The organism is Shewanella sp. SR44-3 (genome assembly GCF_014163735.1).
GTDB lineage: Bacteria > Pseudomonadota > Gammaproteobacteria > Enterobacterales > Shewanellaceae > Shewanella.
The window spans coordinates 1-115,343 of record NZ_JACJDV010000003.1; the positions used below are offsets into that span (position 1 = coordinate 1).

The 115,343-nt window shown below is 44.7% G+C and carries 107 protein-coding genes, 1 tRNA gene and 1 pseudogene (1 of these 109 running past the window's edge); 46 read left to right on the top strand and 63 right to left on the bottom strand.

From position 1 onward, the window contains the following. Positions 1–59: 59 nt before the first annotated feature. The gene (locus H5073_RS02325) at positions 60–1,037 is read right to left on the bottom strand and encodes a transposase (protein WP_182676585.1); all 978 of its coding nucleotides are present in this window, start codon (positions 1,035–1,037) and stop codon (positions 60–62) included. A 526-nt stretch (positions 1,038–1,563) separates the two neighbouring features. On the opposite strand from H5073_RS02325, the gene H5073_RS02330 reads away from it, so the two are divergent. Beyond that, positions 1,564–2,595 (top strand): CNNM domain-containing protein, encoded by a 1,032-nt coding sequence (locus H5073_RS02330; protein ID WP_182676587.1) that lies wholly within the window; start codon positions 1,564–1,566, stop codon positions 2,593–2,595. A gap of 59 nt (positions 2,596–2,654) precedes the next feature. Here the strand turns inward: H5073_RS02330 and H5073_RS02335 are convergent, their stop codons facing one another. The 3 genes from H5073_RS02335 to H5073_RS02345 form a co-directional block, all read right to left on the bottom strand. Then, a complete protein-coding gene (locus H5073_RS02335) occupies positions 2,655–3,104 on the bottom strand; it encodes a hypothetical protein (RefSeq protein ID WP_182676589.1) in 450 nt (149 codons plus the stop codon). Between the two features lie 69 nt (positions 3,105–3,173). Then, on the bottom strand, positions 3,174–3,509 hold the full coding sequence (locus H5073_RS02340) for a hypothetical protein (RefSeq protein WP_182676590.1): 336 nt from the start codon (positions 3,507–3,509) through the stop codon (positions 3,174–3,176). Positions 3,510–3,758: 249 nt separating this feature from the next. Next, complete coding sequence (locus tag H5073_RS02345; RefSeq protein WP_182676592.1) at positions 3,759–4,718, bottom strand: TraB/GumN family protein; 960 nt, start codon at positions 4,716–4,718, stop codon at positions 3,759–3,761. A gap of 55 nt (positions 4,719–4,773) precedes the next feature. On the opposite strand from H5073_RS02345, the gene H5073_RS02350 reads away from it, so the two are divergent. The 6 genes from H5073_RS02350 (at position 4,774) to H5073_RS02375 (ending at position 10,680) form a co-directional block, all read left to right on the top strand. Then, the gene (locus H5073_RS02350; protein WP_182676594.1) at positions 4,774–5,085 is read left to right on the top strand and encodes a prephenate dehydrogenase; all 312 of its coding nucleotides are present in this window, start codon (positions 4,774–4,776) and stop codon (positions 5,083–5,085) included. A gap of 227 nt (positions 5,086–5,312) precedes the next feature. Further along, a complete protein-coding gene (locus tag H5073_RS02355; RefSeq protein ID WP_182676596.1) occupies positions 5,313–6,422 on the top strand; it encodes an ABC transporter permease in 1,110 nt (369 codons plus the stop codon). 2 nt (positions 6,423–6,424) lie between these two features. Continuing rightward, on the top strand, positions 6,425–7,189 hold the full coding sequence (locus tag H5073_RS02360) for an ABC transporter ATP-binding protein (protein ID WP_182676597.1): 765 nt from the start codon (positions 6,425–6,427) through the stop codon (positions 7,187–7,189). Next, a complete protein-coding gene (locus H5073_RS02365) occupies positions 7,186–8,178 on the top strand; it encodes an MlaD family protein (RefSeq protein WP_182676599.1) in 993 nt (330 codons plus the stop codon). The genes H5073_RS02360 and H5073_RS02365 overlap by 4 nt, the downstream gene beginning before the upstream one ends. A gap of 5 nt (positions 8,179–8,183) precedes the next feature. Continuing rightward, on the top strand, positions 8,184–8,795 hold the full coding sequence (locus H5073_RS02370) for a membrane integrity-associated transporter subunit PqiC (RefSeq protein ID WP_182676601.1): 612 nt from the start codon (positions 8,184–8,186) through the stop codon (positions 8,793–8,795). Positions 8,796–8,847: 52 nt separating this feature from the next. Beyond that, positions 8,848–10,680, top strand: coding sequence for a GGDEF domain-containing protein (locus H5073_RS02375; protein WP_182676603.1), 1,833 nt, complete (start codon positions 8,848–8,850; stop codon positions 10,678–10,680). Between the two features lie 118 nt (positions 10,681–10,798). On the opposite strand, the gene H5073_RS02380 is transcribed toward H5073_RS02375, so the two are convergent. After that, positions 10,799–11,350, bottom strand: a complete 552-nt coding sequence (locus H5073_RS02380; RefSeq protein ID WP_182676604.1) for a DUF3016 domain-containing protein — start codon at positions 11,348–11,350, stop codon at positions 10,799–10,801. A gap of 122 nt (positions 11,351–11,472) precedes the next feature. Then, positions 11,473–11,982 (bottom strand): DUF4240 domain-containing protein, encoded by a 510-nt coding sequence (locus H5073_RS02385; RefSeq protein ID WP_182676606.1) that lies wholly within the window; start codon positions 11,980–11,982, stop codon positions 11,473–11,475. 108 nt (positions 11,983–12,090) lie between these two features. Between H5073_RS02385 and H5073_RS02390 the strand changes: the two genes are divergently transcribed. The 11 genes from H5073_RS02390 to H5073_RS02440 all read left to right on the top strand — a co-directional run bounded on the left by H5073_RS02390 (position 12,091) and on the right by H5073_RS02440 (position 20,995). Beyond that, on the top strand, positions 12,091–12,504 hold the full coding sequence (locus H5073_RS02390) for a hypothetical protein (RefSeq protein ID WP_259394795.1): 414 nt from the start codon (positions 12,091–12,093) through the stop codon (positions 12,502–12,504). Positions 12,505–12,600: 96 nt separating this feature from the next. Then, positions 12,601–13,398 carry a response regulator gene (locus H5073_RS02395; protein WP_182676608.1) on the top strand — a complete coding sequence of 266 codons (798 nt, stop codon included), beginning with the start codon at positions 12,601–12,603 and terminating at the stop codon, positions 13,396–13,398. A gap of 135 nt (positions 13,399–13,533) precedes the next feature. Next, positions 13,534–13,806 carry an HU family DNA-binding protein gene (locus tag H5073_RS02400; protein WP_182676610.1) on the top strand — a complete coding sequence of 91 codons (273 nt, stop codon included), beginning with the start codon at positions 13,534–13,536 and terminating at the stop codon, positions 13,804–13,806. A 264-nt stretch (positions 13,807–14,070) separates the two neighbouring features. After that, complete coding sequence (locus tag H5073_RS02405) at positions 14,071–14,247, top strand: PA3496 family putative envelope integrity protein (protein WP_182676612.1); 177 nt, start codon at positions 14,071–14,073, stop codon at positions 14,245–14,247. 189 nt (positions 14,248–14,436) lie between these two features. Then, positions 14,437–15,831: a UDP-N-acetylmuramate:L-alanyl-gamma-D-glutamyl-meso-diaminopimelate ligase gene (gene mpl, locus H5073_RS02410; protein WP_182676613.1), complete on the top strand. Its 1,395-nt coding sequence runs from the start codon at positions 14,437–14,439 to the stop codon at positions 15,829–15,831. 27 nt (positions 15,832–15,858) lie between these two features. Then, positions 15,859–16,515, top strand: coding sequence for a flavin prenyltransferase UbiX (locus H5073_RS02415; protein WP_182676615.1), 657 nt, complete (start codon positions 15,859–15,861; stop codon positions 16,513–16,515). Positions 16,516–16,538: 23 nt separating this feature from the next. Continuing rightward, on the top strand, positions 16,539–17,069 hold the full coding sequence (gene hpt / locus H5073_RS02420) for a hypoxanthine phosphoribosyltransferase (protein WP_182676617.1): 531 nt from the start codon (positions 16,539–16,541) through the stop codon (positions 17,067–17,069). A gap of 95 nt (positions 17,070–17,164) precedes the next feature. Continuing rightward, on the top strand, positions 17,165–18,100 hold the full coding sequence (locus tag H5073_RS02425; RefSeq protein WP_182676619.1) for an ABC transporter ATP-binding protein: 936 nt from the start codon (positions 17,165–17,167) through the stop codon (positions 18,098–18,100). Next, complete coding sequence (locus tag H5073_RS02430) at positions 18,100–18,870, top strand: ABC transporter permease (protein ID WP_182676621.1); 771 nt, start codon at positions 18,100–18,102, stop codon at positions 18,868–18,870. Before H5073_RS02425 ends, H5073_RS02430 begins: the two co-directional genes overlap by 1 nt. 348 nt (positions 18,871–19,218) lie before the next feature. Beyond that, entirely contained in the window at positions 19,219–19,995 is a 777-nt protein-coding gene (locus H5073_RS02435; RefSeq protein WP_182676623.1) for a hypothetical protein, read from the top strand. Positions 19,996–20,014: 19 nt separating this feature from the next. Next, entirely contained in the window at positions 20,015–20,995 is a 981-nt protein-coding gene (locus H5073_RS02440) for a hypothetical protein (protein WP_182676625.1), read from the top strand. A 24-nt stretch (positions 20,996–21,019) separates the two neighbouring features. Here H5073_RS02440 and H5073_RS02445 read toward each other — a convergent pair whose 3' ends face one another. After that, positions 21,020–22,009 (bottom strand): general glycosylation pathway protein, encoded by a 990-nt coding sequence (locus H5073_RS02445; RefSeq protein WP_182676627.1) that lies wholly within the window; start codon positions 22,007–22,009, stop codon positions 21,020–21,022. 301 nt (positions 22,010–22,310) lie between these two features. Here H5073_RS02445 and H5073_RS02450 point away from each other — a divergent pair, with 301 nt between their 5' ends. Next, positions 22,311–23,666 (top strand): flavohemoglobin expression-modulating QEGLA motif protein, encoded by a 1,356-nt coding sequence (locus tag H5073_RS02450; protein ID WP_182676629.1) that lies wholly within the window; start codon positions 22,311–22,313, stop codon positions 23,664–23,666. 72 nt (positions 23,667–23,738) lie between these two features. On the opposite strand, the gene H5073_RS02455 is transcribed toward H5073_RS02450, so the two are convergent. Together H5073_RS02455 and H5073_RS02460 are read right to left on the bottom strand one after the other, a co-directional pair. Further along, complete coding sequence (locus H5073_RS02455; protein WP_182676631.1) at positions 23,739–23,990, bottom strand: hypothetical protein; 252 nt, start codon at positions 23,988–23,990, stop codon at positions 23,739–23,741. A gap of 367 nt (positions 23,991–24,357) precedes the next feature. Continuing rightward, on the bottom strand, positions 24,358–24,597 hold the full coding sequence (locus tag H5073_RS02460; protein WP_182676633.1) for a cysteine-rich CWC family protein: 240 nt from the start codon (positions 24,595–24,597) through the stop codon (positions 24,358–24,360). 246 nt (positions 24,598–24,843) lie between these two features. Here H5073_RS02460 and H5073_RS02465 point away from each other — a divergent pair. After that, positions 24,844–25,391 (top strand): annotated as a pseudogene (locus tag H5073_RS02465) (IS30 family transposase); the annotation flags it as partial. 163 nt (positions 25,392–25,554) lie between these two features. Here H5073_RS02465 and H5073_RS02470 read toward each other — a convergent pair. Next, positions 25,555–25,639 (bottom strand) — tRNA-Leu (locus H5073_RS02470). 316 nt (positions 25,640–25,955) lie between these two features. On the opposite strand from H5073_RS02470, the gene H5073_RS02475 reads away from it, so the two are divergent. Further along, a complete protein-coding gene (locus H5073_RS02475; RefSeq protein ID WP_182676634.1) occupies positions 25,956–26,093 on the top strand; it encodes a DUF3149 domain-containing protein in 138 nt (45 codons plus the stop codon). Positions 26,094–26,255: 162 nt separating this feature from the next. Here H5073_RS02475 and H5073_RS02480 read toward each other — a convergent pair whose 3' ends face one another. Continuing rightward, positions 26,256–26,867, bottom strand: coding sequence for a superinfection exclusion B family protein (locus H5073_RS02480; RefSeq protein WP_182676636.1), 612 nt, complete (start codon positions 26,865–26,867; stop codon positions 26,256–26,258). A gap of 198 nt (positions 26,868–27,065) precedes the next feature. Here H5073_RS02480 and H5073_RS02485 point away from each other — a divergent pair, with 198 nt between their 5' ends. Then, on the top strand, positions 27,066–28,670 hold the full coding sequence (locus H5073_RS02485; protein ID WP_182676638.1) for an ATP-binding protein: 1,605 nt from the start codon (positions 27,066–27,068) through the stop codon (positions 28,668–28,670). A 44-nt stretch (positions 28,671–28,714) separates the two neighbouring features. Here the strand turns inward: H5073_RS02485 and tcdA are convergent, their stop codons facing one another. Continuing rightward, positions 28,715–29,512: a tRNA cyclic N6-threonylcarbamoyladenosine(37) synthase TcdA gene (gene tcdA, locus H5073_RS02490; RefSeq protein WP_404948369.1), complete on the bottom strand. Its 798-nt coding sequence runs from the start codon at positions 29,510–29,512 to the stop codon at positions 28,715–28,717. Positions 29,513–29,937: 425 nt separating this feature from the next. Between tcdA and H5073_RS02495 the strand changes: the two genes are divergently transcribed. Then, positions 29,938–30,990 carry a porin gene (locus H5073_RS02495; RefSeq protein WP_182676640.1) on the top strand — a complete coding sequence of 351 codons (1,053 nt, stop codon included), beginning with the start codon at positions 29,938–29,940 and terminating at the stop codon, positions 30,988–30,990. A gap of 113 nt (positions 30,991–31,103) precedes the next feature. Here H5073_RS02495 and H5073_RS02500 read toward each other — a convergent pair whose 3' ends face one another. Both H5073_RS02500 and H5073_RS02505 read right to left on the bottom strand, forming a co-directional pair. Further along, positions 31,104–31,760 carry a thiopurine S-methyltransferase gene (locus H5073_RS02500; protein WP_182676642.1) on the bottom strand — a complete coding sequence of 219 codons (657 nt, stop codon included), beginning with the start codon at positions 31,758–31,760 and terminating at the stop codon, positions 31,104–31,106. Between the two features lie 152 nt (positions 31,761–31,912). After that, a complete protein-coding gene (locus H5073_RS02505) occupies positions 31,913–32,254 on the bottom strand; it encodes a hypothetical protein (RefSeq protein ID WP_182676644.1) in 342 nt (113 codons plus the stop codon). A gap of 155 nt (positions 32,255–32,409) precedes the next feature. Here H5073_RS02505 and H5073_RS02510 point away from each other — a divergent pair, with 155 nt between their 5' ends. Further along, positions 32,410–34,212, top strand: a complete 1,803-nt coding sequence (locus H5073_RS02510) for a protein kinase domain-containing protein (protein WP_182676646.1) — start codon at positions 32,410–32,412, stop codon at positions 34,210–34,212. Between the two features lie 13 nt (positions 34,213–34,225). On the opposite strand, the gene H5073_RS02515 is transcribed toward H5073_RS02510, so the two are convergent. After that, on the bottom strand, positions 34,226–37,924 hold the full coding sequence (locus tag H5073_RS02515) for a response regulator (protein WP_182676648.1): 3,699 nt from the start codon (positions 37,922–37,924) through the stop codon (positions 34,226–34,228). Positions 37,925–38,112: 188 nt separating this feature from the next. Further along, positions 38,113–39,507 (bottom strand): PhoH family protein, encoded by a 1,395-nt coding sequence (locus tag H5073_RS02520; RefSeq protein WP_182676650.1) that lies wholly within the window; start codon positions 39,505–39,507, stop codon positions 38,113–38,115. 413 nt (positions 39,508–39,920) lie between these two features. Between H5073_RS02520 and rapA the strand changes: the two genes are divergently transcribed. After that, complete coding sequence (rapA, locus tag H5073_RS02525) at positions 39,921–42,827, top strand: RNA polymerase-associated protein RapA (protein ID WP_182676652.1); 2,907 nt, start codon at positions 39,921–39,923, stop codon at positions 42,825–42,827. A 165-nt stretch (positions 42,828–42,992) separates the two neighbouring features. Then, positions 42,993–43,871, top strand: coding sequence for a DUF3530 family protein (locus H5073_RS02530; protein WP_182676655.1), 879 nt, complete (start codon positions 42,993–42,995; stop codon positions 43,869–43,871). Between the two features lie 99 nt (positions 43,872–43,970). On the opposite strand, the gene H5073_RS02535 is transcribed toward H5073_RS02530, so the two are convergent. After that, on the bottom strand, positions 43,971–44,777 hold the full coding sequence (locus H5073_RS02535; protein WP_182676657.1) for a crotonase/enoyl-CoA hydratase family protein: 807 nt from the start codon (positions 44,775–44,777) through the stop codon (positions 43,971–43,973). Positions 44,778–45,104: 327 nt separating this feature from the next. Between H5073_RS02535 and H5073_RS02540 the strand changes: the two genes are divergently transcribed. Together H5073_RS02540 and H5073_RS02545 are read left to right on the top strand one after the other, a co-directional pair. Continuing rightward, complete coding sequence (locus H5073_RS02540) at positions 45,105–46,100, top strand: response regulator (protein WP_182676659.1); 996 nt, start codon at positions 45,105–45,107, stop codon at positions 46,098–46,100. Positions 46,101–46,120: 20 nt separating this feature from the next. Continuing rightward, a complete protein-coding gene (locus tag H5073_RS02545) occupies positions 46,121–47,086 on the top strand; it encodes a sensor domain-containing diguanylate cyclase (RefSeq protein WP_182676661.1) in 966 nt (321 codons plus the stop codon). A gap of 82 nt (positions 47,087–47,168) precedes the next feature. On the opposite strand, the gene rraB is transcribed toward H5073_RS02545, so the two are convergent. From rraB to H5073_RS02585, 8 genes are all read right to left on the bottom strand, one after another. Continuing rightward, the gene (gene rraB, locus H5073_RS02550) at positions 47,169–47,558 is read right to left on the bottom strand and encodes a ribonuclease E inhibitor RraB (protein WP_182676663.1); all 390 of its coding nucleotides are present in this window, start codon (positions 47,556–47,558) and stop codon (positions 47,169–47,171) included. 41 nt (positions 47,559–47,599) lie between these two features. Next, complete coding sequence (locus H5073_RS02555) at positions 47,600–48,346, bottom strand: 1-acylglycerol-3-phosphate O-acyltransferase (protein ID WP_182676665.1); 747 nt, start codon at positions 48,344–48,346, stop codon at positions 47,600–47,602. Positions 48,347–48,443: 97 nt separating this feature from the next. Continuing rightward, positions 48,444–49,220, bottom strand: coding sequence for a metal ABC transporter permease (locus tag H5073_RS02560; protein WP_182676667.1), 777 nt, complete (start codon positions 49,218–49,220; stop codon positions 48,444–48,446). A 5-nt stretch (positions 49,221–49,225) separates the two neighbouring features. After that, complete coding sequence (locus H5073_RS02565) at positions 49,226–50,188, bottom strand: metal ABC transporter solute-binding protein, Zn/Mn family (RefSeq protein ID WP_182676669.1); 963 nt, start codon at positions 50,186–50,188, stop codon at positions 49,226–49,228. After that, the gene (locus H5073_RS02570) at positions 50,172–51,410 is read right to left on the bottom strand and encodes a hypothetical protein (protein WP_182676671.1); all 1,239 of its coding nucleotides are present in this window, start codon (positions 51,408–51,410) and stop codon (positions 50,172–50,174) included. Before H5073_RS02570 ends, H5073_RS02565 begins: the two co-directional genes overlap by 17 nt. Before the next feature lie 70 nt (positions 51,411–51,480). Next, positions 51,481–51,771 (bottom strand): ABC-type zinc uptake system zinc chaperone, encoded by a 291-nt coding sequence (locus tag H5073_RS02575; RefSeq protein WP_259394801.1) that lies wholly within the window; start codon positions 51,769–51,771, stop codon positions 51,481–51,483. Between the two features lie 150 nt (positions 51,772–51,921). After that, positions 51,922–52,287, bottom strand: coding sequence for a hypothetical protein (locus tag H5073_RS02580; RefSeq protein WP_182676675.1), 366 nt, complete (start codon positions 52,285–52,287; stop codon positions 51,922–51,924). A gap of 37 nt (positions 52,288–52,324) precedes the next feature. Beyond that, positions 52,325–53,161 carry a MaoC/PaaZ C-terminal domain-containing protein gene (locus tag H5073_RS02585; RefSeq protein WP_182676897.1) on the bottom strand — a complete coding sequence of 279 codons (837 nt, stop codon included), beginning with the start codon at positions 53,159–53,161 and terminating at the stop codon, positions 52,325–52,327. Between the two features lie 430 nt (positions 53,162–53,591). On the opposite strand from H5073_RS02585, the gene H5073_RS02590 reads away from it, so the two are divergent. Continuing rightward, on the top strand, positions 53,592–54,059 hold the full coding sequence (locus H5073_RS02590) for a chemotaxis protein CheX (protein WP_182676677.1): 468 nt from the start codon (positions 53,592–53,594) through the stop codon (positions 54,057–54,059). Positions 54,060–54,148: 89 nt separating this feature from the next. On the opposite strand, the gene alr is transcribed toward H5073_RS02590, so the two are convergent. Further along, the gene (gene alr, locus H5073_RS02595) at positions 54,149–55,240 is read right to left on the bottom strand and encodes an alanine racemase (RefSeq protein WP_182676678.1); all 1,092 of its coding nucleotides are present in this window, start codon (positions 55,238–55,240) and stop codon (positions 54,149–54,151) included. Positions 55,241–55,324: 84 nt separating this feature from the next. Beyond that, positions 55,325–56,731, bottom strand: coding sequence for a replicative DNA helicase (gene dnaB / locus H5073_RS02600; RefSeq protein ID WP_182676680.1), 1,407 nt, complete (start codon positions 56,729–56,731; stop codon positions 55,325–55,327). Positions 56,732–56,884: 153 nt separating this feature from the next. On the opposite strand from dnaB, the gene H5073_RS02605 reads away from it, so the two are divergent. Continuing rightward, positions 56,885–59,080 (top strand): S46 family peptidase, encoded by a 2,196-nt coding sequence (locus H5073_RS02605; RefSeq protein ID WP_182676682.1) that lies wholly within the window; start codon positions 56,885–56,887, stop codon positions 59,078–59,080. 339 nt (positions 59,081–59,419) lie between these two features. Here the strand turns inward: H5073_RS02605 and H5073_RS02610 are convergent, their stop codons facing one another. After that, the gene (locus tag H5073_RS02610) at positions 59,420–59,842 is read right to left on the bottom strand and encodes a MarR family winged helix-turn-helix transcriptional regulator (protein WP_259394802.1); all 423 of its coding nucleotides are present in this window, start codon (positions 59,840–59,842) and stop codon (positions 59,420–59,422) included. Between the two features lie 199 nt (positions 59,843–60,041). Between H5073_RS02610 and H5073_RS02615 the strand changes: the two genes are divergently transcribed. Continuing rightward, positions 60,042–60,227, top strand: a complete 186-nt coding sequence (locus H5073_RS02615; protein ID WP_182676686.1) for a cytoplasmic protein — start codon at positions 60,042–60,044, stop codon at positions 60,225–60,227. Positions 60,228–60,325: 98 nt separating this feature from the next. Here H5073_RS02615 and H5073_RS02620 read toward each other — a convergent pair whose 3' ends face one another. The 5 genes from H5073_RS02620 to pepB all read right to left on the bottom strand — a co-directional run bounded on the left by H5073_RS02620 (position 60,326) and on the right by pepB (position 70,474). Then, on the bottom strand, positions 60,326–61,030 hold the full coding sequence (locus H5073_RS02620; RefSeq protein ID WP_182676688.1) for a DUF3581 domain-containing protein: 705 nt from the start codon (positions 61,028–61,030) through the stop codon (positions 60,326–60,328). A 158-nt stretch (positions 61,031–61,188) separates the two neighbouring features. Next, positions 61,189–63,495: a penicillin-binding protein 1B gene (gene mrcB, locus H5073_RS02625; protein ID WP_182676690.1), complete on the bottom strand. Its 2,307-nt coding sequence runs from the start codon at positions 63,493–63,495 to the stop codon at positions 61,189–61,191. Between the two features lie 13 nt (positions 63,496–63,508). Continuing rightward, the gene (gene hrpB, locus H5073_RS02630) at positions 63,509–66,040 is read right to left on the bottom strand and encodes an ATP-dependent helicase HrpB (RefSeq protein WP_182676692.1); all 2,532 of its coding nucleotides are present in this window, start codon (positions 66,038–66,040) and stop codon (positions 63,509–63,511) included. 106 nt (positions 66,041–66,146) lie between these two features. Then, positions 66,147–68,393 carry a bifunctional diguanylate cyclase/phosphodiesterase gene (locus H5073_RS02635; RefSeq protein ID WP_182676694.1) on the bottom strand — a complete coding sequence of 749 codons (2,247 nt, stop codon included), beginning with the start codon at positions 68,391–68,393 and terminating at the stop codon, positions 66,147–66,149. 803 nt (positions 68,394–69,196) lie between these two features. Next, entirely contained in the window at positions 69,197–70,474 is a 1,278-nt protein-coding gene (gene pepB, locus H5073_RS02640; RefSeq protein ID WP_182676696.1) for an aminopeptidase PepB, read from the bottom strand. Between the two features lie 145 nt (positions 70,475–70,619). On the opposite strand from pepB, the gene sfsA reads away from it, so the two are divergent. The 8 genes from sfsA to H5073_RS02680 all read left to right on the top strand — a co-directional run bounded on the left by sfsA (position 70,620) and on the right by H5073_RS02680 (position 77,435). Continuing rightward, entirely contained in the window at positions 70,620–71,336 is a 717-nt protein-coding gene (gene sfsA, locus H5073_RS02645; RefSeq protein ID WP_182676697.1) for a DNA/RNA nuclease SfsA, read from the top strand. A gap of 117 nt (positions 71,337–71,453) precedes the next feature. Next, positions 71,454–71,897, top strand: a complete 444-nt coding sequence (dksA, locus tag H5073_RS02650; RefSeq protein WP_182676699.1) for an RNA polymerase-binding protein DksA — start codon at positions 71,454–71,456, stop codon at positions 71,895–71,897. A gap of 94 nt (positions 71,898–71,991) precedes the next feature. Beyond that, the gene (gene gluQRS / locus H5073_RS02655) at positions 71,992–72,855 is read left to right on the top strand and encodes a tRNA glutamyl-Q(34) synthetase GluQRS (RefSeq protein WP_182676701.1); all 864 of its coding nucleotides are present in this window, start codon (positions 71,992–71,994) and stop codon (positions 72,853–72,855) included. Between the two features lie 216 nt (positions 72,856–73,071). Next, entirely contained in the window at positions 73,072–74,409 is a 1,338-nt protein-coding gene (locus H5073_RS02660; protein ID WP_182676899.1) for a polynucleotide adenylyltransferase PcnB, read from the top strand. Between the two features lie 2 nt (positions 74,410–74,411). Next, a complete protein-coding gene (gene folK / locus H5073_RS02665; protein ID WP_182676703.1) occupies positions 74,412–74,894 on the top strand; it encodes a 2-amino-4-hydroxy-6-hydroxymethyldihydropteridine diphosphokinase in 483 nt (160 codons plus the stop codon). A gap of 71 nt (positions 74,895–74,965) precedes the next feature. Further along, positions 74,966–75,760, top strand: a complete 795-nt coding sequence (gene panB / locus H5073_RS02670) for a 3-methyl-2-oxobutanoate hydroxymethyltransferase (protein ID WP_182676712.1) — start codon at positions 74,966–74,968, stop codon at positions 75,758–75,760. An 83-nt stretch (positions 75,761–75,843) separates the two neighbouring features. Then, entirely contained in the window at positions 75,844–76,689 is an 846-nt protein-coding gene (gene panC / locus H5073_RS02675) for a pantoate--beta-alanine ligase (RefSeq protein ID WP_182676714.1), read from the top strand. 236 nt (positions 76,690–76,925) lie between these two features. Then, entirely contained in the window at positions 76,926–77,435 is a 510-nt protein-coding gene (locus H5073_RS02680; RefSeq protein WP_182676716.1) for a DUF4124 domain-containing protein, read from the top strand. 24 nt (positions 77,436–77,459) lie between these two features. Here H5073_RS02680 and H5073_RS02685 read toward each other — a convergent pair whose 3' ends face one another. Next, complete coding sequence (locus tag H5073_RS02685) at positions 77,460–77,657, bottom strand: YheV family putative zinc ribbon protein (protein ID WP_182676718.1); 198 nt, start codon at positions 77,655–77,657, stop codon at positions 77,460–77,462. 157 nt (positions 77,658–77,814) lie between these two features. Here H5073_RS02685 and H5073_RS02690 point away from each other — a divergent pair, with 157 nt between their 5' ends. Together H5073_RS02690 and H5073_RS02695 are read left to right on the top strand one after the other, a co-directional pair. Further along, positions 77,815–79,725 carry an ABC transporter ATP-binding protein gene (locus H5073_RS02690; protein ID WP_182676720.1) on the top strand — a complete coding sequence of 637 codons (1,911 nt, stop codon included), beginning with the start codon at positions 77,815–77,817 and terminating at the stop codon, positions 79,723–79,725. 255 nt (positions 79,726–79,980) lie between these two features. Beyond that, positions 79,981–80,412, top strand: a complete 432-nt coding sequence (locus tag H5073_RS02695) for a TIGR02444 family protein (RefSeq protein ID WP_259394796.1) — start codon at positions 79,981–79,983, stop codon at positions 80,410–80,412. On the opposite strand, the gene H5073_RS02700 is transcribed toward H5073_RS02695, so the two are convergent. Beyond that, positions 80,389–80,796 (bottom strand): HIT family protein, encoded by a 408-nt coding sequence (locus H5073_RS02700; RefSeq protein ID WP_182676724.1) that lies wholly within the window; start codon positions 80,794–80,796, stop codon positions 80,389–80,391. The genes H5073_RS02695 and H5073_RS02700 overlap by 24 nt on opposite strands. Positions 80,797–81,088: 292 nt before the next feature. Between H5073_RS02700 and H5073_RS02705 the strand changes: the two genes are divergently transcribed. Next, positions 81,089–81,568, top strand: a complete 480-nt coding sequence (locus H5073_RS02705) for a MarR family winged helix-turn-helix transcriptional regulator (RefSeq protein WP_182676726.1) — start codon at positions 81,089–81,091, stop codon at positions 81,566–81,568. 55 nt (positions 81,569–81,623) lie between these two features. On the opposite strand, the gene H5073_RS02710 is transcribed toward H5073_RS02705, so the two are convergent. From H5073_RS02710 to H5073_RS02740, 7 genes are all read right to left on the bottom strand, one after another. Continuing rightward, positions 81,624–81,842, bottom strand: a complete 219-nt coding sequence (locus H5073_RS02710; protein WP_182676728.1) for a tautomerase family protein — start codon at positions 81,840–81,842, stop codon at positions 81,624–81,626. Positions 81,843–81,854: 12 nt separating this feature from the next. Further along, complete coding sequence (locus H5073_RS02715; RefSeq protein ID WP_182676729.1) at positions 81,855–82,691, bottom strand: hypothetical protein; 837 nt, start codon at positions 82,689–82,691, stop codon at positions 81,855–81,857. A 173-nt stretch (positions 82,692–82,864) separates the two neighbouring features. Next, positions 82,865–83,254, bottom strand: coding sequence for a carboxymuconolactone decarboxylase family protein (locus H5073_RS02720; RefSeq protein ID WP_182676731.1), 390 nt, complete (start codon positions 83,252–83,254; stop codon positions 82,865–82,867). Further along, positions 83,251–84,465 carry an MFS transporter gene (locus H5073_RS02725; RefSeq protein WP_182676733.1) on the bottom strand — a complete coding sequence of 405 codons (1,215 nt, stop codon included), beginning with the start codon at positions 84,463–84,465 and terminating at the stop codon, positions 83,251–83,253. The genes H5073_RS02720 and H5073_RS02725 overlap by 4 nt, the downstream gene beginning before the upstream one ends. Positions 84,466–84,533: 68 nt before the next feature. After that, positions 84,534–85,526, bottom strand: a complete 993-nt coding sequence (locus H5073_RS02730) for an aldo/keto reductase (RefSeq protein ID WP_182676735.1) — start codon at positions 85,524–85,526, stop codon at positions 84,534–84,536. Between the two features lie 339 nt (positions 85,527–85,865). Beyond that, complete coding sequence (locus H5073_RS02735) at positions 85,866–87,458, bottom strand: GMC family oxidoreductase (protein WP_182676737.1); 1,593 nt, start codon at positions 87,456–87,458, stop codon at positions 85,866–85,868. Positions 87,459–87,565: 107 nt separating this feature from the next. Continuing rightward, a complete protein-coding gene (locus tag H5073_RS02740) occupies positions 87,566–88,075 on the bottom strand; it encodes a TAT leader-containing periplasmic protein (protein WP_182676739.1) in 510 nt (169 codons plus the stop codon). Positions 88,076–88,191: 116 nt separating this feature from the next. Between H5073_RS02740 and H5073_RS02745 the strand changes: the two genes are divergently transcribed. From H5073_RS02745 to H5073_RS02755, 3 genes are all read left to right on the top strand, one after another. Continuing rightward, on the top strand, positions 88,192–89,163 hold the full coding sequence (locus H5073_RS02745; protein WP_182676740.1) for a hydrolase: 972 nt from the start codon (positions 88,192–88,194) through the stop codon (positions 89,161–89,163). Next, positions 89,163–89,405, top strand: a complete 243-nt coding sequence (locus tag H5073_RS02750; protein WP_182676742.1) for a YheU family protein — start codon at positions 89,163–89,165, stop codon at positions 89,403–89,405. Before H5073_RS02745 ends, H5073_RS02750 begins: the two co-directional genes overlap by 1 nt. A 68-nt stretch (positions 89,406–89,473) precedes the next feature. Then, positions 89,474–90,346 carry a phosphoribulokinase gene (locus tag H5073_RS02755; protein WP_182676744.1) on the top strand — a complete coding sequence of 291 codons (873 nt, stop codon included), beginning with the start codon at positions 89,474–89,476 and terminating at the stop codon, positions 90,344–90,346. Between the two features lie 44 nt (positions 90,347–90,390). Here the strand turns inward: H5073_RS02755 and H5073_RS02760 are convergent, their stop codons facing one another. Continuing rightward, on the bottom strand, positions 90,391–91,182 hold the full coding sequence (locus H5073_RS02760; RefSeq protein WP_182676746.1) for a tetratricopeptide repeat protein: 792 nt from the start codon (positions 91,180–91,182) through the stop codon (positions 90,391–90,393). Positions 91,183–91,546: 364 nt separating this feature from the next. Between H5073_RS02760 and crp the strand changes: the two genes are divergently transcribed. After that, complete coding sequence (crp, locus tag H5073_RS02765; RefSeq protein ID WP_182676748.1) at positions 91,547–92,182, top strand: cAMP-activated global transcriptional regulator CRP; 636 nt, start codon at positions 91,547–91,549, stop codon at positions 92,180–92,182. Positions 92,183–92,341: 159 nt separating this feature from the next. On the opposite strand, the gene H5073_RS02770 is transcribed toward crp, so the two are convergent. The 20 genes from H5073_RS02770 to tsaE form a co-directional block, all read right to left on the bottom strand. After that, the gene (locus tag H5073_RS02770) at positions 92,342–93,943 is read right to left on the bottom strand and encodes a methyl-accepting chemotaxis protein (RefSeq protein ID WP_182676749.1); all 1,602 of its coding nucleotides are present in this window, start codon (positions 93,941–93,943) and stop codon (positions 92,342–92,344) included. A 246-nt stretch (positions 93,944–94,189) separates the two neighbouring features. Beyond that, positions 94,190–95,650: a succinylglutamate-semialdehyde dehydrogenase gene (astD, locus tag H5073_RS02775; RefSeq protein WP_182676751.1), complete on the bottom strand. Its 1,461-nt coding sequence runs from the start codon at positions 95,648–95,650 to the stop codon at positions 94,190–94,192. 9 nt (positions 95,651–95,659) lie between these two features. After that, on the bottom strand, positions 95,660–96,679 hold the full coding sequence (gene astA / locus H5073_RS02780) for an arginine N-succinyltransferase (protein WP_182676753.1): 1,020 nt from the start codon (positions 96,677–96,679) through the stop codon (positions 95,660–95,662). A gap of 103 nt (positions 96,680–96,782) precedes the next feature. Then, on the bottom strand, positions 96,783–98,000 hold the full coding sequence (locus H5073_RS02785; RefSeq protein ID WP_182676755.1) for an aspartate aminotransferase family protein: 1,218 nt from the start codon (positions 97,998–98,000) through the stop codon (positions 96,783–96,785). Between the two features lie 334 nt (positions 98,001–98,334). Continuing rightward, complete coding sequence (locus tag H5073_RS02790; protein ID WP_182676757.1) at positions 98,335–99,477, bottom strand: HDOD domain-containing protein; 1,143 nt, start codon at positions 99,475–99,477, stop codon at positions 98,335–98,337. A 139-nt stretch (positions 99,478–99,616) separates the two neighbouring features. Further along, positions 99,617–102,100, bottom strand: coding sequence for a S9 family peptidase (locus H5073_RS02795; RefSeq protein ID WP_182676758.1), 2,484 nt, complete (start codon positions 102,098–102,100; stop codon positions 99,617–99,619). Between the two features lie 17 nt (positions 102,101–102,117). Continuing rightward, positions 102,118–102,690 carry an aminodeoxychorismate/anthranilate synthase component II gene (locus H5073_RS02800; RefSeq protein WP_182676760.1) on the bottom strand — a complete coding sequence of 191 codons (573 nt, stop codon included), beginning with the start codon at positions 102,688–102,690 and terminating at the stop codon, positions 102,118–102,120. Between the two features lie 93 nt (positions 102,691–102,783). Then, the gene (locus H5073_RS02805) at positions 102,784–103,242 is read right to left on the bottom strand and encodes a ClpXP protease specificity-enhancing factor (RefSeq protein ID WP_182676762.1); all 459 of its coding nucleotides are present in this window, start codon (positions 103,240–103,242) and stop codon (positions 102,784–102,786) included. Further along, positions 103,242–103,871, bottom strand: coding sequence for a stringent starvation protein SspA (gene sspA / locus H5073_RS02810; RefSeq protein ID WP_182676764.1), 630 nt, complete (start codon positions 103,869–103,871; stop codon positions 103,242–103,244). The genes H5073_RS02805 and sspA overlap by 1 nt, the downstream gene beginning before the upstream one ends. Before the next feature lie 94 nt (positions 103,872–103,965). After that, positions 103,966–104,661: a cytochrome c1 gene (locus H5073_RS02815; protein WP_182676766.1), complete on the bottom strand. Its 696-nt coding sequence runs from the start codon at positions 104,659–104,661 to the stop codon at positions 103,966–103,968. Next, positions 104,661–105,875 (bottom strand): cytochrome bc complex cytochrome b subunit, encoded by a 1,215-nt coding sequence (locus H5073_RS02820; protein ID WP_182676768.1) that lies wholly within the window; start codon positions 105,873–105,875, stop codon positions 104,661–104,663. Before H5073_RS02820 ends, H5073_RS02815 begins: the two co-directional genes overlap by 1 nt. Further along, positions 105,875–106,465: a ubiquinol-cytochrome c reductase iron-sulfur subunit gene (petA, locus tag H5073_RS02825; protein WP_182676770.1), complete on the bottom strand. Its 591-nt coding sequence runs from the start codon at positions 106,463–106,465 to the stop codon at positions 105,875–105,877. The genes H5073_RS02820 and petA overlap by 1 nt, the downstream gene beginning before the upstream one ends. Before the next feature lie 453 nt (positions 106,466–106,918). Further along, the gene (gene hflC, locus H5073_RS02830; protein ID WP_182676772.1) at positions 106,919–107,815 is read right to left on the bottom strand and encodes a protease modulator HflC; all 897 of its coding nucleotides are present in this window, start codon (positions 107,813–107,815) and stop codon (positions 106,919–106,921) included. Between the two features lie 3 nt (positions 107,816–107,818). Further along, positions 107,819–108,979, bottom strand: coding sequence for an FtsH protease activity modulator HflK (gene hflK, locus H5073_RS02835; RefSeq protein ID WP_182676774.1), 1,161 nt, complete (start codon positions 108,977–108,979; stop codon positions 107,819–107,821). Positions 108,980–109,011: 32 nt separating this feature from the next. Further along, complete coding sequence (hflX, locus tag H5073_RS02840; RefSeq protein WP_182676775.1) at positions 109,012–110,319, bottom strand: ribosome rescue GTPase HflX; 1,308 nt, start codon at positions 110,317–110,319, stop codon at positions 109,012–109,014. Positions 110,320–110,342: 23 nt separating this feature from the next. Further along, positions 110,343–110,612: an RNA chaperone Hfq gene (gene hfq, locus H5073_RS02845; RefSeq protein ID WP_182676777.1), complete on the bottom strand. Its 270-nt coding sequence runs from the start codon at positions 110,610–110,612 to the stop codon at positions 110,343–110,345. Positions 110,613–110,695: 83 nt separating this feature from the next. Further along, the gene (miaA, locus tag H5073_RS02850; protein ID WP_182676779.1) at positions 110,696–111,622 is read right to left on the bottom strand and encodes a tRNA (adenosine(37)-N6)-dimethylallyltransferase MiaA; all 927 of its coding nucleotides are present in this window, start codon (positions 111,620–111,622) and stop codon (positions 110,696–110,698) included. Further along, entirely contained in the window at positions 111,615–113,573 is a 1,959-nt protein-coding gene (mutL, locus tag H5073_RS02855; RefSeq protein ID WP_182676781.1) for a DNA mismatch repair endonuclease MutL, read from the bottom strand. The genes miaA and mutL overlap by 8 nt, the downstream gene beginning before the upstream one ends. 6 nt (positions 113,574–113,579) lie before the next feature. Continuing rightward, positions 113,580–114,953, bottom strand: coding sequence for an N-acetylmuramoyl-L-alanine amidase (locus H5073_RS02860; RefSeq protein WP_182676783.1), 1,374 nt, complete (start codon positions 114,951–114,953; stop codon positions 113,580–113,582). Between the two features lie 2 nt (positions 114,954–114,955). Beyond that, positions 114,956–115,343: the 3' portion of a tRNA (adenosine(37)-N6)-threonylcarbamoyltransferase complex ATPase subunit type 1 TsaE gene (tsaE, locus tag H5073_RS02865; RefSeq protein ID WP_182676786.1), read on the bottom strand. 71 nt of this gene lie beyond the right edge of the window; only the last 388 of its 459 coding nucleotides appear in the window; the start codon falls outside the window, past its right edge; it ends in the stop codon at positions 114,956–114,958.

Consider the following 115,343-nt stretch of genomic DNA (forward strand, 5'->3'; position numbering starts at 1 on the left):
TCCATCGAAGGAGAATGAAGTATTTTGTGTGCAGTTAGTGACATAACAAAGCAAAGTGCTTAACTTGCTGCTATATATTGGCAAGCGTGGCAGTAATGTCGCCTTCGTTTTTCAAGGTGTTCACAGTACGCAGTTAATTCTTGCAATGTGCCTACAGGGCCTTTGAATAACTTGCCAAATTCATTGATGATTTTAAGCCAGTTATCGGCAGGGATATTGAGCCGAACTAAGATGCTGTGACTGCTCGGGCTGATACAGCCTCTTTTATCATTTCGGATTGCTTTACCTGTATCTTCAACCAGTTGCAGATAGTCGTTAAGATGAAACGTGAGCCCTTTTGGCATGTCTTTACGTTCATTGCCCACAAAAGGCAGCAAAGCTTTGGGTTGAATCCCATTTAGGGCTGCAGTTACTCTACGTTTAATGCTAGTAAAGTCTGAGGTTTCAGGGTTTTTGGCTATCTTTGAGCGGATTGGGTTGAGGTCAACATACACCATGCAGGCAAGGACTGCGGCTTCATCGAGTAGCGCTTGCGACTTAAATCGACCTTCCCAAAATCGCCCTGTGCATTCATCTTCTTCATTGGCTCTGCGGGCGATAGGCTCATTTAAGGCGCGCATAAACCAGGAAATATCGCTTAACCGGCTGCGATACAGGGCAATAGCGTGGCTAAGCTCTAGCATTTCATAGTCTTCAAGGGTTTCCCCCTTGGCAAATTTTTGAGTAATCTCAGTGCCTTTAAACAATTGATGCCACTGGCTTATTACTTCAATGTCCGTCCAGTGATTGGCTTGATAAATGTCGATTCTCAGCACCACGTGTAGGTGATTGCTCATCACGGCATAAGCTGCCACGTCGATGGCAAAAACTTCAGCTAATTTAAGCAATTGAGCCTCAACCCAACCCCGTCTGTGGTCATAGTTTTTACCAGAGAATTTATCATCGCCGCAGAGATAGGCCCTTCTGACAACGCGGCTGCAACAATGATACATGAGCGTATCTTCGACACTTACCTGACTTCTTCTAGGGCGCGGCATAAGCTCACCTTCGTTAATGTCTGTCCAGAATTTAAGCCTAGTTCAAAAGCGAATCAGCTTCCATGTTGGTGGATGGCACAGTTAATTCCGCTTCAATGAATATGGCTGGCACCTTCAATGTTATAACGTTTCCAGTCATTACCAAACAAGTTGAGCCGGCCATAGAAAAGCCTGAAAAACCTTATAAAACAATAATATAATTTAACACATCTATATTCTCAAGCAGAATTTAAACATTTCATCGCCAAAAGCCAATATGGAATGTTTGTGACCGCTAATTGGCTAGATGAGCTAATTTCATTAAAAATCATATTAAATCAATGGTGTAGCGCACAATTACAGCATGGTAGACGGCTTAAGTCTCAGTAAAAGATGAGCCGTTAAAAGAAGGTTTGAGGGTAGCCCACTAGGATCTAGCGCCCTAACATAAAATCCAGTTAATCTTCATCGATAGTGCTCGATCTTTAGCTGTAGCTATGATTAGATATCCGCTTCTAAATAATATGAGTGTTGTAATCAACCTACTATGAGTTTACTAATTGCATTTGTTATTTTATCAATTGCGGTGTCCTTTATTTGTTCCATCCTTGAAGCGGCGTTACTCTCTATCACCCCCAGTTATATTGCCCAGCAAAAACTGACTAAACCCAAACTCTATGAGAAACTAAAACTCCTTAAAGAGCGTATCGATCAGCCCTTAGCTGCGATTTTGACCTTAAATACTGTCGCCCACACAGTGGGCGCCACCGGCGTTGGCGCGCAAGTGACAGTGGTATTAGGCGATGGCTACTTAGGTATAGCCTCAGCCATTATGACCCTGCTTATCTTGGTATTTTCTGAGATTTTACCTAAAACCATAGGTGCACGTTACTGGCCAAGCTTAGCGCCAATACTGCCTTCTTTGCTCAATAGCATGATTTTTATGTTAAAGCCGTTTATTTGGCTGTCTGACCAAGTCATGAAACTCTTTGGCGGCGGGCATCATGACCACGATTTGCGTCAAGAAATCAAAGCGCTAACCATACTGGGCCGTGAATTAAATAAGCTAGATGAAGATGAGCAAAGAGTGATTGCCAACATCTTAGATTTGCACGAGGTCCAAGTACGGGAAATCATGACCCCAAGGACAGTGTGTGAGTCAGCCAAACCTGATGAAGCCCTATCTACCCTAGTGGAGCGAGTGAAGAAACATCAATTCTCCCGCTACCCAGTATTAGATGATGACGAAAACCCACTAGGCTTAGTGTTTCGCTATGACATGCTTGAATTTGATGATAATCATACCGCTGCAGATATTATGAAGCCTGTAAAAGTGGTGTCAGACAAAGTCAGCGTTGAGCAATTGATGTCGCAATTTATGCGGGAACGTCAGCACATGGCGCTGGTTTATGATGAATATGGCAGCTGGCTAGGCATAGTCACCATGGAAGATGTTATCGAGTCTATTTTAGGCCAATCCATCATGGATGAAACCGATGAAATTCCTAATATGCGCCGCTTAGCCAAGCGCAAATGGGAGCACAAGCAAAAACAATTGATAGACGACAAAGCAGAGTAAGCGCCGCGTTGACCAATAAGCCAGCAAATTCATGCTGGCTCATTTTTGGGGTTACACCCTCACCGCCCTGGAAATGCCATGTTTGAAAAAGGCCAGTCGCTCGATAGCCCGCTAAGGACTGTCTCATAAAGCACTGTATCTAAAGCCAAACTATCATCACGGACCCATAAATAAACGTCACAATCGTAATCAGGTGATTGACTCGGGTCGATATAAACGGAGCCAAGGCATTGGGTTTGGCTGTTATTGAAAACCGAATAGGCGAATGCCTTTCTAGACCTAAATTCTTGTTGGTGGATTTTTAGACTTTCGACATTTTCTGCTAATGTCATATCACCTTTAGGCCACGTTGAACCTAAACCAAAAATCCCTTGCAGTCTTTTTTGGCTAGACATCACAGCCTCAAAATCTAATGCTGCAATTGACTCTTCTAATATTCTAAAGTGGAAATGTTCAGTATCCAGTGACGTCGGGACAGTGAACGTCTCATCGATGAAATTAGAAGGCATATTTAGCGTTATCCATAGTGTTCCTGCGCCATAGTAATACGCTGTTATCCTAGGCTATACGAGGTGAAGTTATGCAAAGTCACTGATTATCCTTAATATAACAAACAGTATCATAGGCGATAAAATAAACCTCGTGTGATAACTTTTACCTGTTGCTAAGTAAGCCGTTATCTTTGCGTCATTCTTATTAAAGAGCTCGCCCTCTGTCATTGATGCAATAGCTAAATGCTTAGCCCATTTTTTCTCATCGCCCATTAAACGGCCACGCATTAAAAAATGCTGCCATAATTCAGGATATTGAGTCGCAACATACGTGCAAATACCAGTGGTTAAGCTGTTAATTTTCCGAAAGGCAACAATCAGTACAACAAAATTTAAAATACAAAAAATAAATAAGAACAACAAACACCTTCCTTGTGTGGTCTGTTAAAACGTAAAACTTAGATGATTGGCTAAAGCCTAGATCTCAGCAATAAGTGCCTTGTTTAATACCAATCGTATTAATCATCTCGTCATTCAGCGGGAGTTCAACGAGTATTAATCAAGGCGAAAGCTTGAAGGCATAGTGGTGCTATGCCAACAGTCTTCAACGCAGAGAAATCCTCATTAAAACCCGCCCTTGGGCGCATCTTAGAGCACTATAAGCAGCAAACATCAGTTACAGTCATTTTTCCAACACTCAGTGATCATTGCGCCTTTGGCTTTGAGTAAGTCTGGGATGGCTTGCTCGCCAACAAGATGCCCAGCACCTATGACAATAAACAGCTGATCTTTATTGGCATCGAACAACTCGATGATTTTAGCTGTCATGTTATGGTTGCGGCGCCACAATAACTCCGTCACTAGCTCTGGTGCAGCATCGGCTTGCTCCGACATAATATCAGCAAGCGCTTTACTGTCCCCTGCACGCCAAGCACTGATTAACGCTAGCATTTCAGCGTCATCGGCGGCTATTGCTTCCTCTAACATCAGCTGCTGGGTTTTAGGCTTAAATGAGGAGATAAGCTCAAATTGAAATGCCACACTCTCTAACTCCAGTAATGGCCGAGCGCCCTTCTTAGCCACCCAATAACTGTCGACGCCAAAGTCAGCTTGATAGCCTAAACTGCCAAAACGATATAGGCTGATTTGTGCCGCCTTAAGCCAAGGGGCATAGCCAGATAATGCCTGACACAATGCGGCGTTATTCACGCAATATTGGTGCAAGGCATTACTGCTTGAGGTGACGTCCCCAATTTGGCTTAAGCCATAGCGCTTAAGTAAGGCTGGTACATTGGCTTTGGCAATATCGGCCTCAACCACTAAGGCCTTAGCATCACCGAAGGCTTGCTCAATTTGCGTTGGCATAGGATAAAAATCGTCGCGGCCTATGTGGATAGAGCCTAATAAATAAGCCTGCTTGCCTTGGTATTGGATTTTAAAAAACGGCGGCCGGTCAGATCCGGCGCTTTGGGCGTTAAAACTTGCCAGCAGCACACTTAACACCAACAGGCTTAACAGCATTAGCGAATTAACATATCCTGCTCTCGCCTGAGCCTTGTTGAACTTATTGGCCTTATTGGCATGGATTAGTCCATCTATGGCGGTTTTCCTCACGCTTTGACTTGTTGTCACCTTGGCATCACCTTATAATTTCAGATTATCGAGCCTATTCAAGAATGAGACTATCATGCCGTACACTAAGGTCATCCAGCAACTAAAAGAAAATCTTCAAACCGCCTATCGCCAAGCCATAGACTCAGACGTGAAGTTGGATGAATTACAAAAGGCTGGCCACGGTAAGTTTTCTGCTATTTTCGCTCAAGATCAAGGTTTTGAAACCCAAAGCAATCGCTTCCTCCCCTACGTGCAAGAACTGGCTAACGAATTAGAGACTTTCCAAGGCAGCCCCCACATTTCCCCAGAGGCATTAGAAGCCCATGTCATCAAGCTAGGTGTGCTGTTGCAAACCCTGCAAACCTTCAAGCAAAACAGCAAGTAATATCAATCACTTTAATGCACAACGCCCCATGAATACTTAGCCGTATTCATGGGGCTTTTTTATCGCACACTACAACCGCTCAAATGGAGTTGAGGTTAGTGACTCTTTTCTAAACACTAATTTAATCTCGGTAGAGACTAAATTAGTGATCTCTGTGTGATAAATATACAGTTTTGTGTTGTATATTAACTATCTAGCCTTGTTGCTATAGGGAGATAGAAACGAGAATGACCCAAGCGAGTTTTGGCACCACAGTCCACGATACTGATTGTCATATTGTCCTTAGCGGTGACTGGCAACTTGGTCAGGCTCCCGATGGGGCGCAGATTTGTGCTGCCATTCCAGCTCAATGCCGCACCGTCACCCTTACAACCCATAGCCTAGCAAGGTGGGACTCGAGCTTAGCTATCGCCTTACTACAACTGATGCGCTGCTGTGATGAAGCCAAAATAACCTTAGATATCACAGCGACACCGCCAAGTTTGCAGCAGCTATTAAAGCTTGCGACCGAAGTCCCGCGCTTTCAAGCTGCAAATCAGCCTCCACTCGGCCTGAAACAGAAGCTGCGTTTACAACTCATTGCTCAAGGCCAAGGCGTCTACGACAGCCTGATATTTCTTGGTAATAGTGTGCTTGCCATTGGCCGCTGGTTAACAGGAAGAGCAAAAACCCGCGCCAGTGACATAGGTTTTTTCATCCAACAAGCAGGCCCAGAAGGGCTTGCTATCGTGACACTAATCAGCCTTTTGGTGGGGATGATCTTGGCCTATTTGGGCTCAGTGCAGCTTAGGCAACTTGGTGCCCAAGTGTATGTTGCCGACTTAGTTGCCATAGGTATGGTGCGTGAAATGGGGCCGTTAATGACAGCCGTCATTATGGCTGGACGCACCGGCGCTGCCTATGCTGCCCAATTAGGCACTATGCAAGCCAATGAGGAAGTGGATGCGCTGCGAGTCATGGGCATTTCGGCGATGGAATTTCTGGTGGTGCCAAGGTTAGTGGCACTGGTATTTATCATGCCGTTAATGTGCATTTATTCTGATGCAATCGGCATTATAGGCGGCGGTATTGTCGCCAATGGTATGGGAGTGAGTGCCACTCAGTATCTGCTGCAAACTCAAGTCGCTGTAGACTGGCTGGATATCACCACAGGGCTAATTAAGAGTTTGATTTTCGGCGTGTTAATTGCGATTGCAGGTTGTCAGGCAGGGCTTGCCTGTGGCCGCAACTCCAATGCTGTAGGGGTAGCGACGACTAAAGCTGTAGTCAAGGCCATTGTCTTCTTAGTGGTATCCGATGCGGCCTTAAATATCTTGTACGATAAGTTGGGAATTTAGCCATGAGTAACACGCCTTTTATTCGGATAAAAGACTTAGAGATTGGTTACGGCGACCATGCGGTTCAGCGCCAGCTTAACTTTGATATTCAAAAGAATGATATCTTTTTTGTGATTGGTGGCAGCGGTTGCGGCAAGACTACATTACTTAAATCTATGGTGGGTTTACTGCCTCCCACTCAGGGCGAAGTCTTGTATCAAGGACAGAATTTTTATGATTCCGATGAAACCACTCAAGCCGCTCTGCTAAACAGCTGGGGCATCACCTTTCAGACTGGCGCTTTGCTGTCGAGCATGACACTGGGTGAAAATGTCGCCCTGCCATTACAGATTTATACTCAGCTTTCTGGGCAGCAAATTGCCGAAGCCGTCGCCTACAAATTGGCCTTGGTGGGGCTGGCAGGATTTGAAGACTTTTATCCATCACAGCTCAGTGGCGGCATGCATAAACGTGCCGGCCTTGCTAGAGCCCTAGCCCTTGACCCTCAGCTATTATTTTTTGATGAGCCTTCTGCAGGGCTTGATCCTATCAGCTCTATGCGTCTAGATCAGCTCATTGTCCAGCTGTGCCAAGCCTTAGATTCAACCGTTATCATAGTGTCTCACGAGCTGCCGAGCATTATGTCTATCGGCACTCGCTGCGTATTTCTCGATAGCCAAACTAAGACAATGCTGGATTATGGCGATCCTAAAATTCTTAAAGGAAACAGCAGCCAAGCTAGGGTCAGGCAGTTTCTTAATCGCGATGATAACTCGGAGCCACAATGACCAAACCGCAAGCAAAAAATCAGCGCCTCCCCTTTGCCATAGGAGCCTTTATTCTTGGGGCTATCTTACTTATCTTTATGGCGTTATTGTTTTTTTCAGGAGGGCGACTCTTTGCAGAAAAAGAGCCTGTCATTATGTATTTCGATGGGTCAGTCCAAGGGCTACAAGTGGGCGCGGCCGTAAAACTCAAAGGGGTGATCATAGGTGAGATAAGCGATATTCGAATCGATTTCCCAAGTGATAGCAGCCAAAAAGTTACCGCAGCTGTGAGCGCAAATTTACTGCTTGAGCGAATAAAACTAAAGGGCATTCAAGTAGACGCTGATTTTTTCAGCCGCGCTATCCACAAAGGCTTGCGGGCACAGCTGAATTTTCAAAGCCTACTTACCGGACTTTTGTATGTAGAGCTAGATTTCTATCCCAATACCCCCATTCACCTCAGGGGCGAACAAGACAACTTACTTGAATTACCTACCATAGCTACAGGGTTTGAGTTATTTTCACAAGACCTTCAATCCATTGATTTTAAAGGATTAGTCAATAATCTAGATAAACTCACCCAACAATTGAGCCAAATTGCCACCAGTGGCCAAATTCAGCGCACCTTAACCAGCTTTGACACCGCCGCCAAGGCGGTTGAAACCACAGCCAGCGAATTTAATCACACCCAAGCAAGCCTTGAGAAAAATGCCCAAGTGGTGCTAGAGCGCCTTGATAAACTATTACTGCAAATCAGCCACGATGAACCTAAGTTAGTCCAGTCTGTGGATGCAAGCTTAAACGAACTGCGCGCCACCTTGAGTAGCCTTGATAAACTCGCCTTTGAAGCCAGCAGCACCTTAGGGCAAGACTCTGCGCTGGTTATCCAATTTCATCAAACACTTGAAGAGGTCAGCCGCTCGGCGCGCGCCTTAAGAAGTTTAAGCGAAACCTTAGATGAGCAGCCAGAATCCTTGCTGCGCGGCAAGCAAACCCAGGATGGAGAATAGCACTTATGCCTAATGCTCAATTACCCCGCTCATGTAGCCTCTGGCTCGTTATTGCCCTGCAAAGCCTGCTGTTGATGAGCTGCCAAAGTTCAGTGCCAAAAAACTATTATGTATTGACCAGTGAGCCTGTCACTATCCCCACTAGCAGCACGCCACTGGAAATAAAAGTCGGCATGGGTATTGTGGATATCCCTGAATATTTACACTTCACCCAGTTGGTTTATCAAACTCAAGATGGTCAGTTACAAAGGCTAGCCAATAGCTATTGGGCTGAGCCGTTAGATCAAGGCATAAGCCGAGTACTGAGGCTTAATTTAACTCAAGCGGCCCCAAATCGTCAGTTAATTCAATACCCTTGGCGAAGTGATAATAGGCCAAAGTACAGCATAAAAATCAATATATTAACTATGAACCTTGCTGATAATCAAGCCAGAATTGAAGCCCTTTGGACCCTGACGGATTTATCAGAAAAAGCAGGAACGACAGCAAATTCGGGGCAACGCTTCAGTGCCAGCCTAGCCGCAGAGCCAAGCGCTACAGGGTTAGTCAAAGCCTACAGCCAATTGCTGCAACGTCTTAGCATGGAAATAGATCAAGCACTTAAGACTCAAACATAAAACTGTCATTTATTTGCCATAGACTTAAGCGATATCCCTAGCGAGAAGCCCTATGAGCGCCATCGAACTGAGCCATGAGTTAAACAAGATCATTGCCACCGCGAATGTGCGGGCGGTATTTCAACCGATATTTAATATCATTACCAATCAAATACACGGTTTTGAAGCGCTCAGTCGGGGGCCAGAGCACAGCCCGCTGCATTCTCCTGTGCCGCTATTTCAAACCGCTGCCCATGAAGGTCGACTTAGTGATTTAGAAACCTTATGCCGTGAAATCGCGATAACAGGTTTTGAGCAGCGCAAGCTTGAAGGAAAATTGTTTATTAACATTTCCCCCAAGGCGCTGCTCGATCCTAATCACCCCAAAGGGCAAACTTTACAACTGCTGCAACGCCTAGGAATAAATCCCAGTGATGTGGTGATAGAGCTTTCTGAGCAGTACAAGGCCGATGACATAGATTTACTCAAGTCTTGTTTAAATCATTATCGCGACCAAGGGTTTTTAACCGCGATTGATGATTTAGGTGCTGGTTATTCTGGACTAAGGCTATGGTCAGAATTAGCGCCTGATTACGTTAAAATAGATCGCCATTTTATTCATCAAATAGACAGTAATGCTGTCAAACAAGAATTTGTGCGCTCGATTGTGGATCTCTGCCAAAGCCTCACCTGTAAAGTCATAGCCGAAGGTATAGAAAGAGCTGAAGAACTGACAGTGCTCAAGCAACTCGGAGTTACCTATTGTCAGGGTTATCTACTGGGCCGACCAAGCGATGCTCCTACCCAAATGATGCCAGCAAAATACACCTCACTCGTGGCGCAAGTGCACGCTAGATTTTGTGAAACTGCCGAAATATTGTGCCAAAACGCCACCACAGTTAGCGCTAAAACCAAGCTTAAGCAGCTCAGCCAAGCCTTTATCGATAAGCCTTCATTGCAAGCCATTGTTATTGCTGATAATGACTTAGTGCAAGGCATAGTCAGCAGGCACTATCTATTAGAAATATTTAGCACTCCCTATGGCAGAGCCCTGCATGAGAACTATCCAGCGGTGGCGATTATGGATAAGAATGTCTTGCAAATTGAAGCCAGCGCACCGCTTTCAAGTGTCAGTCAGCTGCTGACATCGGAGGCTGCCAACACTGTTGCGCAGCAATTTATTATCCTAAGGCAGGGGCAATTACTGGGTATCGGGCACACCAAAGATCTGCTGCAACGCATCACTGAGCACAGGGTGAAAACCGCCCGCCATGCTAATCCATTAACCAATCTTCCCGGCAATGTTCCCATTCAAGAAGAGCTTAAACGGCTCAAGTTACAAGATAAGTCTTTCTATCTCGCTTATTTCGATTTGAGCCATTTCAAACCCTACAATGATATCTATGGATTTTGCCGTGGTGATGAAGTATTGCGCGAGTTAGGACAGCTATTAAGTCAATATCAGGCAGAGGATGCTTTTATCGGCCATGTGGGCGGTGATGATTTTGTAATGATAAGTACCGATGAGCAAATTATCTGTCATTGCCAGCAGTTAATTTTGAAATTTGAGCAGGCTAAGCAGTCGTTTTATTCTGACGAGCATTGGCTGACACAATCCATGTTCGCCAACGACAGGCAAGGCCATGGCGTTGATCACCCGTTACTGTCACTATCCGTAGGTTTGCTATCACCTCAAGTGACTTATGCCATCACAGAGGACAAGTTATCGCGCTTAAGTGCTGAGGCTAAAAAGCAGGCCAAACTTGCCAAAAGTGGCTTCTACTTACTCAACAATGACGCGGTTGTAGCCGCGAATACCATTAAAGCGCAGTGGAGCCCTGCCAAATCCACTTCATTAAACACCACCAATACCAGCAAGCTGAAAGTGCTGCTAACTGAAACCTAGGACAAAAAAAAAGGTTTAACCTATGGCTAAACCTTTTAATAAGTTTGACCGTTAAGAGGGCTTCATTCCCCATCGTTTCGGGCTCAGGCACTTAAACCTTGTCTGTAAAAATGAACTCTTAGGCTTTGGGCGCTACGGTTTTTTTCAACCAATCCGCCAGCATTCTTGATTCATATTCGGCCATCCCATCTTTACGCACCCCTACATGGTGCATAAAATTCATATCAGTCAATTTTTCATCACCGACCATGATCACCTTGCCATCCTCTAGAACCCGATAGCTAAAGGTCATTCGTGGTGGGTACAAATCTTTAACTATCCGAAGTTCACTGACAGCTGCTGCGCCAAAGGTTGGCCGCATATCACCGGCTAAGTCAAGATTGGTGACCACTAACTCCAAGGTTTGATTCGCCTTAAGGGACTTTTTTGCGTCCTTATCTAATGCTTTAGTTAAAGTGTCAAATAAGCGTTGTTCAAATCTAGACTGCAGACCACTGGATGAGTCAATGTCACGAAAACTACTGGGCTCTAGCCATTCAATTTTGACTATACCACTTTGAGTCAGCACATTGTTAATGTCGGTGTCTGCTGCGTTATCATCGGCAAATGCGAATGAACTCACTAATCCTGCCGTCAATCCTGTGATTAATAGTGCGTAGTTAATCTTCATATAGCCTCCTAATACCAACATAGTAAAAGCCCATCTTCTCTCTCACTCAAGGCCTTTTGAACATCTGCATCTATGACCTAAATAAAATCGATTAAGTTCCGAACACATATTATGAACACATGTTAAAAAGGGAATCTTGCGCTCAATTTGGGGTAGGTTTTACGCAAATCTTTCGCTTTACTGCTGAACTTTTTTCCTGCCGGAGTGGCATTGCCCGATGGTATAAACGGCAATTCATCACCAGTTCTATCTTCATAGAGCTGCCCCGCGATCAAATCATAGTCTTCAATAAAGGGGTACGCGTAATTATCTTTTAATGGCCAAACCGTTAAATCACCTAAAGCATCAGGGTTTTCGATAATTTTATCGTACCAGTCTTTACCAAGGGAGATTAAGAAAGCCCTGAATTCAGCGAAAGCATACTCAGAATCACAACCAGTCACTATGTACGCCGCCCCCCACACAGCCCATGAATAGCTGCGCCGCATCTGTTGACCGAAAAACTTATCAAATGCCTTCAGTGACTCGTCATCGAGTTCAGTTAAGGCATTTTTTAATTCTTTTAGTGTCTCTTCTGCACTGGCATCACCTTGGCTCCGAGTCACCAGTGCCCAAAAATCTGTTTCTGTCATCTTTGTTCCATAATTTGAGGAATCACCTAGAAATTGTGATTGGGATTGGTATTCCTTATGAGTCACGGTATTCTACACCATATAGAATGACTTACTAATGGCAATCCGATGAAGCCTTTCACAACCCGCCCCCCTGCGCCACTCACCCTACTTATGGCTTTATATGCATTGCTGGGCATTGCCGCCATTGCCCGTGCTGTGACGACTCAAACGGTGGACATGTTCAGTCTAGGGGTTATTCCCGTATTAATTGGCCTTCTCTGGCGAGCATCATGGGCAAGCCTAGTATTAAAGATTTACATAGGTTTAGAAACCTTAGGCTTAAGTGCCCTCGGCATTGTGGCTATCGTCGCCCATTATGTCAGCCCCAAGACCATCGAAAATGTACGCTTTATGGATTTACCTATTTCAATCCCTTGGGTGGCGTTGTTGTGCGTAGGTTTAATTACAGCGCAAGTCTGGGTGGCTTTTCACTCTAGCACTAAGGCTTACCTCAGCCCAAGTGAGCCAAGCATAGATTAAGTTAACCTTCGTCTAAGACAGATTTACCAGACTTAGATATAATGACCTTATGGCTTAACACCCAAATTAACTCAATAGCTAATTTAAAGAGTGACTATGCATACTATCTCCCCCAATGATTTATCGATTTTATTACTTGAGCCTTCTGATACTCAAAGAAAAATAATTATGTCCCATCTTAGCCAAGAGGGAGTTGCAAGTATTCAAACCGCTGCCAGTATCGCAGAAGCCAAAGAAGTTATCCGTCGTCACAAGCCTGATTTAATTGTCAGCGCATTACACTTTGACGATGGCGAAGCGATAAATTTACTCAGTTACATTAAAGCGAACCGAGACTATCAAGACATCCAATTTATGCTAGTGTCTAGCGAGTGTCGCCGCGAGCAGTTAGAGATTTTCAGGCAATCTGGCGTGATTGCCATTTTGCCTAAGCCGTTTAACAGTGAGCATTTATCAACAGCATTAAACTCCACCATAGATATGATCAATCATGAAGAACTCGACCTGAGCCATTTTGATGTTCACAATTTACGTGTATTAGTGGTTGATGATAGCCGTATGGCGCGTAATGTTATTAAACGCACCATAGGAAATTTAGGCATTCAATTAATTACTGAAGCTGTCGACGGTGAAGAAGCCATCAGCTTAATGCAGCAGCACATGTTTGATTTGGTGATAACCGATTACAATATGCCCAGTGTCGATGGTCTAGCACTGACGCAATACATACGTAACGAAAGCACTCAGTCACATATTCCAATCTTAATGGTGTCTTCTGAAGCCAATGATGCCCACTTAAGCAACGTCTCGAGTGCCGGAGTTAACGCGTTATGCGACAAGCCTTTTGAGCCCAAATTGGTCAAGCAAATCCTCTACCAACTGTTGGAAGAGTAATTTTTTGTGCTTTTTTTAGCAAAATGCGCCCAAACCTGAGTGATTATTAGATTTAAAGCTTTAAAATCCCTATGGCTTATGGCATGTTAATCGGGATTACAACGAACCATTCTACGGAAAGCAGAGAATACCAATATGAACAAAAGTGAATTAATTGCAAAAATTGCAGAAAATGCTGATCTAACTAAAGCTGAAGCGGGCCGTGCACTGAAGTCTTTTGAAACTGCGGTGACTGAAGCGATGAAAAACGGTGATAAAATTTCAATCGTAGGTTTTGGCTCTTTCGAAACAACGACTCGCGCAGCACGTACTGGCCGCAACCCACAGACTGGCAAAGAAATTCAAATTGCCGCGGCAACTGTACCTAAATTCAAAGCTGGCAAAACATTGAAAGACAGCGTTAACTAATCATCATTTTTGATTAGCTGTTAACCTCGTGATTAAACCTCCTTCTGGAGGTTTTTTTATGGCTAATTTTCAGGATAAATTGCGTCTAAGCCTATGCCTGCTAAAGTCAAATAAGATGCAAATTCTATCGTTAAAATATTAAACCTTCATGGTCAAAATATTTTGCTTTTCAATTGGTATCTGATTGGTTAAAACATTCTCAAACCAGTAATAGTGCTCAAGCCAGTTAATAATGGTACTAAAGTCAAACATGAGGGTTCGGTTATGGCTAATCTTACTGAAAGAGTGCCCGATGATACTGAAATCGAGGCGATGACCACACCAAGAAACAGCAAGTCGGCTGAATCAATACAGCATAGACGAGAAGTTAAGCGTCGTTTGGAAGATTATTTAGAACGAATACAATTACGTAAAGCTATCGGAGATGACGACTTCTTTTAGTATTAGCAATAAGTTCAATCCACTTAAGGCGTTCACTTGTAGCGCCTTATTATCATTTTTAACAACTCAGACTCCTCCTTCTGATTTACATCTAGCTCTCCCCTTGAATGATTGACTTTGAAACACAAGAAATTTAATTCATTTGGTATTAGAATAGCCCCCAAGATAAATTCTCATCAGAGTCATTTCATGCACGTACATATATTAGGGATTTGTGGCACTTTCATGGGCGGTCTCGCCTTACTTGCCAGAGCTATGGGTCATAAAGTGACTGGCAGCGATGCCAATGTTTACCCACCAATGAGTACCCAACTTGAAGATCAAGGCATTGAACTCATTCAAGGTTTTGACCCATCACAATTGGGCACCAGTGATGAGAATGCCCCAGATTTAATCGTTATCGGCAACGCCATGAGCCGTGGCAATCCCTGCGTAGAAGCCGTGCTCAACCGCGGCCTCAAATACACCTCAGGGCCACAATTTTTAGCCGAGCACATACTCCCAGGTCGCTGGGTGCTGGCGGTATCAGGTACTCATGGTAAGACATCGACCTCGAGCATGCTGGCGTGGATTTTAGAATACTCAGGCTACGAGCCAGGTTTTTTGATTGGCGGTGTACCACAAAATTTCGGCGTATCAGCAAGACTTGGTCACTCAAACTTCTTTGTGGTTGAAGCCGATGAGTACGACAGCGCCTTTTTCGATAAGCGCTCTAAATTTGTCCATTATCAGCCTAGAACCTTAGTGATCAATAATCTCGAGTTTGATCATGCCGATATCTTTGCCGATCTCGCCGCCATTCAGCGACAATTTAACCATGTTATTCGCACCGTCCCTGGCCAAGGCAAGATAATTTGGCCAGCAAGCAGTGAAGCGGTTCAACAAGTGATTGATATGGGCTGCTGGAGCGAACAAGAAACCTACAGCGCTGGGGTTCATGATTTCAATACCGAAAAAACCTTAGGTTGGCATGCTAAAACCTTAGCCGCTGATGGCCATGAATTTGAAGTCTACTTCGATGGTCAGAGCCAAGGCACCATGAGCTGGGATTTAATTGGCCAGCATAATGTTGAAAACGCAGTAATGGCCATCGCAGCCGCCCGCCATGTCGGCGTCGTACCAGCTCAAGCTATGGCCGCTTTAGCTGAGTTTTCACCGCCTAAACGTCGCCTGGAACTATTGGGCACGGTCGCTGGGGTTGCGATATATGATGATTTCGCTCATCACCCAACCGCCATAGACTCCACCTTGCAAGGCCTTAGAGCCAAAGTGGGCAATGGTAAAATCACTGTGGTGCTGGAGCCTCGCTCAAACACCATGAAGCAAGGCGTTCATAAAGACACCTTAGCCCACTCATTGGTTCGCGCCGATCAAGCTTATTTGTATCAAGCAGACAGCATCAGTTGGGATTTAAAAACCAGCATGCAATCAGCCAGTATTCCTGTCAGCGTAAAAACCGATATTGAGCAGATAATCGAAGTCCTGTGTCTTGATGCCAAAGCTGGCGACACCATAGTTATCATGAGTAACGGCGGCTTTAATGGCATACACCAAAAGCTACTTAATGCCTTAGCAGACCGATAATACTGATGGTAAGCCTGAGGACCTCAAATGAAAATTAACAGAAACCCTAAAGCCATCAGCCTTGCATGGACTGGCGCCTCTGGGGCTCCCTACGGACTCAAGCTACTTGAGTGCTTGCTAGCAGCTGATTATCAAGTTTTTTTGATGATATCGGCAGCAGCTCGAGTCGTCTTAGCTACCGAGCACGGATTACAGCTCAGCGCTAATCCACAAAAAGCTCAGCAACAATTACTTGAAGAGTTATACCAAGGTGATAAATTAGCAACTGGTGAATTAGTGGTATTAGGTAAAGACGAGTGGTTTTCACCACCTGCCTCTGGTAGCGCTGCACCTAAAAAAATGGTGATTTGCCCATGCTCCACCGGCACCTTAGCCGCGGTAGCCACAGGGATGAGCAATAGCTTATTAGAACGCGCTGCCGATGTGGTGTTAAAAGAACGTGGTCAATTAATCTTAGTGCCAAGAGAAACGCCCTTTAATGCCATACATTTAGAACATATGCTGACCCTTTCACGTCTTGGGGTCACCATAATGCCGGCATCGCCTGGGTTTTATCACAATCCCCAATCGGTGCAAGATCTGGTAAACTTCATGGTCGCCCGCATCCTTGACCATTTGCAGATAGAACATAATCTGACCCAACGTTGGGGCTATGATGTCATAGCCGATAAAGACACTGACTAATAACACAAGCAACTGAGAATTTTATGAAGCACACAATCGAACAGATGATTTCAGCCGAAGAAATCGACACCATTTTAGATCAACTGGCTGAGCGCATTAATGCCCATTACGCCGATAGCGATCGCCTGTTAATGGTGGGCTTACTGAAAGGTTCTGTGGTGTTTATGGCAGATTTATGTCGCCGTATCAAAGGCCATGTTGAGATAGATTTTATGGCCGTGTCTAGCTATGGCAATGCCACCAGCAGCTCACGGGATGTTAAAATTCTTAAAGATGTACAGTCAGAAATTGCTGGACGCGATGTATTAATCGTTGAAGATTTAATTGATTCTGGCAACACATTGAATAAAGTACGCGAAATGCTGTTACTGCGCGACCCGAAATCCCTAGCCTTATGTACTCTGTTAGATAAGCCTGAGCGCCGTGAAATCGACGTGCCAGTGGACTTTATCGGCATGACAATACCGGACGAATTTATTGTCGGCTATGGTATAGATTACGCCGAGCAATACCGCAACCTGCCTTATATCGCCAAAGTCGTGCCGCTAGACTAATCATGACCTAACCTCAACTCCCGCCTAGGTGGGAGTTTTGCTTGATCGTGACATCCTCATTTTTCTCTGTGCAACACATAAGTAAGGAAAACATCATGCCGAGCACCCAAGATGCCTTGGTAATAAGCGACCTTAAAAAAACCTATAAGGGCGGCGTACAAGCAGTTAAAGACATCAGCTTAACCGTGAAGCAAGGTGACTTCTTCGCCCTTCTAGGCCCCAATGGTGCCGGTAAGTCGACCACCATAGGCATTATTAGCTCACTGGTGCAAAAGAGCTCTGGCTCAGTGTCAGTGTTTGGATTTGATTTAGACAAACAGCTAGAACACGCCAAATTGTGTATTGGCTTAGTGCCACAAGAATTTAATTTCAGCCAGTTTGAGACAGTACTGCAAATTGTGGTCAATCAAGCCGGATACTATGGTGTCACTAAGGCCATGGCTTTAGAGCGAGCCCAAAAGTACCTAACCCAATTAGATTTGTGGGAAAAGCGTGACAGTCAGGCCCGCACCTTGTCGGGGGGCATGAAGCGCCGCTTGATGATAGCGCGCGCCCTGATGCACGAGCCAAAACTACTGATCCTCGATGAACCGACCGCCGGCGTTGATATCGAGCTTAGGCGCTCGATGTGGGACTTCTTAAAGCAGATAAATCAGCAGGGCGTGACCATTATCCTCACCACCCATTATCTGGAAGAAGCTGAAATGCTGTGCCGCACTATAGGCATCATAGATCAAGGCTTATTGGTGGAATGCACCACAATGAAGGCGCTGCTGAGTAAACTCGATGTTGAAACCTTCGTGTTGGATTTACGCCAAGACATCAAAGCTGCCCCTGCACTTAATGGCATGCAGTGCCGCCTTATCGACTCGCACACCTTAGAAGTGGATGTGGCTAAGGCCCATAATTTGAACGATCTTTTCAATCAACTGACCTTGGCCGATATTGAGGTGTTATCTATGCGCAACAAGGCCAATCGTCTCGAAGAATTGTTTGTGTCACTGGTTGAAAAAGCCAAGGAGCCAAGTTAATGAACCAGCTATACCTAGTGGCGTTTAAAAGTATTCTTACTAAAGAAATTAACCGCTTTACCCGCATCTGGATCCAAACCTTAGTGCCGCCAGCCATCACTATGACCTTGTACTTTTTGATCTTTGGTAATCTGGTCGGCAGCAGAATTGGCGAGATGGGCGGCGTGTCTTACATGGAGTTTATCGCCCCTGGCCTAATCATGATGTCAGTTATCACTAACTCATACTCTAACGTCGCCTCATCCTTCTACAGCGCTAAATTTCAACGAAACTTGGAAGAAATCATGGTGGCACCTGTGCCTCATTACGTGATGATTGCAGGTTACGTTGGCGGCGGCGTTGCCCGTGGTTTATGCGTGGGTTTAATTGTGACCTTAGTGGCGATGTTTTTCGTCAACATCAGCTTGCATCACGTGGGGTTAGTGATTTTAACCGTGTTCTTAACCTCAGTGCTGTTCTCCTTAGGCGGCTTGATTAATGCCGTGTTTGCCAAAAGCTTTGATGATATCAGTATCATACCCACTTTTGTGTTAACGCCACTCACCTACCTTGGCGGGGTATTCTACTCACTGTCATTACTGCCTGATTTTTGGCAAGGCGTTTCAGGACTCAACCCTGTGGTGTATATGATCAACGTATTCCGCTATGGCTTTTTAGGGTTCGCTGACATTAGCGTACCGCTTTCAGTGGCGATTATGGTTGGCTTTTGCGTTACGTTGTGGACACTGGCTTATTATTTGATTTCCAGAGGGATAGGCCTGAGAAGCTAATGTGATTGGTATAAACAGTCAAAAAATTTAAGTTTTGTATTTTATGGCCGCCTTAATGTTAAGCGTGTTGTTTTTATTTGTTAAACAATGAGGCCGACCGTTCTCTTTATTGTAACGATAGCCCTATCGCACTTATGATACTTAGGCTCAAACAGTCATTCTATTGCAGGAAAAAAACAGCTCATAATCACGGATGACTAGCGATACAAACACTTAATATTAGAGACGTTTATGCTACTCCGTTTACTCATCCAAGGGTTTATATTCATACTAAGCCTTATCAGTGCTTGTTCTAGTGCATCTGAAGTGATCCCCGAGCTACCTATTAGGTTACTTGGGGATACTGAAATGTATTCAATCGTGAATAATCCCGAATATGTCGTCGATGAGGCTTCAATGATTAATATTTGGGACAGTATTTTAACCCATAGCCAACCTAGATTATCGCCAACTTACCAACACATGAGCCTCACTAGAGCTTGGGTCGAACTGACGAAGTACCCCAATGCTTGCATGGTAAATATAATAAAGAATACTAAACGCGAGGCCATTGCTGAGTTTGCTGATTATCCTTTTAGTATTTTTCCTCCTGTGCGTCTTATTGCCTTAGCAAAAAACCAACATAAATTTAGCCGCCCCTTTTCATTACAAAATTTAAAAAATAGTAACTTGAGAGTTGGCGTTGCAAAATCAAGAAGTTACGGCATTGAAGTAGATAAATTTATAGCAGAAAACCCAGAGTATTTTTTTGTCCGGGGCAGCGAAAGCTCCATGAGTAAAATTATTGATATGCTGCTAAAAGAACGTGTTGATGCCATCATAGATTTCAGCCAAATAGTTTTAGGCCACCAACAAGATACAGCTCAATTACAACCAATAGTGTCAATCCCATTACAAGAAGCTGCTGAACCGGTATTTTCTTATGCTGCTTGTGCTAACACCCCTACAGGAAAAGCCATCATAGCTGCCATAAATCAGAGTTATCAGCACCCAGAAGTACAGCAAACATTACAAACATTTCATCGCTATTACTTTGGTGAGCAGGAGTATCGTCTACTTGCACCATATTTAGATAAGTTATTTATAGACAATCATTCGTCGAACGCTCAAAAACTCAAACCTTAAACACAAGTAATCCATAGCCATGAATGCAGTTGCTTCCTTTTTATCATCACTAGCTTGGTTGATTTTTTTATTAAGCCAATTAACTTTCAATACCGCCCATGCAACTCAAATATTGGGCCATGACACCAATACAGATCCTCTCGCACTGATAGTGATCAGCGATATGTCTGTATTTCCTGAAATACATAAACAAGATACTGCAATTACACCTGACTCTATGGACAAAATTTGGCGTAGTTTAATCGCTCATAGCCAATCTAAATTGGTGCCCAAGTTTCAGAAAATGAGCCTGACTCGTGCCTGGGTTGAATTTCAAAAACTGCCAAATGCCTGCATGATAAATAAAGTAAAAAATCCTAAACGTGAGGCGATTGCAGAGTTTTCTCACTATCCTTTTAGTATTTTCCCACCAGTGAGACTTATTGCCTTAGCAAAAAATCAGCATAAATTTAGCCAGCCTTTTTCACTACAAGACTTAGAGTCCCAATCAGGTCGAAAACTCAGAATAGGCGTAGTAAAATCACGAAGCTACGGCGCTGAAATTGATAACTTTATTGCCACTCATCCAAAACATTTTTTTATTCGCGGCGCAGAAGACTCCATGAGCAAACTCATTGACATGCTGTTTATGGCGCGCATCGACGCCATCATAGACTTCAGTCAAGTAGTAACCAATCACAAGCAAGAAACTGAGCAACCTCAACAGATCATCGCAATACCTATACATGAGGCCGCTGGGCCTATGCACGCTTATGTTGTATGCTCCAAGACACCAAAGGGCAAAGCCATCATAGCCGCCATTAATCACAGTTTTCAGCATAACGAAGTTCAGGAAACATTTAGAACATTCCACCAGCTTTACTTTGGTCATCAAGAGTATCTTTTACTCGCGCCCTTGATTGATAACATCTTTAGCTCATCTCAAACCAACCGACAGCCTGATGAACCAGCCAAAATACAGGCCAAAGAGACTAGGCTAAATACCAGTAGTCAGACTTAGAGAACAACCAGATTCTCAATATCGCTAGGACTTATTACTCGTCCTACATGCCATTTTATCCGTCTGTAATTCAGTCAGTAGCTTTTCAGCTTTAGCCCCTAAATAGACATAGACTCCAAGCCCTATTAATAAACCGACGACCGTCACTAGCATCAAAATAGCAGGTTGCATGTATTGTTCCTGTCCTAGAGAGGCTTTAAACATAGTGAGCAAGGCTTCGATAGAGATGGCTATTAATATCGTCGAGATAAAGCGTGTGATGGTTCTGCGGGTTGAGCTGTGCCTAAAAATATCTTTGTGCATCAAAACCTCTTCTTCCAAGATGGTTTTGCCCAAATCAAAAATCGCTAAAGCTAAAGTGAGGTAAATGATGATACTGAAAGGCTTTAAGGGATCGCCCGCATAATCACTGCTAATTAATGCCAAGGTATCCAAAGCCACTGTGCGCATCAAAGCTAACACTAAGATAAATAACCCTATAACAATAAAACAGTAAACGGTTTTAAACAGTGGTGACATCTTGCGCCTCGCGCTATCCCCCATCATAAATTCAATCAATCGAGACAGATCCACATCTAACACCAAAATAGCTTCTTCACCGCAGGCACGTCGAATAATCAAGGAGGCTGACAAACACAAGCCCGTGGAATGTGACAAATAGGGCCGAGTCACATAGAGTCCCGTCTCAGAAGTTAAATGACGGAAATATGGCCGCTGACTGCGATCGCAATTTTGGCCTGTTCCTAAGGACCTTACCTGTTGGTTTTTAACCGAAATGTCTTCACTGAGTTGTGTCCCTTGTTTATCCAGTAGATAAAGCAAATCCACAAATGGGTAGTTCATCACCAAGGAGTCAAATCTTGGCACTTGCTGATTTTTTACCTGTACACTGGTATCCAATAGTCCAAAAGCATCATCGCCAATGCCAATCAAGATTGAGGCCAATAACTCATCAATCAGCGACTCACACTCGTTGTATCTCTCAATTACACTTAAATAACTCATTGCTGCCATGGATTTACCTCCTGATTTTACTGCACCTCCCTTAAGTAAGCAGCTTTAATGCCAGAGATACGGAATTAGAAATAACATTTAATATCAGTAGATTAGTAACGTCTCATTTAGGATGGTGCACAAAAACATTACATGACTTGCACCAATAACATACAAACACATGGCAAAGTTCATATAAAAGTTCTTATAATAGCTTGTTGATAAATATTAACTTTTTATCCTTCTTGTTTATGTTTGATGGCTTATAATTGCTTGAACATCACCAGAACTCGACTCAGAAGCCTTATCAAAGGAAAAGACAATGTCTGACAAAGCCACCCCTTACCAGCAGGATATCCGTCGTTTCTCCGATGAACTTATTCGCATCCAATCACCGATAAAAATTCTCGATGCCATTAAGTGGCCAAGTGAGCTACAAGAAGAGTTTTTATCGAATAAACCTAAGCAATTACCTAAGCTTGGCAAAGATTTTTATCAAAATATCCCTTTATCTTTTGATGCGCTAAAAACCCAAGATGAATTAGTTTCTCTCAAGGCTGATATCCAGCGAAAATTAGGCAAGCGCGACAAACTAGGCAAGATCCTAGTCTCCAACGTGGATCAATACCGTATTGTTATTGATATGCTCAATAATCGTGGCACACCAGAGTTTGGTCGCCTAAGCCAAACCCTCTATGGCAGCGCCAAAGACAAGCTCCACGGCGACAGGCACACGTTAAAGCAACTGGGCGACAGGCTGAGCCATATTTTTTCCTTACCGGCCGCCCGTCACATGAGCAAACATCACCCCAAGATAGTCACAGCGCCTGAAGCAGTAAAAGCCTTAAGCGATCGCTTAGTGGGCTATTTTCATGATGATAAAATTTACGTCAAACTTAGTGACGGTATAGTATCGGACGCAGCAGTGGGCGGCGATACGGTAAAAATCAACACCCGCGCTATGTTCAGTGAGTCTGATTTAAATGTTTATGAGGTCCATGAGGGCTGGGTACATGTGGGCACCACGCTCAATGGCCGCGACCAACCTCACGCCACTTGGCTTAGCGTCGGTTCACCGCGAGTCACCGCCAGTCAAGAAGGCTTAGCAGTACTACTAGAAATGCTAACCTTAAGTTCAAATCCAGGGCGTGCAAGGCGCATCAGCGATCGTGTTACCGCTGTAGATATGGCTGAAAATGGTGCCGATTTTATTGAGATTTACCGTTATTTTCGCGAGCATAATTTAGGCGCGAAAGACAGCTACAAGGTCACTCAGCGAGTATTTCGTGGCGGTATGGTCGAAGGTGGTAGCTTTTTCACTAAGGATATTTCATATGTGCGCGGCTACGTAGAAAACATCAACTTTATACGTAGTGCCATCATGTCTGGCTTGCCTGAGCTTATCCCCATGCTGTTTTTAGGCAAGCTCGCTATTGAAGACATTCCAGTGCTGTATGAAGCCCATTTAGAAGGCACTATTAGTGCACCTAAATACTTACCGCCTATGTTTAAAGACATCAGCGGCCTTTATGCCTGGTTTGGTTTCGCCTCAGGACTTGGCAACATAGACCTTAAAGGAGTACAGCGTCACTTCGCTCGTCAGTTTAAGTCTGTGCCCGTGCTTGAGCCAGATTCAGACTTATTCGAAGACGTAGAGTTCGATAGCCCTTCGGATTAACCAGTAGATAAATCCCTAGCCCTAGTTATAACAGCCTTGAACTTGGTAACAAAATCGCTACAGATATCAGATTCATCGGGTAATCCATGTGACCGCTAAAGCCCCACTCTGCTTGCGTACTAGTGTCGGACACAGGGGTTTAGTCGTCATATATGCAGGCTCAACAGCCTCAAATGGAGATAAAAAACGCAGTTCAAAATCCACTCTTTCGTTAGGGGTTATCTTGATAATTTCCTGCTCACCCACACCCACATCAGGGTTTTCGCTTGCCCAAGCTGACACAAAGCCCACTTCACCATCAACGCCGCGATAGGTCTTGTTCATGTCGGGATCCATCATCGCCCACTTGCTAAAGTTGTCTTGATTTTTTTAAGTGCTTAATGTAGTCAAAAACCTGTACATTCAAGCGCTCAATAGTAATAGTACGCACGGCTGAATAATGGGTTTTAAGGAATAGAGCAGCAATCAAAGGCAGAATGATAATCATGGCTAACGCCAAGATGATTTTTTTAACATTATGAATACCCTAATTAAATCGAGTCCAAGTCAGTATACCGAACAGCCCTAACACCACAAGAATTTTAACTTTTTGGGTTTATAATTGAATAATCAATGTTTTTCAGATGTTTGTGATTTAAAACAACCGTCATTTCACTCATCAATCGCTAAGGTTTATTAGCAAAAATACGCTTTATTGTGATGTAAATACATCAAGGCAAGACTGACAGATGCAAGTGTTTGCAATCAATTTGGCTTGCAGTGACACTGCAAGCTGAGTCTTAGGAGGGAATGATTGTGACTGACACCAACAGTCTTTTATTGGAGTATCTGTAGTCACTGCACACAAGTTAACTTGCTGACACAGAGGGCAAATATCAGCAACTTGAGTTGACGCACCACCGGGGGAAAATTTAGCGACATCAGCAGTCATATCAACACTCTAGTAAGTGAAATTGAGCAAGTAAACACCATATTAACAGCAAACTACAGCAATACGTGTGATCTTTTTAACAGAAAGATTCCTATAACTCTACCGACCCAGCCACCTCAAAAACATGTTAAAAAACAAGCCATACTCAAATGTCAGTAATGCTTAATCAGTACATTTTTCATTTTCACCTATATCTTTATACTCGCATTCAGATAATAACTGCGACACTCTTAATTGAGGCGTAGAAAGCGCTATCGCAGAGGTAAAAAAGAGAAAGCGCCAGCGATTAAAAATGGCACCTCTATCGACTCTAGACCTGCCATCGTTGATACCCGTGAGCGTTTCGGTGATTGGGAAATCGATACCGTATTAGGCAAGCATGGGACAGGTTCAATCGTGACAATTTTAGAGCGAAAGACCCGTTTTTATTTAATAAAGAAAGTGGCCTCAAAATCTGCTGAAGATGTGACTAAAGCGACTATCGAATTATTGATGCCCTATAAGCAATATGTGCACACTATAACTGCCGATAATGGTCATGAATTCGCTCATCATGAAGTCATAGCCAAGGCGCTAGATACCTCGTTTTACTTTGCTCATCCGTATAGTTCTTGGGAACGTAGCGCTAATGAAAATGCCAACGGTTTATTAAGGCAATATGTAAAAAAGGGACTGACTTAAGGACAGTAAGCGACGCCATCATCTTATTTGCCCAGAACAGGATTAATTACAGACCTAAGAAGTGTTTGATGTTTAAGCAGCCAGCTGTTGTGCTTAAACAATTAGCCGCTTAATTTGGTGAGTGTCGCACTTCGGAGTTAAGTGAATAGCGTCAAAAATACTAAGAGGGTGCAAACTTATTTGTTACCAAAAGCACTGACTGTATTCAAATTTTAGATACAAAAAAACCGACGCTAGGTCGGTTGCTTGTGTTATAGCCTTTAATTAAAGGAGAAATGGTACCAGCGGTCGGACTCGAACCGACACGTCTTGCGACAGGGGATTTTGAATCCCCCATGTATACCAATTTCATCACGCTGGCATTTCTGTTCTATAACATCAAATCACTTAATCTTCCCTTGGGCTGATTAAGTGTTGAGGATTATACCTTTGCCACCATCAATGGCAAGGGCTTTAAACCTTCTTTTATCAAATTAGCGTTTAACCGCTCAAAACTCATTCAGAGAAACTTATTCACTGAAATATTACAGCCAAAGCTGTAGAAGAGTTGTGTGATCGCTAGCCCATCTTGACTCTATGAAATAGCGCTTTCACAACAGAAATTGATCGAGATCAGCATTTGAGCCGCTAAGAGGCGTTAGGCTGATAACTCAATACACACTAAGAGGATGACAATCATGGCATTTTGGCTAGATTTAATGTTTGGTAACTTTATCGGTTTGCTCTCTATGATTGTGATTTTTTGCACCATTGGCATAGTTTCTTATATAGGCTGGCTGTTTGTGGTCAAATCTGCGCCCATTGAAAAGAAATAACAATCCGCAGCTCAGCTAGCAAAAATCACGCTTTGAGTGAGCCGTTAGTGAGTGCTTAAGCCACTCTTCAATTTGGCAAGTAATAACAAGTAAAAGGGGGGCATAAGCCCCCCCGAATTTATGCTTGTTGCGCACGCCACACTCTATACTGCAACAATCAAATTATGCTGCGTGTTTACGTTGCTGCACTAAGCCCGAAGCAAACTGAGGTCTGGCTTTAATTAAATTTGATAGTTCTTCTTTGCTCGGCTCACCAGCGGGTAATCTAAGCACATCGCGGTTGAGGTAAACCCGTGCTCGCATAGTGATTTTATAATCTGCCGTTGGGCCCTGTATCGCATAATGACGCACATTACCCACCACTTCTAAAATTTGGGTATCAACCAAACATTTCACTGCTAATTCATCTTGTGGCAAGGTCAATATCGTTGCCCCCTGTAAAAAGAACTCTCTTAATAAAGCCCGTTCGGCAGGATCAAGTAATTTCACTTTTGCTTCTATGATCTCGATAGAACGCTTGTTATTTAAATGCACTATTGACTCATCAACAAAAAAGCTTAGTAGCTGGCTTAAAAAGTATGCCACTCCGACGATTAAACCTAGACCAATAAAGTCAGCGTAAAGCGTAACAAAATCGGTCAACGATAAGGCGAGTAATATTTTTGCCGGCATAAAGAGTAAGCCACCACAGGCTAATACCCACCAAGACATAAAACTTATCAATATTTTTTTATTCGCCATTTGGGTTATGTTCGCTAATTTCATCTTCATCATGGTGTCACCTAGTCAGTGTCAGATTTTTGAACCCCTTTGAGTTCACCTAGGTACAAAGCAAGAATGATGCCAAAAAAATGCAGACGAAAATACGGATAAAGTGCCTAAAATTAAAGTAAAAAATTGCTCTCACTGAATGTTTGCGTCTATGCTTAATGCCATCAAATTAATAACCTAAATCTCTTCCCGACCCAGCCTATGAAGCTAAGCACCAGTCTGCTATTAAAGAGCCCTATCGGTCGGCGACTCATGTTGTCTATCGTGCTATTTAGCTCTTTTATTACCTTGATAACCACAGTTTATCAGTTGATTAATGACTATCGCACCGATGTTAATCGAATAGATCAAGCATTCTCCAGTATTGAAATGGCTAACCTTGATGTACTTGCCGCCAGTATTTGGGTTATCGATGAAAAGCTTATCAACACCCAGTTAAAGGGCTTGAGTCAATTACCTGACATTACCTATGTTTCTATTAAAGATGACAGTGAGCAAGAGTGGCGATTCGGCACTAAAAAAACCAAAGCGATTATCGAACAAAGCTACCAACTGCTCTACCGTCCCGCAGACAATGCTCAGGTAGGTACATTAGTGGTACAAGCCGACTTAAATTTAATTTACGAAAAACTCTATGACAAAGCGGTACTCATCTTGCTTTCAAACGCCATTAAGACGTTTCTTGTGGCGGGTTTCATCCTGTTTTTAGTCTGGCTACATGTGACTAAGCATCTGTTAAAGCTCAGCCAATATTGCGGCAATATCGATTTACAGCAGCCTTTCACTCCCCTTAAGTTTGAACGCAAACCATTCGATGATGAATTTCATTCTGTGGCTCAAGCGATTAATGCTATGCAAGAACAGGTGCGGGTGTCTTTTAAGGATCTGCAGCGTTCAAAATCTCAATTGCAGGATGCCTTAACTGACAGAGAACGGTTGCTAGAAATTGAATGCAGTTATAAAGAAGAATTAGCCAGCCAAGTAAAAGCCCAAACTGCCGAGCTTGAACTGTCACTTGCCAAGCTTAAAAAAGCTCAGTTAGTGTTAGTCGAGAAGGAAAAAATGGCGGCTCTGGGAGGCTTAGTTTCTGGTGTTGCCCACGAGATCAACACTCCTATTGGAATTTGCCTTACCGCAGCCAGCGCTCAGCTGTCACACGTTAATGAATTAATTAAAATCATCCACAGTGACGATGCAACCCTAGAGCAAATAGATAGCATACTAAAAGATTATCAACATGGCTGTGAGCTGATCATTAGCAATATCACCAAAGCCAGTAATTTGATTAAGAAGTTTAAAACCATAGCCGCTGAGCAGCAAAATGAGAAAAACACCCAATTCAATTTGTTACAGCAACTTATGGCCGTTGTTGATTCCAGTAAGCTAACTCACCCAGATCTAGATGTTGATATCAGCTTAGAAATTGATCCCGAGCTAACGATCACCACCAATTACAGTTTGATGAATCAGATTGTGAGTAACATCATCTCCAATGCCTACAGCCATGGCTTTGAGGATATTGAAAACCCTAAACTTATTATCAAAGTTGAACTAGAAGATAACAATGTTAGCATTGCTTTTCATAACAATGGGGTTGCCATACCTGAAGATATTGCTAACCACATGTTTGAGCCATTCTTCACCACTACTCGTCACAAAGGTGGCACAGGTCTTGGCCTATCGGCCGCATTTAATGCCGCAACCCAATTAAAAGGCACTATTAGCTATCAAGCACAGTCCCCCTTAGGCGGGCCCTTATTTACTGTGCATTTCCCGATAGAACATAATGCGCAACACCTTATCTGACACGGCTAAGCTTATAGACATTATTGGTCACGACTTAGCCACAATCACGACTGCGCCAATTTAGCCAATACTCGGCTTGCCGCAACAAAGCCAAAAGTGCCAGTCACCATAGTCACAGCGCCAAACCCTGAAGCACAATCCATACGCATACTGCCATCTGCAGTCGCCTTAGTATTACATACGCTGCCATCCGCTTGGGGATAGACCAAATGCTGACTTGAAAACACCGCATCAATGGCAAAGCGGCGTTGGGGATTTTTAGAAAAGTTATAGTCTTTACGCAACAAATTGCGCACTTTTGCCAATAAAGGATCTTGATAGGTTTTAGAGAGATCCAGTAACTGAATTTGGGTTGGATCGGTTTGCCCGCCAGCCCCGCCAACAGTGACTAAAGGCAGCTTATTGCGCTTACACCAAGCAATTAACGCGGTTTTTTGTTTCACCGCATCAATACAATCAACCACAAAATCAACACTCCCCCCTTGGGCCTTCGCAACTAGATGCTCGCCAAGATTATCCAGTGTCAGAAAATCTTCAATTTCATTCACCTTACACTCAGGATTAATATCCCTAAGGCGGGCCGCCATAACTGCCACCTTAGATTGACCAATGGTGGATGCCAATGCATGGGACTGACGGTTACTGTTGGTGACACAAATATCATCTAAATCCATCAGGCTTATCTGACCAATGCCACTTCTCGCTAAGGCTTCTGCAACCCAAGTTCCGACTCCGCCTATGCCAATAACCATGACATGAGCTTGAGAAAATTTAACCAAGGCATCTTGACCATACAGGCGGCCAATTCCAGCAAAACGAGAAAGATAAGATTCCGACAACATAATTACACCAAGATAGACTAATTTTTTCAGCTGCGAGTGTATATGAAAATAGCCCCAACATCACCCATCCACTAAGCCGCTAGGTTATTCGACTTTGGTCAAATATGACTGTTACAAGATATATCGTAAGCTAATCAAAATGGTAACCACTCAAGTGGTGCACACTGTGATGCTAACAGCTGATGCCGATTTTTATTTTATCTATAAATAACAGAATCTTGTAATGGATATCAAAATATCGAAGCTGTCACATTATCACCATTTCATCGTCACACTAGAACAGCTTTACCCAAAACTGGCGGTTATTTTGAACTAATCAGCATAACTGTCGCTTTTGAGCCGCATTTAATCGTTATGTTTGCACACTTACACCAAGGTTAATAATTAAAATCAGCGGGCCAGGTTTGGCTCTTGGGAGAAATAAGATGAACAACACACTCGTATCTGTGGCTATTGCCTCGGCCTTGTCTTTGAGCTCGTTTGCAGCATTTGCACAAGGTCCTGATTTTTACGGCCGCTTAGATATCTCCTTAACCCACACGGATATGGGCTCGACCATTCAAAGTGGCACCAACAACCTTAAAAAAGATGAAAGCGGTACCTATTTTGAAAACAACTTTTCATTAGTCGGTGTAAAAGGCGCTGAGAAAATCTCAGATAATTTAGAAATCCTCTACCAGATGGAGTTTCAAGTAGAAAACACCTCTGGCAGCGGTGATACCTTCAAAGCACGTAATACTTATTTAGGCCTTAAGAATCAGGCTGGCACCTTGCTTTTTGGTCGTAATGATACAGTATTCAAACAATCAGAAGGTGGCATAGATTTATTTGGTAACACCAACGCCGATATCGACCGTGTCACTGGCGGACAAATACGTGAAGCCGATGGCATTTGGTATTACTCACCATTGTTAGCGGATATGGTGGGCTTTAACGCCACTTATTTAATGGAAGACAACCAAGATACTGACGACAGTCAATACGCACTCAGTGTAACCCTTGGTGATAAGAGCCTTAAATCACACAATTTCTATGTTGCTGGCGCCTACAACAAAGCCATAGGTAATATTGATGCATACCGCGCCGTGGCTCAGGTTAAGTTAGCCAAATTTAAGCTTGGGGGGTTGTTTCAAAACTCCGAAAGTAATTTAGACAGTGCTTTTGATGGTAACAGTTACTTTGTTAACCTTTCCTATGACTTGAACGGCGTTAATTTAAAAGCAGAATACGGTATGGATGAATCTGGTTTGGGTAAATACTTCCAGAATATTTCAAGCATTAAACCTAAGGCTGGCACAGCGACCAACTTAAGTGACATTAATGTTCAGAGCATTACTGTGGGCGCCGACTATCGCTTGGCTAAATCAACCTTAGTGTTCGCGCATTACGCCATGTATCAAGGTGATTACACTGTAACAAACAAGGTAGATCTAGAAGATGATAACGTACTCTCTGTTGGTATACGCTACGATTTCTAAGCTGTAGTCACCTAAAGCAGAATACAGATAAAAACAGGCGACCTTAAGTTGCCTGTTTTTATTGGTTTTATATCGTTTAAAATCATCACTGTGAGTGATACCAACCGGATTAATTATTTTCGCTTAAGTTGATATGCAGCTTCATTAAGCCAAGGCACTGCTTTTTTCACAAACCTTGGGTTATCTTCCAGTACATCATGGCAAGCCAATAGCCTTATCTCAAAATATTCACTCATGTGCACTTCTATCCAAGTTGGACTCACAGCAAACGGCGGGCCTTGTAATGTTTCTTGGGGATAATCTAAGGTCACCAATAAACCTGTGCAGCCTTTAGGTATAAGGGTGGCAAGCTGCTTAACGTAGCCAAGGCGCAAAGACTCGGGCCAGGCAATTAGTGCAGCCCTGTCATAAAAGCCACTGATATTTTGGGTGGTTTGTGCTGCTAGAGTAAAAATATCCCCTTGCCAGATCTGTATCTGCTCACAGTTAAATAATTTATGCTCAGCGAGAGTTTGACTGGTTACCGTTAATTGATTTTCTGCATAAAACTGCTCAACGGCACTTAAATTCAGCTCACAGCCAAGCACATTATGACCAAGCTCAGCCAAATAACACATGTCTAATGATTTACCGCATAAGGGCACAAATACTTGCCCTTGTGAAGGAATATCAAGCTGCTGCCAATGCGTCAATAGCAACTGATTAACTTGTGACTGATGAAAACCGATAAGCTGCTGATGCCATTTATCATGCCAAAAATTCGGCTCCATGGGTGGCTCCAATTTAGTTTAGGGGAAAGGTCGATGATGACTATATTGCTGCCAGCCAATTTACCCGCTAACTCTCCACCATGCAAACTCAGCAAATGGGTAGCATTTAAACACAACAAACAGGCTTGTTGTCTGCACGCTATCTGATGGTGCTACTTGCTTAATACCTGCTGCACTTGATTGCGCCAGTTACAATTGTCACAGTTGCAATCCCGGCGAGATAAATGATGGGGGGTGAGGTTTGCATCAATATAATCGACAGCGATCAACAACTGCTGCTTAAGCTCGTCGATGGGCTTTTCTTCCAGCGCAACCAAGGCGTCATTGCGGTTCATCCACAAACACTCTTCCCCTTGATGGCAAGTAATACATTGCTCGTCTCTTTGATTATAAAAAACCGCATGGGGGCAATGATAAACTTCCATGGATTGCAAAATGCGCCTGCGGGGAAAATCGAACAAAGGCACTAAATCTTTGTATTCCAAGCTAGACATAATGGGGTTACCTCAAATAAAGTGTCAAATGACTATTAATACTATCCTTTGCTCAATTAGGATAATTTGATACAGGTCAAGGTTCCGCGCTACCTAAGATAATAACAATAGAAAATCAAGCCTTAAGGGATCACAAAACCAACAAGGACACGCCCTTGCAAGCACCTCAATTACAGCATTTTTACATTAATGAAGAGCAATCCATTTATTTGCTTAAAGCCAATGATGCCCGCCAGCACAAGGCTTGGATCCGCCTGTGTAAGCAGCAACTGAGTAAACTGGGCTATGCGCAAATCGAATTTATTGGTAAAGGGGCTTATGGCTTTGTATTTTCCGGCATCAATCAAGCGATGCAGTCCCATGTGTTTAAATTCTCACGGATTAACTTACTGCAAAATATCCAAGACCGCCTCGAAGAAGAAGCGTATATGCTGTCGCAGGTCGTCCACCCTAACGTGCCAAGGGCAATAAAATTTCAGCGTGTCGGCAAGCAAGGAATTTTAGTGATGGAGCGCGGTAAAGGTGAGGATTTAGATAAAATTTGCTTGCGTTTAGGTGCTCTGCCAGCAGCAATGATTTTAAGTATTGCACGTCAATTAGCTGATATCCTGATTTATTTACGTCAAGGAAAGCCCCTAGTCCATGGCGATATCAAGCCTTCAAACTTGGTCTACGACATGGAAACCGAGCACCTGTCACTTATCGATTGGGGATCAGCCGTCTTTGCCCAGCAAGATGAGCATTATCATGGTGTGGCTGACAATGTGATGGCATTAATGTCTCATTCTCAACAAGACACCAATGCCCGCATGGGCGATGTGTACTTTATCGGTGAAGAGCAGCTTAACGGCGCTCAATCCAATCCCAGATTTGATGAGCAAGGGGTAGCAGCCACTTTATATGCTTTAGCTTCAGGACAGATAAGCCGTTTTGGCAGCCAAGTGATCCCCGCCACCAGCATTGGCCTGCCCATAGAGCTAGCAAAAACCTTAACCGCCATGTTAAGTGACGATCCGCACACCCGTCGACTCGGGGGCGATTATTTTATTAAAAGCATGCGTCATGGCCCTAAGTTATACCTGCCAGCACTCAATAGCCCGCCTGCTGCTGCGCAAATCCCGGTATGGGGCCAAGCTAAAAGTAAGCAAGTTGAAACCGTATGTTATAGCTCACGAAAATCATTTCTTAAAGAGCACAACACTCAAGATCCCATAGATAAAATGGATGATATTCAGCTAGAGAAGTATTACCGCAATTTTATGGCTGGCATGGGGGATACCGAGAAAGGTTTTATTGCCGCAGTGAGCCGTTTAGGACAATACCCCATTGTGGGTGGGCTGGCTGTTCATTGGCAAGAAACCGGTGTCTACATTGATTCGAATCTGGCGATTTACGATCCCAAAGCTAAGGCGGCACTTATTCAGGCAGTGAATAATATGGTGACTTTGGCCCGAGGTATTAGGCGTATAGGGGTATTTAAAGTCTGCTTCTTTAACGCTAAGGATACCTTGCATTTAGAGCGGGCAGACTCATCCTCACCCTTCATCTCTGCCAGTGATTTCCCACTGCCCTTTGAAGTCGGTGACGTGCCCACCCTTGAAGATAAATCCAGACTACATTCGTATTTTGAGGACGGTAAAGATCCAGATGAAAACTTGGAGCTACCTAATGAAATTATGACCGAATTGGGCTGGCTTAACCAAATCCACCATACCGGCTGCATTATTTTTGAAGCCTTGCCTAACCACCTTAAAATCCACAGTTATTTAAGGCTGCTCAATCCTAGAAAACAGGCCGCCTTTCGTGCCTGCCTTGACCGAATTTTATTCCACGCCAGCAAAATTCAAGGTCAAGGGGTATCGGGTTTTATGAAATTGCCCTATAAAAACACTCGGCACTTTGAGTTTATTGAACAAAAACCTGAGCTGTTTTATCCAAAAAACCCAAAGCAGCCATAGGGATATCACTATTTTAAGCTTGGTTTTTAAAGGCTATCCAATGGGCTAATGTCTCAAACAACTCAGTCAACACTATTGGCTTAGTAATATGGGCATTCATCCCCGCATTTAAGCTTTTCTCTTTATCTCCTGACATGGCATGGGCCGTCATTGCGATAATGGGCAGTTGCTTGGCACTATAGGTTTCTCTTAATATTTTAGTTGCGGTTAAGCCATCCATCACCGGCATTTGTATGTCCATAAGCACGGCATCAAACTCTTGAACGGCAACCAAATCTAAAGCAATTTTACCGTTATCGGCTATCACCACCTCATAACCTGCGCTCTTAAGTAGTTCGCTGGCCACTTGCTGGTTAATGAAGTTATCTTCAACCAGAAGAACTAAGCCAGATTGCTGTGGTTGCTGCTCTACAGCCTCGGTAACTTCTTGTTTTATCTTGGCGGGTGCGGCAAAAGCGCCAATAATTTCATCGAATAGAGATGAAGCCTTAAACGGCTTTTGCAGCACGGCATGATACTGATATTCATCTAATTCTAGATTCAATGGCTCAGTAGAATAAGCCGTCATTATGATAATCACCGGACGTTTTTTCAGGCGGCCATCAGCGACCATTTCATCCACGGCTTTAATCACCATACCCCCACTCACCACAGGCATCATCCAGTCCAACAACAGCAAATCTATGTCTTGTTGCAATAAGCGCGCTATGGCTTCTGCACCGCCAACGGCTGTATTTACCCCAAAACTAAAGTCACGCATTAAAGTGGAGTAAATCTGCAGTGCGCTAGGATTATCATCCACCACTAAACAGCTTAAATTATTCAACTGTTTAGGCACGATTAATGGCTCAGGTGCTAGCGCTTTCGCTATATCGAAACTAAGGGTGAAACTGAAGGTACTACCTTGATCTGGCTCAGACTCTACACTTAAATTACCGCCCATCATAGATACCAGATGCTTGCTGATAGACAAGCCTAAGCCTGTGCCGCCATATTGGCGCGTGGTGGAACCATCAGCTTGTGAAAATGCATCAAATAAGTGAGTTTGTTGCTCACGCTTGATACCTATACCTGTATCACGCACCCAAAATTTAAGGCTAATTTGGGTATCTCGTTCGCCGACATCTTCACAACCCAGCTCAATCTCACCTTCTTGGGTAAACTTCACCGCATTCGACAATAAATTCACCAGCACCTGACCTAGACGCAGCGGATCGCCATTTAAGGTAAGCCCAGTGGTAAGCGGTGAAAACAGCAATAACTCGACGCCTTTCTCTTGGGCGCTTAACGCGTTCATGTCTATTACATGGTCTAGCACTTTCTCTAGGGAGAAAGGTACATTTTCAAGCTCAAGCTTACCAGCTTCAATCTTAGAGAAGTCGAGAATGTCATTGATGATCCTCAATAATGATTCAGCAGAGAAGCCCGCTTTATTGAGGTAATCTTGCTGCTGCAAAGTCAGAGATGTTCGAGAAGCCAGCTGTAACATACCTATGATAGCGTTCATTGGCGTGCGAATTTCATGGCTCATGTTCGCCAGAAACTCACTCTTATACATGTTGGCTAATTCAGCCTCGTGCTTAGCTTCTAGCAGCGCGACTTCATTGCTTTTTTGACGAGTAATGTCTTTATGGGTACCAAGCATACGGCTCGGCATACCCTCAGCAGTAAACTCCACCACTCGGCCGCGAGATAGCACCCATAGATAACTGCCTATTTTAGTGCGCATTCTAAATTCAGTTTCATAAGCCCCGCTTGGCTCACTCAAATAATGATCGCGATACTCTTTCACCCTGCCCCTATCATCAGGATGGATAAGCTCTTCGATGGAAGAAATAAGCGCTGGAAACTCGTTAGTTTCATAGCCCAACATAGAGTAGTAAGACGGGTTACAAATAATTTGTTCCGAATCTAAATACCAATCCCACAGACCATCCTCCACTGCATCCATGGCTAAATGGTAACGCTCTTCAGACAAACGCAATTGCTCCGCCGATTGATATTCACGGGTAACATCACGCCATACCGAGATAAGCCCGAGTAAATCGCCACGACGGTTGTAGAAAGGCAGCTTTAAGATATCGAGCAGTACTGACTTACCTGAAATTTCTATTTTCTCTTGATAGCGTAATGCGGCCCTGTCTTTAAGCACTTGACTGTCTTCAAGGCGGATCCGCGCCCCTTGTTCAGGGCTGGTGAGCTCTACTGATGTCATGCCGATCATTTCGCTTTCGCTGTAGCCCAGCATGTGTTCGGCAGATTTATTACAACCTAAGTACTTACCTTCTTGATCTTTAAAAACTATAGCCTCAGGAATAGAGTCAATTAAGGAACGCAGCAAAGCGTATTCACGTTCTCGTCTTTCTGTGGTTTCTCTAAGCCTTTGGGTGCGTTTAGCCACCAAGTTATCCAAACGCTTATTTTGCTCGGCTAAATGCAGGGTATATTGTTTGTTTTCTTCAAAAATACGGCTCACAAGTTGGAACCAAGGCTCCCATCCTGAGGTAATTTTTCGTGGTGGCTTGATGGGCGATTGCGAGCACACTTCAAGGTGAGTCAACAAACGTGACGCTGGGCTAACGAAAGCACGACGGGTCTGCCAATGGACTATGGTCACGAGTAAAGAAAGCGCTAAGACTACGAGTAAGAAGGTGAGCTGTAGTTTGTCCCACGCATCTTGAAACAGCGCGGTTTCTTCTTGTAAATAAAGCAGGCGCCAAGGTGCATTATGCAGTGCCACTGAGTGAATATAGTAGCCATTACGTAACACCCCGTCATGGGCATCAAAAATTTCAGACTCGGCTAAGGCATGTAACTCAGAAGGAATACGCTGACTGATGTGGTAAACCCGGTTCATCTCTACGTTATCAAAATCACTATGAGACAAAATATTGTTTTGCTGGTCAAGCAAGATAACCGTGCCAGGCATCTTAAAATACATGCGAATTTGCTTGGCAAGTGATGACAAAGTCATATCTAAATTGATGGAGCCGATAAACTCATCTTCCAGGTACACAGGCAAACCCAAGGTGGTTAGCAAACCTTGCTCAGACACGTCCACATAAGCTTCGCTCCAGAACACACTTCGCTGAGGGTTCATCTCTGGGGTAGCCAACCTAAATTGATTTTTATTAAGTAATTCTTCCCGAAAGCCTTGCTCATTGGCAGACCAAGGGTAGGAGGACATTATTCTTTGGTTGGAAATGTAATAGATCGATGAGGCTTTGGGTGCGGCTTCTTTAGCGACAGGGAAAGACAAAGACAGCTCAAACAGCATTTCTAATTCTTGATAGAACTTATCGCTGCGATTTTGCAAAGAACCAGAGCCAGTAATACGGCCCATATTGGTAAAGGGCTCACCGTGAGCATAATTGGGCTCTAAGGTAAAAAACTGTCCATCTTGATTAAAATTTTCATACTTGGGCAACATGTCTTTACGGGCCAATTCACCCAATTTCAAATGATCGACCGCAACATTGCGCAAACTTTTCACCGCACGAATACTTGACTCCAACAGCAAGTCAATTTGTAAAACGTGGCGAGCTACTTGTTCTTCCCTTTGTTCGATAAGCTGCTCTTTTTGTTTATCAAATAGCACCCAAGCCGACAACAATGCCATCACAATCACACCGATGTAGGTATAAAAAACGGCGCGGTTATAATTACGCTGGATAGGGGATTTTAATTGTAAGTCTGGCTCAGTCGATTTCATTAATGACCCTTGGGCGGCTAAAGGCAAAGGCGCTAAATTAAGTGAATACAGCCGCGTTCAATGCATAGTATTTGCACATAATATCAGGAAGATATCAGCAAAGGCAGTTAAATTACGCCTCAATAACAATGAAAAGGCCGCCCGAGGCGACCTATTATACAAATACTGACGCGCCCCTTAGGCTCAGCTTACAAATGCTCTTCAGCATATTCCGCTAAGCGTGAGCGCACCACGCCATTTAAGTACACATTGGCGCTGCCCTCAAAGTCTTTAAAACGCTCGACTATGTAAGTTAACCCCGAGGTGACTGCGGTTAAATAGGTCGAGTCGATTTGGGCTAAGTTACCGCAACAGATCAATTTAGTACCCTCTCCCATGCGAGTGATCATGGTTTTGATTTGCGATGCGGTGAGATTTTGACATTCATCCAATAACACCACAGAGTTTTGGATAGAACGGCCGCGCATAAAGTTTATCGACTTGAACTGAATATTGGCTTTCTCCATGATGTAATTCATACTGCCGCTAGGATTAACATCATTTTTATGCAGCACTTCCAAGGTGTCCGTAATGGCCGCAAGCCAAGGGGCCATTTTCTCTTCCTCTGTGCCGGGTAAAAAACCGATAGACTCTGCGATTTCAGGGGTATTTCTGGTTACTATCACCTTGTCGTAACGCTTACGCTCGACCACCAACTCAAGGGCGGCTGCAATTGCCAATAAAGTTTTACCACAGCCTGCTGGGCCTGTGAGGATAACTAAATCAATATCAGGATCGAGTAAAGCATTAAGCGCCATGCCCTGATAGATATTCTTAGGCTTAACTCCCCAAGCTTCAATATGATTCAATCTGTCCCGCCCAAGGTCAATGATATCTAAGTGGGTATCGGTTTTACCGGTAATACGGCCACAAAATTGATCTTCTTCATCGAGCAAATATTCATTAAGGTAAAATGCTTCTTTGCCTAAGGCTGCTACCGGGACATGGTGAATGGTGTGCTTACCTTGGCGTTCCGTGGTGACCTTATCCAATTTGGACCAAAAATCTCCTTCAAATTGATAAAAACCTTTGGCTAAGAAGCGAATATCATCGATCAGCTGATCGCTGCGGTAATCTTCAACTTTTTCTATGCCTGCCCCCTTGGCTTTAAGGCGCATATTAATGTCTTTAGTCACTAATACCACAGTGCGCGGTTTGTGGATTTTTTGCAGGTGCAAAGCCACATTAATGATCAGGTTATCGTTATTGTCACCAGGTAAAGCACCGGCAATAAAATCCACTTGGTGATCAGGGAAAATAGATAAGCTGCCCGCAACATCTAGATGACTTTCTCGGCTAGGTAATGACACGCCTTTAAGAATTTGTTCTGGGGTAGTAGGGCCACCGAGAATATCTTCCAAAGCGCGGATCGCGACTCTGGCATCTCGACTGATATCGTGTTTTCTGTCTTTAATGTTATCGAGCTCTTCAAGCACTGTCATGGGGATCACCACATCGTGCTCCTTAAACGAGTAAATCGCTAACGGCTCATGCAATAACACATTGGTATCCAGTACAAACAATTTTCTGTGGTCTTGTTTCATGGCGCCTCCCAGGGGCTTGGCGTCAATGGGATTGCGATTCACATCGGCTTTGGCTGTCAGGCTTTCGCTTAGCGAGCAAACCCGTTAACGTTCCTTATAAGTTATCAACAAGAAAAACTGAATAGCATTGAGCATATGATTTCAAAGGCAACAAGTTGAACTTCACCATGGTGCAAAATCAACATTCGCTCAAATTGACTATGGCAGCTAAGTGTAAAAATCTCAACTGCCACTCAGTTTCTAAATCAGTACCTTACTGAAGGTAACCCTCAGGCTGTGACAAACAGATGACATTGATATGACGACTTGAACATCACAGGCAGTTAAATCACTGCTAGAATTCAATTCTCGCTGGGTTTGGTATAAGATACGCGCCCTCGAATTGAATCCGTCTTAAAAATGAGAGTTTAAAAATGCCGTTTGCCTTAGGTCAACGTTGGATAAGTGATACCGAGTCAGAGCTTGGATTAGGCACTGTTGTACAAGTAGAAGGCCGCATGGTCACACTACTCTTCCCCGCCACCGGAGAGAACCGCATGTTCTCCCGCGCTGAAGCGCCATTGACACGTGTAATCTTCAATCCTAATGATACCGTTGAAAGCCATGAAGGCTGGAGTATTACAGTCAGTGAGGTGGTAGAGAAAGACCAGCTAGTGGTCTACCACGGCATTCACAGTGAAACAGGGGAAACCGTTAGCCTACGGGAAACACTACTAAGCCATAATGTCCGTTTTAACAAGCCCCAAGACAGGCTATTTGCCGGACAAATTGATCGCTTAGACAGATTTGGGATCCGCTACCAATGCCAATTGCTGCGCCATAAACTGGCCAGTTCAGATTTGCTCGGATTACAAGGCCCACGAGTCGGACTTATTGCGCACCAGCAATGGATAGCCCATGAAGTCGGCCGCCGCTACGCCCCAAGAGTACTGCTTGCCGATGAAGTGGGTTTAGGTAAGACCATTGAAGCTGGCCTTATCATGCATCAGCAGTTGTTGACAGGCCGCGCCGAGCGTATTTTAGTCATAGTACCAGACACCTTGCGCCACCAATGGCTGGTGGAAATGCTGCGCCGGTTTAACTTACGGTTTTCAGTGTTTGATGAAGACAGGTGCGTCGAAGCTTATGCCGATAATGACAACCCCTTCTATACCGAACAACTGGTTATTTGTTCATTAGAATTACTGCGTAAGAAAAAGCGTTTAGATCAAGCGCTGGATGCCGATTGGGATTTACTCGTGGTGGATGAAGCCCACCATTTAGAGTGGAGCGAAGACGCCCCAAGCCGTGCTTATCAAATCGTTGAAGCCTTAAGTGAAGTGGTACCTGGAGTATTATTACTCACGGCAACACCAGATCAATTAGGCCACCAGAGCCACTTTGCCCGCCTGCGCCTACTAGACCCAGACAGGTTCTACGACTACGATGCGTTTCTGGCTGAAGAGCTAGGCTATCAAGCCGTTGCTGAAGCCGCCGAAGCTTTAAGTAGTGATAAAAAACTTAACGATATTGCAATCAATAGTTTAACTGAACTCTTGTCTGAGAAAGACATCACCCCAAGCCTGCGCTTAATTCAAGCAACTGATGTCGACGCGGAGCAACAACAAGCAGCGCGAGATGGATTATTGCAAGAATTGCTCGACCGTCATGGCACAGGCCGCGTCTTGTACCGCAACAGCCGCGCGTCAGTAAAAGGCTTTCCAAAGCGTATTTTCAACCCGCATCCGCAAACTATGCCGGAGCAATATGTCACCGCAGAGCGGGTAAATGCCATGATGAGCGGTAAAAAGACGCCGCAAGCCAAAGCATTAGAAGCCCTAAGCCCTGAGAAACTCTATCAAGCCTTTGAGAGTGACAGCGCTAGCTGGTGGAAATTTGATACTCGCGTCGATTGGTTGATTGAGTTTTTAAAATCTCATCGCAGTAAAAAAGTGCTCATCATCGCAAGCCAAGCAGAGACCGCCTTGAGCCTTGAAGAAGCCTTACGCACCCGTGAGGGTATAATGGCGACGGTATTCCATGAAGGCATGTCTATCATAGAGCGCGATAAAGCGGGCGCCTATTTTGCCCAAGAAGACGCTGGGGCTCAGGCACTGATTTGTTCTGAAATTGGTTCTGAAGGCCGTAACTTCCAGTTTGCTAGTCACTTAGTCTTGTTCGATTTGCCTTTGAACCCAGATTTACTCGAGCAACGTATCGGTCGCCTCGACCGTATTGGTCAGAAAAATGATATCCAAATTCACCTGCCTTATCTTGAAGGCACAGCCCAAGAAAGGTTAATGCAGTGGTATCACCAAGGGCTAAATGCCTTCGAACTGACCTGTCCAAGTGGTCACGTATTGTTTAATGAGTTTTCAGAAGAACTGACGCAAGTCCTGTGTGAAGACGACGCTGACGCTATGACTCAGCTACTGAACCATACCCAGCATAAATACAAAGAACTTAAGCAAGCCATGGAAAAAGGCCGCGATAAGCTTTTGGAAATCAACTCTCATGGTGGTGCTCGCGCTGCGGCATTAGTTGAGCGCCTTGCCCAAAGAGACAGTGACACTCACCTTGTGGGCTCAGTCATAAGGCTGTGGGATATTATCGGTGTTGATCAAGAAGATAACGGCGAAAACACCATAGTCTTGCGCCCCAGTGAGCACATGCTATTCCCAACTTACCCGGGCCTTCCTGAAGACGGCATCACAGTCACCTTCGATAGGGAAACGGCGCTATCTCGCGATGATATTGCTTTTATCTCAGAAGAGAATCCGCTGGTACAGACAGGCTTAGATCTCATCACAGGTTCTGAAACCGGCACCACTAGCGTCGCCGTACTCAAGAATAAAGCGCTACCCGCGGGTACCTTGTTCCTTGAGCTTATCTACATGGCCGATGCTTCTGCGCCTAAGTCGAGCCAGTTGTACCGTTATTTACCGCCGACACCTATCCGTGTGCTGCTAGATAAAAACGGCAATAACTTGGCCACTAAAGTGGACTACGCCAGCTTCGATAAGCAGCTCAGCGCGGTGAATCGCCATATTGCCAGTAAACTGGTTAATGCTTCGCAGCCACTGCTTCACCCCTTGTTAGCCCAAGGTCAAGAACAAGCCCAGTTAGGCTTAGACGCGCTATTAGTGGATGCCCGAACTAAGATGACAAGCCAGCTCAGCGCTGAACTTGAACGCTTAGAAGCACTGAAAGCAGTCAACCCTAATATCCGTGAAGAAGAGCTAGAATACGTGCGTAATCAGATGGCTGAGCTTCATGGCTATTTAGATGCCAGCCAATTACAACTCGATGCGATCCGCATGGTGCTTGTGAGTCACGTTTAGAGGCTCAAGCCCTTAAAAAGTAACATCTACGTCCTTAAAGGCCCTGCTCCGCAGGGTTTTTTATTGATTAACCTTAACTTGAGCTGAGGTTAATCATATAAGCCCGTTGAGGTTACCCATGGAATTGGCTATGCTCAATACTTTATTTTATAGGGCCTTACCTGCATGCTGACTCGCCTTCACTCAGTTTCTGTTATCTGTCTCTGTGCCTCGATTAGCCTGCTATTGAGTGCTAATGCTAAGGGGCAAAACAGCTATGATTACTTGCCCCAAGATGAAGTCACCAGCATTGAGGTTGAAGGCAAGCCTATGCCCGTATTGGTGCGCCCATGGGAAGGTAAACTGCGCCTTGGCAGTGTGATTATTATCGGCCCCTCAGACAGCAACGCCGATGCTGCAGGCTTTATCAGTCATTTACGTAAATCCCTCAACCCTGAAGGTTGGGCTAGCATTAGTCTAACGCCGCCAAAAGGCCTATATCGTCCAAGTTTTGCGACGGCTGCAGATGAAATCAATAAAGCAGGCGATGGACAACTCAGTGTTAGTGCCTATAAAAATACCCCCCTATACAACTCTGCTCAGTTGCTGGAACTAAGAAACTTCCAACAGGATGCACTGACCAAGAGTTTTACGCCATTACAAGCCCTCAGTGACTCCTATACTGGTCTTAAGATGTATCTGGTCTCTGACGATAGCGCAGGCATTCTCGTCAGCTTATTATTTGATAAGAAAATTCCCGCTCCGGATGTATTAGTCTTGATTAATCCCTATCGTGAACATGAAGATCTTATCGACGAGGCCAGCCGGCGTAAAAGCATCGCTCAGCAATTATTGATGCAACTTTTCCCTGTACTCGACTTACAGTCACCTAATGGTCATCCTGTATCCTTGGCGGATGCAAAGCAAAGGCTCAATGTGAACCAAATTAAATCGACTCGTTTATACCGTCAATATCGACTTAGCTTGAGTTTAGATAACCCCAGCGGCTGGGAAGAGGCTCAAAACTACATAGAGGGGTTTGCGCGCTTTGCTACCGGACGATAACCTTCTGCTTAATATCAAAAAAAGTTACAAAAAAAGCCCAGTGGCTAAACTGGGCTAATTTGAACTTAAACGCTAATTGAACTTAAAAGTTGCAATCATCTACCACCAAGACTGGCGGTTTTTATAAGGTTTTTGCGGATCTTTAGTTTGCCTTAATGCAGCAATAAGACGGTTCTTACCCAGCAATAGTCGTACTTGGCTTACAGACTCACGGCTTAATAAGCTCCGCAGTGAGCCAGTCCAGCTGCGATTAATACTCAATTTAATCGCAGCGCAGGCATCGGGAGAGGTTTGCATTATCTGCTCAGCCAAGGCTTTAGCCCGCGCCATAGGCTCAAGGCTCACCTCAGTCACTAAACCTATTGCGAAGGCCTTCTCGGCATCTATCACCTCTGCGGTATAGGTGAGCTTCAGCGCTTGGTCTTTACCAATAAGCTGCCTTAACCCCGCAAGACCTGCCATATCAGGCACTAGCCCCCACTTCGCCTCCATAATGGATAGCTTGGCATTGTCAGATGCAATGCGAATGTCGGCGCCTAGGACTATCTGCATGCCACCGCCGTAGCAAATCCCTTCGATCACCGCGATAACGGGCACTGGCAGCCTTTGCCAACCTAAGGACACGCGCTGAGCTAAATTTGCATTACCTGGCAACCATTTAAATAATAAGTTCAAGGCCTTACTGGGATCTTTATTGAGACTCTTCACATCAAGTCCTGAACTAAAATTACCTCCAGCACCACTTAAGATAACCAACCTAAGCTGTTTATCTTGCTGTAGCTGTTTGATGACCTTATCTATTGCCTTGAACATATCAAAGTTCAGTGCATTATATTTATCCGGCCGCGACAGGGTTACATACGCTATCCCTTGGTTTTTTTCTAATGTTACTAAGCCACCATCCATGAAATATTTCCTTACTGGTCAGTCCAGTTTTTAGGTTAACACATTTGGCGTAACTGTCGAATAGTTATAACATGGCAAGATATTGACCCGTGTCAAAAACATGTCGCAAGTTCGAAGGTAAGCTAGCTAGGGCTTAATTCCATTAAGGCTCTGCAGTGCGTTATCTCAGTTGTTCTTTATTATTCATATACTTTTATGAATTCGCTAAAGCAAACTTACGGGATTAGATTGATGACAAATTTCGTCATTTTGGCTGAGATAATCAGCCAGATCGAAATTTAGGTGTTATCTTCAATATATCAGGTGAACAAAGGATCAATAGCCACAATGACAATCCCGATATTGATATGTGATGACTCTGCACTGGCAAGAAAACAGATGGCCCGTACTCTACCGAAAGACTGGGACGTGGAGATAAGTTACGCTACCAATGGTGCTGAAGGCATAGAAGCCATTCGAGCTGGTAAAGGCGAAGTGGTATTTCTAGACTTAAACATGCCTGTCATGGATGGCTACGAAGTATTAAAAATTGTTCAACAACAGGATTTACCGGCACTAATCATAGTGGTCTCCGGTGATATACAGATTAAAGCTCACGAAAGAGTGAAGGCCTTGGGTGCTTTGGATTTTATCCAGAAGCCCGTGAGTGCTGATGCCATCAGTAATATTCTACAAGAATATGGCATTTTAACCTTGACCCAAGGCAAGGAGATTGAAGACACACCTATGATCAAAGTTGACTTGCGTGATGCCTGTCAAGAGATCGCCAACATTGCCATGGGCCGCGCAGCTGACCTATTGGCTAAGTTGCTAGATGTGTTTGTATTGTTGCCAATACCCAATGTTAACGTACTCGAAGTGAGTGAATTAACCATGGCACTAAAGTCGACAGCAGAAAGCTCTAAAGTATCGGCTTTATGCCAAGGTTTTATCGGCGCAGGCATTGCGGGGGAAGCATTATTGTTATTCCATGATGCCAGCTTCGATGACATGGCAAAACTGATGAAACTCAATAATCCTCAGGACACAAGTACTGAAATTGAGGTCATGATGGACACAGGTAATGTGTTGATCGGTGCCTTTCTGAACGGCATATCAGAACAGTTAGATATGCAGTTTAGTCAGTCTCACCCTGTGGTGTTAGGCAGGCATTGCACTGTAAATGACTTGATCCACGATAACTCAGAAAAATGGCAACGTACCTTAGCCATGGAGATCAACTATCGTATCGAAGATTATGATATTCAGTGTGATCTATTACTGCTCTTTACCGAAGATTCGTTACCAACAATGAACTTTAAGCTTGGCTACTTACTAGACTAATAAAGGCTGGATACGACTCTATGGCGACTGATCAAAACGCGATGAATGAACTACATTGGCTGATCGATATGGTGCAAACCATAGAGGTTGGCTTGGTAGTATTAGATCGAAACAATGACATCCAGCTATGGAATGGGTTTATGGAAAACCACAGCGGCGTGTCACCAAATTCAATCAAAGGTAAAAACCTGTTCGAGACCTTTCCTAACTTGCCCGCTGACTGGTTAAAACAGAAAATGCAGTCTGTTTACCTATTGAAAAATCGCACCTTTATCAGCTGGGAACAAAGGCCTTATGTATTTGAGTTTAAAAACTATCGCCCTATTACAGGCCGAGCAGATTTTATGTATCAAAACATTACCTTACTGCCTTTATCATCCCTAACAGGTATACATCATATTTGTATTATCATTTATGATGTTACTGATATTGCAGTGAATAAATTGCAGTTGAAGAATGCCAATGAACAGCTGGAATTACTGAGCCAAACAGATGGCTTAACTCAATTACATAATCGTCGTCACTGGCAAGAATGCATGGAACACGAGTTTGAACGCTTCAATCGCTATGCCGATACCGCCAGCCTAGTGATGATAGACATAGATAATTTTAAACAAATTAATGATCAATATGGCCACCCCGCTGGTGACAAGGTGATCCAACATATTGCGCATTTACTTAAAAATGCCCTAAGAGAAACCGACTGTGCGGGACGTTACGGCGGCGAAGAGTTTGCCGTGGTGCTGGCCAAAACTAATGCCAACGATGCTCATCAGTTTACTGAGCGGCTGCGTAAACAAATTGAAACATCTGAAGTTAGCTATAACCAACAAAAAATTAAAGTGACCGTCAGCCTTGGCATTAATGCACTGCAATCAGGAATGGGGACCAGCTCAAGCTGGTTATCTGGCGCCGATAAGGCCCTATACCAAGCGAAACAAGAAGGTCGTAACAAGAGTGTTATCTATATCGAGCAGCAGGGTTAGTCAGCCCTAAGCTAAATTACAGCCAATAAAAAAAGCCCATTTAATTATGGGCTTTTTTATTGGCGGGTATTAAACAACAAGATTAATCTTGCTCTTCCTCATCATCTATTTCGGTTTCATCACCGATAAAGTAAGTGCCCCAACCGTCATAATCCACTTTCTGCTTATGGGCGACCTGCATCAACTGCTCGCAGGCCTTATCTAACAAAGCAACATCTAACTTGTGGTTAGCGATGGCGTCGAAGCAAAAGATTTCAGAGCCATCTTCAAGCTCCATCTCTTCGGCATCATTCACTTCAAAACCGAGTTTGAACGCATCGACAGCGGCTTTTTCCAACTTATCAAAATTGGTCGAAGAGAAATGATGCTCAATGACATACTCGGAATCGGCGTCTGAGCCGTCACCCAACAGTGCTGCAACAATCTCGCGGTTCTCGGCAAACTGCTCTTTTAACTGACGTTCCATAGACATGGATTTTCTCCGTACACAATATTAACAATAACTACGGCAGATTATACGCTATCTTTGGCCAGTGGATCAGCCATTAATAACTTGGCTTCTTGATTCAATTGCTCAAGCCGCGCCGACATCTTGGCGTGCACTTCTGCACAAAAGCTTTTCGCCTCAGCTTTACCTAACCCTTGAGTAGAAATTGGCGCCATCATTTCTACGATCACCACGCCATTGTTCCAACGGTTTAGCTTTATGTGGTTCTGACATGATGCCAATACAGGCACCACCGGCACTTGTGCGGCAATAGCAGTATGGAACGCACCGACTTTGAATGGCAATAAGCCACGGCCACGAGAGCGAGTACCTTCAGGGAAAATCCATACTGATAGCAAATCTTTTTTCATTTTCTCTATGGTTTTCGCCATAGTATCAAAGGCACTGTTACGATTATTACGATCAATTAAAATATTGCCCGATAGCCAATAAATCTGACCAAAAAGTGGCATCCAGGCCAAACTTTTTTTACCTAGGCTAACGGTTCCTTTAGGGACTGCAGAGGTGTGGGTAAATAAATCAAAGTTGTTTTGGTGATTCGACAGATAAATGCATGGAGATTTAACCACGTTAGGATCTATGTATCTGTTGATAACCTTGATGCCAAGTACCGGAGCGACCGCGCCAAAAATGTTTGCAATTACATGGACATTGTCACGGTGGCGAGGCTTTAACAGGCAGTAAATAATTGCAAAAATGAATGCTAAAAACAATAGCACGAAAAGGATGATTGAACGGACAATTAGCAGCACAGCTGACTCCTGCAAAGAAAGTGGCGCCAGTATAGCCAGCTGGCGCCAGGGACTCAATCAATTGTTTACATATGTACGCTCAAATCTGTGACTAAACTCATGCCTTATCACTTTTTGCTGTAAGTAGGTAGGCCAGTATTCTAAATACCAAACCACTGCAGGCCAAAGTGGCAACTATCGCCGCCCCACTGGGTAAGTCACAACTTGCCGAGAGAATTAAACCACTCAAGAAACCAAACAGCCCCACTAAGTAGGCATAAACAAGCCGTTTGCTGCTTGGTAATTTATTCACCGCAAGCGCTGGCAGTATCAAACTACTAAACACTAAGTAAACCCCCACTAACTCCACAGATAAGGTGATCACAATAGCAAACAGAAAGTAAAAACTATTCCCCATTAATAGCGATGGTCTAAGTGCTATCAAGAGTAGCACGCCAATGGACACCAACATGGGCAAGAGTAAATCATCCCAGCTGACCCAGAGGATCTGCCCCGACATCAATTGCTTTAATAACTCGGCGCCATGGGGATCATTTGCCAGCAATAGCATAGCAGCCACTGCGCTGAGTACATAAAAGCAGCCAATAAAAGCCTCGAGCTCAGCCTCAAAATGCTTAGCTAACCAAGCGATAATTCCCGCGCCGCCTAAGGCAAACAAAGCAGGCATCCACACGTGGGCATAGGCTAGGCTCTCAATCCTATGATCTATGTGGGACACTATCGCCCCCAATGCTGCCACTTGAGCGATGGCCAAATCGATAAAAATAATCCCTCTGGCCAAGACTTGCCTGCCCAATAGCACATGGGTTGATAACACTAAAATGCCTGCTGCAAATGCAGGTAATAAGATTGAAGCGAGCTCAAGATCTATCATGGATGTTACTCCCCCAATTGAAGCACAGCACTTTCTACTTCAGTGCTTTTTACTGCATTAGTGAGTATGCCAAGCACACTGTCATATAGGCTGATAAGATCTGTGCTGTCATCGTTTCCCCCCACAGACATAGGCAGCACCAACATAGGCAAGTTAGCGCGCTCGGCAAGCCAAAGCCCGCCACGTTCATCCTGATAAGAAGCCACAACCACAGCCATCACATCACCCATTTTTGTCCGCTCGAGCAAGCTGACTAAATGACTGGTGGTCGGCGCTAAACCAGGCTTAGGTTCAAGATCTGCCACCTGCTCCATCCCAAGCCAGGCAAACAAGTACCTAAAGCTTGAGTGGTAGGCAATAACCTTACGCCCCTGCAATGGCTTAGCCTGTTGCTGCCAGCGCTTCATAGCTAACTGCCAATCACCACTAAAACGCTGAAAATGCTGTTGATACTCAGCTTGATGCTCAATATCGAGACTTATAAGCTTTTGCGTCAACGCCTCGGCAATCTGAAGCATGCGCTCAGGATCAAAGTGCACATGAGGGTTACCTTTCTCATGCACATCACCCATGCTTCTGTCCACTTGAGTCAGCTTATCTAAGGTTTGCACTTGTTCAGTGGCAAAGAACAAACCTTTATCTGTGCTTAAGACCTGGGAGTTAGATGCCTTCATTTGCAACATCGGCAGCCAGCCGATTTCAAGATCGGCTCCGGCGCACACCAGTAAATCTGCCTGCCTCAGCTTAGCAATAAGACTCGGCCTAGCTTGCACTTGATGTGGGTCTTGCATAGCCGTCGTCGCACTATAAACCTTGGCATTGGGCGCCAAGGTTTGCACTAACGCCGCATACTCAGGCTCACAAGCGAATACATTAAGCTCGGCCTTAGCCGAGACACTATAAAATGAGCTTAACGATGCAAATGCGATTAAGCCCAAGTATAATTTTTGCTTAAAATTGATGCGCACTGTGAGCTCCTAACGTCATAACGTACTGTAAACTGAAGATACTATCATCAGTGAAACCATCAAAATTGGTGCCATCTTGATGGGTATACTGTAAGCGCACACTAGAGAAATGACTGCTGTGCCAAGCCAGACTAAGCTCAGTTTCTTTCAACTCTTGTCCGTGCAAATGATCCCCATGAATAGTTTGGCTATCCACTTCACCGTAACGTGCGCCAGCGGACCAACTTGGGGAAAACTGATACACACTACTCAAGTACCAACCTTGATGATAATCCTTACTTTTTCCCTCCGCGTGGCCTTCGTCATGATCCTCACCATGATCATCCTCATGGTGATCGTGCTCCTCGTGATCTTCTTCAGCTAAGGCTGCAATATTATCAACCCTGAAAAACTCGCCACTTACGCTCAAATGTTGGTATTTATAGTTACCATCCGGCGCCCATTTAAATACAGCATCGGCAATATAGGTGTTCTTACCAGTATAAGCGGCGCTGTGACTATGGCCGCTGTGATCATCATGGCTATCTGCGTGCTCATCATGCTCTTCATGATGTTCTAGGTAGGCTTGACCATTTTCATTACGTAGATAGTTAAACCCTAGTTGCCATGAACTAGATAAGCCCAAGTCGCCGCCCCATTTACTAAACGCAGAATAGACACCTACATCAGTAAATTTACGCTCACCATGCTCATCGGCAGCGCGCATTTTCTCGCCTTTAAAGGCTTCTGCCCCTAAGGTCCAATAAACATCGGTTGGTGCCACGTAACTAACTCTCACGCCATCATCAAAATAATGACCCCCAAGAAAGGCACGATACACCGCAGGTCTATCAATAAAAGCATCCGTATGTGAATGTTGGTTATTTAAGTAGCCGACATCGGACAAAAAACGACCGCCACGGACTGAAAAGCCACCCGGCAGCGCCAAGGTTTGAATGAAGGCTTCTTCTAAATTAACCTCAGTGTCACCATCATGGGTTTCTAACACCGCTGTAATTTTGCCGTAGAAGCTATTGTCGATATTGGCGCTCAGCGCAAGTTCAGTCTCCCCAAGACCAAATCCTTCTTCAGTCCCACCAAGCGCGCGGTCACCACTTTGATAATGGCCATTAAGCACACCACTGATATTAGGGTTAGATAAGCTGCCATCGGCGGCAACTGAAACGTTAGAAACACTGGCGCAGGCAAGCGCCAACAGAGAGAATCTGCTTAAAATTTGCATTCGGTTTACTCCAAAAATCATACACTTCCCCCTCAGCAACGGCTGAGGCGAAAAATTAATTAAAATTGTGTTAAGAAATAGAGTAACTAGGTGGGCCACGAGCAAGATAATGAGCAGTAAAACCAACACTATAGGACTTAAGTATAAACTCAAGTACGACTACATCTTGCTTGATAACAGGCAAGGATATGGTTTTACTCTCTAAGAGGTGGTTGAGCTGATGTTGATGAAAGCACAAGGTACAGTGAGTACTCGCGCCATCATCATAGTGCAAGGATTCATGGGCTGAAGAAGCCACAGACAAAAACATCAATAAGGCGCAAAGCCCCATCGATATCACTTGCCTAATGTGTGACTTCATTCTCACGATACTTAACCTTAAAGAAAATACATAAAAATACTGATTCTGCATTCTACTGCAGCCGCTCATTTTTACAATCGACTAAATGTGACAATTTACGTCTAGGACATAAAAGTTATGTCCTTATTACCGCTTTTATCGTTAATAAGCCTAACGCTCCGCATCCTGAGCTTGACGTTTACGCTCTGAAACTTGCCGCAATGCTCTGGCTGAGCTTATCTCTGGTGCTTCTGTAACTAATAAATGGTCCATCAAATGACTCACAGCCAGCACAATGGCGAATAAAATCATTCCAACGCTAACAATTCGGGTATCGAACTCCAGAAAATAGCCCACAAGTCCCGCAGTAACCGCGCCATAAAAGCCTATTAGCTTAAGCCCAGATAAAATTCGGCTACGGCCAAGCCAAGCTTGGCAGTGAGGACATTGGATCTCAACTCCGAGCCCTTTACCTCTGTGGTTTACCTGATTATCCATTTTAATAGACAAATAACAATGAGTGCATTTCACTGACATACTAAAACCTTAAATAACAACATTAATGCCAATAAAATTAATCTAAATAACTGACATGTCCCTGAATATGAGGGCGACGACCTTTAAGGTCTCTTAATTCAAACACTAGGCCTGTATCATTTTCCTCAAAGGCGAAACTGACCTCTGATGGCATAAACACCGGAAGTTTAAACTCAACCTCAACACTAAAACCGCGAGCACCAATGATGGGCATCACTTCAGCTAAACAGCGAGCCTTAGACCACATACCGTGAGCTAGTACCCGCTCAAAACCAAAGCGTTTGGATAATAAAGGGTGTAGATGAATCAGATTATAGTCCCCTGAGGCCTTAGCATATTGACGACCTAAATCATCAGATAAAACCCACACTTTGGCGTTATCCCACGACATATCCCCAGCCCGAGGTGGACGCGCGCGGCGGCCCGCTGACTCAATGCGGTATAAATAAGTCGAACTCGCCTGCCACACTAATTCAGTTCCCACATACACCTTAGAGACCAGTTCAAACTCAAGCCCAGCATCTTTGAGTTCACTACTCGTTAAGGCACACTCTAAACTGACCTTCTCATGGGCTTTCACAGTTCTAAATGACTGAATGCTATTTTTAAGATGGATCATCCCAAGCAAAGGAAACGTCATGGAATTATGGGTAAAAATAACCGCATGCAGACGAAATGCCAGTACATATAAATAGGTCGGCGGCAAAGTATCGCCATCAAAATTAAAACCACACACTTTGGCATATTGAGTCAATTGAGCTGCAGATAAGTCTGCATTAGCGACTCTGACTTGGATTAGCGGTAAAGGTTTCTCATCCCAGCCTGGCTTACGACCAAAAAAGATCTTTCGATACAAGCTAAGTAGCGAAGGCATGTGGGCTAATTCAACATTAAGAGACTGACTCAATCTAAACGACCTTTGATGTTACGGCGAGCTATCCCACCGAGTGTAAATATCCTAGCTAGCATTATACCTAGGCACATGCATATCACTAAACCTTATCGTCAAATAACCCATTAACGCTTATTTGAATACACCTATGATGGTTATGTGCGCTAGCTAGGAAAAAATTGTCTCATAACTGATATACTCAATGTTACATCAATAAAAGTGACTTACTAAGGTGTTGAATAAAAAGAAATATAAACCATACTCATTAGGATGAAATTTATTTATCAGTAAATTACTACCATTTAGTTCTGGGTAATCTAAGCTAAAGAAGCGTGCTATAAATGGGCATATTACTAATATTTTGAGGACAGATTACTCCTCAGGGTTACTGAATTGAAGGATAACTTTAGGCATGAATGTTGAATTTATTAATCCCTTTTTAGCCTCCTTACTCAATGTGCTGTCTACCATGGCCAGCATGAAACTCACCCCTGGAAAGCCTCAAGTAAAGACGCATAATTTAGCTAAAGGTGATATTTCTGGGTTAATGGGCATGGTAGGACCTAAAACTAAAGGATCGTTATCGATCACCTTTGAAGAAGGCCTAATTTTAGAGATCATGGATAAAATGCTGGGAGAAAGGCCTGAGTACTTAAATGATGACGTCAGTGATTTGGTAGGTGAAATAACCAATATGGTTACAGGTGGTGCCAAGAATCTACTCAGCGATAAAGGTTATGATTTTGATATGGCAACCCCTGCAGTCGTGGTAGGTAAAAACCACAGTATTTCTCATAAAGCCAAAGGCAAAAAAATCTTGATGCCTTTTACCCATGAATCAGGTAATGCCTATATAGAGATTTGTTTCGAGGACGTTTAGCTGTCTAGATTTTCGCGCTAAATAAAAAGAGCTAAGCCAATACTTTGGCTTAGCTCTTTTTAAATTTTAACAGCCCGGCGACAACCTGATTAAGAAATCAGGTTAACCGCGACTCTTGGGGTTAATTTGGTCACCAGCTCATAGGCGATAGTGCCGATATGCTCGGCCACCTCTTCTACCGCTAATGCATTCCCCCAGAGCTGCACCGTATCGCCGACGTTATCTTGCGAATCCACACCTAAATCAACAGTTAACATATCCATAGACACTCGGCCAACGATAGGCACTCGGCGACCATTGAGCCACACAGGCGTGCCTTCTGGCGCATTTCTTGGGTAACCATCTCCGTAACCGATAGCAACTACGCCAATACGGGTATCTTTGGCCGCGCGCCAATAGGCACCATAACCTACGCTTTCACCAGCCTGTAGCACCTTCACTGAAATTAGCTGTGATATCAACTCCATCACAGGCACTAAGCCGTGATTGCAGCCTTTATCGCCAACCATTGGCGACACACCATAAATTGCAATACCCGCACGGACCCAATCTCGCTGGCTTTGGGGCCAAAATAGTGTCCCCGCTGAATTAGCGAGACTCCTGTCACCTTCAAGTGAGGCGGTCGCCAATTCAAAAGCATCAATTTGCATTTGGGTAAAACCATTATCAGGCTCATCTGAACAAGCAAAGTGCGTCATCAAATGGATTGGCTTGGCTACATTTTTACATGCTAGCAAACGCTGATAAATTTCATCAAATTCAATGATGCTAAAACCTAACCTGTGCATGCCAGTATCGATTTTCATCCACACGGTAACCGGGGTGGCAAGCTCTGCTTGCTCTAACATTACAACTTGTGAGTCATGGTGCACCACAGTATCGATATGATGCTGGCGCAGTAAGGGTAAATCACTGGCCCTGAAAAAACCTTCAAGTAACAGTAATCTAGCTTCAACGCCGCCGCGCCTTAGCTCTAATGCCTCTTCCAAGCGAGCCAAACCAAAACCGTCGGCGCCATTTTCATAACCCGTGACACTATTAGCAACATTCAATAACCCATGACCATAGCCATTGGCCTTGACCACGGCCATAACTTTACTCTGGGGAGCCAACTCTCGAATCCGAGTCAAGTTAGCTTGTAATGCCTTGCGGCTGATTTCTGCGCGGGGAAAAGGTTTCAACGCTATGCCTTCTATCGACTATCAACTATCAAAAAGGCCGCCAGAAATGACACTAGCAGCCATGGGCTTCACATCAGTTGAGCTTTAATCTTCTTCGAACTGAGGACCGGCGTAATTATCAAAGCGAGAATAGTGGCCTTGGAAGGTCAGCCTTACTCGCCCAATCGGGCCGTTACGCTGCTTACCAATAATGATTTCAGCGGTACCTTTATCTTGTGAATCATCGTTATAAACTTCATCACGATAAATAAACATAATTAAATCAGCATCTTGCTCAATAGAACCTGATTCACGTAAATCCGAGTTAATCGGACGCTTATCGGCCCTTTGCTCCAAGGAGCGGTTAAGCTGCGACAGAGCGATAACGGGGATGTTCAGCTCTTTCGCCAAGGCTTTAAGTGAACGGGAAATTTCGGCGATTTCCAAGGTACGGTTATCTGATAATGACGGCACCTGCATCAACTGCAGGTAATCCACCATGATCATCGACAAGCCGCCGTATTCACGGGCAATACGTCTTGCCCGGCTGCGCACATCAGTTGGAGTTAATCCTGAGCCATCATCTATGTACATCTTGCCTTGTTCAAGCATGATCCCCATGGTCGATGACACTCGGGCCCAATCTTCATCATCCAGCTGACCGGTACGAATTTTGGTTTGATCCACTCGGCCCAATGAGGCTAGCATACGCATCATGATCTGTTCTGAGGGCATCTCAAGACTAAAAATAAGCACTGGCTTGTCTTCATTCATCGCCGCCTGTTCACACAAGTTCATCGCGAAGGTGGTTTTACCCATAGAAGGACGGGCTGCAACAATAATCAAGTCGCCGCCCTGAAAACCTGCGGTCATTTTATCTAAATCACCAAAGCCGCTGGATACCCCGGTAACACCGTTATGAGGGTTGTTATAGAGTTTTTCGATACGGTCGACGGTTTTTTCTAGAATGCTCTTAATGCCTTCAGGACCTTCGTTGGCATTAGTGCGTTTTTCAGCAATTTTAAAGACCTTGGTTTCGGCTAAATCTAGCAGCGCGCTAGAGTCGCGACCTTCAGGGTGATAACCCGCATCAGCAATTTCATGAGCCACGTGGATCATCTCACGTACTACAGCACGCTCACGTACAATCTCGGCGTAAGACACAATATTGCCAGCACTGGGAGTGTTTTTAGCGATTTCACCTAAGTAAGCAAAACCACCAGCGTCTTCGAGTTGATCTTCAATTTCAAGCTGCTCAGAAACGGTGATCAAATCTATCGGTTGGCCGGTTTCCACTAAGCGGTTCATGGCCGCAAAAATCATCCGGTGAGAACGGGAATAAAAATCCTCGCTAACCACGGCTTCGGTCACTCTGTCCCAAGCCTCAGCATCTAGCATCAAACCACCGAGTACTGACTGCTCAGCCTCAATAGAATGCGGCGGCAGTTTCAGTGCATCGATTTGTGCATCTCTTGGCTTATTTTTGGGCTTAAAAGCACCTTGCTGTGACATTCCTACTCCCAATTTACAACGACTAATAACAAAATATGGTATAACACTTGGGTCAAGCTTACCTTTTTAGGCAATGGCTATTTACGCTACATAAGCGAATGGCTAGCGCCAACCGTTTTTACGGACTACAGCTAATAACAATAAGGAATAAACATGCGTATTGCACTCGTTGCAGCCCTAGTGCTGTCCTCTGGTTTCGCCTACGGTGATGAAGGCCAGTGGCAACCCTATCAAATGCCTTCTATTGCTGAAAAACTCGAACAACGTGGCATAAAAATCCCAGCAAAACAATTGGCAGACTTGAGTCAATACCCAATGAACGCTGTGGTAAGCCTCGGCTATTGTACTGCCAGTTTTGTTTCCCCCCAAGGCCTAGTTGTGACAAATCATCACTGCGCCTACCGAGCGATACAATATAACAGTAAATCAGAGCACAACTACTTAGAAAATGGCTTTCTAGCCAAAACAAAAGCCGATGAGCCTTCGGCTGGCCCTAATGAGCGTTTATACATCACAGAAGCCGTGACCGATGTCACCACCCAAGTGATGGCAAATTTAAGCGAAGATCCATTAGCGCGCTATGAAGATATCCAAACCAACAGTAAAGCTTTGGTTAAAGATTGTGAAGCCGATGATAATTACCGCTGTGAAGTCAATAGCTTCCACAATGGCTTAGAATTTTATCTCACCAAACAGCTTATTATTCGTGACGTACGTTTAGTGTACGCGCCACCAGAAAGCGTTGGCGGCTATGGTGGCGACATAGATAACTATGAATATCCACGCCACTCAGGCGACTTCTCTTTCCTGCGGGCCTATGTAGGTAAAGACGGCAAGCCGGCCACCTATTCAAAGGACAACGTGCCTTTTACCCCTAAAAGCTTCGTGAAAGTCAACGCCGATGGCGTTAAAGCAGGCGACGGCGTATTTGTCGCCGGTTATCCTGGGTCAACCAGCCGCTACCGCATGACCAGCGAACTTAAATTCGCCAGCGATTGGCTCTACCCCACTTATGCAAGTCGCTATCAATTACAGATAGACACGATTAACGCCATGGGCGCTAAAAACCAAGATGTTGCCATCAAATACGCTGGCACTATGGCATCGATGGAAAACCGCATGAAGAAGCTTAATGGTCTATTAGATGGCTTTAAAGCGACTGATATTGTGGGAATTAAGCAGGCTCGTGAAAATGACTTCCTTACTTGGTTAAAGCAAGATAAAAGTGCCAACCAAGCCTTAGTCACTGAATTACAAAGCCTACTTAGCACTCAACATCAACAGCTTCAAGGCAGCTATTATTTTAGCAACGCCCAATCGAGCGCCTTATTAGATGCGGCAAAAAGCTTATACCGTTTAGCGAAAGAAAAGCAAAAGAGCGATGACAAACGCGAGCAAGGTTACCAAGAGCGTGACATGAAAATGTTTACCGCCAAGCTTGAGCGCATCGACAGCAGCTTCGAAGCCAGTGTCGATAAGGTGCTATGGCAACAAGACTTAAGTGCGTATTTAGCCCAGCCGTTAAAAGAAGCAGCACTTGATAAGGCCTTAGGGATCACATCCGCAGCCCAGCTTGACGCTAAACTTGCCAGCTTCTATCAGGCAACTGAGCTTAGCGACCAAGCCAAGCGTTTAGCCTGGATGAATGCCGACGTTGCAGCCTTTGAAGCCAGTAGCGATCCTTTTATCGCCCTTGCTGTGGCGCTATATGATGCCAATATGGCCCAAGAAAAAGCCGAGAAACGCTTAGAGGGTGAGTTATCCGTCGCCCGCCCTGCCTACATGAAAGCCGTTATCGCCTACAACCAAGCTAACAACTGGCCCGTGTACCCCGATGCCAACGGCACCTTAAGGATCACCTACGGTATGGTCGATGGTTATCAATCTAAAGACGCGCTTTACAAGCAACCCTTCACTCGCCTAGAAGGTATAGTGGCTAAGCATACCGGAGTTGAGCCATTTAACGCGCCAAGCAAATTAGTGGATGCCATTAACGCCAAACGCTATGGCAGTCATAAAGTCGACAGCCTGTACCCAGAGCCGGGCACATGGGTATGTCGGTTATTTTCATGTTTAGGCGCGCCAGAAAAGTTTGGCTCAGTGCCCGTTAACTTTTTATCAAGCGTTGACACCACAGGCGGTAATTCAGGTTCACCAGTCTTTAATGCTAAGGGTGACTTAGTGGGACTAAACTTTGATTCCACCTATGAAGCCATCACTAAAGATTGGTTCTTTAACCCCACCATCACCCGCGCCGTGCACGTGGATTTTCGCTACATTCTGTGGATGATGGATGAAGTGGACAATGCCGACAACTTAATCGCAGAGCTTGAATTAGTACGTAACTAATACATTTCCTGCTACTACTTAAGCCGCCAGCACTAACATGTAGGCGGCTTTTACTTGTTTAAAATCAATAACTAGACAGCTGGTTTGCGAAAAGCCAGTTGCTAAACTTTCTCTCAACTGATAAAAGATAGGCATCAATTAGAGGCTGTAACTAATTTTGTGTAACTTCTATTTATCGAAAATAGCATATTATGATGAACTGTTGTCCGCTCTACAGGTAAACATAAATAATGCAATCATCACAATAATTTTAGCAACCCAAGTCATCCACCTAACTTAACCAACTATAATCAAAGAGCAATAAGGCCACAACATTTACGATCAACTAACAAAATCACATTAGTTACCTAGCAATATCAGTGCTTTATCGCACATTAGTTTAAGGTTTTGCAGTTCTGCGGCCTCAACCCCAAGTTTACAGCGCATTTTTTCAGGAATAAGCCCAGCTGCGGTTTTAAGTGCCGCGCCTTGTTTGGTTAGGCTGATCACGCCGACTCTTTCATCAAGCCTGCTGCGCCCTCTGGACACTAAGCCTTTGAGCTCCAACCGTTTAAGCAGAGGCGTTAAAGTGCCTGAGTCCAAATGCAGCTGCTCACCTAAGATTTTCACGCTGACTCCATCTTGCTGCCACAGCACTAGCATGGCTAAATATTGTGGATAGGTCAGGGATAACTCGTCTAAAAATGGCCGGTAGGCACGCACCATGGCATTAGCGGCACTGTATAATGAAAAACACACTTGAGAATCAAGACTTGCTGGCATAGGCGCGAGCTCATCTGCTATGGCGATAGGGTTAATTACGGATTGGGGTTCCATAGGAAATCTTATTTAGATTGCACGCAAGATAAACAATAATAACAAACTCAAGCACTTTTGTAACACCAACTGGTCAGACATATTTTGGCTAAAGTTTATTCAATAGATGTCGATAAACGATAACCATTTACCTAATGAGAGCAAGATGGCAATTACACTCAGTAGCGACAGCATCCCAGTGAATCTAGAACATGGCAGTATTGGGGTAAAAGTCGCCCAAATAGCTAAGGAACAGCAAAGGGCTGAAGGAGAAATGGCACTGCAGCTAATTGAAGCCGCAATGCCTGCACCGGTTGGTAATTCAGGCCACAATATTAATACCACGGCGTAAAACGAGTAAAATATCCTGCAGCTAACAAAAATGCCTGTCTCTTTGAGAGTACAGGCATTTTTATGGATTGCATTTAACGCTAATGCTTAAGCCAAGCGCTAAGAGAACATAGTCTTGCGCGATTCATAAGTATTACACATGCCTTGAACGGCTGTTTCTTCATATTCACGCAGGCCGCTTAGCACTAAAGTCTTGGTGCCTGTACCAATGATTTTTCCTTCACTCAACAACTCAAAGGTTAAGCTAACATCGCCACGCTTGCCGTCTATCGCCAGTTCTTGTGAGGCTAAATGTAGGCTCATCTCACTGAAATCTAAGGTGTCTAAATGGAATGACATACTCTCGTAGATCACCAAGGGGCGATCGGGATTGATCATCACCTTATTGGCTTTCATCAAAGGAATTAATACATGAATGAAATTAAGCCCTGAAAAGGCCACGTAACTGCGAATAAAGGCTTCTTTTTGCACGTCACAGCCGTTCATTTCACCACTGCGAGTCACATTAAGGTAGGTCTTACCTCGAGTATCACAAAGACTAAATTCATTGCCAGTATTTGGATTTATCTCAAGCTCAACACCATCCCCTACCATGCCTGCAAATTTAAAGGTCATGTTCTGGCTTAAGCCGTATTGGGTCAAGATAAGTGCAAATAACAGATCCCCAGGAACACAGAAACGCTTTGCGCCTACATCATGAATAGGGTTGAAGTCTTGAGCAACCTGCTTAGCAAAGTCACTTGCTTGCTCGGAAGAAATAACCACTTTGCCGTTATTATTTGAAAAATAAGGAGATAAAAACATATTATTGGATTCTTCTGTAATTGACGCAACCATATACCAGGGTGCCAAACTCATTTTGGCGCAAGTTTATAGTAAAAGTTCAAAATAACTCACCCGATGACTTGAGCCCACAATAGGCTCAAGTGCATCAAAGGTCTACCTAGAAGCCACTGTCTTAGTTATTTTCCCAGTAACTGCTGCCACCAAGATAGCGGTTGACCACAATTAGCCGCAGGCTGGTAACTTTGGCTTAAAGCTGGCAAGGCTTGCACATCACCGCACTCAAGCTCCATTGCCACTCCCGTTCTGCGATCAAAAAAGCCTTGTACTACTCCGTCAACAGCTGGCATACGTAAGCTTAATGGTGGCCTTTGTGCTAAGAAAGCTTGATACACTGCCATAGCGCCACTGCTGCCATACAAATTGGTTTTACCGTTATCATCACGGCCAACCCAAATGGCGGCGACATTTCGTTCATCAAAACCGGCAAACCAAGAGTCGCGGCTGTCGTTACTGGTGCCGGTTTTTCCCGCCAAAGCAACCCCAGGAAACGCCTTACCAAGACGACTTGCTGTACCTGAACGCACCACCTGCTGCATGGCGTATTGCACTAAATAATCAGCTGCTGGCGACATCACTTGTACCGGACTCAGCTGAGTCACCTCTAAAGGCCGATTTTGGCTATCCAGCACCGCTGTAATTGTCGTTAGTGGGCGATAACGACCGCCATTAGCCAAGGTTTGATAAGCCTGAGCTACCATTAAAGGCGAGCCATTTATTGCACCTAATAACATAGATGGATAAGGGCTAATAGGTTCTGACCACCCTGCACTCGCTAAGGTTTGGGCCACATTATTCACCCCCACTTTGATGCCCACATTTACAGTCGGCACGTTCATTGACTGCTTAAAGGCTGTCATTAATGGCACTGAACCTGAGAATTTTTTATCCACGTTTTTAGGTGACCAAACCTTACCTTGCTCATTTTTCAAGCTGATGGGCTTATCATCAATTGGGGTCGCTAAGGTAAATTTATCCCCTTGGGTTAATGCTGTGGCATAGACAAAGGGTTTCACTAACGATCCTATCGGGCGGCGAATTTCAACCGCACGATTATAACCGCTAAAACCAGGCACTTTATCACCCACCATCGCCGCAATACCACCAGTGTACTTATCCGTAACTACCATACCCACTTGGACATTTTTAGTCCGCGATTCTAAAGACTTCATGGTCGACACTACCGCTTTTTCAGCCGCCTCTTGCGCCATAGGATCAAGGGTAGTGTAGACCTTAACCCCAGACTCTTTTAATAGCCCTGTGCCATAACGCTCCTTCAGCTCATTTTTAACCACAGCAAAGAAGGCAGGTAATTGCTGATGAGCCGAACGTTTTGGATCCCGAAGTGCTAAAGGTGAGCGCGCCGCAGCCTTGTACTGCGCCACAGTTAATTTATTGTCTTCCATCAGTAATCGCAGCACTAAATCACGGCGTTCTTGTGAGCGTTCTGGGTAACGCCATGGGTTGTAATAAGACGGCCCTTTAATCACGGCCACTAAAAATGCTTGCTGCGCTATGGTGAGCTCAGCCACTGGGCGGCCAAAATAAAACTGCGAGGCCAGCCCCATGCCGTGTACACCGCGAGACTTGTCTTGGCCCATGTAGACTTCATTCAAATAGGCTTCTAAAATTTCATCCTTGCTGTAGCGAAAATCTATAATAATCGCCATTAACGCTTCGCGTAGTTTACGCACTATGGAGCGCTCACTGCTTAAGAAAAAATTCTTCGCCAGCTGCTGCGTCAAGGTTGAGCCACCTTGTACTGTACGCCCGGCGCTTAAATTAACTAAAGCGGCTCGCGCTATGGCAAAGGGATTAACACCGTGATGATCATAAAAACTGCGATCCTCCACTAAGATCAGCGCATCAACAATCGCCTGTGGCATGGCTTTTGTGTCCACAAAGACTCTGTCTTCGCCATCTCCTGCAATAATTCTGTCCAGCAATACTGGCTCAAGATGGAACACCGCCAGCTCGCGTTTATCCGTCATGCGCCTAACGGAATTAATCCCGAAACTATCAAAACTTATCATCACTCGCTGCTCCGCTTGATCTCCTTCAGGATGCAGGAAGGGTCGGCGCCACAGTTCAATACGGGTGCTAGAGGCGGAAAACTCCCCCACTTGGCTAGGATTAGCGACTTTGCGATAGCCCAGCAGCTTAAGCTCGGCCATTAATTGTGGATGGTTCACCGCAGCGCCAGGATAGAGCGCCATGGAGCGACTGAACACTTGCGCTGGAAGGTGCCATTTTTGGCCTTCAAATTTACGGGCGATTATTTGATCTAAGTAAATAGAATAAAAGCTGCAAAAAGCCAGCACCACAAGACTTAACTTCCAGCCTAATGACCATAGGCGAGCTAACCAAGAAGTACCTGATTTACGCGATTTTTTTGATTTAGATTTCGATTTTGCTTTAGTCGTCATGGGGCTTCTTTAATTAATTCAAACCTGGCGTTTTTTTCTTAGTAAACTTGGTCGGCACAGTATTGATAGGATCGTCAGGCCATAAATGTTTTGGATAACGGCCGCGCATTTCTTTTTTCACTTCCACATAAGGGCCTTGCCAGAAACTGGCTAAGTCTGAGGTTAACGCCAAAGGTCGCTGGGCTGGTGATAACAAGGCCATAGTCACGGTTAATTTGCCATTAAATAAAACCGGGCTTTCGCTCAGGCCATAAGCTTCTTGTAACCGCACGCTTAAGCGCGCTTGAGCTTGAACCTCACCGCCTTCTTCTTGCTGGTAATGATAGCTAATGGGTGCGCGAGTCCCCGTTGCCATCGGCCAATGGCTCGGCGCAAGTTGATCCAATGTTTTATTTTGCTCCCAGCTAAGGCGCGAACACAAAAATGGCAATATATTAAGCTTGCTTAACTTAGTTAAGTTATTAATTTCAGTTAAATACGGCCCTAGCCAGCTTTCAAGTTCGGCTAACAATGCCTCATTACCCATACTTGGCCAATGATACTCAGGGGCAAAAAACTCGGCTAACTGTACGCGGTTTTGCAGTTCGATAACAGCAGCATCCACATTAACTAGGCTTAATCCTTTCTCGCGAATAAGCCCAATCAAGGCCGCCGCCCGCCCTTGGGCATCTGGCACTTGCCCAGCTTGGGTCTTTAGCACAATTTGCCCCAAGCGATGGCGAGTCTCACCAAAGAAGCGCCCTTTATCTTCATCCCAGCCGCAATGGGTTTCTTTGGTGACCAAATAGGCTAATTCATCATCGAATAAGCTCATATCAAGCTCGGCGGCAAGATAGACTCTTCCCGCTGTGCGGCCCTCATTTTCTTGAAAATCGGCGACCACAAGCCATGGACTCAAAGATAAAGGATCCGCGGCATCTAAGGTGACTCCAGTGCCGTTACTCAATAAAAATCCTTCTTTACCTCTGGCCTTTGCGATTCTATCGGGAAATGCCAGTGCTAATAGCAGGCTAATATCACTGTTGTTAGCATGGCGCACTGCCAGCTCTAAATTGCCACTCACCGAGAGTTTTCGCTGCCAATTGCGCGCTTGTTGCCCCATACTGCCTTGAGTTGCCAGGGCCAAATAGCCGCTGATGTCAGCGCCTTTTCTTGGCAAACCACGGGCTTCAACAATCCCTGCAAGCAGGCAAGCTAAATCAACTAAACTGCTGTTTTTAGAAGCGAGTGCTTTAGCCTTGAGTAACATGTGCCCAAGCCTTGGATGACAGCCCAAAGCATGAGCTGCTTGACCTAATACGGTGATTTTTTTAGTTTCATCCACTAGCTCAAGGCGTTGCAATAACTGCCAACTCAGTTGTTCATGCACAGCTGGCGGCTGGCTGAGTAATGGCAGCGACGAAAATGCATTAACGCCCCAAGCCGCAGACTCAAGCGCCATCGAAACTAACTCTGCGGTGGCAATTTCTGCATCATCAGCCGTTAGCCATCGCCCTTGTTCTTCCTGGCTCCAAAGCCGTATCCCTAAACCTTGAGCCACACGGCCCGCACGGCCGCTTCGCTGTATCGCAGATGCTTGACTGATGCGTTTCAATCCAAGGCGAGTGACGCCGGTTCTCGGATTAAAACTGGCGCCGCGTTTATAACCGCTGTCGACCACCATGGTGATATCACTAATGGTTAAACTGGATTCAGCCACATTGGTCGCCAATACGACTTTGCGAACCCCAGCCTTGGCAGGTGCAATCGCCTTATCTTGCTCTGAGGCTGATAACTCACCATAAAGAGGGCAAATCAAGAACTGACTGGGGTCGAGCCGCAGTGATAACAGGCTACTTAGACGCTGAATTTCGCCCTTACCAGGCAAAAAGGCCAGTAAGCCACCTTGCAATACTTGCTCACCTGATGATTCGGTATTGGTGAGTAACTCAACAATGACTCGGCCCATATGATCGAGCCACTGCTGTTGACTGGGGACGGGGCGATATTCAATATCTACCTTAAAGCTGCGCCCAAGACTTATAAGCTTCGCCGCCTCTGGCATTAAGCTTTCTAAAGGTAAGCCAGATAAGGTCGCCGACATGGCAATCAAGCGTAAATCATCCCGTAAAGATGCTTGAACTTCTAAGGCCAAGGCTAAGCCCAAATCTGTGGTTAAGTGGCGTTCGTGGATTTCATCAAAAATAATCACATCAATACCCGTGAGTTCCGGGTCGTCCTGGATCATTCGCGTCAATATGCCTTCGGTGACGATTTCAAGGCGGGTGTCACGGCTGACTTTGCTTTCGCCTCGCACCCTAAACCCGACCGTATGACCCACTGGCTGGTTAAGCTGCTTGGCAATAAACTGCGCCACGCTGCGGGTGGCGACTCGCCTTGGCTCCAACATCAAAATCCGGCCAGTAATTTCAGGCCAGCTGAGCATCTCCAAAGGCAGCGCCGTGGATTTACCCGCGCCAGTGGGCGCCTCTATGATGATTTGCCTATGGCTTGCGAGTTGCTGTCTAAGCTCAGGAAATAAGTCTGCTATGGGTAATGACGACAAGGAAACAACTTCTTAAATGAAAACTGGCTCAAGTGTACTGACCTCAAAGGTCACAGGCAAGCAAGGTTAAAGATTCCGAATTGAGACTAACTATTCTGGGCCAAGGCTAAATGTCAGCGCCGCAATAAAAAGACGCGTCAGAAATTAACCAAGGTGTGCGCTGGCCGCTAGTTAGGCTAGACAATTTTTGCGGTTTATTAATCGCGTAGCCTTGAGCATAATCAACGCCTAAGCTTTTCAGTAGGTAGCCAATATCAACATTTTCAACAAATTCGGCGATGACTTCAAACTCCATCTCTTTACCCAGTTGGCAAATAGCCGCGACTATGGCTTTATCGCCCTTGTCTTGACAGACGTTCACCACAAACTGACCATCAATTTTAACAAAATCCACATCTAAGCACTTAAGGTAAGCAAAGCTTGAGAAACCTGAGCCAAAATCATCTAATGCCAACTTACACCCTAAAGGCTGCAAAAAATCAATCAAGGCGGTGGCTTGATCTAACTGACTCACGGCGGCAGTTTCTGTGATTTCAAAACAGAGTTTATCCACCAGCTCTGGCTCAACCATAAGCCGCATCTCAAGCCAGCTCATAAACTTTTGATCGCCCAATGACAGTGCCGACAGGTTGATAGACACCATGGCTAATTGCTGCCATATCTCAAGGTTAGCTGCGCCCCATTTAAGCAAATGTTCAATAACCCAGCGATCGATACGTGAGGCCAAGTTGTAACGCTCGGCGGCAGGAAGAAACACAGCAGGCGAAACATAAGTGCCATCTTTTTGCACCATCCGCAGCAGTACCTCCATGTGTAGGCCCGTTTCTGACTTTTCTAGAGGTTCAATCAACTGGTAAAACAATTCAAACTCATTGAGCGCCAAGGCGCCGATAATATCCACAGAAGCCAGCATCTGGTTGTACAATTTACTTATCTGCGGATCATCTTCATTGTAAAAATGCCACTGATTACGGCCTTCTTCTTTGGCTAAACGGCAAGATGCATCGATTTGACTTAACACGCTATAAATATCGCCAGCATTTTTATCGAGCTTGGCCAAGCCCATACTAACGCTGACATTATGCTTCACCTTGCGCCACTGGAACTCATGCTCTGACAACTGGTGGCAAATACGTTTTGCCACCATAGTGGCGGACTCTTGGCTTGCTGAGTACATTAAAATACCGAACTCATCGCCACCAAGGCGGGCAACCACATCACCTTTACGCAGTAATAGCTTTAGGCGCTTTGCCACTTGACATAGCAATTCATCACCAGCTTGATGGCCGCTGATGTCATTAATAACCTGAAATTGATCTAAATCTAGGAAAGCAACGCAAGCATCTGAGCTGTCATTATCTTGCAAGGCCTCACTCAGCAGCAGCTCAAATTGCACCCTATTAGGCAAGCCTGTCAGCACATCATGATTAGAGTGAAACGATAGCTGGTCGGCTAAGCGATAGCGCTCAGTGATATCTTCAGCCAACATCAGCAATTGGCCTTTTTCATCCAATGCATGACAAAAACTGAGCTTAAACCAAGTCCGCAGCCCCGAAATGAGTAACGGGACCTCACACCATGCTTGCCTTAATAAGCCTTCCCTAACAATGTGCAGGGTATCATGGAGCATAGGGTGGTCATCCACCTCCAAAAGTGTAAATACACTCGCGGCCAGCTCCAAAGATAGGCAATTTTTAGCAACGTGATTCTGACGAGTAACCCGGTTGTCGTTATCGATGAGTGCACAAGGGATAGGTAGCTGCTGGAATAATTCCTGGTATTGGCGGTCTTTCTTGGCAATGGAAAAACTTAATGCTTGCAACTCAAGGGATGAAGCCAAATGGTAGGCATGCTTATCTAATACTAAGGCCAAAGACTTATGGGTAATGACCCCAAGCACTAGCCAAGTATCGCCAACTTTACATGGCTGGCTCATGGCTAAACTGTATTCTGTTAATGATCTCAGTGCCTCAAGGGCTTGCTGCGGCAGTATGCTAGCACCAAGGGCATTATCGACATTGGAAAACTGCTGCTGTGTAAACACAGAATCCAAATAAGCACTGTCGTCAAGCAACGCACTTATGAGGTTATTAATGCCACTGTAGACACGGTGTTCAGCGATGTCAGTATTTTGAAGCTTGCTATCAAGCCAGCGCACTTGTTGCGGAAGTAAGCCCCCAAGAGCTTGATAGTCTTTTACATGATGGAAGGCGACAAAGGCGGCGTCACAATTGAGTTGTGAGCAAATACTGACAAGTTCATTACGCGTTAATTGCCCATAGGCCTCTAACTGACTTTGAGAGGACAAATCGATTTGTTGTGTATTTAATCGTGCGAGAGCCCAATCTTCCATCGATTTAACAAGATTTCCTTAACAACAGCATGGCAGATAAAAACAGCACAAAAAAGCGCTGAGATAAGCAAAAGTCGACCCCTAAAGCTGCAGACTAAAATATAAGCGGTTATATCGCTTAACATTGTTATTCGTTTAGCCGTTGCTGACGTTACAGTAGCAAGATAAAGATGGCTAGTTTTTTTAGCATTTACCGTGATTTTCAACGGCCTTTATCCCATAAAATATGGCAAGATAACAACACACTGATTAAATATCGAACTGCGTTAGCAACTAGAACGATTGACATTGAATAAGCACTTAACCCGAGTTGTGGTTAAAGGATTGAGGTTTAAAAGCTGAGGTTTAAAAGTAATAAGGGTTTGCACTTATGAATTCACACAAGCTGCATTCGAATGAGTTTAAGCGATTATTCTTAGGGTTTGCCATTCCCGCACATTAGTTTGTTTCGTAAGGTGACCAATGTTAATCAATACCAAGCTGAGCCCATTCACACAGAGCTACAAATTAACTTAGCCCCACAGCAGTTGCACTTATATGGATCTTGTTCGCTGAACACAGCTATGGACGATAAAACCCAAAGCTCGGTTCAGTATCACATTCTCCACCACTGGCCATTGATGCCAATGTGAGTGCTGATTGATGATTGATGATTGATGATTGATGATTAGAAAGTGGAAAGTGGAAAGTAGTCATTGAAGAGCAATCTCGTCATAGCCTCTCAGCACAGAAAAATACACATAAAAAAACGCCCGAGATACAAGACCGTGGGCGTTGTGTTGATTTTACTGTACAGCTAAGGCTTATTCGCCTTTTAAGATTTCAGCAATGGTAAGCACGCCATGAGTGGTCGCGCCGGCAGCCCACAGTGCTGAACCAGAATCATCGAATGCCCCCGCTAAATCCATGTGTAACCATTTAGCTTGTGGTGAAACAAAGCGCCATAGGAAACCCGCTGCATTTGACGCACCGCCTGCACCGCCACCTTTTACAGGGCGACTGTTGGCCGTATCAGCATAGGCTGATGGGCACATGTCTTTATGCCAAGCATCTAGCGGCAATGGCCATACACGCTCAGCAACACTGGCCGCTTTCAGCTGTGCCAATTGCAGAGTTTCAACTTGTGGCGAGAAAATCGCATTGTAGTTAGCGCCAACTGCCATCACTGCGGCACCGGTTAAGGTAGCGGCATCTATGATCAATGGCGCGCCAGTGTCAGAGGCGGCTTGCAAGCCATCGGCTAGCACTAAACGGCCTTCAGCATCTGTGTTAACCACTTCAACTGTCACACCATTTTTATAGGTTAAGATGTCACCTAACTTGTAAGCACGGCCGCTGATTAAGTTCTCGGCGCAGCATAAAAATAGCTTAACGCGCTTGTTCAAGCCGCCTTTAATGGCAAGGCCCAAGGCTGCCGTCACTGTCGCCGCCCCACCCATGTCGCACTTCATGCCCAACATGCCTTCCGATGATTTAATACTGTAACCACCAGAGTCAAAGGTAATGCCTTTGCCCACTAGTGCCACTGATACTTCGGCATCTTGTCCCAATGGGTTGTAATCAAGCTCAAGCATCACAGGCGGGCGCTCACTACCACGGCCAACTGCATGCAGACCAATCCACTGCGCTTCAAGCAAAGCTTGGCCTTCAATAATCTTGAAACTCACCTTGTCACCACCAATGGCCTTTAACCACTGAGCCGCTTCTGTGGCTAAGGTTAATGGAGACTGATCTTCAGGAGTGTCGTTAATGAGCTTACGAGCAAAACTTGCGGCTTCGAATCTTTGATTCAACTGGGCTTTTTCGATTTCGCTGCCACACCAACGCACTTGATAGCCAGGCTTAGCGGTCGCAAAACCTTGGGCGAAAGCCCACTGGCTGTCTAGGCTCCAAAACTCGCCTTCAAGTTGCACCTGACTAATACCTTGACCACGAATTTTTCTTGCCGCCATCTGAATTTGGCGCAGCTCATCGCCGCCCATAAGATGGATTTTGGCTTGATGTCCTTCAAAGCTTACATCCGCTTTACCCCAGATACTGGCAGGCGCTTGCTTGCTAAGGCTAACTATCATTATTTCCATTACAGTTTCCTTTAAATTGCTGTGCTGACACGTGACCGATTTTTCGGTCTAATGGCATCAGTGTACTGGATCCCTCTGCTTAGGATAATCCCTTGGACAAAATTTGTTACCATATGCGCTATTCGTCCTCACTCTGAGTTTTATCATGCAATACTCCAAAGCTTTGGCCCACGGTACTCTGCTCAGGCGCTACAAGCGCTTCCTCGCTGATGTACAACTTGACGATGGCACAGAAATCACGCTGCACTGCCCCAATACCGGCTCAATGAAAAACTGCTTATTCCCCGGCGAAACGGTGTGGTTTTCAACTTCAGACAATCCTAAGCGTAAATACGCTCACACTTGGGAATTATCAAACACCCCAGATAAGCACTTGATTGGCATCAATACCGGCCGTGCTAACGCCCTAGCCGAGGAAGCGATAAACTCAGGCATAATCACAGAGCTTACAGGTTATGACACCCTAAAACGGGAAGTTAAATACGGCGAAGAAAACAGCCGTATCGACATACTATTAAGCAGTGACACTCGGCCAAGCTGTTATATTGAAGTGAAAAGCTGTACCTTGTTAGACGAAGGTTCGAACTCAGGCACAGGTTACTTTCCAGATTCTGTGACTGTGCGAGGCCAAAAACACTTACGTGAACTTATTCACATGGTAGAACAAGGACATAGGGCGGTATTACTTTTTGTGGTTCAGCACTCAGGTATTACTAGTGTAAGCCCTGCAAGGCACATAGATGCAGCCTATAGTGACCTATTGACTCAAGCGCTCGATGCGGGCGTCGAAGTTATAGCCTATCAAACGCACATGTCGCCTCAGGAAAGTCAATTATTGACACCTTGCCCTGTAATAACTTAATCCGTGCTGAGACAAAATACTCCGCAAATTATTTGCCACGCTATAGAGATTCTGTTATAGATAGCGGCCATAAATTTAAGACGCCCTTAAAACGCAAAAGATCACAGGAGATGCGTTATGCCAGAAGGCACTAAAAAACTCGGCGTACTCGCTATCGCAGGAGTCGATCCTTACCAAGAGAAAGCCGGTGAGGAATACATGAATCCAAAGCAACGTAGTCACTTTAAAGTGATCCTCGATGCTTGGCGCAATCAATTACGTGAAGAAGTTGACCGCACCCTATCTCACATGCAAGACGAAGCGGCAAACTTTCCCGATCCGGTCGATCGTGCGGCTCAAGAGGAAGAGTTCAGCTTAGAGTTACGTGCTCGTGATAGAGAACGTAAACTGATTAAGAAAATTGAAAAAACACTGCAAAAGATTGAAGAAGACGATTTTGGATTCTGCGACTCGTGTGGTGTTGAAATTGGTATCCGTCGCTTAGAGGCGCGTCCAACAGCCGATCAGTGTATCGATTGTAAGACGTTAGCCGAGATCAAAGAAAAGCAAATGGCGGGCTAAATTGAGACTTATGCTCTCAAGATACCGACCCAACAGGGCGAGCTTAGGCTCGCCCTGTTTATTTATCGGCAATCAACATCATTAAGGTATTTAGGTGACTGTTCTATATCGAGGTCGTTTCGCCCCTTCCCCTTCTGGACCATTACATTTTGGGTCTCTGGTTGCCGCACTGGGCAGCTATTTACGTGCTAAAAGCCTTGGGGGGAAATGGCTGCTGCGCATTGAAGATATCGATCCCCCTCGAGAAATTGCTGGTGCCAGCAGCCAAATTCTTCATACTCTCACAGCCTACGGTTTTGAATGGGATGAAGAAGTACTTTATCAAAGTCAACGTATAGAAACTTATCAGACGCAAATAGATCAATGGATAGCCCAAGATAAAGCCTATTTTTGCCACTGCAGCCGCAAACAAATCCAACTGATGGGCGGCACCTATGATGGCCGCTGCAATCTATGCCGCCCAAAATTAACTTCAGGCGCTGTGCGTATCGTCAATCACAGTAAAGTCGACCGTTTCGATGACGCCTTGATGGGCACAGTTATCCAAGATGCACACTTTGCTGGAGAAGATTTTATTGTCAAACGCAGTGACGGCCTTTATGCCTATCAATTGGCAGTGGTGCTCGATGATGCCTACCAAGGGATAACTGAGGTGGTCAGGGGCAGCGATTTACTGCAACCCACAGTGAGACAAATTAGCCTCTATCGCATATTAGGTTTAACTGAACCCAGCTGGCTGCATTTACCATTAGCTTGTACTGAACCTGGGCTTAAGCTTTCCAAACAGAACCATGCACAAGCCATTGACTTACTAAATCCTGGCCCTAGTATCAATGCCGCTTTGAACTTTTTAGGTCAAGCAAAGGTTGAGTTAGCCCCAGCTAACATCATGCTTGAGCAAGCCATTAAGCAGTTTGTGCTTAAAGATATACCTGCACATACTGAGATCTTGCTGTAAGTTTAATTCGCCGAGATCGCTATCATGTTGATCGGATATACTCATTAGCAACTAATTGGTATATGATAGCCGCCATATTTTTACCCTATTCACTTAAGTCGTTCGAGGTGTATTATTTTTCGCCGTATAAGCCAATTCTGCAAACAGCTTTTTAGTAGCAACGAAGCTGCGCCGACCGAAGCCGCACTAGACTCTAGTGGCAGCTTACGTCTTGATATCGTTTCCAGAGATGGCCACGATATTTCTCGAAGGCAGATCAGTGAAAACGCACTTAAAGTTCTCTACCGCTTAAGTAAATCAGGCTATAAAGCCTATTTGGTCGGCGGTGGGGTACGCGATATTCTGCTTGGCTTAGAGCCTAAAGATTTTGATGTGGTCACCAATGCCACCCCTGATGAAATCAAAGCACTGTTTCGCAATTGCCGCTTAGTCGGTCGCCGCTTTAGATTGGCGCACATCGTCTTTGGTCGCGACGTGATTGAAGTTGCCACTTTCCGTGGTCATCACGGCGAAAGCAACGAAAAAATCTCTAAATCAAACGCTGAAGGCCGCCTATTACGCGACAACGTCTATGGCGAAATAGACGAAGATGCCGAACGCCGCGATTTCACCGTTAACGCCTTATATTATGATATCAGTGACTATTCTATCCGCAGTTATGGTGGCGGTATGGACGATTTACGTAATAAAAGTATCAAGATGATTGGCGATCCTGAGACGCGCTACCGTGAAGATCCGGTGCGGATGTTAAGGGCGGTGCGTTTTGCCACTAAACTGGATATGCAAATTGAGCCAGTCACCGCCGCGCCAATTGCTGAGCTTGCAAATCTGCTGGCTGATATTCCTGCAGCGCGCATGTACGAAGAAGTGCTGAAACTCTTCTTTGCAGGTAAAGCGGAAGCAAACTTTGAATTAATGCTGAAATTTGGTTTATTTGCGCCATTATTTCCTCAGGTGCAAGCTTTACTGGACGAATCACCAAAAGGTGACACCGCCCGCATGGTACGCGCCATTATGCGCAATACCGATCTTCGTGTTAGCCAAGATAAACCAGTAACCCCGGCCTTCTTTTATGCAGCCATGCTATGGTACCCGCTAAAGCGTCGCGCGGAAGATATGGCGATGGAAATCGGCTTAAGCGCTTATGATGCACACGTTGCAGCCATGGGTGATGTGATGGAGCAGCAATGCCAAACCATCAGCATTCCACGCCGTTTTAGCACACCAGCAAAAGATATCTGGCAATTACAGTTACGTCTTGAGCGCGGCCAAAATACCCGTTCCTTCAAGTTGTTTGAGCACCCTAAATTCCGCGCAGCATACGACTTGCTACTGCTTAGAGGTGAAACAGAAGCTGGCACTATCGCTAAATCTGCAGCTTGGTGGCAAAGCTTTGTCGAAGCCGACGAAGAGAGCCGCAGTCAGTTCGTAAAAGAGTCAAGCAAAGGCGTTAGCCGCAATCGCAGCACAGGCCCAAGAAAACGTCGCAAGCCCAGCGGCTCTGGGAGTAGTGCTAACAGTGCCGCCAAAAGTGCGACAAAATCTACTGATTAATCATGGCATTGGTTTATATCGCCCTCGGCGCTAATCTAGACGAACCGCTACAGCAGCTTAACAGTGCCGCCCAAGCGCTGGCTAAGCTGGCTGAAGCAGACAGCCTTACAGTGTCACCTTTTTATCGCTCAGTGCCCATGGGTGATATTCCACAGCCTGAATACCTTAATGGTGTCGCTAGCTTTCACACCTCCCTGTCACCGCTTGAATTACTCGATGCACTGCAAGCCATTGAGTTAAATCAAGGCAGGCAAAGACTGCTGCGCTGGGGGCCAAGAACTTTAGACTTAGACATGCTGCTATACGATGATCTTTGTCTTAACTCCGAACGGCTCACCCTGCCTCATTACGGCATGAAACAGCGCAGCTTCGTGTTAGTGCCTTTGTTTGATATCGCCCCTGAGCTAACGCTTCCTTGCAAAACCCGGCTTAATCAGTTGATATCTCCAGCAATGCGTGATGAATTGCAAAGGCACCAAGAGTAAATTTGACCTCCTAGCTCAAAGCGTTAAGCTAGAGGTATTAAGCAATAACCTTTACCTTTGAAGAGTTTACTATGTCAAAAGTCACTAGCTCTACCCTGATGAAATTTAAGCAAGAAGGCACTAAATTCACCTCTATCACAGCATACGATGCAAGCTTTGCCGCCGCCTTCGACAGCGAAGGCATTGACGCCATTTTAGTGGGCGATTCTCTAGGTATGGTGCTTCAAGGCCATGATGATACCTTGCCTGTCACCACCGCAGATGTTGCCTATCACACAGCTTGTGTACGCCGTGGAGTGAGCCGCGCCTTACTTATTGCCGACATGCCTTTTATGAGCTATGCCACCCCAGAGCAAGCCATGACCAACGCCACCACCTTGATGCAAGCGGGTGCCAATATGGTCAAAGTTGAGGGTGGCCATTGGTTACTAGACACAGTCACCATGCTGACTCAGCGGGGGATCCCTGTTTGTGGTCACTTAGGATTAACGCCGCAGTCTGTGCATGTGTTTGGCGGCTTTAAGATGCAAGGTAAAGACGAGAAAAATGCCCAGCGTATCTTAGATGAAGCCTTAGCCTTACAAGCGGCTGGCGCGCAACTTTTAGTGCTTGAATGCATCCCTGCATCATTAGCTAAAACCATCACCCAAGCATTGGCAATTCCCGTGATTGGCATAGGCGCAGGTGCTGATACCGATGGCCAAATTCTAGTAATGCATGATGTATTAGGCATTACCAGCGGCTACATTCCAAAATTCTCCAAAAACTATCTTAAACAAACCGGTGAAATACGCTCAGCCATTAAAGCTTATATTGATGAAGTCGCCGCTGGGGATTTCCCCGGTGCAGAGCACACCTTGGTTTAACAGGCATTACAGTCCGATTCATGGAATGAATTAAGGTTAGATCTCAATATCAGTAAAGTTAACATTAAAGGTAATTCAGCAAGATGATCACCAGTTCAGATGTCTCGACAATTCGTGCCCAAGTCAGGGCTTGGCGCAATAAAGGCGAGTCGGTTGCCTTTGTGCCGACCATGGGAAATTTACACCAAGGGCATATCACCTTAGTGAATGAAGCCAAGCACAGAGCCGATCACGTGGTGGTGTCTATTTTCGTTAACCCAATGCAATTTGGTCAACATGAAGATCTTGATGCTTACCCGCGCACCTTAGAGGCCGATAGCCAAGCCTTAATAGAAGCAGGGGCTGAACTTTTATTTACCCCTACACCACAAACCATTTACCCAAAAGGCGTAAGTCAGCAGACATTTGTTGAAGTTCCTGATATTGGTGAGAAATTTTGTGGCGCAAGTCGGCCAGGGCATTTTCGCGGTGTAGCCACTATTGTGTGTAAGCTATTTAACATAGTGCAACCAGATATCGCCCTGTTCGGCCGTAAGGATTTTCAGCAACTTTTAGTCATTAAACACATGGTTGCCGACCTATCTTTACCGATAGATATCATAGGTATTGATACTATTCGTGAAATATCTGGCCTTGCTATGAGCTCGCGTAATGGCTATTTAACTGCTGAGCAGAAACATACGGCCGCCACTATCAAACAGGCGCTTGATCTCATTGCCAGCAAGATTTGCCAAGGTGAAACCATAGAAAAAGCCACAGTTCAAGGCAAGGCCATGATAACTCAGGCAGGCTTTAAGCTAGATTATTTGAATGTATGCAATGCTGACAACTTGCAGCCAGCACAGGACGATGGAGAGCCACTGGTTATCTTAGTCGCTGCGTATTTGGGGAAAACTCGCCTCATCGACAACCTCTGCTTTAAGCGTTAATCAGCCGTAGTTTATATTCAAAGCATTAAGGAGCCTAGGCTCCTTTTTTGTGGCCATTGTTCAATGCTAACCCTACTAATAAATTATTCTCACATAAATATTGAGGGCTACAAGATAGCAATACTCAACAAAAACACTGATAACAAGCTGGTTTTATAACTCAAGGTAGGCCATAGTAATGAACGTTATTATAGCTTTATGAACCGATTTTGCCTGACCAAAGGACTGAGAACTGCATGTTGAGAAAGCTCCTCCTCTTGGTATTATGCTGGTGGCCTTTAGTCGGCCAGAGCAATACCATTTACAAATGCATGAAAGACGGCAAGGTCGTTTTCAGCCAAAATGCTTGCCCCGATGATTTTAGCCAGCATAGAATTGAATACCAGCTAGGAATAACGACAGAAACTGATACCGACAGACGGGTGCAGGCTAACGACCCTTTAAAAGATATTCTCAGCAGTGGCGGCACCATATCAGTAGAGAAACTTTTGCAACTCCTGGACGGTGAGCTGTATCGCCTCAAGCAAGAAAATAGCTATTTTGATATTATTCGTGTCAGTGAAATTCAAAAATTAGAACGCAAGCTTTATTGGGATAAGTTAGAAAAAACTGACCCCAAATACCTTGCTGAGCTAGCCAAAACTCATCAAAGATACGATGAACTCATCGCCAGTAACTTAAATATGATAAAACTGCTCAATGACCGTAAAATGCAAATATTAGCCGCTATGCCTGAGCCAGAATAAGCGCTAGAAAATATTAAGCCCGATTTAATCTGGCTTGAATACGCCAATCACAGCACCGGTAGCTTTTTGAGCGACTTTTTCTTCGGTTTGCTGCTCGCGATAATCACAATCAGTGCACTCTATGGTTTCTACGCCGTGCTCTTTAAAGAGTAAAATACTGTCTCTAGCACCACATTTGGGGCATTTTGCCCCAGCCACAAAGCGCTTTTTTATCTTAGTCATTAGCCTTTTTCCACGAAAAATCTATGTTCAGTGCCGCCATTTTAACTGCTTATCTGTCAGAACGTCTCTCTTTTCCCTAACTAATGGGAAATAAGTGGCTTCTAGGGTATTATCCTTGGCAATTTCGTCCTTTATTTCTCCAACTAAGTTGTCATTCATGATTAGCATTAGCCAAGCACAATTAGTCCGCGGTACCAAGACCTTACTCGATGAAGCCTCATTAACCATTTATCCTGGCCACAAGGTCGGCCTAGTGGGCGCCAATGGTACCGGTAAATCATCACTCATGGCGCTGATCTTAGGGCAACTTCATTTAGATAAAGGGGAGTTCAGCTTGCCTTCAGGTTGGCGCATCGCCACAGTAGCTCAGGAGACTCCCGCCCTTGAAGTGTCAGCACTTGAGTATGTTATTGATGGCGACACTGAATACCGCGAATTAGAAGCCAAACTACATCAAGCCCAAGCCGACGATGATGGTAATGCCATTGCACGAATTCATGGCCAAATTGATGCCATTGGCGGCTATGCCATTAAGGCCCGCGCTGGCGCACTATTGGCAGGCCTTGGCTTTAGTGAAACATCACAAGGCAATGAAGTAAAAAGCTTTTCTGGTGGTTGGCGCATGCGTTTAAACTTGGCCCAGGCGCTGTTGTGTCGCTCAGAACTGTTATTACTCGATGAGCCCACTAACCACTTAGATTTAGACACAATGTACTGGCTTGAAGGCTGGATTAAGTCCTATCAAGGCACACTTATTCTGATCAGTCACGACCGCGACTTTATCGACGGCATAGTCGATGAAATTGTGCATGTTGAACATTATAAATTGAATTTTTATAAGGGTAACTACAGCGCCTTTGAACGCATTCGCGCCGAGCGTTTAGCCCAACAACAAGTGGCTTTTGAGCGTCAGCAAAAAGAGCGTGCTCACATGCAGACCTTCGTCGACCGTTTCCGCTACAAAGCCAGTAAAGCAAAACAAGCCCAGAGCCGTTTAAAAGCACTAGAACGAATGACAGAACTGCTGCCATCTCACTCCCAAAGTCCATTTTATATGGAGTTTCGTGAACCAGAAGCCCTGCCAAATCCGCTTATTGCTATGGAGCAAGTGTCTGTTGGCTACGGCGACACCACCATTTTAAGCAAGGTACATTTGAACTTAGTGCCAGGGGCTCGGATCGGCTTACTTGGCCGTAATGGCGCAGGTAAATCAACCCTTATTAAGTTGTTATCAGGGCAATTACAAGCCAAAACAGGCCTTTACCAGCCAAATCCCGGCGTCAATATTGGCTATTTTGCTCAGCATCAGGTGGAGTTTTTACGCTTAGATGATACACCGTTACAGCATCTTGTGCGCTTAGCCCCCAATGCTCGCGAGCAAGAATTACGCAACTTTCTTGGTGGCTTTGGCTTCGATGGTGATATGGCGCTGGCCCCAGTACGGCCCTTCTCAGGCGGCGAGAAAGCTCGCCTAGTATTAGCGCTATTGGTATGGCAAAAGCCCAACTTATTATTGCTCGATGAACCCACCAACCACTTAGATTTAGAGATGCGTCACGCCTTAACCATGGCGCTGCAAACCTTTGAAGGCGCGATGGTTATTGTGTCACACGATAGACATCTATTGCGCTTAAGCTGTAGCGATTACTACTTGGTTGACCAAGGCGTGGTCACAAGCTTTGATGGCGACTTAGATGATTATCACCAGTGGCTACTAGAGGCGGCCAAAGCGGCCCAATCAACCCCTAGCAATGGCGATGATGCCAAACCGCAACAAGATAAGAAACTACAAAAACGCATTCAAGCTGAATTAAGACAAAAAGTGTCGCCACTTAAGAAGCTGCAAGCAAAACTAGAAACGGCTCAGGACAAATATGCCGCACGGCTCACAGAGTTAGAAGCGGCATTAGCCGATACTAACCTCTATGAAGCCGATAATAAGGCGCAAATGACCGCGGTATTGAATGAGCGTACAACGCTGACTCAAGCCATGGAAGAAAGTGAAATGAATTGGCTAGAACTGCAAGAGCAGATCGATGCGATAGAACTTGAGTTCGAACTCGAATAGTGTAACTTAACCGCAAAGAGAATTATTTTTATTTAGTAAAATTGTCAATAGGTTAAGCTTCAGTATTTACTCCTAGGGTCGCTTTCTAATGAAGGGCCTAATAAGCCAAATACTGGATTAACTCTCACAGGTGAATAACCACCTAATACTTCTGTAATGACAATGATTAGCGTCAATCAAATAAAAATATTCCCATTAGATGGCTCACTGCCGAGGGATGCAACTGTGAATAGGGAACAATAAATGGGTATAGCAATGACAACGCAACACAAACTCCGCTTTAGCCCACAGTTATGGCAAGATTGCGAACAACATTATCAGGTCAATACTGAGCATTACCTGGCGCTGCAAGATACCTATCAGGTCAATGTTAACTTACTGTTACTCGCCCAACACTTAGATCAGCAAGAGTTATTCTTCACTCAACAGCAGTGGGAAAGCCTTACTGCCTGCATCGAGTTGTGGGAGAATAATGTGGTGCAACCCTATCGTAAACTACGCCGGTTGACCAAGCCTCATATGGACAGCACTGAGTATGAAAAAATGCTCAATGTAGAGCTCATCATGGAGCGTAAGTCACAGCAAATGTTACTGCAAAGACTCAATCAATTCCAAGCCGATGGCGATGCCAGTAACACCAACAACTACTTAAGCCTATTCGGCCTAGACGAAACCGTGGTCGCCTAGGCCTATGGCTTCTGCCTGCAGTTTTACCATACTTTGCAGACCCATTTCGGCACTCACCCACCTAAAGCCGTCATTGTTGAATCTTGGAAAGATATGCAGGTGAAAGTGTTTTAGCTCATTAAAGCCGCCATTATTCTGAAGTAAACTAACTCCTTCGGGTGAATATTTACTCACTATTTTTCGATAAATGGCTCTTGCTACCAGCAATATCTCCGCCATGACATCTTCTGAGACATCAATAAAATCGTGATAGGGTTTCTTAGGGCAAATTAATACATGACCTAGGTTGATAGGGTCGTGATCTAAAAATTCGATGACATTATCCGTTTCGTAAAGAATTACGGCATCAACTTCTCGTCTAACAATTTGCTCTACTACCGTCATCCCAGTTCAAAAATAGACAAAGTTTTAGTATTCCTACTCTTCTCATAACACCCACCATCTAAGTGATACATACAGACTTAGCTATCATCTAATGTGAATTTTACGACCATAAACATACTCCAAGTCCCTTGAAGTACAAACCATAAAAGTCACAGCATTATTTTTTTATCGCGATAAATTTGCCATAAAATGCAATAAAAGCAGTATTTTTGCACAATTATCCTGCTAAATTATTACAGTTATGTATAATAAAAGGATTGATAGTAAGGTAACAAACTAAAGTTTGAGAGCTATGTTGAATCCTAAATATAAAGTCTTGATTGAAGAAGCAAATATCAGAGGAAAAGATCATGTTTCGATGCAGTTATGTGGTGAGCTATTGTCCCTCAATCATGTAATTGTTGAACAATGTGGCGAACGAGTGGGGCAATATGCCTTATCGGAAGGACGTTTTGTGGTCATGTTACTGCTGTACAATATGGGAGAACTGACTCCATCTGAACTTTCCAGTATGACCGGCTTAACCCGTTCAGCAATGACATCAGTAATGGATTTTTTGGAAAAACATCATTATGCGGTACGCAATATGGGCTCCACTGATCGACGCTCATTTACCGTAAGTATGGTCGACGACGGCAAGGTATTTTTCGAGAAAGTACTTGAATCACAATTAGACTGGCTAGCCTGCCTGAGTGATAATTTAGATACAGATGAGAAACAGCAATTTTTGCATCTGACCCGAAAAATGGCGTTAGGTCTGAAACAAGATTAACACTTAGACTGCCCCGCCATGAGTCAAAGGGGCAGCCAAGGTATTATTCGTTGTCTTAGTAATTTTTGCGTCGGCTCATTTCAGCAAACTGCGGATCATTCCCTGTGATCCCAGCCTCACCCCAATATTGATTATCGATTTCTTGCAAATAAACGGTAATTTTATCCAGTGGCGCGCCAGTCACTTGATGCACAGTGCGCGTTAATTCTTCAATTAACTTTTTCTTCATCTGTTGGTCATCTGATTTCCAGGTTGTTACATTAATAATCGGCATAATAGAGTGTCCTTAATTGTTAGATATGGTAATAAATTCAGAAAATGCCGCTTGAGGCAATTTCAGTTGCGCATGAATATCGCCACCCAGCCCATACAAGCCTATCGCCCCACCATGAGCGCATTGACTACTCATAAACAGCACGACTATGTTGATTATTCTATTTTGGTTTAATTCTGGGGCGGGAAACGGGTTTTGCATAATGGCCTGATAGCGACCGCATCCCTCTTCATCGGTAATGAAACAATTTGGGATCCCAAGTGGTCCTGGACGACTGGGCTCTAGTGGGTTGAGATCGTTTTCACGTAATGCCATCACAGTGTAGAGGCTGTTAGGAACCAAATTTTGCATTAACAGGAGGAACTTCGCCGCTTGTTGCTGTTCAACCAGAGTCACGGTCAATTCACCTTGGGCCCTAAGCCAATTCCCTAAGGTGATCGGCTGGTTAAATTGCCTAGAATGCTCGAGCTCAAAGTCGGGTACCGCTTGGTGTAACCCTAAACTTGGTCGAATTTTTTGATGCGCCTCTGGCGCTTGCTCCGGAGCAAACAACATACTGTAGTTATTGCACGGCAGAGGAAGTGGCAAAGTATGTAATACCATAGCCGCTGCCTCCTCTAGATTTTGAGGATCCAATTCACGAATAATGTCATAAGCCGCTAGCGCCCCAAATTCTGGCACGCTAGAGCTAGCACTAACAAGCGCAGCCCCCCATTGCATATCAATGCCTGTAGGGGATTGTCGCAGTATATTTCCCACCACAACAAAATGACCATCTGAATTCATAATTTCGCTAGGGGGATACAAGGGTCCTTGTGTTGTCACAGTTAACGGATAAGTACGTTGCATGATATATCCTTATGATAAAAATAAGTTGCTGGCGCTGATGTAGCCTCATCCGTGGATTTACAGTGCTACACCAGTCCGTTCGCCAGCTAACTGAATGACCTATAATCTTGCTTATGGGCTATCGCCGTTTCATTCACTGGTCGCTCTTGCTTATGAGCAACACTATTCACTGTTTAAGGCGATACATTGGTAGCGGCTAACACACTTTTGTATGTGCTAATGGCATTCATACAGGCTGGCACCCCTGCGTAAACCGCCATTTGGATAACAATTTCCAGCAATTCTGCAGGTGTTACCCCTATGTTTAGCGCCGCTTTCATGTGTAATGCTAATTGGAGCTGAGCATTACCTAATGTGATTAAAGACGCTATGGTGATCATTTCTCGGGTTTTCAAATCTAAACCCGGTCGCCCCACCACATCAGCAAAGGCATAGTTAACAATCAACTTTGGCAGTTCTGCATCTAACGCACCCAAACTAGCGATCACTTGCTCGGCAAGTCCATCTTGTAATTGGTTCATGATCTGCTTGCCATATTCAGATAAACCTTGTTTGTCACTCATACACTTTCCCCCTCTGGCAGTATTTCTACTCGGGCAGAATTAGTGGCCGCAAGCGCCAATAAAACAAGCGAGCATGCAATCGCAGATCCTGAGCAAATCATTAATACTGCGAATGAAAATTGTGCAACCAGCCAAGCACCCAATAGCGCACCTGAACCAATCGCCGCATTAAAAATAGACACATACACCGCAGATGCCGGGAAGGCTCTGTGCTGCGCAGTTTTTAACACCCAAGTTTGAAAGCCGACAAACACACTCGATGTCGCCAGTCCCCAAACAGAGATAAGCAGCACAATAGAGGTTTGAGTTAACGCTTGCGCCCCCATTCCTAATGTCACTAACACACAGGCAATAGCGATTATGGCAACTGCAATTAAGCGTTTTAAGTAGCGATCAATAAAAGCGCCAGTAATGAAGTTCCCCAACAATCCTGCACAGCCAAAAGTAAATAGCATCATGGCTATCATAGTGTTGGATACTGAGTCACTGGTTTGTAGATACGGTTCTATAAAGGTAAATGCAGTAAAATGAGCCGTAATAGCAATAAAGGTTGCGGCATAAATTTTTAATAACAAAGGGTCTGTTATGACTTGCTTGAGTGCACTCACCCCCAGTTCACTGTTCGCTTTTACCGAAGGAACTAAGCAGAGGATCCCAACTAAAGATAAAACACTGAGCAAAGAGATTAGCCAGAAAGCACTTTGCCAAGTCCATTGACTGCCAATAAAATTAGCCAATGGCACACCAAATACACTGGCGGCAGATACCCCACCAAACACAATCGATGTAGCTAAACCAAGCTGCCTTGCTGGCACTAACGACATTGCCAGTGCACCTATCATGGCCCAAAAAGCACCGTGTGATAATGCACCGACCACCCTCGCGGCTAACAATAAGGTGTAGCTGCTCGCTAAAGCAGACAATATATTTGAGACCAGCAAGATCAATATTAGCCCCAGCAATAAACGTTTTTTAGATACATTCCCCAAAAAAATACTCGACAATAAGGCGCTAATGGCACCAATCCAAGCATATAGCGTGACGGTTAATCCAATCATGGATTCCGACTGATTCAAACTCTCCGCCATAGGGGTAAGTAAACCTATCGGGGCTAATTCTGCAGTAACAATTGTAAATGTTGAGATGGCAAGAATAAAAATTGCCAGCCACATTTTTAGGTTGGAGCTAAATAAATGATTATTTTCAGACATAATAAACTCAAAATATAATAATACTAACTTAGTAAACAAACCGTTAACTGAGGTTATTTAATACGGAATTAATAACGTTCGCCTTTAACAATAAAGGCATCACTGAGTTCGGTGAGATGTTGATAATCACTTTGACTTAATGAGATAGCTGCAGCAGCCACATTCTCACGCAAATATTCAATCCTTTTAGTACCAGGAATACTGATCACATTAGTGCGATGTTTTGACAACCAGGCCAAGGATAACTGTGCTGCGGTACAGTTATTAGCTTGAGCCAGTTGAGCTAACGCCTGAGTGAATTGATTGTTATGAGCCAAATTCGCTTGATTAAAGCGTGGTAAGTTTTGCCTAAAATCTGTCACCACTAAATCATCTTTCGATTGAATCGCACCGCTTAGTAAACCACGACAAATAGGGCTGTAAGCCACAAAACTAATGCCTAATTGTTGACAGGTATCCAGTACCCCATTGCGCTCCACGTCACGGCTAAGCAAGGAGTACTCAGTTTGAATGGCGCTAAGACCTTGTCGCCCTTGGGTAGAGGTCAGCAAACAATCGTGAGCGAACAGGATATTTTCTGCACTAACTTCCGAGAGGCCTACCGCCCTAATTTTACCTTCAGAGAGCAATTCTGCCATAGCTTGCATTGCTAATTTAATACTCTGTTTGTCATCTTTCACACGATGTAAATAATAGAGATCGATATGTGTATTTAATCGCAAAGTACTATGATCACAACTGGCCTTAATATACTCTGGACTGTTATCAATATGACGAGCAGTTGGCTGACTCTTATCCCTGACAATACCGCATTTAGTCGCTATGACTAATTGTTCTCTGATTGGATGTTGTGAGAGTATTTCTGATAATAGACGCTCATTCTCACCATAACCGTACATGTCTGCGGTATCAAAAAAATTTACACCTAATGAAATAGCTTCTTTTAATACTTGATAAGCATTTAATGGATCAATCTCACCATAAAACTCTGACATCCCCATGCAACCCAAGCCTTGAGTTGAAACCTGAATATCACTATTGCCTAATAAGATTTTCCTCATGAATTCATCCTTAAATTACCCTTAACAATATAGTACGATATCGTAATATCAACACCTAAACAGTGCTAAGTCAACTCTGTTTATAAACTTAACAGCTGGTATGGCGCTAAAGCCGCTTCAGGGCAGGGTATTGCTGAGTGGCACTTAAGTAATTTCAAACTAAAGATGGAGGGCACTACATGAAGTGAGAGGGGGCACTCGAAAGACAGGGCCACCACACAGAAGTACAGTCATTTGGTGAGACAATAATGACCTTATTGCCTTTTATTAATAGATTATTGAGCTCTTATGTTGGCAGCGCCATTAAACGCTGGCGTTTAATGGCGCTAATTTAACAGCTTATCCAACAACAGGCTTTAGCCTTTGAGCTAGCAGACTGGCATTGCGGGCAACGAGGGCGTAAATCGACAGCTGCGGATTTGCTCCTAGGCTGGTTGGAAATACTGAACCGTCCATGACAGATAAGTTTTCTAAGTAATGGCTGCTGCCTTCGCTGTTGACCATGGAGATGAGTCTGTCTTCCCCCATAGGGCAGCCACCCATCACATGTGCCGATGCCACAACTGTGCGCAGCAATCCTAAATCTGCGATTTCAATCTCAGCCTTAGCTTGAGTCCAAGAATTAAGTTGTGGCAGTCCCTCAGTCATAGGCATAACTTGTTTAGCACCTGCGGCAAACTGCAGTTCAGCCATGCTTAAAAATGCCCTTCTTGCCCCTTGCCAAAAACCTTCTGTTAATGGGTAATCTAACGCGAAGCCGTTATCGGTTAAGCGCACTTGACCGCCGGGGCATTGCTCATTAAAGCCGTCACGAATAAGGGCGATAACCACTTGCATGCGGTTGAAATTTTTCATCAATTCAGCATGACTCTGACCGTAGCCTAAGGTTTTTGAGGCCACCAGCACCGGGTGCACTGGCGCCACTTCTAATTTGTAGCCTAGCTCGCCACTGGCACCATCACGCCAGACAAACTCATCAGAATAGATGGATTGCGGCGCGCCGCTGTGGCCTTTGATTTGCTCATTATAAATAGCACCAGACAATAACGACGGATGCAGGAAGGTTTTGCCTAGCAGCTCAAAAGGATCGGGAGTATTGGAGCGCATGAGTAATGCGGGAGTATGGATGGCACCGGCGCTTAAAATGTAATGCTTAGCCGAAAACGTCAGCGTGACGCCTTGGGGTTCAAAATTATTGCTAACCGCTTGTGCCTTAAGGCCTATGACCTTGCCTTCACTGTGCTCTATCTGCATCACTTTAGCGCGGCTAATTAATTGCGCCCCTGAATCTAAGGCACTGGGAATGGTAGTCACTAGCATAGATTGCTTAGCATTTACCGGACAGCCCATGCCGCAATAGCCTGTGTTCCAGCAGCCTTTTACATTGCGTTTAATAACTGTACTTTGCCAGCCAAGCTTATTGCAGCCTTCGAGCAAGGCACCATTATTGCGGTTCGGCTCATACTTCCAAGTGCTGATATTGAGCCGCTGCTCCATGGCTTCAAACCAAGGCGTCATGCTCTGTTCATTAAGTCCTACAACCGACTTTTCCTTAGCCCAAAAATTTAAAGTGGGCTCAGGGGTTCGAATGGATGTGGTCCAGTTAATGGTGGTTGAGCCACCAACGGTGCGGCCTTGAAAAATACTAATGCCTTTGTCAGCGGTTTTCATCGCTGCCGCTTGCTGATAAAGATTGGGGTAGGCAGTGCGTTCTTCCATATCAAAATCTTTAGAGGATTTAAGCGCACCCGCTTCTATCATAATGACCTTCAGCCCAGCTTGAGTTAGCACTTCAGCTGCAACCCCGCCACCAGCCCCTGTGCCAACGATAACCACATCGGCTTCAAAATGCTGCGCAGTTTCTAACCTGCTGGCATCAATATGCTGCCAGCCGCTTTTAAGGCCGTTTTCAATGGGATCGACAATACTCAAAAGCAACACTCCAATTAACCAATACTCAACAGCTCAAGCCACACAAGATTTAACCGCCCAATCGTCCACCATGACTCACCTCTAGGGCCAGCCTACGACCCCTACACCTATTGTGACTCAAGTAAAAAACTAGGCTTAGCGTAACCTATGCGACTCCAATGTTCAGGGCAGGCATAATAACTTGCCATTACCAGCTCTCGTAAACCTAAGTACGCCGTTTGCAACAATTGTAGATAATGAAACCGCCATGACTCTAACATGGCAACTAATTGCTGTGGCTGACGCATAATAAGCGGCGTGACACTGCCACTAACAAGCAAGAGCCCTAAACGGCTTTCAAGCTGCCCTAACAGCTCAGCCAGCTCTGACTGTTGCTCATCAGGCAAGACTTTTATTGCCTCTGAAATCGCATCTAAGGTGCGGTTAATCACCACTTCCCTTGGTTTAGCCACTTCAGGCAGCATGCCATCAAGAAATACCGGCACCAGCACGCTAAAAAGTAATCGTGAATATAAATCCTCCGCAGGAGCTTCTACCTTGTTTGGGTAAAGGTTCACCCCAAGGGCTAAAGCTGCGGTACCGACAAAGGCGCCGGTTAAAAAGGTGCGTCGCTGCATGGGCGGGCTCTCTTAAAGTTATTTTACAGTGTCATCTTATGTCTTTGTCGCAGGCAGAGCATTTATGATAGAGTGAGCTGGATTATCTTGTACCAAGTTGGACAGAAGTACCCTTTATGAATAAGCAGTTTACACCGCCTTGGTGGGCAAATAACCCACACACCCAAACCATTTTACCTTTGCTATTCAAAGTCGCAAGACCTACAACATTCAGACAAAGACAAGAGCTGGACGATGGTGATTTTATCGACCTCGATTGGCTTGGCAGTCCACAAAATGGCGACCCAATTATGGTCATCATACACGGTCTTGAAGGTAGCGCCGATTCTCATTATGCTCGCCGCATGTTACTGGCAGCCAAAGAGGCCAAATTGTGCGCCGTGGTACATCACCATAGAGGCTGTTCCGGCGAACCAAACCGCCTTGCTCGCAGCTACCACAGTGGTGACACTCAAGATTTGCACTATACCTTGCACCAGCTGAAACACTACTATCCTGAGTCGCCATTATTTGCTGTGGGCTATAGCTTAGGCGGGAACGTGTTAGCAAAATATCAGGGTGAGTTTCAAGATAAAAGCTTAATTGACCGAGCCGTGGTGATCTCCGCGCCACTGCAACTGGCGGCTTGCGCTGAAAAATTAGAACATGGTTTTTCTAAAGTATATCAAAACTTTTTACTTAAAAAATTGCGCAAAAAAATGCGTCAAAAGCTCAAAACGCCGATCATCGGCAAGCAAATGCCAATTTCTCGCTGGCAACTGAGAAAGCTGCGCACCTTTGAAGCCTTTGACGATAAAGTCACCGCACCACTACACGGTTTCACTGGCGTTGCTGACTATTATCAAAAAGCCAGTGCCCTGCCTTACCTTAAAAAAGTTTGCAAACCCACCTTAGTGATCCACGCTATGGATGATCCTTTTATGACTGCGGCTGTGATGCCACAAGAGCATGAAATGTCAGCAAATGTGAGTTATGAGGCCCATGAATTTGGTGGCCACGTGGGCTTTATCGCCGGCGGTTTTCCTTGGAAGCCAAGATTTTATCTTGAGCCTAGGGTGTTAAGTTTCTTATTACAGAGCAATCCATAATGCTAGTGCCCTATCAGGCTTTACTCGGCTTACCCAGCGACACAGTAGAAAACCTCATCAAAGAATACTTGTTCGCCCAGATTGAGGATGGCAGCTTTGGCCAATTGCAAGATGATGCCTTAAGCCATGCTATAAGCCAGTGCCGCCAAGCCCTTAAAGCGGGAGAGCTGGTCGTTGAATACAGTGAAGATGACGACTCAATTGCCATTCGTCATAAAAATCATCTATTAAGCGGCAGTTAAGCCCATTGCCTAACGCATAAGAGTGCCGTATAACTAACAGGTTATACGGCTCACTTTTAGGTAATCACATGTCAGCGAAACACCCTATCATAGCTGTCACCGGCTCCTCCGGGGCAGGCACAACCACCACAACCACGGCCTTTAATCATATTTTTAGGCAGCTTGGGATCAATGCAGCAGTTATTGAAGGTGACAGCTTTCATAACTTCACCCGCGCTGAGATGGAAGTGCTGATCCGCAAATCTAAAGCCGAAAACCAAAATTTGAGCTATTTTGGCTCCCAAGCCAATGACTTCCCGAAACTAGAAGAATGTTTTCGCACCTATGGCGAGACAGGCCAAGGATTGACGCGCAGCTACCTACACACCTTCGATGAAGCCGTGCCTTTTAATCAAATGCCAGGCACTTTTACCCAATGGCGTCCTTTACCTGAAAATACCGACATTCTTTATTATGAAGGCCTTCATGGAGGCGTGGTTACAGACGATGCCGATGTGGCCAAGCATGTAGATTTACTTATCGGCATGGTGCCGATTGTAAATTTGGAGTGGATCCAAAAGATTATTCGTGACACCTCAGAGCGAGGTCACAGCCGCGAGAAAGTCATGGGCTCTATTGTGCGCAGCATGGATGATTACATTACCCATATGACGCCGCAATTCTCCCGCACTCACATTAATTTCCAGCGAGTCCCTACAGTCGACACCTCAAACCCCTTTAGTGCCAAAGACATCCCAAGCCTTGATGAAAGCTTCGTGGTGATCCGCTTTCGCGGCATAAATAATGTCGATTTCCCTTACTATTTAAGTATGCTGCAAGGGTCGTTCATGTCTAGGGTTAATACCATGGTGGTGCCTGGTGGTAAAATGTCTTTGGCCATGGAGTTGATTTTAACGCCACTTATCAGAGATTTAATGAACAAAAAACTCGCACAGCAGTAACTGGACGAGTTTTATTTTTGTACCGATGAACTTAAAATCCGCCGTTATTTGAGCGAATCTTCAAGTGAAATGACCTCACGGTAGGCTTGCTTGTTCTGGTATTGCTGTAACCTACGTTGGAATTCATCATGGTTTGCAGGTTCAGGTTTTAGCTTAAGTGCGTTGATGGCCTTTTCTTGGGTTTGCACCGCTAATGAAAAGTCCCCTACCTCAGCGTAAGCTGCAGCTAAGTTATCTAAATTAGCCGGATCGTTTTGATTATCTTGTAACAATTGCAAAGATAACTTCACCGCCCGCGAGCCATCTCTAAATTGCGCTTCTGGGCAGGTGGCTAAAATCCACGCCACATTACCTAAAGCCACAGCATCACCCACTGCCGAAAACTGAGTCACAGCTTTACCACAATCACGATTAACCCCATTACCGCCAGAAGAGTAAATAAACCCTAAACGAAAATGCGCCCAGGTGTCGCCAGCCTGACTCAAAGCCAGATACCAACGCTCAGCAAGGGCTAAGTCACGAGGAAACAGCTTACCTTCGAAGGATAAGTCAGCCAATGCCTGCTGGGCTTTAAGGTGGCCCTGCATTGCCGCTTGCTCAACCCAATGCAGCCCAGTGTTAACATCCTTTACCACATGGCGACCTGATAAATTCATCAGCCCCAATAAAAACTGCGCTTCGGCATCTCCCTGTTGGGATTTAAGCTGAATTTGCATCAATTTAGTGGCAGCTTGAGAAGCAGGCGTTGCAGGCAAGCTAAATGCTTGGGCAGTTTGCCACACACTGGCCAGATAAAGGCTTAAGGCTAACACGGCAAATTTAGGAGAATACGTCACAACCAACCTCTGTATTTATCTAACGCTTATGAATTAAGTCTGCTTATTTTTACTGTCAACAAACTCTTGCAACATTAACCATCAACGCCATTCAATACAACAAGTAAAACAGTTTCATTGATGAAATTCGTCCATTGAGCTTGAGTAAAGTGTGACTAAACCGACAAACGCACAGCCATCCTTAAGCTAAATCCGTTTTTAAGTTGACATATTAAGTTAATAACGGAGAATCGAGCGTCCAGTTTAGTCAATTAGTATGACTCTATTAATTAAATACGATCTTGGTCAACGTTTTGCCTTGATTGATGACGTAAAATCCTTAATTAGATAATCCTTACATTCATTTTTATCGAGGTATAGACATATGGCACTGATAGGTAAGCCAAAACCGGATCCGACCTTGGAGTGGTTTCTTTCACATTGTCACATCCATAAATACCCTGCCAAAAGCACGCTTATTCATGCAGGTGAAGATTCAGACACCTTGTACTACATAGTTAAAGGTGGTGTTGCTGTCCTCATCAAAGATGAAGAAGGTAAGGAAATGATCTTATCTTATCTAAATCAAGGTGACTTCATCGGTGAGTTAGGCTTATTTGAAGAGCAAGCTGAACGTACTGCATCGGTTCGCGCTAAACAGGCATGTGAAATTGCTGAAATTTCTTACAAGAAATTTAGACAACTCATCCAAGTTAACCCTGAAATCTTAATGAAGTTAAGCTCGCAAATGGCTCACCGCTTACACAGCACTAGCCAAAAAGTGGGGGATTTAGCCTTCCTTGATGTTGCAGGCCGTATTGCACAAACCTTATTACACCTAGCGAAATTGCCTGATGCTATGACGCATCCAGATGGCATGCAAATCAAAATCACTCGCCAAGAAATTGGTCAGATTGTAGGTTGTTCTCGCGAAACAGTTGGCCGTATTTTGAAAATGCTTGAAGAGCAAAATCTTATTCAAGCTCACGGTAAAACCATAGTGGTTTACGGTACTCGCTAACGCTATAGAGTTAGCTTTAAGCCGCAGTAAAAATGGCAATGGGCTATGTTATCGACATAGTATCATTGCCATTTTTGTATCCATTTTTGAGATAGCACACATCCCTCAGCTCAAGGCTGCTAAACAGTTACCATCTAGATTCAGTTTATACAAATCCGATTAAATCTTAAATTGTTTCACTCGAACCGACAGTCGACTCGCAAGCTCAGCCAGGGATTGCCCTGTGTGCTCAACCGTTTGAGTACCACTTGAGACCTCATCGCCTAGCGCTTGGAACGTCTGCACTTGACGCTGTACTCTAGAGGCTTCTTGCTGAGCACCACTGGCAAGCTCAGCAGCTTCTTGGCTTACACTAGCAAGAGACAAAATCACCTGACGGCTTTCCTCTAAGCTATTCACCAATTGATTCGTTAGGCTGACCGATACTTGAGCCTTCTCACGATTAGAGTTCATATTGCCCACAGCACCTTGAATAGATTGGACAATTTTTTCCAGCATCTGGTTAATCTCAACCGTAGAGTGGTGAGTCCTCGATGCTAAGGTGCGCACTTCATCAGCAACGACAGCAAAGCCACGCCCCGTTTCACCGGCTCTTGCAGCTTCAATCGCGGCATTTAATGCCAACAAGTTAGTTTGTGCTGCAATATCAGCAATGGTCTTAACGACGTCAGAAACTTGATCTCCCGCGGTTTGCAGTGTCAGCAACATCTCTGAGGTTTTTTCAATGTCATTTGCCAGTTCGCCGATACTATCAGCCGTTGCGACCACACCTTGCTGACTATCAGCCATGCTCTTAGCCCCATTTTGCGCCGCTGTCGCCGCCTCCTCTGAATGACTTAAGCTTTGCTGCATGTGATCCTCCAACCTGTCCATCACAGCAACGAGTTCATTAATATTACCTTTGAGCTGCTTTACACTGTGAGTCGAAGTTGAAGAGCTATCACTTAATTGCCTAACCGCTGAATTAATGCTGTCGATAGCATCGTTCACATCCACCATGCCTTGATGAAACACCTCAATCAAGCCATTAATACTGCAGGCTACAGTGCCAATTTCAGATACTGAAGCTATAGGTAATTGCCCTTTGAGGTTACGATTCTTGGCGATTGTAATAAGCTGACTGGCTAATGATTGTATGGGGCTAGCAATTTGAGATTTGGCTAAAATATAAGCCAGTAGCGACACTATAATAGTCACGCTAACCAGTAACATGATCAATAAGGTGCTATCAGAAAGTTGCGCTTGAATTTCACCGCTGCGCTGCTCTGCACTGTTGGACACCTCTGATGAAAGACTCATCAAAGACGCTTTAAGTTTGCTGGCGCTGTCACTTAGCAAGTTAAGCTTGTCACGAGCAAGATCCCAGTCCACAGAGTTTTTTGTCATCACCTCGGCTAGCGCATCCAAGGCTACGCCTAAATCTGCTATGCCTTTATCTAAACCGCTCACCCCCAAGCCCTTAAGCTTGGCTTGCTCTGCCATAAGCACAGTCATTAATTCAGTACGTTTATCAGTAAATTCTTGACCATTTAAGGTAGTGCCGTAGAGGGAGTAGCCTATAATAACCAACTCTTTAGTGGTCATTTCAAGCTGATTAAGGCTGGTTAATGATGGTAACGTAGTAGCGATAAACGCATTGGTTTTATCATTAACACTTTCATTGCTAACGGCCAATAAGCTGGCTGCTATTAACGTCATCAGCAATAAGGTCGCATACCCCATAAAGATTTTGGCTTTTATCGAATTAAATATCTCTGACATGCTAGTTCCTTTGCAAATAAACGCGAGTAACACTAAGTGGCGGGTAAAAATAAGAAAAGATTTACTTTGGTAATACTGCTAAAGCTAATTGAAATCTAATTCTAGTCTATATGGCTAAATCTAGTTGACCGTTAGTCAGTTATTTTTATTGCAAAAATAATTACAGCAATCATTAAAAAATAAAAAAGCACAGCCTGACTTAAGTCAAACTGTGCTCTTAATTGGCATCATACTGATGTCTTGAGATTAGATAGCTAGACCTGGGCTTAAGCTTGCTGGCATGCTGACATGATCAGCTTCCATGGAGGCAACAGGATAAGCACAATAGTCAGCCGCATAAAATGCACTGGCTCTGTGATTGCCTGATGCACCTACACCGCCAAATGGCGCCGCGCCTGATGCGCCTGTAATTTGCTTGTTCCAGTTGACAATACCGGCGCGAATACGGGCTAAGAAGTAATCGTAATCATCGCGGCTATCAGCTAATAAACCAGCAGATAAACCGTAGCGGGTCGCATTCGCCAAACGAATGGCCTCATCAAAGTCGCTATAACGCACTAACTGAAGTAGTGGACCAAAATATTCTTCATCTGGTAATTCAGCGATTTGAGTGACATCAATTAGCCCAGGAGACACTATGCCTGTGCCCACTTTTACTTGTGCAAGCTCAACCAAGGACACGCCGCCTAAAGACTGCAATGTCGCCTGTGCAGCCACCATGCCACGAGCCGCAGTTTCAGAAATCATCGAGCCCATAAAAGGTTGTGGCTGACTATTCCAAGCACCGACTTTAATATTATTAACTGCAATAATTAATTGGGCAATTAACTCGTCACCTGCAGCACCTTGTTCAATATAAAGCCTGCGAGCACAAGTACAACGTTGACCCGATGAGATGTAAGCCGACTGAATAATGTCATGAACAGCAGCTTTAGTATCACTCACGCCCTTAACAATAAGCGGATTATTGCCGCCCATTTCTAAGGCTAAGATTTTGCCTGGGTGACCTGCGTATTGCTGGTGCAAAATATGGCCGGTGCGCGAGCTGCCGGTAAAGAATAAACCATCAATTTGAGGATGTGACGCTAACGCCTTCCCCGTTTCAACTTCACCTTGGACTAAATTAATCACCCCCTTAGGCAGACCGGCTTTATCCCAAAGTTTAAGCATTTCTTCAGCAACCCTTGGGGTTAACTCTGATGGCTTAAATACCACGGTATTACCAGCAAGTAGAGCTGGCACTATATGGCCATTAGGTAAGTGACCGGGGAAGTTATAAGGGCCAAATACCGCAACTACGCCGTGAGGCTTGTGACGCAGTACAGCGCGGCCTCCGGCTAGCTCGTTCGTTTCTGTGCCAGTGCGCTTGTCGTGCGCCGCCGCTGACAGTGCAATTTTGCCTATCATGGCACCGACTTCAGTGGCGGTTTCCCATTGTGGCTTGCCCGTTTCTTGGGCAATAATTTCGGCTAAATGCGCTTTATTGGCTTCAAGTTCGCTGCGATAAGCTTCAACTATGGCCAAGCGAGCTGCAAACCCAAGCATAAACCAATCAAACTGAGCTGCTCTTGCTGCATCTACCGCTTGGTTTACTTGATCGGCAGTCGCCGTCACGCCATTCCAAATACTTTCGCCATTGGCCGGATTGATTGAGCTGACCTGATGGCCAAGACCTGTAGACCACTGGCCATTAATATATTGAGTCATGTTAATTCCTTACATTGCTAGAACGCGAAGTTGGTCGCCTTCATTAAGCTTCATCACTGTGGCAATCTGTTGACTGATCACCACGCTGTCTTGGCTTTCTGTGAGTAATAATTTGGCTTGAGCTGCACGGTAATCAGCCAATAAGGTGTTGGCGATGATAAAATGCTCATCTGAATGAGGCATAGTGCCAATTTTCACTGTTACTAAGCGGCTGCGCTTCACCGCGCGAATATCGCGAAGTCCACATTCTACCGTTGGGCCAGCATCAAAAATATCCACATAATTGCGGAATTTAAACCCTTCTGCCTGCAAGAGCCTCAAGGCAGGGCGGGTGCTTTTATGCACTTCCCCTATAACTTTCTGGGCTTTTTTAGGCAACAAACTCACGTAGACTGGACTTCTTGGCATCATCTGCGCCATAAACGTCTTCTTGCCAAGGCCTGATAAATAATCGGCTTCGACAAAATCTATGCCTAAAAAGTGTTTCTGTAGCCACTCATAAAACGGTGAATCGCCGTTCTCATCGCTAACGCCACGCATTTCAGCAATAACTGTGTCACCAAAGCGCTCTGCATGTTGCGCCAAAAACAAGAAACGCGACCGTGATAACATGCGGCCATTATTGCCTTTGCGGTAGTCTTTGTTTAAAAACAAGGTACACAGCTCGGCTGCACCAGTGTAATCGTGGCATAAGGTTAAGGTTTCAATTTCATTTCGCACCGAAATCTGCTGCGAATGGTACACCTCAGTGCCTAAACGATAATGGTAGAAAGCATCTTCCATGCCCACTGCAGCTTCAATACCGCAAGTGCCTACGACCTGACCCGTTTTCGTGTCTTCTAGCACCATCAAATAGCCTTCATCAAACGGCTTATCAATTTGCTTATTAAACGATGCTTCTGCCCGGGCTATTTTTGACTTTAATAGCTCTTCATTTACAGGCAAAGAAGTAAATCCATGTCCAGAGTCTATGGCCACTTGGTAAAGGGCATCATAATCTTGGGCACAAATTGGACGTATGACTAACATCAATTTCTCCTTCATGTCACCCACAAACAAAGGGACGCTAGGCCCCTTTATTTGTTAAGCATACAAAAAAAGAGTGCAGCCTAAGCCACACTCTTTTTCTTCATTAGCCTGCCACGACTTTAGCAACGGCGCGCTCAAAGCGAGCTAAACCTTCGGCAATGTCAGCCTCAGGGATCACTAACGAAGGCGTAAATCGCACCACGTCAGCACCAGCAACTAAGCTCATTAAGCCTTCAGCTATGCTTGCCATTAAGAACTCACGGCTACGGCCCTTGTAAGCCTCGTTTAACACGGCGCCCAATAACAAGCCTTTACCACGAACTTCAGAAAACACCTGATATTTATCATTAATTTTAGCCAGACCATCACGGAATAACTGTTCACGGTGCTTAACGCCCGCTAGCACTTCTTTAGTGTTGACTACGTCTAATACTGCATTACCGATAGCGCAAGCCAATGGGTTACCGCCATAGGTTGAACCGTGAGTACCCACTTTAAGGTGTGCTGCAACTTTAGCCGTTGTTAGCATAGCTGCAATGGGGAAACCGCCACCCAAGGCTTTAGCACTGGTTAAAATGTCTGGCACTATGCCCGTTTCCATATAAGCAAATAACTCCCCAGTACGACCTACACCGGTTTGCACTTCATCAAAAATAACCAAGGCATCGTGTTTATCTGCCAAAGCACGTACCGCTTTTAAAAACTCTGGATCGCCATTAATGATGCCGCCTTCGCCTTGCAGTGGCTCAAGCATGATGGCGCAGGTTTTGTCAGATACCACAGCTTCTAATGCTTTGATGTCATTGAAAGGCACGTGAGTGATGCTTTGTGGCTTAGGGCCAAAACCGTCAGAATATGCCGCTTGGCCGCCCACAGTAACAGTAAAGAAAGTACGACCGTGGAACGCCTTATCGAAGGCGATAATTTGATCTTTATCTGCACCATGATTGTCTAATGCGTAACGACGGGCAAGTTTAAGTGCCGCTTCGTTGGCTTCTGCGCCTGAGTTGGCAAAATACACCCGCTCTGCGAATGTCGCATTCACAAGCTTAGTGGCTAATTCAAGTGCTGGCTCATTAGTCATCACATTAGATAAATGCCATAACTTCTCGCCTTGCGCTTTAAGGGCGCCAACTAAAGCTGGATGACAATGACCTAAGCAGTTAACCGCAATACCACCGGCAAAATCGACAAATTCAGTGCCTTCTTGGTCCCACACTCGGCTACCTTCACCACGAACTGGGATCACTGTGGATGGTGCATAGTTAGGCACCATAACTTCATCAAACTGGGCACGATTTAGTTTCATTTCAACGCTCATTGGATTTCATCCTTTTTGTTGTCTACAGCGATTACGCTGCTGTTTCCGCATTAGTTCATTATTAGTGTTAGTAATTAGGCGGATTCTTGTGTTGCATGGGGTTATTATTAGCAAAATGTGATCAAAATACCAGTTATTCACATTTCAACTATTCAGTTGCAGTCAATAATCTGCATAAAGATTGAATATTATTCACTTTAAACCCGCTAAGCCGTGAGATAAATAGCATAAATAGTCATAAAAAAGATATTTCAGTCTTTTTTATGCTTGAAGGCTGCAAAAGTGAATAAATAGCAAAATAGGCAGAATAAAAAACTCGTCATCGAACTTGGGATTAAAGTAAGTCCAACTTACGAAAATTGAGCCCTTTAAGACAAGCAAGCTCGCTGGAAGAAAACTCATAATAATCAAACATTAATCTTTTTTCTTGATGCTCAATCAACTTAAGTTCATCTAATAAATACACCTTAGCATAACAGCTAGCTTTAGCCACTAATGCCGCCTCTGGTGACAACTCACAAAAGTGATATTCGAGATCTAACTCCTTCAACACTTGGGTTATCGGACTATCATCAAAAGATTGCAACGTCAGCAGTTGCCAACTGTACTTTTGCCCATAATGCATCACTTGATTAAAAATCTCATTGGCTGGAAAGTCGGTGGCTAAAATAGCATCATGGACTTCCTTATCCCGACCGCGACTAGCCTCTTGTAACCAGGTTCGCCAATGCTTCTCAAACATCCGCGCACCGCAGTTTAGCACCACGGCACTGCCAAGCTGGTTTAATAAAGCACAGGTATAAACCAAGCTGACATTCTTTCCATGTAATTGGGCTAAAGTTTGCGCTGCAATCGCACTGACTATGCTGTAACGCCATAATTTACGCGCAGCCCAGAGCACATTCGCGTTACCTGAAGGCAGCCAATGTCGTAAACAAAAATACGGTACTAACAATCTGAGGTTTTCGACACCAATATAATTGAGGATCAATTTAAGATCGCTCACCTGTATATTGCCTCTAGTAGTACGGCGATGACGAGATGAGGGGCTATTGATTATTGCAGTCAGTTCATTGGCCAACCAAGTTGAATCATCAATAAGTGGCCGTAAACGGGCAAGATTGACATCTTTCGATGCCAATAAATCTAGCAATAACAGCTGCGTTTGGCTTATTCCAGAAATATCAGAGACTTTTTCTGGCCAACTTAGCTGGTGCTCCATATCTTTGCTGACAGCGTTTGACAGCTGCTCTGAGATAGCTTGATACAAAGCCTTAGCCTTAAGTTGTTTGTCCAATCTAAGCTTAATGGCAGCACGTTCAATCTCAAGCTTATTGGCAACATCATCAAGCTGAGTATCGAGCTCATCTTCCATCTTCAGCGTGGCCTTTTTGCCAACCAATAGCTGCTGATAGAGTCTAAATTCAACCTCAATAATCTTGCCAGGCTTAACGCCTCCCGCAACAGATATTGCCACCTATACTTGCCCTCTCAATACGTTAACACCAGCAATGCCAGCTAAGTCTATGCAATAAATATACAAAAGGCTTCTTTTTAGAAGCCTTTTCTCTTATTTACCAATCCATTGGCTGTTTTTTGTACCTGATATACAAGAACTATTGTTTGAGTTCTTGCTCGAACAGTCTATAAATGCGGCGGTATTCATCAAGCCAGCTTGAAGGCTGTTTAAAACCATGGGGCTCTACTGGGTAAATGGCTGTTTCAAACATCGGCTTTTCAAGTTCAATTAAGCGTTGTACTAGACGTACACTGTCTTGAAAGAAGACGTTATCATCTAGCACACCGCTCATTATAAGCAAGGGTTTCTGTAAGCCTTGGGCGTGCTCAATGGGTGAGCTACGTTCAAAAGCTATAGGGTCATCATCCGGAGTATTTAAAATATTCGATGTGTAACCCGCATTATAATGTGCCCAATCTGTCACAGGCCGAAGTGCAGCGCCTGCTTGGAATAACTCAGGCTCATTAAAGAGTGCCATAAAGGTTAAGAAGCCGCCGTAGGAACCACCGTAAGTACCCACCTTATTAGCATCAACATTAACATGTTTCGCCATCCAAGCGACGCCATCTTTTAAGTCTTCAACTTCTGGATGCCCCATATTGCGATAAATCGCAGTGCGCCAATCACGGCCGTAACCTTTTGAGCCACGATAATCCATGTCCATCACCACATAACCTTGCTGGGCGAGTAGATTATGGAACATAAACTCACGGAAATAGCCAGAAAAACCATAGTGAGCATTTTGCAAGTAACCTGCACCATGATTAAAGATGACTGCTGGGTACTTATCGGCTTGAGTCGCATCATAGCCTTCGGGTAAGTAGACTCTGGCATGCACTACTCCAGCGCCATGGCTTGAGGGTACAGCAACAATTTTAGGCGCCTGCCAAGGGTACTGCTTAAACTCAGTACTGGTGTCGTCAGTCAGTGCAGTGCGCGCGCCACCTATTGCTTGGATATAGAGCTCATTGGGCGTCGTTAAGCTTGATGCGGTTAACAATAATGATTGACCATCTGGACTAAGGCTGTAATCTAAAGTGCCTTTCCAGTTCGTGAGCTGCTCAGATTGACTGTTTGCTATCTTAACTCTATGCACGTTATAAACACCTGGGTGCTCATTGTTAGCACGGTAATATATATGCTTGCCATCCTTTGATAGCGTTAAGGAGTCGACCACAAATTTTCCCTGAGTCAACGCAACTGAACTTTTGCCCACTTGTTTTAGGTACAGCTGTGAAAAGCCACTTTCTTCAGATAGGTAATAAAACTTATCGCTATCTGGCACCCAGCCAAACTGGTTATAGTCATAATTTATCCAGGCATCATCATGCAGTCTGTGCTCAGTAATAAGCGTACCTTTATTAAGGTCTACACGGGCAAGCCAGCGGTCTTTATTATCAACAGATTCAAGCAGCACTAACAAATCAGTGCCGGCATCATTCCATTGAATTGCGCTTTGATTCCAACCCCAATCCTGCATTAGTTGTACTTTTCGCACTTGGGATTGGCTTTGATAAGTCTCGCCTTTGGCCTTGGCATTCTCAGCTTTAACACTGGCAAGTACGTCTTGATCAAATCCTGTAAGACCTTCAATGGTGATGTCTTTTTTAGTGTGGCTCTCTAAATCCAATAGCACCAGACGCTCACCAGGCGGATTGTCTTCAGCGACCCGCGCGCGTGCTGGCACCGCATCAACATAGCCATCCTTACCTAAATAGTTAGGCATAATGTCATGCTCGCTACGCCAGTCGTAATCTTTGTCCACTAAGGACAATAATAGGTAACGGCCATTGGGCGATAAACTCAGCTCAGATACCACTTCAGAATCACCTAAATACCAGCTTTTATTAGCAAAACTAGGATCTTGCAGGCTTAAAATCTTGCGGCTTGCTTGCCTTTCTTTGGCTTTATGGTGCTCTTTAGCAACAAACTGGATCAGTCTATGTTGCTGCTTAGCAATATAAGTTTCAGGTTCCGCAACTTCTTTAGGGGCTTTACTCATTAGGATTGCCGCTATTTGCTCAATCAGGCCGCTGTCTTGATGCAGACGATAAACATTATTCCCTTGCCAATAGGCCACATCGCCATTATTTAAGAAGCGGGCACCGTCTATTGCATCATTTTGACGTGTCAGCTGCTTGATATCCCCAGAAACGAGATCTTTAATAAATACGTTACCCTGATAAAGATACACTTTTTTATCTTTAGCTAAGTTTAATTCACCGCCGCGCTGATCAGCTAAATGAAGCTTAGCCACAGTTATAGCCTCAGCTTTAGTTTGAGTTAATTGCTGCTGATAAAGCTGCGCTGTGGCTGCCTCACTGGGCTGGCGACTGAAATACACAGATTGACCGTCATCACTCCAATAAGCACCTTGAGAAGCGATTCCCATCCAATCTGGATCAGCCATAATTTGCTTTAGGGTAAGCTTGTTTGCAGCGATTGGTGGACTCGCAAGCGGCGCTGTTATGACGGGATTGGCATCAACTTGAGCTTGCGGACTTTTATCTGTAAGGCTACAGCCACTGACAATTGCGACAGACAGTGCACTGAAGGCGAAATTTCTCATAAAACGCTTCATGGAACATCCCTTTTTTATTAGTTTTGCTTTAGAAAGTTGGCCAGTAATTCATGGCCTTGTAAGGTTAAAATCGATTCTGGGTGAAACTGTACCCCATAGAGCTTAAGCTTTTGATGGCTCATGGCCATAATTTCACGCCCATGTACTGGGTCATCATACCAAGCGTCGAGTTCAAACCCTTCAGGCACTGAATCGACGATAAGCGAATGATAACGTGTTACCTGTAATGGCTGAGCCAATGCGTTAAACAGGCCTTTGCCCTGATGACTGATTTGACTAGTCTTGCCATGCATAACACGTTTGGCGCGGATAACATTGGCGCCGAAAACTTGTGCTATGGCCTGATGCCCAAGACATACCCCTAAGATGGGGAGTTTACCCGCAAAATGTGCGATAGCCCCTAGAGAGACTCCGGCTTCATTTGGGCTGCACGGCCCAGGAGAGATAACCAGATGGCTTGGTGCTAAGGCGCTTATATCTTCAAGGCTTATCTCATCATTTCGCTTAACCAAGATATCTTGCCCCAACTGCTGAAAATACTGCACCAAGTTAAAGGTAAAAGAATCATAGTTATCTATCATTAACAGCATTGCTGCTCCAGCATCAAACACCCTAAGGTTAATAAAGTTTATGATATAAAAAAACCAGTCAATTGACTGGTTTTTAGTTTGCGCGCTGTTAGCTTATTCAACCAAAGTTAAATGGCTACGGCGCTTGGTTGTTTCTTTAGGCGCTTGCGCTTCTTCTGAATTTGTATCTTTAACACTAGACAAGGCTGGTGCCACTGAAGAAAGCTGATCTAGCTCACTTTCAATCATATAAGCATCTTCCATATCAAACACTGTGCCAGCACCGTTTTCACGGGCATAAATAGCCACAATGGCCGCTAATGGGACAACCACTTGTTGTGGTACCCCACCAAAACGGGCATTAAATTCAATAAAATCATTACCCATGTGCAAACTGGCCACTGCACCTTCGGCAATGTTAAGTACGATTTGACCGTCCTTAACAAACTGCTGAGGTACTTGAGTCCCTTTTACAAAGGCATCCACAACCACATGCGGCGTCAAATGGTTATCCATCAACCATTCGTAATAAGCACGCAACAAATATGGACGATTAGCAGTAATAGCTGTCATTACATGCCCATGCGCATTTCGCGCTCAGCCTCAGTTAACGATGCTTTAAATGACTCACGTTCAAAAATGCGTGTCATGTATGCATTGATATCTTTAGAGGTGCGACTGTCTAAGGTAATACCTAGTACAGGCAAACGCCATAATAATGGACCAAGATAGCAATCCGTCAGACCGAATTCTTCGCTCATGAAATACGGCATTTCAGCAAAAACCGGCCCTAAAGCTACTAAGTTTTCAGTCAGTTCCTTACGAGCAGCATCGGCTTTCTCACCCTTACGGATACGTTCAACCAAGCTGTACCAATCAGAATCGATGCGATGCATCATCAGACGGCTTTGACCACGAGAAACTGGATAAACAGGCATCAATGGTGGATGTGGAAAACGCTCATCCAAATATTCCATAATGATACGTGACTCATACAAAACTAATTCACGGTCTACCAAGGTAGGCACAGAGTTATATGGATTTACTTCCAGTAACTCCTCAGGCTTATCACTTGGGTCTACCTGTAAAACATCTACAGTAACCCCTTTCTCAGCCAGTACGATACGTACTTGATGACTATATAAATCATCGGCACCGGAAAACAGTGTCATGATAGAGCGTTTGTTGGCAGCAACAGCCATTGATACCCTCCAGAGTCGTAAAAAACAAAACAAACGAGGGGCTAAGCCCCCCGTTTACAGTATGCGGATAATGTATTTTACCCGTTATTGATGGCTAGTGCACATCTTTCCAGTATTCTTTCTTCAACAAATAAGCAATGATAAAGAAAATAAACAGGAATCCAAGTACCCACACACCCATAGCCTTACGTTCAAGCTTCACAGGTTCAGCAGAATAAACCAAGAAGCCAGTGATATCACGTACTGCTTGATCGTACTCCTCAGCCGTTAACTTGCCACCAGAAACCACAAAAGTGCCATCTTCTTGTTTAACAGCTATACCTTGTAGATCTTCAAGTACATGAGGCATACCCACTAATGGGAACACGGTATTATTCACCCCAAAAGGACGGCTTTCATCTGCATAAAAGCCCTTAAGGTATGAATAAACCCAGTCTTCACCACGCACCCTTGCAACTAGGGTCAAATCTGGTGGCGCCGCGCCAAACCAATTTGCAGCATCTGCAGTAGGAATGGCATTTTCCATAAGCTCACCAATTTTAGCATCAGTAAACATATAGTTTTTGCGCATTTCATCAACTGGAATGTTCAAATCTGTGGCAACGCGCTCATATCTTTGATATTGAGTGCTATGACAGCCTGAACAATAGTTCTGAAACAGACCTAGACCACGTTGCAATGATTCAGTGTCGTGTAAGTTAACATTAGCATCTTCTAAGTGAGCATTGCCACCCGCAGCCATAGCCAAGCTAGGTAACAAGGTCACTAAAGCAATAAGTAGTTTTTTCATTAGTGCGTCAACCTCGCTGGAACTTGCTTAGTTTGTTCATTCTTACTGTAAATCCATAACAATAGGAAGAAGGCAAAATAAGTCACAGTGAACACACGTGCAGCGATAGTTAGCTCAGGTGTTGCAGGTACGGCACCTAAATAACCTAGCACAATGAATGACACTGCAAATTGACCAATGTTCAACTTGTGAGTCAGGCTACGGTAACGAACCGATTTCACTTTACAGCGATCAAGCCAAGGCAATACAAATAACACAGCAATCGACAAGCCCATTGCCACCACACCTAATAATTTATCAGGGATAGCACGTAAAATGGCGTAGAAAGGTGTGAAGTACCAAACTGGCGCAATATGTTCAGGAGTCTTCATCGGGTTAGCCGCTTCGAAGTTAGGACCTTCCAAGAAATAACCACCACCTTCTGGAATGAAGAACAACACATAACAGAAGAAAATCAAGAAACCAGCCACACCCATGATGTCTTTAACTGTGTAATAAGGGTGAAAAGGTACTGCATCTAAAGGCCAGCCATTCTCGTCCTTATTCTTCTTAATCTCGATACCGTCAGGGTTGTTTGAACCCACTTCGTGCAATGCCACTAAATGCAAGAACACCAGTACCACTAACACTAATGGCAGAGCGATAACGTGTAAGGCAAAGAAACGATTTAAGGTAGCGCCTGAAATAACATAGTCACCGCGGATCCACAGTGTCAGGTCATCACCAATAACAGGGATAGCACCAAACAAGGAGATGATTACCTGAGCGCCCCAGTAGGACATCTGCCCCCAAGGCAGCAAGTAGCCCATGAAGGCTTCTGCCATTAGCACCAAGAATATCAACATACCGAATAGCCATAACAGCTCACGTGGTTTCTGATATGAACCGTAAATTAAACCACGGAACATGTGCAGGTAGATCACCACGAAGAATGCTGAAGCACCGGTGGAGTGCATATAACGCAGCAACCAGCCGTATTCAACATCACGCATTATGTATTCAACAGAAGCAAAAGCACCCTCTGCTGAAGGGATATAGTTCATGGTTAACCAGATACCTGTTAGTAGCTGATTTACCAGTACTAACATGGCTAGCGAGCCAAAGAAGTACCAGAAGTTGAAGTTAGTTGGCGTCGCATATTGGCCAACGTGGCGATTATAAGTCGCCGTCATTGGGATACGTTCGTCAATCCAATCAATTAAACCTTTAATCATTATGCCGCTCCTTGGTCTACACCTATGATGACTAAGCCATCATTGATGTACTGATGCGGTGGGATCACTAAGTTCAATGGCGCCGGAACGCCTGAGAACACGCGTCCAGCCATATCAAATTTAGAACCATGACATGGGCAGAAGAAGCCAGAAGTTATCCCCTGTACTTGCTCACCAAAGGTATCTGGTAAATAAGTCGGTGAACAACCTAAGTGAGTACAAATGCCGACGGCAATGAAATACTCAGGCTTAATTGAACGCACAGCATTGCTTGCATAGGCAGGCTGCTGCATTTCTTCAGAGTTAGGATCACGTAATTGGTCATCTAAAGAAGGCAATTGATTTAGCACTTCTTCAGTACGACGGACAATCCATACAGGCTTGCCGCGCCATTCGACACGAATTAACTGACCTGGCTCTACTTTACTGATATTTACTTCGACCGGTGCACCTGCAGCTTTCGCTTTGGCACTCGGATTCCATGACTTGATGAAAGGAACCGCTACAGCGACGGCACCAGCACCACCTACTACGGCGGTTGCGGCTGTCAGGAATCTGCGACGTCCGGTATCGACTGGCGCATTGCTCATCCACTTATCTCCCAGAGGGTGTTGGAATTTTTATAGTTCAATATTTTAGCGGCTTTAGGATCACTAAACGCTAAAATCTTAGTTTGAGGCGGTGCTCATTATAGCTAAAAACTAGAAGCAGATCATAGAGAAAACACACAACTAAGTTAAGGATATTGCTAATAATGGGGTATTAGAGATAAGCCTTTTGGCTAAATATCGGATAAAAAAACCAGTAAACAACCAATAAATTAAATTAAGTCATTGAATTTTATGAGAACAACTTAATAAGCAGTATCTAAAATAACTTTTTAGTCAAGTTGCCACCTAAATCACAAAAAAACCAATAATGAGAATAAATTTATCATTATACGAGCAAATTTCATCCACCTTAATGAGCAGATACAAAAAAGCCCGACAAGTCGGGCTTTTCAATTTAAACGCTAAATGGGTCAACAAACTAGTCCAACTAGCTTAGTTACCTTTACCTGAAATCGATTTCATGTACTTAAAGAAATCACTATCAGGCTCAAGTACCATGATGTCATTATTGCCAGCGAAACTTTCTTTGTACGCTTCTAAGCTACGTAAAAAGCTGTAAAATTCAACGTCTTTACTGTAGGCATCAGCATAAATTTTTGCCGCTAGCGCATCACCTTCACCACGAGTGGTCAATGCTTTACGCTCAGCTTCAGCAATTTTTACCGTCACATTAGCATCAATGGTTGCACGAATAATTTCAGCTTGCTCTTTACCTTGAGCTCTATGCTCTTTGGCAACCGCTTGACGCTCGGCGCGCATACGCTGATAAATACTGTTGCTCACATTAGCTGGTAAGTTGATCTGCTTAACACGCACATCAACCACTTCAATGCCTAAATCCTTAGCACTTTCAGATGCATTTGCCAACGCATCAGTTTGTAATTCATCACGCTTACCAGACACAATCTCTTTGATAGTACGGCGACCAAACTCGGTGCGTAAATCGTTGTTGATTTTACGCTGTAACAAGGTTTCAGCATTGGCCTTGATACCACCATTAGTGGACAAGTAATACTTTTCAAAATCACTAATACGCCACTTCACATAAGAGTCGACCATAAGATCTTTTTTCTCTGATGTCACGAAGCGATCAGCGGCACCATCTAAGGTCTGAATACGCGCATCTAAATGACGAATTTTGTCGATAACAGGGATTTTAAAGTGTATACCAGGTGCAAAAACACGGGTAATTAACTGGCCATCTATATCATCTTTAAGCACTTTACCAAAGCGAGACACGATAGCCCGCTCACCTTCAGTAACCACTAAAATTGACGATAAGCTTAAGCCTAATACCGCCACTAAAATCACTAATCCAAATCTACCCATGGATTACTCCCTCCCTTGGCGAGTACGTGCTTCACGAGACATACGTCCGTCTAAGCTCATGCTATTGCTAGAGTTTGTACTGTTAACACCCGTAGACAAAGAGTTCACATGCGCTTCAACTTGCGCACTAGTAGGTTTATTTCTCGAACCTTGATTAATCATTTTATCTAATGGTAGGTACATCATGTTGCCACTGTTTTTAGTATCAACCAGTACCTTATTGGTGTCAGCAAGCACAACTTGCATTGCATCTATATATAGGCGATTACGGGTAACTTCAGGCGCAGCTTTATATTCAGGTAATAGCTTCTCAAAGCGCGCGACTTTACCTTCAGCCTCTAATACTTCACGTTGCTTATAAGCACTGGCCTGCTGGAACATACGCTGTACTTCACCGCGAGCTTTTGGCTCAATTTCACGAGCATAAGCTTCAGCTTCACGAATAAAGCGCTGTTCATCTTCTTGAGCTGAAATTGCGTCATCAAACGCATCTTTCACTTCTTCAGGAGGACGAGCAGGCAAGAAGTTGACGTCGACAATCACTAAACCTAGCTTGTAGGGGTCAAGAATAAGCTCAAGCTCTTTCCAAGTGTCACGGCGAATAGCATCACGACCTGTCGTCAAGATATCATCCATGCGATTATGACCCACAACGTAACGCAGGGCACTGTCTGTCGCTTCACGTAAGCTTTCGTTAGCATCAACCGCACTAAATAGGTACTCATAAGCGTTAAGTACGCGATACTGAATATCTAGTTCGACTTTAACCACGTTTTCATCTGAAGTTAACATGCTGCCTGAGGCTGGCACTGAACGTACAGTCTCAACATCAACAGGGTAAACCTCATCAATGAAGGTGGCTTTCCAATGCAAACCTGGGCCCACTTCTTCTTGGAATTGACCAAAACGCAGCATCACACCGCGTTCCGCTTCCTTGATGGTATATAGACCTGAAGCGGCCCAAACAACCAAAGCGATAACCGCGAAAATGACAAAGCCTGCAGTACTAAATGAAGCGCCTGAACCGCCATCACCTTTGCCACTGCCACCGAATCGCTTCGATAAATTACGGAACACCTCGTCTAAATCCGGTGGTCCTTTGTCGTTATTACTTTTATTTCCCCAAGGGTCTTTACCCTTGTTACCGGGCTCATTCCAAGCCATTTAACACTCCATAAGTGGATGAAATAATGATATTACAAAATAACATCTGTTTCTGAGGCTTCAAAAACAAATGTCTCTAATTCGCCTTGGCTCTGCTTAATCATGCGGCGCCAATCGGCATCCAGTAAACGTATTTTCACAATACAATTACCTAAATCGTCGTACTCTTTTTGCTCAATGACATCAAGCTTATACAGTTGTCCTAGATAATGTCCACCAGTGGCAGGCACTTTAAGGATCAATTCAAGCACGATATTACCGACTAACTCTGTAATGGCTTGCAGCAATAAATCAAAACCTAAGCCTTTTTGAGCCGATAACCATACCCGCTCTGGACTACCATCTTCAGCGTAATCAATCCGTGGAGCAAAATCTTCCAACAGGTCGATTTTGTTGCATACCACCAACTGCGGGATCTCATCGGCATCAATTTCTTTAAGTACATCTTGCACTTGATCGAAATTGTCTTTCATATTGTCATCGGCACAATCAACAATATGCAGCAATAACTCTGCTTGCCGCGTTTCTTGCAGCGTCGCCTTAAAGGCAGCAACAAGGTCATGAGGCAGATGACGAATAAAACCCACGGTATCGGCCAAAATCACCGCTCCATCGGGCAAATCTAATTTACGCAAGGTAGGATCTAGTGTGGCAAACAATTGGTCAGCGGCATACACCTCTGAACTTGTTAAACCGTTAAATAATGTAGACTTACCTGCGTTGGTATAGCCAACCAAAGAGACAGTTGCTAAATCGCTGCGTTTTCTTGAACGCCGGCTTTGCTCACGCTGTTTATCGACTTTTTCGAGGCGGCGATTAATATTCTTAATCCGTCCACGAAGTAAACGTCTGTCAGTTTCCAGCTGAGTTTCACCTGGGCCTCGCATGCCTATACCGCCTTTTTGGCGTTCAAGGTGAGTCCAACCACGAATAAGACGCGTTGACATGTGACGCAGTTGCGCTAGCTCCACTTGTAACTTACCTTCGTGAGTTCGAGCTCGTTGGGCAAAGATATCCAAAATTAATGTAGTGCGATCTAATACCCTGCAATGGCACACCCGCTCGAGATTTCGCTCTTGGGCTGGGCTTAAGGCATGATTAAAAATCACCACTTTAGCTTCGGTGGCAGCAACCATGGCTGCCAGTTCTTCCGCTTTACCTGTACCGACAAAAAACTTACGATCAGGCGCACGACGACTACCAGTGATCACTCCAACGGAGCGAGCACCTGCAGATTCAACTAGCAGTTGCAGTTCCACAAGATCTTCACGACGTTCATCGTCAGAAAAATCAATATGAACCAGTACCGCAGTCTCTCCAGACTCGTAACGATCAAACAAAAAGTGTATTCCTTCTAGGCTGTTTATTCAGCAGGCGCATCATCGTGCTGAACATAGCCAGGCTGGGTACCTTGATGCGCTGTAACGTTCAATGGACGTGACGGCACCACGGTAGAAATGGCGTGTTTGTAAACCATTTGGCTTACTGTGTTTTTCAACAAGATCACAAATTGATCGAAAGACTCAACCTGACCTTGTAGTTTGATCCCGTTTACCAAGTAAATTGATACTGGTACACGTTCACGACGCAAAGCGTTCAAAAATGGGTCTTGTAAAGATTGCCCCTTAGCCATTGGATGTTCCTTTTTTATTTTATAAAGAATCAGAAATCTGTTTTATTGTTTAGTTTTAGTATTATACAGCAAGGACGAATAAGCTAGCCGCTTTGCTGTTGAAGTGTAACTAAATTACTTTTATCGCCACTTTCTAGCCAATGCACATCAGGCCAACCACGTAACCATGTTAATTGACGTTTCGCTAATTGCCTAGTAGCGGCAGTGGCTTTTTCGACCATAGTCGTATAGCCGAACTCACCTTCAAGGTATTGCCAGCACTGCCTATAGCCCACACAGCGCATCGAAGGTAAATCTAAATGTAAATCTCCTCGCGCCATCAAGGTCTTAACTTCTTCAATAAAGCCTTGCTCGATCATGATTGTAAAGCGTTTAGCAATCAATTCATGTAGTACTTTCCTATCAAGTGGTGCTATCGCAAATTGCACCACGTCATAGGGTAAGGCGGCAGGTTTAGTCTGAGTCAACTCAGTCATGGTTTTGCCACTGATATAAAACACTTCAAGCGCTCTAGATAAACGCTGGGGATCATTGGGGTGTATCCTTGCACCAGCCACAGGATCAATATTGCACAAATCTTGATGCAGAGCTTCCCAACCTTCTGTATCGGCACGGGTTTGAATTTGTTGACGTATAGTTTCATCTGCGCTGGGTAAAGGTGATAAGCCTTCCAGCAGTGCTTTGAAATACATCATGGTGCCACCGACTAAGAGTGGCGTCTTGCCTCTTTTGATAATCGCTTCAATCTCAGCGATAGCGTCACGCCTGAAATCTGCTGCCGAGTAACTTTCGCTTGGATCTAAAATGTCGATCAACTTATGTGGTGCAAGTGCAAGTTCTGCAGCATTGGGTTTGGCCGAGCCAATATCCATCTGCCGATAGATCAACGCCGAGTCGACAGAAATAATCTCACAATTATGCTTTTGCGCCATTTCGATGGCTAAAGCGGTTTTTCCTGAAGCCGTAGGCCCCATTAAAAACAATACTTTTGGTTGTGATGCGTTATTCACTCAAACTCTCTTTTAACCATGCTTGCCAAGGTAATACTTTAGCCTTTTCTAACAGATCTTGCTGCTCAGGCTCTGATAATAAACAAAATCCTTGCCATATGTCCGTTAAGCTTTGTTCATGCTTGTGAGCGTGTGTTGCAAGCCAAGCACTTAATGCAGGCATTGCAGGCACTTGATGCTCAATCCATTGTAATAATTCAGGGATCAGCACGGCTAGCTGGCTCTCTCTCAAATATGGGGGCACTTTCTTAATAATCAACTGCTGATAGCGAATTGTCAGCTCTAATCCCAATTGTCTGAGTAAAGCCTCTCTTTCTTGGAGGATATCGACCCAATGTTTATCCGCTTTTACCGCAACTGGCATCAATAACGGCTGGCTCACAAGCCCAGTTGGTAACTTATTATTGATTTCTTTTTGTCGTAAATATAGCGCCACATCCTGCAGTGCTAACAAACTTAAACGCTCCCCTTGAGGCAATACCCAGTATTGCTTAGCAAGCACAGCTGGCATTAAAACTTGGGTAGCAGCTTGAGCTTGGCCCACTTGAGATTCATTAACGCTATTGATGGGTGGCTTAACTTGCTCACTTAAACTCTCATTGAGTGCGCCATTGTGATTTGGATGAGTCACAAGTTCCGGGGTTGTTAATAATTGAGCATAGCCGTCAACCGCACGCCTTGAAACTGTTGCAGAGCTTGAATAAGTGCTATGGGCACTATTTGAATAGCCATGATTAGAATGACTGCTGTATGTTTGTGGGCGATACTCACTTTGCGAAGCTGAAATACGGCCAAATTGCGATACGCCAGCACTGGCCTTACGAGCAGAACTAAAACCAGAGCCAGAACTAGAACTCCCACAGCTAAAGTCTTCGGTGCTAGCAGCAATCTCATCGTCCAATTGGGTATTTTGATTTAGTGGATATTCAACAGATGGAGCTTTAGCTAGCGCCTTTTCTGGTAATTGAGCCAATGCCGATTGCAGCGCCTGCAGAATAAAATCGTGCACATAGCGGCTCTGGTGGAAACGCACTTCATGCTTAGCGGGATGCACATTCACATCCACTTGATGTGGGTCTAAGGTGAGTTTAAGTACATAAGATGGCTGTTGATGCCATTGATGCTCGGCGAAGGCTTGGCGCACCGCATGGTTAACCAGTTTATCTCGCACCAGTCGGCCGTTGACATAAAAGTAGCTGGTATCAGAAACACTGTTGTCATGGGGCGACTGAATGTACCCCTCAAGCACTAGACCGTCATGTTCACAGTCCAAGCTAATGGCTTGCTCTGCAAAACTTCGACCGCAAATTTGCGCCAACCTTTGCTGCAACTGAATTTCAGTATTAGCCGGCCGATATTGCCGTACCACTTTGCCATTGTGGGTCAAACTGAAATGGATATCAGTACGAACAGCTGCGATGCGCTTTAGCCATTCATCGATATGGGTAAATTCAGTTTTATCGCTCTTAAGGAAACGTCTTCTGGCTGGGGTGTTAAAAAACAAATCCACCACTTCTATAGTGCTACCCTGTGGGTGCGCCGCAGGCATTAGACTCACATCCATTTGTGAGCCTTCGGCGTGAGCTTGCCAAGCTTCTGTCTGCTCAGCGGTTTTTGAGGTTAACGTAAGGCGGGACACTGAGCTAACGCTGGCCAATGCTTCCCCCCGAAAACCAAAACTTAAAATAGCTTCTAAGTCATCTAAGCTGTGCACTTTTGAGGTTGCATGACGAGACAGCGCCAAGGCTAATTCCTCTTTGGGGATACCTGAGCCGTTATCTCGTATACGAATAAGCTTGCTGCCGCCCTTATCTATCTCAATATCGACCCGAGTCGCACCAGCGTCTAAGCTATTTTCCACCAATTCTTTCACCACAGACGCAGGTCTTTCTACCACTTCTCCCGCAGCGATTTGGTTGGCAAGTTGAGGTGGTAAGATATGAATTGGCATAATCTGCTAAGCTCTCGGGATCACAAGGTTTTGACCCACGTGCACCACATCTGATTTAAGGTTATTGGCTTGTTTTAATCGTCCAACACTCACTTGATAGCGCTGGGCAATCACTGAAAGCGACTCTCCGCGGGCAACCTTATGTTTTTGGCTACCAACACTATTGCTAACACCTCTTTTAGCAAGCACGGTATCGCTGGGCGCATTGCTAGCGAAATACCTCAAGACGCCAGAATGTATCGCTCTAGCCAATTTATCTTGATACACACCACTTTTAAGCTGACGCTCTTCATAGGGATTAGAAATAAAGCCTGTTTCCACCAAAATAGACGGAATATCCGGAGACTTTAGCACAGCAAAACTTGCTGCCTCGGGCTTATGTTTATGCAGCTTAGTCACTGAGTTCAAATCTTTTAATATATCCCCTGCAATAGCATGGCTGATGGCCATAGAGCTATTCATCGACATATCCAGCAAGGTCATTGCAAGATATTGCTCGCTGTCAGTATTTTGAATAATTTCACCCGCGCCGCCCAGCAGCTCAGAGTGTTTTTCTTTTTGCTCAAGCCAGCGACCAATTTCACTGTTAGCGCGGCGCATAGACAACACCCACACTGAGGCGCCCTGAGGCTTAGGAGAGGTAAATGCATCGGCGTGAATTGAAATAAGTAAATCCGCTTTACTGGTTCGCGCAAGTTCAGAACGTTTATTCAAATTAACAAAATAATCACCACGACGGGTCATCACAGCCCGCATACCTGGAGTTTGATTAATTTTGGCAGCTAAGCGGTTAGCAATTTCAAGCACCACTCGCTTTTCATGGATCCCCGAAGGGCCTATGGAGCCGGGGTCTTCACCACCGTGACCGGCATCAATGGCGATGACCACATCTCTCAAACCTTGGCTAGATGAAGTTAAATTAGTGGGACTTGAACTGCTTGAGCTCGAACTAGAGCTTGCCAATTGTCCTGCAGCTGAATCATCTAAATCTACCACTAAGCGATTACCATAAGGCGCGGTAGGCGGTAGCGAAAACAAATTGGCTTTAACGGGTTTATGCAAATCTAAAACTAAGCGTAAGGTGCCTTTTTTCGGCGGGGTGCTGTAGCGAATACTTTTGATTAACTTACTGTTATTGGCAACTTTAGCCAAATTAACCCCAAGATGAGTATCGGCTAAATCAACCACTAATCTATGAGGTTCACTAAGGGTGAAATCGGCGTATTTAGGTGCCTGAGTTAAGTCAAAAACGACCCGTGTTGACTCCGGAGCAGCCCATATACGCACGCTGTCTAGCTTATTACTGGCCCAAGCCGCTAGGCTAGCCGAGCTCAACAATAGGCCGAATAAGATTTGAGTGACGATAATTCTATGATTCATTATTATTTTAAATTATTCAAAATTATCTGCCCTGCCGCAGATTTGGCTGCTATTTTTATTTGTCTTTGTAAGCCTTTATAACTTAAATCTATGTGCAAGTCAGCCTCTGGCAACATACCAAAGCCTCTATCTGGCCATTCAACTAAGCAGACACTGTTGCTATTGAAGTAATCACGGATCCCCATAAACTCAAGCTCTTCTGGATCTGCAACTCGGTAAAGATCGAAGTGAAACACCTCAATATCGCCTAATTCATAGGGTTCAACCAAAGTATAGGTCGGGCTTTTTACTGCGCCTTGATGGCCTAGAGCCTGAATAACCCCTCGGCTTAAGGTGGTTTTCCCCGCCCCAAGCTCGCCCGTTAAATACAGGGTGAATGGCGGTGTCAAC

Bases quoted from the DNA above. Each gene is read 5' to 3' on its own strand.
- H5073_RS02620 (WP_182676688.1), bottom strand. From the start codon at position 61,030: ATGTTTTTATCTCCTTATTTTTCAAATAATAACGGCAAAGTGGTTATT.
- H5073_RS02430 (WP_182676621.1), top strand. From the start codon at position 18,100: ATGAACCAGCTATACCTAGTGGCGTTTAAAAGTATTCTTACTAAAGAA.
- H5073_RS02580 (WP_182676675.1), bottom strand. From the start codon at position 52,287: ATGTCAGTGAAATGCACTCATTGTTATTTGTCTATTAAAATGGATAAT.
- H5073_RS02710 (WP_182676728.1), bottom strand. From the start codon at position 81,842: ATGCCGATTATTAATGTAACAACCTGGAAATCAGATGACCAACAGATG.
- H5073_RS02350 (WP_182676594.1), top strand. From the start codon at position 4,774: ATGCCGTACACTAAGGTCATCCAGCAACTAAAAGAAAATCTTCAAACC.
- hflC (WP_182676772.1), bottom strand. From the start codon at position 107,815: ATGGGTAGATTTGGATTAGTGATTTTAGTGGCGGTATTAGGCTTAAGC.
- folK (WP_182676703.1), top strand. From the start codon at position 74,412: ATGGCATTGGTTTATATCGCCCTCGGCGCTAATCTAGACGAACCGCTA.
- hflK (WP_182676774.1), bottom strand. From the start codon at position 108,979: ATGGCTTGGAATGAGCCCGGTAACAAGGGTAAAGACCCTTGGGGAAAT.
- H5073_RS02475 (WP_182676634.1), top strand. From the start codon at position 25,956: ATGGCATTTTGGCTAGATTTAATGTTTGGTAACTTTATCGGTTTGCTC.
- H5073_RS02400 (WP_182676610.1), top strand. From the start codon at position 13,534: ATGAACAAAAGTGAATTAATTGCAAAAATTGCAGAAAATGCTGATCTA.
- pepB (WP_182676696.1), bottom strand. From the start codon at position 70,474: ATGGAAATAATGATAGTTAGCCTTAGCAAGCAAGCGCCTGCCAGTATC.
- sspA (WP_182676764.1), bottom strand. From the start codon at position 103,871: ATGGCTGTTGCTGCCAACAAACGCTCTATCATGACACTGTTTTCCGGT.
- H5073_RS02460 (WP_182676633.1), bottom strand. From the start codon at position 24,597: ATGACTGCTGATGTCGCTAAATTTTCCCCCGGTGGTGCGTCAACTCAA.
- rapA (WP_182676652.1), top strand. From the start codon at position 39,921: ATGCCGTTTGCCTTAGGTCAACGTTGGATAAGTGATACCGAGTCAGAG.
- H5073_RS02435 (WP_182676623.1), top strand. From the start codon at position 19,219: ATGTATTCAATCGTGAATAATCCCGAATATGTCGTCGATGAGGCTTCA.
- H5073_RS02530 (WP_182676655.1), top strand. From the start codon at position 42,993: ATGCTGACTCGCCTTCACTCAGTTTCTGTTATCTGTCTCTGTGCCTCG.
- H5073_RS02805 (WP_182676762.1), bottom strand. From the start codon at position 103,242: ATGACAGCTATTACTGCTAATCGTCCATATTTGTTGCGTGCTTATTAC.
- H5073_RS02520 (WP_182676650.1), bottom strand. From the start codon at position 39,507: ATGAAACAAGACCACAGAAAATTGTTTGTACTGGATACCAATGTGTTA.
- H5073_RS02500 (WP_182676642.1), bottom strand. From the start codon at position 31,760: ATGGAGCCGAATTTTTGGCATGATAAATGGCATCAGCAGCTTATCGGT.
- H5073_RS02440 (WP_182676625.1), top strand. From the start codon at position 20,015: ATGAATGCAGTTGCTTCCTTTTTATCATCACTAGCTTGGTTGATTTTT.
- H5073_RS02690 (WP_182676720.1), top strand. From the start codon at position 77,815: ATGATTAGCATTAGCCAAGCACAATTAGTCCGCGGTACCAAGACCTTA.
- H5073_RS02720 (WP_182676731.1), bottom strand. From the start codon at position 83,254: ATGAGTGACAAACAAGGTTTATCTGAATATGGCAAGCAGATCATGAAC.
- sfsA (WP_182676697.1), top strand. From the start codon at position 70,620: ATGCAATACTCCAAAGCTTTGGCCCACGGTACTCTGCTCAGGCGCTAC.
- H5073_RS02325 (WP_182676585.1), bottom strand. From the start codon at position 1,037: ATGCCGCGCCCTAGAAGAAGTCAGGTAAGTGTCGAAGATACGCTCATG.
- H5073_RS02785 (WP_182676755.1), bottom strand. From the start codon at position 98,000: ATGAGCGTTGAAATGAAACTAAATCGTGCCCAGTTTGATGAAGTTATG.
- H5073_RS02445 (WP_182676627.1), bottom strand. From the start codon at position 22,009: ATGGCAGCAATGAGTTATTTAAGTGTAATTGAGAGATACAACGAGTGT.
- H5073_RS02730 (WP_182676735.1), bottom strand. From the start codon at position 85,526: ATGAGGAAAATCTTATTAGGCAATAGTGATATTCAGGTTTCAACTCAA.
- H5073_RS02755 (WP_182676744.1), top strand. From the start codon at position 89,474: ATGTCAGCGAAACACCCTATCATAGCTGTCACCGGCTCCTCCGGGGCA.
- H5073_RS02480 (WP_182676636.1), bottom strand. From the start codon at position 26,867: ATGATGAAGATGAAATTAGCGAACATAACCCAAATGGCGAATAAAAAA.
- H5073_RS02515 (WP_182676648.1), bottom strand. From the start codon at position 37,924: ATGAAATCGACTGAGCCAGACTTACAATTAAAATCCCCTATCCAGCGT.
- H5073_RS02360 (WP_182676597.1), top strand. From the start codon at position 6,425: ATGAGTAACACGCCTTTTATTCGGATAAAAGACTTAGAGATTGGTTAC.
- hpt (WP_182676617.1), top strand. From the start codon at position 16,539: ATGAAGCACACAATCGAACAGATGATTTCAGCCGAAGAAATCGACACC.
- dnaB (WP_182676680.1), bottom strand. From the start codon at position 56,731: ATGTCACAGCAAGGTGCTTTTAAGCCCAAAAATAAGCCAAGAGATGCA.
- rraB (WP_182676663.1), bottom strand. From the start codon at position 47,558: ATGTCTATGGAACGTCAGTTAAAAGAGCAGTTTGCCGAGAACCGCGAG.
- H5073_RS02695 (WP_259394796.1), top strand. From the start codon at position 79,981: ATGACAACGCAACACAAACTCCGCTTTAGCCCACAGTTATGGCAAGAT.
- H5073_RS02425 (WP_182676619.1), top strand. From the start codon at position 17,165: ATGCCGAGCACCCAAGATGCCTTGGTAATAAGCGACCTTAAAAAAACC.
- H5073_RS02770 (WP_182676749.1), bottom strand. From the start codon at position 93,943: ATGTCAGAGATATTTAATTCGATAAAAGCCAAAATCTTTATGGGGTAT.
- mpl (WP_182676613.1), top strand. From the start codon at position 14,437: ATGCACGTACATATATTAGGGATTTGTGGCACTTTCATGGGCGGTCTC.
- H5073_RS02395 (WP_182676608.1), top strand. From the start codon at position 12,601: ATGCATACTATCTCCCCCAATGATTTATCGATTTTATTACTTGAGCCT.
- H5073_RS02605 (WP_182676682.1), top strand. From the start codon at position 56,885: ATGCGTATTGCACTCGTTGCAGCCCTAGTGCTGTCCTCTGGTTTCGCC.
- H5073_RS02560 (WP_182676667.1), bottom strand. From the start codon at position 49,220: ATGATAGATCTTGAGCTCGCTTCAATCTTATTACCTGCATTTGCAGCA.
- panB (WP_182676712.1), top strand. From the start codon at position 74,966: ATGTCAAAAGTCACTAGCTCTACCCTGATGAAATTTAAGCAAGAAGGC.
- mutL (WP_182676781.1), bottom strand. From the start codon at position 113,573: ATGCCAATTCATATCTTACCACCTCAACTTGCCAACCAAATCGCTGCG.
- H5073_RS02740 (WP_182676739.1), bottom strand. From the start codon at position 88,075: ATGCAGCGACGCACCTTTTTAACCGGCGCCTTTGTCGGTACCGCAGCT.
- H5073_RS02725 (WP_182676733.1), bottom strand. From the start codon at position 84,465: ATGTCTGAAAATAATCATTTATTTAGCTCCAACCTAAAAATGTGGCTG.
- H5073_RS02385 (WP_182676606.1), bottom strand. From the start codon at position 11,982: ATGACAGAAACAGATTTTTGGGCACTGGTGACTCGGAGCCAAGGTGAT.
- H5073_RS02610 (WP_259394802.1), bottom strand. From the start codon at position 59,842: ATGCCAGCAAGTCTTGATTCTCAAGTGTGTTTTTCATTATACAGTGCC.
- H5073_RS02505 (WP_182676644.1), bottom strand. From the start codon at position 32,254: ATGTCTAGCTTGGAATACAAAGATTTAGTGCCTTTGTTCGATTTTCCC.
- H5073_RS02680 (WP_182676716.1), top strand. From the start codon at position 76,926: ATGTTGAGAAAGCTCCTCCTCTTGGTATTATGCTGGTGGCCTTTAGTC.
- H5073_RS02590 (WP_182676677.1), top strand. From the start codon at position 53,592: ATGAATGTTGAATTTATTAATCCCTTTTTAGCCTCCTTACTCAATGTG.
- H5073_RS02405 (WP_182676612.1), top strand. From the start codon at position 14,071: ATGGCTAATCTTACTGAAAGAGTGCCCGATGATACTGAAATCGAGGCG.
- H5073_RS02745 (WP_182676740.1), top strand. From the start codon at position 88,192: ATGAATAAGCAGTTTACACCGCCTTGGTGGGCAAATAACCCACACACC.
- H5073_RS02450 (WP_182676629.1), top strand. From the start codon at position 22,311: ATGTCTGACAAAGCCACCCCTTACCAGCAGGATATCCGTCGTTTCTCC.
- H5073_RS02485 (WP_182676638.1), top strand. From the start codon at position 27,066: ATGAAGCTAAGCACCAGTCTGCTATTAAAGAGCCCTATCGGTCGGCGA.
- H5073_RS02750 (WP_182676742.1), top strand. From the start codon at position 89,163: ATGCTAGTGCCCTATCAGGCTTTACTCGGCTTACCCAGCGACACAGTA.
- H5073_RS02540 (WP_182676659.1), top strand. From the start codon at position 45,105: ATGACAATCCCGATATTGATATGTGATGACTCTGCACTGGCAAGAAAA.
- H5073_RS02715 (WP_182676729.1), bottom strand. From the start codon at position 82,691: ATGCAACGTACTTATCCGTTAACTGTGACAACACAAGGACCCTTGTAT.
- mrcB (WP_182676690.1), bottom strand. From the start codon at position 63,495: ATGACGACTAAAGCAAAATCGAAATCTAAATCAAAAAAATCGCGTAAA.
- H5073_RS02335 (WP_182676589.1), bottom strand. From the start codon at position 3,104: ATGCCTTCTAATTTCATCGATGAGACGTTCACTGTCCCGACGTCACTG.
- H5073_RS02415 (WP_182676615.1), top strand. From the start codon at position 15,859: ATGAAAATTAACAGAAACCCTAAAGCCATCAGCCTTGCATGGACTGGC.
- H5073_RS02570 (WP_182676671.1), bottom strand. From the start codon at position 51,410: ATGCAAATTTTAAGCAGATTCTCTCTGTTGGCGCTTGCCTGCGCCAGT.
- dksA (WP_182676699.1), top strand. From the start codon at position 71,454: ATGCCAGAAGGCACTAAAAAACTCGGCGTACTCGCTATCGCAGGAGTC.
- H5073_RS02375 (WP_182676603.1), top strand. From the start codon at position 8,848: ATGAGCGCCATCGAACTGAGCCATGAGTTAAACAAGATCATTGCCACC.
- tcdA (WP_404948369.1), bottom strand. From the start codon at position 29,512: ATGTTGTCGGAATCTTATCTTTCTCGTTTTGCTGGAATTGGCCGCCTG.
- H5073_RS02615 (WP_182676686.1), top strand. From the start codon at position 60,042: ATGGCAATTACACTCAGTAGCGACAGCATCCCAGTGAATCTAGAACAT.
- H5073_RS02380 (WP_182676604.1), bottom strand. From the start codon at position 11,350: ATGAAGATTAACTACGCACTATTAATCACAGGATTGACGGCAGGATTA.
- H5073_RS02545 (WP_182676661.1), top strand. From the start codon at position 46,121: ATGGCGACTGATCAAAACGCGATGAATGAACTACATTGGCTGATCGAT.
- panC (WP_182676714.1), top strand. From the start codon at position 75,844: ATGATCACCAGTTCAGATGTCTCGACAATTCGTGCCCAAGTCAGGGCT.
- hfq (WP_182676777.1), bottom strand. From the start codon at position 110,612: ATGGCTAAGGGGCAATCTTTACAAGACCCATTTTTGAACGCTTTGCGT.
- H5073_RS02365 (WP_182676599.1), top strand. From the start codon at position 7,186: ATGACCAAACCGCAAGCAAAAAATCAGCGCCTCCCCTTTGCCATAGGA.
- astD (WP_182676751.1), bottom strand. From the start codon at position 95,650: ATGACTCAATATATTAATGGCCAGTGGTCTACAGGTCTTGGCCATCAG.
- H5073_RS02820 (WP_182676768.1), bottom strand. From the start codon at position 105,875: ATGATTAAAGGTTTAATTGATTGGATTGACGAACGTATCCCAATGACG.
- petA (WP_182676770.1), bottom strand. From the start codon at position 106,465: ATGAGCAATGCGCCAGTCGATACCGGACGTCGCAGATTCCTGACAGCC.
- H5073_RS02330 (WP_182676587.1), top strand. From the start codon at position 1,564: ATGAGTTTACTAATTGCATTTGTTATTTTATCAATTGCGGTGTCCTTT.
- H5073_RS02705 (WP_182676726.1), top strand. From the start codon at position 81,089: ATGTTGAATCCTAAATATAAAGTCTTGATTGAAGAAGCAAATATCAGA.
- H5073_RS02455 (WP_182676631.1), bottom strand. From the start codon at position 23,990: ATGAACAAGACCTATCGCGGCGTTGATGGTGAAGTGGGCTTTGTGTCA.
- H5073_RS02535 (WP_182676657.1), bottom strand. From the start codon at position 44,777: ATGGATGGTGGCTTAGTAACATTAGAAAAAAACCAAGGGATAGCGTAT.
- H5073_RS02795 (WP_182676758.1), bottom strand. From the start codon at position 102,100: ATGAAGCGTTTTATGAGAAATTTCGCCTTCAGTGCACTGTCTGTCGCA.
- crp (WP_182676748.1), top strand. From the start codon at position 91,547: ATGGCACTGATAGGTAAGCCAAAACCGGATCCGACCTTGGAGTGGTTT.
- H5073_RS02815 (WP_182676766.1), bottom strand. From the start codon at position 104,661: ATGAAAAAACTACTTATTGCTTTAGTGACCTTGTTACCTAGCTTGGCT.
- H5073_RS02355 (WP_182676596.1), top strand. From the start codon at position 5,313: ATGACCCAAGCGAGTTTTGGCACCACAGTCCACGATACTGATTGTCAT.
- H5073_RS02860 (WP_182676783.1), bottom strand. From the start codon at position 114,953: ATGAATCATAGAATTATCGTCACTCAAATCTTATTCGGCCTATTGTTG.
- H5073_RS02585 (WP_182676897.1), bottom strand. From the start codon at position 53,161: ATGCCTTCGCTACTTAGCTTGTATCGAAAGATCTTTTTTGGTCGTAAG.
- H5073_RS02700 (WP_182676724.1), bottom strand. From the start codon at position 80,796: ATGACGGTAGTAGAGCAAATTGTTAGACGAGAAGTTGATGCCGTAATT.
- astA (WP_182676753.1), bottom strand. From the start codon at position 96,679: ATGTTAGTCATACGTCCAATTTGTGCCCAAGATTATGATGCCCTTTAC.
- H5073_RS02495 (WP_182676640.1), top strand. From the start codon at position 29,938: ATGAACAACACACTCGTATCTGTGGCTATTGCCTCGGCCTTGTCTTTG.
- H5073_RS02635 (WP_182676694.1), bottom strand. From the start codon at position 68,393: ATGGAAGATTGGGCTCTCGCACGATTAAATACACAACAAATCGATTTG.
- H5073_RS02800 (WP_182676760.1), bottom strand. From the start codon at position 102,690: ATGCTGTTAATGATAGATAACTATGATTCTTTTACCTTTAACTTGGTG.
- H5073_RS02575 (WP_259394801.1), bottom strand. From the start codon at position 51,771: ATGAAGTCACACATTAGGCAAGTGATATCGATGGGGCTTTGCGCCTTA.
- H5073_RS02390 (WP_259394795.1), top strand. From the start codon at position 12,091: ATGAAGCCTTTCACAACCCGCCCCCCTGCGCCACTCACCCTACTTATG.
- H5073_RS02370 (WP_182676601.1), top strand. From the start codon at position 8,184: ATGCCTAATGCTCAATTACCCCGCTCATGTAGCCTCTGGCTCGTTATT.
- H5073_RS02685 (WP_182676718.1), bottom strand. From the start codon at position 77,657: ATGACTAAGATAAAAAAGCGCTTTGTGGCTGGGGCAAAATGCCCCAAA.